Here is a 102308-nt window from a genome sequence, read left to right on the forward strand (position 1 = left end):
GCCTAAAAACAGCGTTAAAATATACTTTAAGGATTCCGGTATAGGGATTCCGGAAAATGAATTGAAGGAGGTTTTTAATGCTTTTTATCAAGGTTCAAATAATTATAGAAACAGTTCCGGGATTGGACTTCATTTATCAAAAAGCTTTATCGAGTTGCACAAAGGAAGCATAGAAATTAATTCTAAAAATGGAGCCGAATTTATAATTACATTACAATTAGGAAAAGAACATCTTGATGAAAAATCCATAATAAAGGAGCCTGTTCTGGATTTTGTTCATGAGATGGATTATCTGGACTCAGAGGTTATCCAAAATGTAGAACCAAAAAATACCGAAGATAAATATTCAATCTTATACATAGAGGACAATAAAGAGCTTTTAGATTTTGTATCTCATAAATTCTCAACAGAATATGAATATACCTTTTTTGCTTCTGATGGGACCAATGCGATTGAGCGGGCATTAGAATTAATTCCGGATATTATTATATGTGATTTGAATTTACCTGAAAAGAATGGTTTTCAAATTTGTGAAATACTCAAGAAAGATTTGAGAACGTCCCATATTCCTATTATAATACTTACCGCCTCAGATGATCAGGAATCCTATTTAAAGGCTTTAGAAAGCGGAGCCGATATCTTTTTGACAAAACCTTTCAATTTAAAGGTATTGGCTCAATCTATTAAAGGATTGCTCTTTAACAGAGAAAAACTTCGATTTTATTATACCAATAATATTTTAAATATTGAGGATGGTGATTTTGGCGTTTCTGAACAGGATTTTCTAAGAAAGTTGAATGATCTTATTGAAAAAAACTTGGATAATTCTGCTTATACCGTTGAAGATCTTGCACGAAGTTTAACTATTTCTCGAGTGCAATTGTATCGAAAAGTTAAAGCTATATTAGGGATCAGTGTCAGTGATCATATTAATAATATACGATTAGATAAATCAAAAGAGCTGTTAAAAAAGTCGAGCCAGAACATTTCAGAAATTGCTTATGCAGTTGGTTTCTCATCACCAAATTATTTTTCAACTTCCTTTAAAAATAAATTTGGGGTTACACCTAAAGAATATAAAAGTAAAAAATAGATTTTTTCTATTGAGCTGCTTCCTTCTTAAGGAAGATAGCGTAACATAATTGTAATTTATGTAACATAAAAGCAACTACAATGAAGTAGTTGCTTTTCTTTTTAGTATGTCGGGCATGGTCTTTTTCTAGCAGAGTGCAAGTCTCTGTACACGCCGCGTTGATAGGAAGTGTTAGCAATTGACAAGGGTGTCTATCGCGAGGTGGAATCTGAAAGAAGTCATCAGCAAAAGTGAGGTTCTGACGAACAGAAATCTAATATAAGGCTGTATTTGGGAGGGCAAGCGGGCTATAGACTGCGAAAGTCCAAAATTCAACCGTAACCCCATATAGTAAATTAGGCGGAACCCATGGAAAGAAAATGAGCCTTATCCCGAGAGGTCTTGAAGCTTGTTCTAAGGGACTATGTTTGTAGTGATGCAAACAAAAGGGTTTCAAGAAGTCAGCAGAGGACGTAGTACAGCAGATACGAGCCGATATAAATGGAAGTCTCACAAAACTGGAAGGTCTGAATCTTTAGATTTAAGGAGCAGTTAGTTAGAATTTTGGATTATGGAGTGACAGAAAGGTATAGCATATCAACTAAAAGAATGCTATACGCCATTTTGAGAATTGTGAAACCGTATGTGGAGCAAACGAAAGAAAGGAGTTATAAATAATCTGAGCAGGACAACAAGAACGAGCCTTGGTGAATGCTAAACAATTTAAAGAAACCGCCGTGTGCGAGAGCATGCACGGTGGTGTGAGAGGGCGGGGGAGTAATCCCCCTACCTACTCGATTTCTTTTTAGTTTGACTACTTTATTTTACCGGGTCATAATTATATCCAACGAGTTATTTTAATCTCTTGGGTTTAATTCCTCGAAGCTCTGCTTCGACTCTTTTTTTTGTAATATTCTGTTGTGAGCGAATATATATACATAAAAGTGATAATGTTTCAGTTTTGTTATATCATTTTGTATGTCCTGCAAAATATAGGAGAATTGTTTTTAGTATTAATGTTGAACAAAGTTTGAAAGAGATATGTATTGAGATTTCCAAACGATATGATATTGTTTTTATCGAAATAGGAGCAGATCAAGACCACGTTCATTTTCTTATTCAAAGTGTTCCAATGGAAAGTCCGACAAAAATAATCCGAACAGTAAAAAGTATCACTGCAAAAGAAATATTTAAAAGGCATCCAGAAGTAAAGCAAAAACTGTGGGTGGCGAATTTTGGTCTAAAGGTTTTTATGTCAATACAATAGGAAAGCACGGAGATGAAAACACAATTCAAAATTATGTAAAATCTCAAGGAAAAGAAAAAGAATATAAAAAAATACATAGTCAACAGTTATCGATGTTCTAATACCTCTGGGACTCTGCCCCGAGGTAGTTTATTTACAGGCATTTCTACCAAGATATAAAATATTGATTCATTGAAACAAGGATCTTCAATTTAGCATTGCCAATTAAAATATCGTGTGAAAATTTGAAATTAAGGTTTCATTCCTAACTCAATTCACAGGTAAAATTAGAACTCAAGTTGGCACTTAATAAATAAAATTGGTTTAAACCTTTTTACAAAAATATCCTGGAATTCTCCTAAAAGAGTATAAATGTGCCAAATAGAAAATCAGTTTACTGAAAAACTTCCTTTTTTTTAAAATATTTGAGTAACACAATTATAATTTATGTAACATGATTGTAACTACAACGAAGTAGTTGTTTTTGTTTGTTATGCGTAATCTGTTGATATATAGCTAATTGATATTTTTTTAACGATTTTTTAGCAGTATTAAATGAAATTGTAACATCCTCAAAATAAAAGCAAAACTTTTGCGGATATCTTAGCAATCTAATTTAATATTTTTTGATAATGAAAAAAATTGTTGTTTGGTCTTTGATTGCATCATTAGCAGGATTCCTTTTTGGTTTTGATACAGTTGTTATTTCTGGAGCTGATAAAAAGCTACAATCTTTATGGAATTCCTCTGATGCTTTCCATGGAACAGTAGTTATGGGGATGGCTTTGTGGGGTACCGTTTTTGGAGCAATATTCGGAGGGATACCAACTAATAAAATAGGAAGAAAGAATACATTATTATGGATAGGAATTTTATTTTTCATTTCTGCGATTGGTTCTGCTTTTGCAAATGATCCAATTGTTTTTGCTGTATTTAGATTTATTGGGGGGCTTGGTGTTGGAGCGTCTACAATTGCTGCACCAGCATACATATCTGAAATTGCGCCAGCAAAAGATAGAGGTAAATTGGTTGCTTTCTATCAATTTAATATTGTTTTAGGAATTCTGATTGCCTTCCTTTCCAATTATTTGTTAAGAAATACCGGTGAAAATTCATGGAGATGGATGATGGGAGTACAAGCAATTCCTTCTTTTATTTATGCACTATTTATTTTTATGATCCCAAAAAGTCCAAGATGGTTGTTGTCTAAATCTAGAAATGAGGAAGCTAGAAGTGTTTTACAAAGAATGTATCCCGGTGATGACGTAGAAAAATTGATTTCAGAAATTCATCTTGATAATAATTCAGTTACTGCCAATGAGAATATTTTTCTAAAAAAATACCGTACTCCTTTAATTCTGGCTTTTTTTATAGCCTTTTTTAACCAATTGTCAGGGATTAATGCATTCTTGTATTATTCGCCTAGAATTTTTCAAGAAGCTGGTTTAGGAGAAAGTACCGCTTTGTTAAGTAGCATCGGTATTGGTGCAACTAATTTAGTTTTTACCCTAATAGGTGTTTTTCTAATTGATAAACTGGGTAGAAAAGTCTTAATGTACATTGGTTCAGTTGGATATATTATTTCCCTTAGCCTTGTAGCTATGGCTTTCTTCTTGCATTGGCAAGGAATGGCAGTTCCAATCTTCTTGTTCTTATTTATTGCTTCACATGCAATAGGTCAGGGAGCAGTAATTTGGGTCTTTATTTCAGAAATTTTCCCAAATCATCTTAGAGCATCCGGACAAGCTTTTGGGAGTACGACACACTGGATTTTAGCAGCAATAATTCCATCTCTTATTCCATTTTTATTTTCCACTATAGGTCCAGGAGTTGTGTTCTTGTTTTTTGCTATAATGATGGTTTTTCAACTCTTGTTTGTAGCAGTTTTAATGCCGGAAACCAAAGGAATTTCTTTAGAGGAATTAAGTAAAAAATTAATAAAAAAAGAAAACTATGATTACAGTAACTAAAAAAAGATACTTCTTGTCGATATGTTGTGCAATGGGATTACTGACTTTATTTAGTTGTAAAGAATCTTCGCTTTTGGATAAAAAAGTATATACAGAGGAAGAACTTTACAGACCAAACTTTCATTTTGCACCAAAAAAAGGATGGATGAATGATCCCAATGGGATGTTTTATTATAATGGATATTACCATCTTTTTTTTCAACACTATCCGGATTCAAATGTATGGGGACCAATGCATTGGGGACACGCTATAAGTAATGATCTTATCACTTGGACAGAAAAGCCAATAGCTATTTATCCAGATGAAAAAGGGTATATTTTCTCGGGAAGTGCTGTAGTTGATTTAAAAAACACATCTGGTTTTGGTAGTTTGCAAAACCCGCCCATTGTAGCCATGTTTACCTATCACGATCCTATAAAAGAGAAAGCGGGTAAGATCGATACACAATCACAAGGGATTGCTTATTCGTTAGACGAAGGATTGACTTGGACTAAATATGAGAATAATCCAGTTATCAAGAATATAAATATTCCGGATTTTAGAGACCCAAAAATGATTTGGGATAATATTCACAAGCAGTGGTTAATGGTCTTGGCGGCAGGGGATAAAACCATTTTTTATGCATCAAAAAACTTGAAAGATTGGGAATTGCTTTCTGATTTTGGAAAAGGTATTGGGGCTCATGGAGGTGTTTGGGAATGCCCAGATTTTTTCCCAATGCTTGTAGATGGTTCTGATGAATATAAATGGGTGCTTTTGCTAAGTATAAACCCTGGAGGTCCTAATGGAGGTTCAGCCACTCAATATTTTGTTGGAGATTTTGATGGTAAGACATTTACGTTGGATGAATCCTTTTCTCAGGATTTGAAACAGCATAAATCACTTTGGATTGACTATGGCCGAGATAATTATGCGGGTGTTACTTGGTCAAATATTTCAGAGACAGATGGTAGGAAGTTGTTTACGGGTTGGATGTCCAATTGGCAATATGCGAATAAAGTTCCTACCCAAAAATGGAGAGGGAGCATGACGCTACCAAGAGAATTAAAACTTATAAAAGCAGGAGATCATTTCAGAGTTTCTTCTCAGCCGGTTAGAGAATTACAAAATTATGTTTCAAAGACTATAAAAAAAGAGGTGCTTAAAATTAATGAGAAAAAAACCGTATTAATTGATAAGTCACTGGTTGATTTATCAAGATTAGATATCCAATTTACAGTGAAGAACTTGAAAAAAGAGGTCTATACTTTTTCACTTTCCAATAATTCTAATAACACTATACATTTTGGTATCAATAAAAAAGAGAAGTACTTTTTTATTGATAGAAAGAAGTCTGGGGATTTGTCTTTCTCAGATGTTTTTGCAAAGCAAATTTCTAAAGCACCATTTACCGAAGATTTTGATAAAATGGATGTAAGAGTACTAATTGATAAAACCTCAATCGAAGTATTTTACAATAACGGACAAACAGTTATGACCGAAATATTTTTCCCGGAAAAACCAATGGAAACATTTTCAGTCACTAAAGAAAATTTCAATTTCACTATTGAAAATTTAACAATTAACCAACTAAATTTTAACTAAACTATCTAAATTATGAAACGAAAAATCATCCTCTATTTAATTTTAATGGGTTCCTTTTTTTCACTTACGGCCCAGAACATAGGAATAAAAGGAGTGGTGACCTCTTCCGATGACGGAATGCCACTCCCTAGTGCATCTGTTACAGTATCCGGTACAAAAATTGGGGCTGCAACTGATCTCGATGGTCATTATCAACTGAACAATGTAGATAAAAATGCTACTTTGGTATTTAGTTTTACTGGTTTCACAACTCAGACAATTAAAGTTAACGGACAGGAGTCCATCAATGTTGTTTTAAAACCGGAGTCAATAAGTTTAACCGAAATTGTTGTAGTAGGATATTCAAAAGAGCGAAAAGTAGATGTAACAGGAGCCGTTACTGTAGTAGATTTAAAACCTATAACAGGTCAAAGTATGAGCTCTGGAAATGCTATGCAGGCCTTACAAGGTAGAGTTGCCGGATTGACTATTGAAAAATCTGGTGACCCAAGTGGAGCGAACAGCAGAATATTAATCAGGGGGGTAAGTACGCTGGGAAATACAGATCCATTGTATGTGATTGATGGGGTTCCTACTGTAAGACCGGAAGTATTTGCCAGTTTAAATCCAAGTGCCATAGAATCTGTTCAAGTATTGAAAGATGCTTCTGCTTCCTCTATTTATGGTTCCAGAGCTGCAAACGGTGTTATCATTGTAACAACAAAGAATGCTGCAAAAGGGGTGACGAGCGTTTCTTACAGTACTAATGTCTCAGTGCTTTCTGAGAAAAAGCAACGGTATAAAATGCTTAATGCACTGGACAGAGGTAAGGTTTTGTGGCAGGCATCAGTAAATGATAATGCAAATCCAGCCGGTGGATATGGCGAAATATATAATTTTGACTGGAATAATGATTTTAATAATCCAGTATTAAACAGCGTAAGCGTTAAGCCTTTCGTAGGTGGCGATACCAATGTGCCTGTCGGAGATACGGATTGGCAGGATACTGTATACAAAACGGGATTGCTAATTAACAATGATTTATCGGTATCCGGTGGATCTGATAAAGCAAATGCGGTATTGAATATGGGTTATTTAGATAATTCCGGAATGTTGAAATATACCAATTATGAAAGATATTCAGCGAGACTTAATGCCAATTTTAAGTTGTTCAATGATAAAGTTAGATTTGGTGTAAATTCTCAATTTACCCAATCAAACGAAACAAATGCCGCCAATGATGTAGGAAATGCACCAACACCAGGTTTAGCCATAACCTTAGCACCAACAATTCCGGTATTTACAGCCTCTGGTGAGTATGCCGGACCGTTAGGATCGGGATATTCAGATAGAAATAATCCTTTATTGATGCAATATCTAAACAGATGGGATAACAACAGAAGAATGTCTTTGTATGGAAATGTTTTTACAGAAATTGATATTTTGAAAAATCTTACTTTCAGAAATAGTATCGGAATGGATTTTAATGATTTCAACAGGAAAGACATTGAACCAATTGTAAAAAATGGGTTTGTTAACAGAAGTACAAATAGTTTGGCTTTCGACACCAATAAATACTCAAGTTTAACAATTTCAAACACGTTAAGCTATAACTTGAAAGTTTCAAATCATAAAATTGGAGTAGTTGTAGGTACTGAATCGACCAAAACTGATTTGAATACCTTATATGCTCGTGCTGAAGGATTTGCAGTGGAGTCAGAATCTTATTTTACACTTTCTGCCGCTACAGGAACCAGAACAAATAATGGTATTTCAACAGGTAGCAGGCTGCTTTCTCAGTTTGGTAAAATCAACTATGCGTTTTCAGACAGGTATTTGGCTACGTTTACTATCCGAAGAGATGGTTCGTCAAGATTTGGACAAGACAACAGGTATGGAATTTTTCCGGCCGCTACTGTAGGTTGGAAGATTAACAATGAAGATTTTTTCAAAAACATAAAAGCGGTTTCAACCCTTAAACTGCGTGCAGGTTATGGAGAAGTAGGGAATCAATCTATTGGGGATAATGCTCGTTTTGGACTATATGAAGCTCGATACGGACCGAATCAAAATGTATTTTTCCCTGATTTCTTTAATATCTATTATAATGTAGGTACTGCCTATGATTTAAATGGTAGTAATACCGGGAATTTACCTTCCGGTTTTGTATCGATACAAGCCGCTAATTCAGGGTTAAAATGGGAAACTACCAAAGAGGTTAACGTAGGTCTTGATTTTGGTTTTTTTGAAAATAAATTATCGGGTTCATTTGATTACTTTTCAAGACGCACGGAGGGAATTTTGATTAAACCACCCGTTGCATCTGCTGTCGGAGAAGGGCAACAACGTTTCGTAAATGGAGCTTCTACTGCAAATAAGGGGTGGGAACTTACAGTGGGATATGCTGATAAATTAGATAATGGATTGTATTTTAATGTTTCCACAAATTTTGGTGCAACAAAAAATAAAATAACGGATCTACCGGAAGAAGTTAGGGCAGCATATCCAGGGACAGCTGCAAACTCCATCATTGGTCATTCGCAGTTTGAAGTTTTTGGTTTTAAAACGGATGGATTATTCCAAAGTCAGGCAGACATCGATTCTCATGCGACTCAAGTTGGTTCTAGACTGGGAGGTATAAAATTTGTTGACATCAATGGTGATGACGAAATAAATTCTGATGATAGAACTTTTATTGGTACAACACTTCCAAAATTAGAATATGGCATTAATATTAGTTTAGCCTATAAGAATTTTGACTTCTCCGTTTTTGGTTCCGGAGTAGCAGGAAGAATTGGAGTTGATCCTTATATTTACTGGAACAATTTTGTTCAAGGTAGAGAAAATGCAGGGCCAGGAACGTTTAACGCTTGGACACCAACGAATACAAATACGGATGTGCCTTCTCTATCATTAGCACATAATGACACCCAGACTTCAGATTATCTTTTTAGAAACAATTCTTATTTTAAAATTAGAAATCTACAAATTGGATACTCTCTTCCTGAAGGTTTAGTTGGTAAAACAGGATTCATAACCAGATGCAGAGTGTATGCACAAGGGGAAAATCTATTTTGGTTTACTCCAAAGGGCTATATAGGTTCAGATCCAGAACGCACAGATGTTAACAGAATACCAGTGCCTACTACTTTGTCATTAGGTGTAAACTTTAATTTTTAATTAATTCTCATGAAAAAATATAATAAAATAGTTATCAGCTTCTTGTCAATCCTATTTTTGGCATCATGTAGCTCAGATTTTTTAGATTATGAACCTACCGGAGTATTATCATCCGGAAATGTGGCGACAGCTGAAAATGCAGACGCCCTTGTTAATGCGGCCTATGCCGCAATTGGAAATGACGAAATGGTGGGGCCAATAACACACCAATGGGTTTATGGAAGTGTACGGTCAGACGATGCTTACAAAGGCGGAGGGGGTCGAGGAGATGTTGATGTCGTGGATCGTTACGAGCAATATAATCTGACTACCCCAGATTATGGAGATTGGATGTTGCCTAGAACTTGGACCAATCATTATAAGGCTATTTCAAGAGCCAATTTTGCTCTATCTGTAATCAATGCGATTCCTGATGCGGATTATCCACTAAAAAAAGTGAGACAAGCGGAGTTGCGTTTTTTAAGAGCACATTCTCATTTTATGTTGAAATTATTGTTTAAAAAAGTTCCTTACATCACCGAAGATTTAACTCAGGAACAGATTCTGAAAACTTCTAATGATTTGTCAAATGAGGATTTATGGAATAAAATTGCAGATGATTTTCTTTTTGCATTCGATAATTTAGAGCAATCACAAGAGCAAGTTGGTAGAGCTGATAAAAATGCGGCAGCTGCCTATTTAGCAAAATTAAGATTGTATCAGGCTTACGAACAAAATGATACGCATCAGGTTAGCCCAAATATTAATGCATCTAGATTACAGGAAGTTATTGATTATGCGGATAAAGTAACCGGAAGTTTAGAACCGGACTTTGGGAATAACTTTTTAGACGGTCATGATAACGGACCAGAATCTATTTGGGCAGTACAATTTTCTATCAATGACGGTACCAATACCGGTAGAGTAAGTTTTGTAACAGGATTGAATTCTCCTCACGGTACCCCACTTTACGGATGTTGTGGTTTTCACATGGCAAGCCAGAATATGGTAAATGCCTTTAGAACGGATGCAACAAGTGGTTTGCCGTTGTTGGATACTTTTAACGATTCAGATATTTTTAATACTATCAGCAATGGGGATGCACCTTTAGCTTCTGGAGTTACAATTGACCCTAGAATTGACCATACAGTGGGCGTTCCGGGAAGACCATTTAAATATAAAAATACCCTGAAAAATTCGGGTGATATGGTTTACAAATTCAGTTGGGCTAGAGACCCGGGGGTTTATGGTTACTTTGGTAATATGAAAGAGCAACAATCTCCGGACTGTTCTTGTTATGTGAAAAACGGACCATTCATTGGTACTTCAAAAAATGTTGATTTTATAAGATATGCTGATGTGTTATTATTTAAAGCAGAAGCATTAATACAATTAAACAGATATACTGAAGCATTACCTATAATTAATCAAGTTAGAGCCAGAGCTGCAGCCAGTACAACGATGCCATTGGCAGCAGGAGCTTCAGATGTTTATAAAATTGCTCAATACGCTTCTTTTCCGTCAAAAGAGTATGCTATGAAAGCACTGATGTTTGAAAGAAGATTGGAGTTTGGAATGGAAGGTGCTAGATTTTTTGATCTTGTAAGATGGGGAATTGCAGAACAGGTTTTGAATGCTTATTTAGTTGTTGAAAGAGATATAAATAGAGCTAAAAAAGATTTCCTTTCAAATGCTAAGTTCACAGCGGGTAGAGATGAATATTATCCGATACCTCAAAGAGAAATTGACTTCACAGGAGGATTATACAAACAAAATCCCGGGTATTAAAAATAAGGTTAATAATAATGTTTGTTTGGGTTAGTGTTTTAAATTAGGTTAAAGGCAAGTTTTATACTTGCCTTTAATTTTTAAATTTTATAATATGAATACAAAATACATGCTAAGTGTAGTTAGCTTTGGGGAGGTTTTATGGGATCTTTTTCCAACGCATAAAAAAATAGGAGGGGCACCGTTGAATGTTGCACTTCGAATGAATTCTTTAGGGGCAGAAACAGCGATTATAAGTTGTGTTGGTGCAGATGAAGGAGGAAAAGAAATTATGTCTTTTATTAATGACAATGATATTAGTACAGATTTAATTCAAATAGCAGACGAATATAAAACGGGAGTTGTTCATGTAATGATTAACGAAAAAGGGAATGCTTCTTATGATATTTCATATCCGTCTGCTTGGGATAAAATTATAGTAACCAAAGAGATGGATGAAAAGGTTTCAGAAGCTGATGTTTTTGTTTTTGGGAGTTTGATATGCAGAGACGAAGTGTCTAGAGCCACTTTATATAATCTTTTGGATAAGGCAAAATATAAAGTTTTGGATGCGAATCTAAGAGTTCCGTATTACACCAAAGACGTACTTAATGAATTGATGTTAAAAGCTGATTTTATTAAGCTTAATGATGAAGAATTATATGAGATAAGTCAGCAATTGGAATCACCTTATAATTCCTTTGAGCAGAACATTAAATTCATCGCTGAAAAAACGAATACGAAACATGTTTGTGTTACCAAAGGGGCATTTGGAGCCGTTTTGTATTACAATGATAAATTTTATTACAACAGTGGTTATTTTATAAAAGTGGTTGATACCGTAGGGGCAGGAGATTCTTTCCTGGCGTCTTTAATAGTAGGATTGCTCAGAGGAAAGTCACCACAAAAATCGTTGAATTATGCTTGTGCAGTTGGGGCATTAGTAGCTGGTCATGAGGGAGCCAATCCTAAGATTTCCGAAAAAGAAATAAGCAAATTCATGAAGCTTTGACAAAATAGTTTAAGCATAAAATTAAATTTATAAAAAAGCCAAAGAAGCAATGTCTTTGGCTTTTTTATGCAAAATAGTGTGAAGACTAAAAAGAAGTCAATTTCTTCAAATCGGCAATCGTTACTGTTGGATTTTCTGCTTTAAAAACAAAACTTCCCGCCACAAGAACATCAGCTCCGGCTTCAACAAGTTGTTTTGCATTTTTATTAGTAACGCCACCATCAATTTCTATAATTGTTGTTGCTCCTTTTCGAGTGATTAAATTTTTCAATTTTTCAATTTTCGAATAAGTACTTTTCGATAAAAAACTGCCGATCAGTTCTTAAAAAGAAAATCGTTATGTAAAATGAAATAGTAATGCCATATTTTTATATATTTGTCTATAATTGTAGAAATCATTTTATACTCAAAAGAAAATGATATTAGTTCAACAAAAAAAGAACAATTACTACACCATTGAAATTATCATAAATCAGGAACAATTTTTGAAATTTCAAGAATTCTGTATTATAATTCTGTAAATTATTTGCAGTCATAAGAATTCAGATAATCAACTACAAGAATAGCTATTAATTACTCTAAATATCTATATTAATAAACCATAAATCGTATGTCAAGAAGAGTTTGTTTTATACTGCTGGCAAGTTTCTTATATATATTGAATTCCTGCAAATCATCTGATGAAGATAAAAAAGAAGTTTCCATTGGATTTTCACAAAGTATCTCTGAAGATGATAGCTGGAGAAAATCTATGGATAATACAATGAAAGTCGAAGCTTCGCTTCATCCAGAAATAGACTTAACCATTTACAATGCAAATGGCAGTACAAAAAAACAGATTAAAGATATTGAAAAATTGATTGAAAACCAAGTGGATGTATTAATAGTAGCTCCATATGGTTCAGATTCTATAGTGCCAGTAATCGAAAAAGCAAATAAAAAAGGAATACCTGTAATTATAGTTGATAGAAAAGTTAATACATCAAATTATGCTTCATTTTTAGGAGCTGATAATGTTGAAGTCGGACATATTGCAGGAAAATATATTGTTTCTATGTCTAAAGCTCATGCCAATATTCTTGAAATTAAGGCAACGACTGATATTTCACCTGGCGTGGAGAGAAGTTTAGGATTTAAACAAATTATCGACCAATATCCAAACATTAAAAAGATAAGTATAACTGCTCCAAATTTGGCATCACTAAATAATAATTTTAGTAAGGTCTTGGACAGTATGCCAAAAATAGATTATGTCTTTGCTTTTAATGATATTATTGCGCTTCAAGCATGGGAAGCAGCAAAACGAAAAGGTAGAGAAAAAAATATAAAATTTATAGGGATAGACGGATTGAATGATCCAAATGGAGGAATACAAGCGGTTAAAGATGGTAAGTTAACTGCAACTATATTATATCCAACTGGCGGTAGCGAAGCGATAAAGCTGGCAATTAAACTTGCAAATAAAGAAATAGTGGCTAAGAATAATATTCTTAACACAATTTTGATTGACTCCTTAAATGCTGATATAATGAGCAATCAATTTGACAAAGTGACTCAACAACAATCTAATATTGAAACACAACAGAATGTAATCAAAGAACAAGAAAAGAAATACCTAACATTATATAATTTAATTAAATTGCTGACCTTTCTTCTAGTAGTAATTTTCTGTTTAGGTCTTTTTAGTATTAATTCCGTATTTTCAATAAAAAAGAAAAAAAAGTTATTAGAGGAAACAAATACAAAAATCATTCAACAAAGAAATGAAATTGAAAAATTTGTTGAGAAACTTAAAGAAAGTAATGAATCCAAAATTAATTTTTTTACGGGGATATCACATGAATTTAAAACCCCTTTAACCCTAATATTAAGTTCAGTTGAATCTTTACACGATGAATTTAAAAATAAAAGTTATTCTGTTAAAAAAGATTTAGACATTATGTATAATAATTCTTTGAGATTACTTCGATTGATTAATCAATTGTTGGATTTTAGAAAGGTTGAGGATAAAAAATTCACTCTGAAACTATCCAAAAACAATCTTTGGGAATTTTCGGTTAATATGTTTAAGGAATTTAAAAGAGAGGCCAAAAAAAGAAAAATAAATTATACAATTGAAACTGATAATGAGGGTTTAGAAGTTTATTTTGATGCCAATTTGATAGATAAGGTTTATTATAACCTATTGTCCAATTGTTTTAAATTCACTCCGGATGGAGGTAAAATTGAACTTAAAATAAGTCAAGAAAAAGGCAAAGGGCTTGTTAAAATTAATTTTAAAGATTCCGGTATTGGCATTCCTGAAAAGGAAATAAATCAAATTTTCAGTCCCTTTTTCCAAGGTTCTAATAACTATAGAAACGGTTCGGGTATTGGATTGAATTTATCTAAAAACTTTGTTGATTTGCACGAAGGATCTATCGAAGTAAGTTCTGTTAATGGTGCCGAATTTTCTGTTTATTTAAAATTAGGAGATGACCATATCGATAAATCAAAAATTATTAATGAAAGTAGTTATTTTTCAGATAGTGAAAATGGATATGAGTATTTGGAAACTGAATTAACACCTAGTACGGAATCCCTAATTACGGAAAACAAACCTTCTCTTTTAATTATTGAGGATAATGTTGATTTACTGGATTTTATTGCTGCAAAATTAAAAGAAGATTACATAGTTAGCAGATGCAACGGAACTAAAGCAATAGAAATGGCCTTGGAGTTAATGCCAGATATTGTAGTTTGTGATTTAAATTTACCAGAAAAGAATGGTTTTGAAATTTGCGAAGCTTTAAAAACGAATATGATTACTTCCCATATACCTGTAATCATTTTAACTGCAATGGATGATAATAATACTTATATAAAGTCATTAGAAGCTGGAGCAGATTTGTTTTTAACAAAACCTTTTAATCTGAAAGTATTAAAGCAATCCATAAAAGGAGTACTGTTTAACAGAGAAAAGTTACGGTATTATTATACTAACAATATAAATAAAATTGAAACTGATGGACTCAGCTTAATTGAAAGAGAATTTTTGAATAAGATTAATTTGATTTTAGAAAAAAACATTGATGACTCCTCTTTTTCTGTTGAAAATCTTGCCAGTAAATTAAATATTTCACGAGTGCAACTCTATAGAAAAGTAAAAGCAGTTTTGGGTATAGGTGTTGGAGATTATATTAATAATTTTAGATTAGAGAAAGCAAAAGAGCTATTAATGACCACAACAATGAACATCTCTGAGATTGCCTATTCTTGCGGTTTTGCTTCTCCTAATTATTTTTCAACTACTTTTAAAACTAAGTACGGAATACCCCCAAAAGACTTTAGAAATAATTAATTGTGCTAAAACAATGTAACATTTTTATAGATATACTGATTTTTAGTGTCTTTTTATATTGATTTTGTAGAATTATTTTTTCTTAACTCCTTGTTTTATGGGAGTTATTTTTTTTAAAAAAAATTACCGGGCATGTGTAACAATACTTAATTAGTTCATTAGAGTATTCTAGTAATTTTATAAAAAAAAATAGTATAAAATGAAAAAGTGCATAACAATTATCCTGTCAGGACTTATACTTATTGGATGTAAATCCCAGAATGATCCGAGTCCGAATCCGAGTCCGAACCCAAATCCGAACCCTAATTTGGCTACAGAACTTTTATCATTTAATTTTAATGAGACTTCTGGACAAACACTATCAGAAACTAAAACGAATGCCAGTTTTACTATCAATGGGCCTTCTGGTTCAGCTGAACGAATTGTCGGCGTAGAAGGAAATTCATTAAGAGTTAATGGCTTTTATGGATGGGCTACCGGAAATGCAAGTGTAACTTATCCTACATCAAAAGTATGTGTTTCTGGCTGGATTGCACCAGCAGCTTTTCCTGTTCAAAGAAAAGATTTAGATCCAATTACCGAAAATACAAACGCTGCTATTTTTTCAAATGTAAACACATCCAATAGTTCTGGAATTGCCTTAGGGATAAATCATCACGGAAAAGTTATTGGTCAATTTAAAGTTGGGACAAATGTGATTCAAATTATTTCTGATCAAGAAGTAGCGCTTAAAAAGTGGAGTTATATTGCATTAAATATAAATGCTTCAAGCGGAACGGCTTCATTATATCTAAATGGTGTTCAAATAAAAAGTGTCACGTTTGATATTGGGACACTTTTATGGGATAATAACGCCACCATTTATATTGGAAAAGAATCAAAATCTAAAACAATCGCTGGATTTGACACCAATGGTTTAACAGGAGCAATAGATCAAGTAGCACTTTGGAATAAAGACTTAACAGCTGCCGAGATACTAAGTCAGTACAATAAATTTACACTATCAGATCCGGATCTTAAAATCCCGACTGCGGTTCGATTTGCCAATGATATTCATCGACCAAAATATCATTTACTTCCATCTGCGGGTTGGACTAATGAATCGCACGGATTGCTATATATTGACAATAAATACCATATGTTTAGTCAAAGAAATTTCAATGGGCCATATTTAGAGCATATAAATTGGGGACATTATGTGAGTAGTGATTTAGTAAGCTGGGAAGAAAAAACACAAATTTTATGGCCTCAGCCTGGATTTGACGAAGTAGGGATTTGGTCAGGACACGCAATAATAAGCAATGGTCAACCCTTTATTTTTTATACTGGTGTAAATAAAGCTAAAGCTGCAATAGGACTTGCAACTTCAACAGCTCCTTACGATACCTGGACAAAAAATTCTTCTGCTATTATACCAAATGCGCCAACTTCTTCTGCAAACGCGGATTTTAGAGATCCTTTTGTATTTCAACACAATTCAGAATGGTATTTGATGATTGGTACCGGTTTAAGAAGTGGAACGCCAAGAGGAGCATTGTATTTGTATAAATCTACTTCTTCAGATTTCAAACAATGGTCAGCTCAAGGTACAATGTTAGAGGGAAATCCTTCAGTAGATGGAACTGGAGATTTTTGGGAAATGCCCATTTATTATAATTTTGGTACGAAATCAATCGTACTAATTAATAAGCTTCCTAATGCAAATGCACTATATTGGACAGGGAATTTTAATGGATCCCAATTCGTTAGGGATAATCCCGTTCCTGAACGATTAGATGTAATCAATCAATTATTATCGCCTTCTATTCATCCTGATGCAAATGGTAATTTAACAGCAATAGGAATTATTCCAGATGGCGTTACTTCTGCAAAACACAAAGAGCAAGGCTGGGCGCACACATTTAGTTTGCCTAGAGTTTGGACACTTGTTAATGGTAAAATAAAACAAGTTCCACATCCAAATGTATTAAGCCTTAGAGGAGCTTCTAAAAATTTCACAAATGTAGTTTTTGACCAAAACAGCTCAAATGTATTAAATAATTCAACAGGATCTCAATATGAAATCGTTGCTACTATTAATCCTGGAACTGCTACAAAAGTTGGTTTTTCTCTAAATAAAAATACCGCAACTGGTGAACAAACATTAATTTACTATGATTTTACAACAAGTAGTTTTGTTGTGGATAGAAGTAAATCTTCAATTCTTACAGGGGTTCCGCTATCTAATCAATCTACTAATTATGTATTGCCGGCAGGAAATAGTAATTGGAGGATTTTTGTCGATGCGTCTGTAATAGAGGTTTTTGTTAATGAAGAATTAGCTTTTGCAACACGATCTTTTCCTTCAACCGGGAATAATTTAATTGATTTATATGCTCAGGGCGGTGCTGCAACTGCAACTGACTTAAAAATATACAATATTCAAGGTGGTGGAGTTGCATCTGCATCAAAGCGTATCGAAAAAAAAAATGAAATAATTCATCCAGTTGTTTTTCCGAATCCGTCAAGTGATAATTTCAACATTAAATTTAGTGATATAACTGTGGCGACTCCTGTTTATGCTTATATTTTTGACATAACGGGGTTTCCTGTTAAAAAGATTGAAAAAATAGTAGATGCCAATGATCTAATAATTAATTGGGATGGTATTATGGATAATGGAAATAAAGCCATCAGGGGTGTTTACATAATTAAGGGTCTATTGAAAAATGAATTGTTTGATGCTAAAATAATCGTGGAATAATAATGAGAAATTAAAATTAGTAGTTTATTATTGTTTGTCTTTTTTTGTTTATAAATTAAGTACAATCGCAGCAATTAGCAACTAAATTAAATGAAAATTTTTAGACTAAAACTGCATTCTACATTAGAAAAAATTGGATAAATGATCCAATTGAAATAATCTTCTATGGTGGTGAATACCATCTCTCATTTTGAATAGATTATACAATGATATTTAAAAATAGTATTGTATAATCTATTTTTTAGTGCCTTTTTTTGGATATTTTATTCAGTAGCATAAGAGGTTTAAGGCGAAATTCTGCTTTAAGGTATTATAAAGTATGTTATTAAATTCTGAACCATCGTGTTTTTTGGTTTTCTTTCTCAAATCTGTGATAATCTGAAAAAATCCGTGGCAAAAATAAACATTGGGACACGTTAGGGATAGTCAAATTAGTAAATTATTAAAGTGATAATCCCACTATTTGTATTTTTTTGAGCGATACTATTGATATAAAGTGTAAATAATTAGAAAAAAAATCACTATCTGCAATTTTAAGCCACTTAAATTATTTAAAACTTGTTTTTTAATTTGTTTTTTGTTTCGAAATCATAATTCCATGTTACAATACTATAGAATCATATTTCGCATGTATCTTAAAGTGTTTAAGATCAATACATTATGTTTTGTGTAACAAATTTGAAGTAAATGGATACATTACGAAAACGTTATCTTACTGTTTAATAATAAGTTTGATAATAATTAAAAACATGATTTATGAATAATAAAATTTTGAGATGGTCAATCATTGCGTCTTTCGCAGGATTTCTATTTGGCTTCGATACTGTAGTGATTTCAGGTGCAGATAAAACGTTACAGTTGTTATGGAATTCAAGTGATGTTTTTCACGGTTCTGTTGTGATGGCGATGGCACTTTGGGGTACAGTTATAGGTGCTATTTTTGGGGGAATTCCAACAAATAAGTTAGGTAGAAAAAATACGTTATTAATTATAGGGGTTTTATTTTCTATTTCTGCTGCTGGGTCAGCGCTTTCAAATGATCCGTTTGTATTTGCTTTTTTTAGGTTTCTGGGAGGTTTAGGAATTGGGGCTTCAACAATTGCGGCACCAGCTTATATATCTGAAATCGCACCTGCCAAGGATAGAGGGCGTTTAGTGGGATTGTATCAATTTAATATTGTATTTGGTATACTTTGTGCCTTTTTATCAAATTATCTTTTAAGTGATATAGGACCAAATGCTTGGAGATGGATGCTTGGCGTTCAGGTTTTTCCGTCCATAATTTATACTCTAATGGCATTTAGTATTCCTGAAAGTCCAAGATGGTTGTATTCAATGCTTAGAACTGAAGAAGCAAAACTTATTTTTGATAAAATTGGTTCAAAAGAAGACGTTCAAAGTATTATGGATGATCTAAGTAATAATAGTAATGGTACTCCTTTGGACGAAAATATTTTTATAAAAAAATACCGTTTTCAACTAATATTGGTTTTCTTGATTGCAGCTTTTAATCAATTATCAGGAATTAATGCATTTCTATATTATGCTCCCAGAATATTTGAAGAAGCAGGATTAGGTGCAAAAACAGCATTGTTGAGTAGTATAGGTATCGGTTTTATAAATTTAATCTTTACACTAATTGGAGTTTATCTTATTGATAGATTAGGAAGACGCAAATTAATGATCTTCGGATCTATTGGCTATATTTTCTCACTTTCAATGGTGGCAACTTCTTTTTACTTAAACTGGACTGGACTGGCAGTGCCCGGGTTTTTATTTCTCTTCATTGCATCTCACGCAATTGGACAAGGAGCTGTTATTTGGGTATTTATTTCTGAAATATTCCCCAATCATTTGAGAGCTTCCGGACAGTCTTTTGGTAGTTCTGTACATTGGGTTTTAGCAGCTATTATCCCTTCGATGGTACCCATCCTTTTTACAAGTTTTGGTGTTGGGAATGTATTTGCCTTTTTTGCTTTTATGATGGTTTTTCAATTGCTGTTTGTCATTTTTATGATGCCGGAAACCAAAGGAATTTCTTTGGAAGAGGTAAGTAAAGGATTAATTAATAAATAAGAATTATGATGAATATAGTAAAATTTGGAATTTTTAAAAGAATATTTTTTATGCTAATACTGGTTGTAATGAATAGTTGTAGTTCTACTAAAACAAGTAATGAAAAAGTAGTGACCAATGAAGAATTATATAGACCCAATTTTCATTTCACACCTAAAAGTGGATGGATGAATGACCCCAATGGGATGTTTTTCTACAAAGGTTTGTATCATTTATATTTTCAGCATTATCCAAATGATAATGTTTGGGGGCCGATGCATTGGGGACACGCAACAAGTAAAGATATGATAACTTGGAAGGAAGAAAAAATTGCACTTTATCCAGATGAGATGGGGTATATATTTTCAGGAAGTTCAGTAGTTGATGTAAATAATACTTCTGGATTTGGAAGTTTAAAAAATCCGCCAATTGTAGCAATGTTTACTTATCATGATGCAGTAAAAGTAAAAGCTGGAGCAACTGATTTTCAATCGCAAGCTATTGCTTATTCTTTAGATGAAGGAATGACTTGGACAAAATACAAGAATAATCCGGTAATTAAAAACCCAAATATTAAAGATTTCAGAGATCCAAAAATGACGTGGGATGCAATTCATAATCAATGGATAATGGTTCTTGCTGCCGATGTTGAAACTAAAATATATCGTTCTTCAAACTTAATTGACTGGGAATTGGCTTCTGCATTTGGCAAGAATCTTGGAGCGCATGGAGCGCCTTGGGAGTGCCCGGATTTTTTTCCTATTAAAGTTGAAGGCTCAACCGAAATGAAATGGGTGCTTTTACAAAGTATTAATCCCGGAGGTCCAAATGGAGGATCGGCTACTCAATATTTTGTCGGTGATTTCGACGGAAAAACTTTTACACTAGATGATTCATTTACCCAAGATTTAAACAAATTTGGAGCTTTGTGGGTTGACTACGGCAAGGATAATTACGCAGGAGTTACTTGGTCAAATATTCCGGATTCTGATGGTCGTAAATTATTTATAGGTTGGATGTCCAATTGGCAATATGCTGATAAAGTTCCTACTGAAAAATGGAGAAGTGCTATGACCATTCCAAGAGAATTGAAACTTATAAACACTGAGGGTCATTATAGAATTGTTTCTCAGCCAGTAAAGGAATTGGAAAAATATATTTCAAAGACTATTAAAAAGGATCTTCTTGCCATTGATAAAACTACTGTAATTGTTGACAAATCTACTGTAGATATGTCAAGATTAGATATTCATTTTACTATGAATGGTTTAAAGGATGACAACTATGATTTTATCCTTTCCAATAAAGAAAATAATGCCATTCATTTTGGAATTAATAAAAAAGACAAGTATTTCTATATTGATAGAAAAAATGTAAGCCAAACAACCTTTTCGGATGAATTTGCCAATAAAATATCAAAAGCACCCATTACAACAGATTTTAATTCAATCGAAGTGAGAGTGGTTATCGATAAGACCTCAATCGAAGTATTTTATGATAATGGAAAAACGGTTATGACTGAAATTTATTTCTCGGATAAACCAATGGATTCTTTTTCAATAGCTAAAGCAAATTCTGATTTCGAACTTAAAAATGTATTGATAAACCAACTAAATAGTAAATAATAGATGTAAAAAAGCAGATTGAAGAATGAAGATAAATTTATAAACCAACAACTAAAACTATAAATGTATGAAAATTAAGTATTTTAAAAATAAGAAAAACATATTGTCACTATGTTTGTTTTTCTTGGTGTTTATTGCTTCAGGGCAACAAAGACAAATTAACGGGTCTGTTTTATCAGACGACGGTCAACCATTACCAGGAGCTAATATTCTTGTTGAGGGCTCAAAAAATGTGACCACTTCAGATATAGATGGTAAATTTAAAATTTCTGCTAATGAAGGAGCAAATTTGATAGTTTCTTTTATTGGTTACCTAGAAGCTAAAATAAAAGTAACTTCAAAAATTACTTACAGCATTAAATTACAATCTAGTTCAAATAATCTTTTAGAAGTTATTGTTGTTGGATATACAAAAGAAAAAAAATCAGATATAGCTGGTGCTATTTCGGTTGTCAAAGTTGCCGATATTTCTCAAGAGGCTACTCCTAATATTTTAACAGCTTTACAAGGTAGAGTTGCTGGTTTGCAAATCAATTCTGGAGGTACACCTGGAGGAAATGACACTCAAATATTAATTAGAGGATTAACTACTGTGACAAGTGGTTCTGCTCCGCTATGGGTAATCGACGGAGTTCAAACCACTAGTTCTTCCTCATTAAATCCTGAAGAAATTGAATCCATTCAAGTATTAAAAGATGGCGCATCAGCAGCTATTTATGGGACTTCTGCCGCAAATGGAGTAATTGTAGTTACAACCAAGAAAGGTAAAAAAGGAGTTTCTGAATTTAGTTTCAAATCCGAAGTAACTGTCAATAAGTTAAGAGATAAAATCAGCTTGCTTAATTCGCAACAATGGGCGGATGTGGAATACCAGGCACAACAAGGTGCTGGAATTGCTTCTCCAACTCATCCGGTTTTAATTAATAATGGTTCGGGTTTTACCATACCTCAATATTTAGATCCAAATGGTTTGCAAACAGCGGCTAATACGAATTGGGTAAATGAAATTACAAACGATACATTTTCAAACAACACCGATTTTGGATATCGTAAAGGAACAGAAAACTTAAGTTTATACACCCAATTGAGTTACTCGGAAGACAATGGTATTCAAAGATATACTGGTTATGATCGGTTTAATGCCAGAATAAACACTTCTTATAAATTATTTAAAGACAGAGTTACCATTGGTGAAAATTTCTTGTACTCTAAATTTAATGAGGTAAAAGCAAACGAGTTTGAAAATGCCATTCTTCAAAATCCAATGCTCCCTGTATATTCTAATCTAGGGGATTACGCCTCAATTATAACTGGGGGTATGCAAGACAAACCAAACTCCGTAGCAAATTTATGGAGTAATAGAAAAAATGAACAAAAGAATCAAAGGTTTTTAGGGAATGCCTATTTGGATTTTCAAATTATTGATGGCTTGGTTTTCAATACGACTTTAAATTTTGATAAAGGAACTTATAAATTTAACACTGCAACTGAAGCTTTTTCTACAAATGGGACAATCCCTTCTGTCTTTCAGAAAATTACTACTGATGATGTGGACAATGATTATTTGGCTACCATTTTCACTAATACTTTAAAATATGATAAAAGTTTTGGCAAACATAGAGTATCAATATTGGCTGGTATAGAAAATTCAGCAAGAGAAGAAAATTTTAATAATAACCAAATTAATGGAGTAAATATTACTGATCCTGCAGGCTATGTGATTAATGATAATGCACAATATAAAACATTAGTAGGAAAGGTAGAAGCATTTAAGATTTCACAATTTGGGTCTCTTAAATATGTCTTTGATGATCGATATATTGTATCGGGTACTGTGAGAAGAGATGGATCCTCACGTTTTGGAGAAAACAATAAATACGGTATTTTTCCTTCAGCTTCTTTAGCTTGGAATGCAAAAAACGAGAAATTTTTAATGGAAAATAAATACGTTTCTAATTTTAAATTAAGAGCATCTTGGGGCGTAAATGGAAATGACCAAATAGCAGACTACTCCTATCTTTCAAGTTATGTAGATAATACTGTAGGCAATGTAGTCGAGTTTTCAGATTACAACATTAGTGGAACAGGTTTAGGTACTGCAAGTGGTGTCTTGCAATCTCGTCAGGCTAATCCTGATCTTAAATGGGAGTCAACAGAACAATACAACGTAGGATTTGATTTAGGGTTTTTTAATGAAAGAATCTCGTTACAATCGGATTTCTATATAAAAACAACCAATGACCTAATTCTAAGACCAATTGCTTTATCTGTAAATGGAGAAAGTCAACCTCCATTAATTAATGCAGGTTCGGTAAGTAATAAAGGCTTTGAAGCTGTGCTGAGCTACAAAAGTAATCCTGCAAATGATTTTAAATATGGGATTGATTTGAATTTTTCAACTTATAAAAATAACGTAGAAAGTTTAGATACAGAGTCAAATTTTTTACTAAATGGAGTGTCAATAACTAAAAAAGGATCGCCAATAGCTTCTTTTTACGGATTAATTGCTGATGGTCTTTTTAGAACTCCTGAAGAAGTTGCTGTTCATGCAGATCAACCTGGAAAAGCATTAGGTAAAATTAGATACAGAGATGTAAATCTTGATGGAAAAATTGACCAATTTGACAGAACAATCATTGGCAACCCACATCCCGATTTCATATATGGAATAAACTTATATTCTTCTTATAAAGGATTCGACATAACACTGTTTTTTGACGGAAAACAAGGAAATGATTTGTATAATGCACAGCGTGCAATAGGTGATTTTGATTATTTTAGTTTTAATCATAACACAAATACTCTAGACGCTTGGACACCAAGTAAAGCTAATTCAAATATACCAGCATTGTCAACATTAAATAGTAATAATGAGTTGCAACCTTCAAGTTATTATGTTGAAGACGGTTCCTATATCAGACTGAAAACAATAACATTAGGGTATAATTTTGATAAAGCTTTATCAAAAAGGTTAGGAATGAATAAATTGAGATTTTATCTACTGGGACAAAATTTGTTTTCACTAACTTCTTTTACGGGCTTTGACTATGAGGTTTCTGGTTTAAGTGCTGGAGGAATTGGTGTGGCAGGTTATGGAATTCCTCATACAAAATCGATGACTTTCGGAATTAACGCAAATTTTTAAAATCTTAAATATGAAATGAGCATAACCGCAAATTGGTCGCAAACCAATGATGATATGCGAATTACATATGACCGATGAAAAACAATAAATATCAACAGTATGAAAACAAAATTTAAAATAGTATTTACTTTAATGATAAGCATTCAATTGCTTTCTTGCGTAAATGACAGTGATTTAGATGTAAAGGAGAATTATGTATTATCGGCAGATAATATTGATCCTGAACAATTAGTAATAGCGGCATATAGCGCACTTGATTATCGATATAATACAGGAGAATTTAGAGACTTATGGCCTTTTGACCACGCGCCATCCAATTGGGCAACAAGCGATATTCGTTGTGGTGATGCCTATAAAGGTGGTGGTGGAACTGGTGATAATCCTGGAGGAGGAATGCATCAGCTTGAAACACACGATTTATTCCCTTCAAGTGAAAATGCTTACAATGTTTGGAGAGCGATTTATTTTGGAATTAAAAGGGTGGATTCGGCTTTAAGAACTATTAATACAATAGATGAAGCTAAATTTCCTAATAAGAAAGCAAGAATAGGAGAACTAAAAGTTTTAAGAGCTCATTTTTATTTTGAAGCAATTAAAAATTTTGGGTCTATAGTTTGGTATGATGAAAACACTCCAATTGCAGACATTAACAAGACACCAAATTCTTTTGATTTTAGCTTTATGTGGTCTAAAGTTGAAGGTGATTTAACCGATGCGATTGCTCTTTTACCAGATACACAAACAGAATTAGGCAGAGTAAACAAAGTGGTGGCTTATGCCTACTTATGTAAAGCACAAGTCTTTCAAAAAAAATGGACTGAGGCAATTGTAAGCGCAAACTATGTTATTAATTCTGGAAAATATGGATTGGTAACCGATGTCGAAAAATTATATTCAATACCAGGTTACGGAAATCGTGAAAACATATTTGCAGTTCAGTATTCTATAAATGATGGTTCTCAATTTGGAAATCTAAATTTTGGAAATTTATTAAATGCACCTGATAGTCCTGGAGATGATATTAAAAACCCTTATTTAAATGGGGATGGTTTTGATAAACCTTCACAAAATCTTGTAAATGCTTTTAAAGTTGGCGCAGATGGGCTTCCGCTATTTGACAGTTATAATAATGCAAATGTAATTCCAACAGACTTAGTAGATCCAAGATTAGATCACGAAATAGGAAGACCAGGTATTACTTGGAAAGATTGGGCAGCTAGACCACAACAACCAGACTGGAGTAGAGATCCCGCAACTTACGGTTATTTCGAAGGTAAGAAAAATGTAATTTCTCCAAATTCAAACGGTTTAGCTTCAAATCCTACAGGGTTTCCTTGGGCACTAGGTAATTTAGACTTTCCTATTATTAAATACAGTGATTTATTGTTATGGAAAGCGGAAGCCTTAATCGAGTCGAGTTCAAATGTTTCTGGTGGGGTTGCCATAATTAATGAAATAAGAAATAGAGCAAAAAATTCACCTTATGTGAAAGATTTCAATAATCCATCTCAAAATGCAGCAAATTATTTGATAAATCTATATCCTTTGAGTTTGTCACAAGATGCCGCAAGAAAAGCCCTTAGAATGGAAAGAAGATTAGAATTAGCTAACGAAGGACATGGTTTCTATGATTTAGTGAGATGGGGTATTGCTGAACAATATGTTAGCAATTATATTCAGGTTGAAAAAACACGTCGTACCTATTTACAAAGTGCTTCATTACAATCTCATGAACAATATTTACCTATACCGCAAATTGAAATTGATGCAAGTGCAGGGGTATATAAACAAAGAGCTGGATACTAATAAAAAACTAACCAAATATTAAAAAATATGAAAACAATTAAAAATCAACTGTCTATTTATAAAATGACATTAGCCTTTTTGATGCTTATCTTTGCTGTAATCTCATGTTCAAAAGAGGATAATTTTTCGGATAATGTTCCTGATTATACACAATCTATTGTTCAATCTTTTAAAGTAGGATATAAATATGCCGATATTAATCATACTATTGGTACGATTACAATGACATTACCATCTGGAACTGATTTGAAAAATGTTAAACCTGAAATTAGACTTCCAGAATCTGCTTCAGTAACACCAGCCTCAGGATCTACAATAGATTTTAGTAATGGTCCAGTAACCTTTGAGGTAGTTTCAACAAATGGAGCTCATAGAACCTATACTGCTAGTATAGCAGCTTATGGTGATCCTAAGATATTATCATTCTCTATTGGGGATAAATTGGGTATAATTGATGAAGTAAATAAAACAATTAAAGTTGAGATTGGTAGTCAAGGAGGAGACTTGAGTAATTTAGCACCTTCATTTGTAATTGCTGAAGGAACAACTGTAGATGTTGCTTCTGGAGTTGCCAGGAATTTTACTTCCCCTAAAGTATATACTGTTTTGTCAAATAATGGATACACAGCTAAACAATATACGGTGACGGTTACGCAAATACAAGCGCCTAGAATTGAATCGTTTGTGGTTAATGGTGCAGTTGGTATTGTTGATAATGCTGCAAATTCAATTGTGGTAATTTTACCGCCGGGAACTAACCTAACTAATTTAGCACCTGTTATTACGTTACCTGCAGAACAAACAGTAACTCCTTCTTCTGGGGCTGCACAAAACTTCAGTAATGGTTCAGTTACTTACACAGTTAAGAACAAAGAAAACCTGACAAAGGTTTACAATGTAAAAGTTGAATCAATAGCAGCAACAAAATATGCCTTTTTGGGACTAGAAGATAATATAAGTTCATTAGTTGATGATGATGCAAAAGCTGCTGCAACTTGGATGCAAAGTACATACGGTGCGGATTTTAAATACATTAAAATTGCAGATATTTCAGCACTAAATATTGGAGATGTAAAGGTTGCTATGTTGTATTATTTAACTCCAAAAGAAAATCAAGGTTTTTCTGCTACTTCTAGTGATGTTTCTAATATGCTGCCTGCTGGTTTAAGACCGGGCGGTTCACAAGCTCAGGTACTTAAATCTTGGGTAAAAGGTGGAGGAGATATGCTGATTGCAGGTGACCCTAGTCCATTTATATTTTCTTTAGGGAGAGTTCCAGCAAATTTTGGAGCAGCAAGAGCACCAGGAAATTATGTTTTCTCTGAATTTGGTTGTGCAACTGAAACAGGATGTTATGACACAGGTAAACCTTCAGATGATATCTGGGGATTAGGAATGAGAGACACAAACAATTCTGGAAACAGACGTAATGATGCAATTTTTGATGGCCTAACTTTTGAAGGAGGAGCTGGAAACGAATACTTGCCATTACAAAATAGTGCAAATAGAGAAGTTAGATTAATATGGTGGCAACACTTTGATGGAATTCTTAATCCAAGCTGTTGTGGTTCTGATGCTGCTTCACAGTTTGAAAAGACTTTAACGGCAGTAAAATATGGAACATTAAGACATATTGGTGATGCTTTTGGTTATGGTGCAGTTGAATTCAAAAGAACTGACTTGGCTAATAATGCAGCATTTGATTCTCAAATATCAACAGATTATAAAGGACATATTTTTACAATTTCAAATACAATTGTAGGTTATGAATGGAATTCTAATGGAACTACAAATGATTATCAAAACAATATAAAAGTTTTCACCAAGAATATTCTGGATCACTTATATAATCTAAATAATGATTAGTAATTTTTAAACAGAATTTTTTAATTATAAAAAAAATGAAAAATGAAAAATAAAATGAAAAATGTATTTTACATTAAGTATGTATTGTTGCTAGTAATAGCAACAATCACATACTCATGTGAGGAACGTCTGAATTATGACGATCAATTGCCAAGTACTTTGAATATAATTGAATCCATTAAAATAGGTCAAACAAGTGCTACGATAGATAATTTGTCTGGAGTTGTTAATTTTGTTTTGCCTTCTGAAACAAATTTAGCTTCAGTTGTATTGGATATTAAAACCCCAGAAGGTGTAACTATAAATCCTGCATCAGGAACAACTGTTGATTTGACAAACCCTCTTGAAGTAACTGCAATATCAGGGGGTAAAACCAGACATTATATTATTAATGCACGTGTACTGCCTAATCAAATAGCTTTTGTTAGTGATGCAACATCGATTGATAATATTGTTGACGAAGACGTAAAAGCTGCTGCTCAATGGGCTAAAGATACTTATGGCAGTAGATTTGTTTTTATTCCTTTCTCTGATTTAACTTTAAATTCTTTAAAAACAGTTAATGTAGTTTTCTTTTTTTATGATACACAAGGAACATCTGCTTTGCCACAAGAAAGCCTAGATAAAAAGAATATATTGATTCAATATGTTGTTGAAGGAGGTAAAATGCTTTTAGGAGGAATGGCAACTAGTTATGCAGAAGTAATAGGACGTGATAAAAGTGGACTTTTAACTATAAAAGGAAATGGTATTGGATTTGTTGATGCAGGAACTTGGGCCATTGATGGTGGCGTTAATTTCCAAAATGATCAAAGAAACAATCCTATTTATAACTTTACTCAAGTAATTTCTACTGATTCAAATGGGTATTTTCCAGTAATTAATGGAGGATACAAAGAAGATCATAACAATCTGTGGGATTTAGGATCTTTGCTTGGACCAGGCCATCAAAAAGGACAGTTTGCAGAATTTGAAAACCTTTATGGAGGCAAAGTACTTGCTGTTTGGGCTGGAGTAGGAGATGAATGTTGTCCGGGTATTATTGAGTTTAAATCGAATTCAGTTTATGCGGGTACTATTATAGCAATAGGTGTTGGTGGCATGGAATGGGCTATGAATGATGGAAGAACTAATGTATATGCATCTAATATACAAGGGATATATCGAAATTCGATTGATTATTTAGGTACAAAATAATAATTTGTTTAGCTTGTGGTTTTATTGGGCAGGTTTTTCCTGCCCTTTAATTTTTAAATTTTTTAGTGATGAATACAAAATACATGCTAAGTGTAGTTAGCTTTGGGGAGGTTTTATGGGATCTTTTTCCAACGCATAAAAAAATTGGAGGAGCGCCATTGAATGTTGCGCTTCGAATGAATTCTTTAGGTGCTGAAACAACTATTATAAGTCGTGTTGGAGCAGATGAAGACGGAAAAGAAATTATGACTTTTATTAATAATCATGATATTAGTACAGATTTAATTCAAATAGCAGACGAATATAAAACTGGAGTCGTAAATGTGATGATTAATGAGAAAGGGAATGCTTCTTATGATATTTTATATCCATCTGCTTGGGATAAAATAGTGCAAACTGAACTCATGGATAGAATTATTTCAGAAGCTGATGCTTTTGTTTTTGGAAGTTTGATATGCAGAGACGAAGTGTCTAGAACCACTTTATATAATCTTTTGGATAAGGCAAAATACAAAGTTTTGGATGCGAATCTAAGAGCTCCATATTACACCAAAGACGTACTTAATGAGTTGATGTTAAAAGCTGATTTTATTAAGCTTAATGATGAAGAATTATATGAGATAAGTCAGCAATTGGAATCACCTTATAATTCCTTTGAGCAGAACATTAAATTCATCGCTGAAAAAACGAATACGAAACATGTTTGTGTTACCAAAGGGGCATTTGGAGCCGTTTTGTATTACAATGATAAATTTTATTACAACAGTGGTTATTTTATAAAAGTAGTTGATACTGTAGGTGCAGGGGATTCTTTCTTAGCCTCCCTGATAGTCAAATTGCTTAGAGGGAAATCACCACAAAAATCGTTGAATTATGCTTGTGCTGTTGGCGCTTTAGTGGCTGGTCATGAAGGAGCCAATCCTAAAATTTCCGAAAAAGAAATAAGCAAATTCATGAAGCTTTGACAAAATAGTTTAAGCATACAATTAAATGTATAAAAAAGCCAAAGAAGCAATGTCTTTGGCTTTTTTATGCAAAATAGTGTGAAGACTAAAAAGAAGTCAATTTCTTCAAATCGGCAATCGTTACTGTTGGATTCTCCGCTTTAAAAACAAAACTTCCCGCCACAAGAACATCAGCTCCGGCTTCAACAAGTTGTTTTGCGTTTTTATTAGTAACGCCTCCATCAATTTCTATAATTGTTGTTGCCTCTTTTCGAGTGATTAAATTTTTCAATTTTTCAATTTTCGAATAAGTGTTTTCTATAAAGGATTGTCCTCCAAAACCAGGATTCACACTCATGATGCAAACCAAATCAATATCATTGATAACGTCTTCCAGTAAATCAATATTTGTGTGCGGATTGATGGCGACTCCAGCTTTCATTCCTTCTGCTTTGATGGCTTGTAGTGTTCTGTGAAGATGCGTGCAGGCTTCGTAGTGTACACTTAGAATATTAGCGCCTAAGTCAGCAAATGTTTTAATATAACGGTCTGGATCTACAATCATTAAGTGAACGTCGATTGTTTTTTTTGCATGTCTGGTAATAGCTTCCAGAACGGGCATTCCGTAAGAAATGTTTGGAACAAAAACGCCATCCATGATGTCAATATGAAACCAATCGGCTTCACTGTTGTTGATCATTTCGATGTCGCGTTGCAGATTAGCAAAATCAGCAGCAAGAACTGATGGAGCAATAAGTGTATTCTTCATTGTGTAGTTGTTTAATCTGAATTTATTTCAGATTCTTAAGTTGTTGTTTGTGCAAAAGTAGTTTTTTTAGAGCAATTGGCGAAAGTTTTTTTGGGAAGGGACAACTCGCGAGTTATCCTGCGATTTGCGTAAGGGATTGAAGTGGAAATCCTTTTTATTTTTTTTTAAATAAAAAGATTATAACGAAAAGCCCGACCCGAAGTTTTTACGGAGGGTTACGCCCAAATGATTTTAAACAGGAATAGGTTCAAGGGAATCTGAAATGAATTCAGATTAAAAAATAAAACTCCGGTAATCAGCCGGAGTTTCAATCATCAATCAAAAAACGAACAGTCAATCAAACTGTTGTTCATTTTGAATTAAAAAATTTAAGTTTTAAAGATTTTAATTGGGGAATATTGTAAATTAACCTAAGTAGGTTTTTAATATTTTACTTCTGGAAGTGTGTTTCAATCTTCGGATTGCTTTTTCCTTGATTTGACGTACACGCTCACGAGTTAGGTCGAAAGTTTCTCCAATTTCCTCTAATGTCATTGGGTGTTGATCACCAAGACCAAAGTACAAACGAACAACATCAGCTTCTCTTGGAGTTAATGTTTCTAATGAACGCTCGATTTCAGTACGCAATGATTCGTGGATTAATTCTCTGTCTGGATTTGGAGATTCACCGGAACGCAATACATCGTAAAGGTTAGAATCTTCTCCTTCTACAAGAGGCGCATCCATTGATAGGTGACGACCGGAGTTTTTCATACTCTCTTTTACGTCATTTACGGTCATGTCAAGTTCTTTTGCAATTTCCTCAGCAGATGGCGGACGCTCGTTAGATTGCTCTAATAAAGCGTACATTTTGTTGATTTTGTTGATAGAACCAATTTTGTTCAAAGGCAAACGAACGATACGGGATTGTTCAGCCAAAGCTTGTAAAATAGATTGACGAATCCACCAAACGGCATACGAAATGAATTTGAAACCACGTGTTTCATCAAAACGTTGTGCTGCTTTTATCAATCCTAAATTTCCTTCGTTAATCAAATCGGGAAGGGTTAACCCTTGATTTTGATATTGTTTTGCTACCGAAACTACGAAACGTAAATTGGCTTTTGTCAATTTCTCTAATGCTTTCTGGTCACCGGCTTTAATCTTTTGTGCTAATTCTACCTCTTCGTCAGCGGTAATAAGGTCAACTTTTCCAATTTCTTGTAAATACTTGTCTAATGAAGCAGTTTCACGATTGGTTACCTGCTTGGTGATTTTTAGTTGTCTCATGTTTTTTTTGTCTCCTAAATTTTAAGTGTACAAATGATTATACGTATGGGGTTGCTAAAAAGTTACAATAGTTTTGAAAATAAATTTTATTATATGACTATCCGTAATGCGGACTAAAATCATTTCGAATACAATTTTCGTCGTTTGTACATTTATAAAGCATAAATATTAGCCCACAGATTGTACAGATTATACCGATTTACACGGATTTTTTTACTTGGTGAATCAAACTGTTTATTTAAATCTGTGCAAAATCCGTATAATCCGTACAATCTGTGTGCCATATTTTATCCTTTGGAACATATTGCGGACTGTCATATTTTATTATAATTCTGAACGAAGTCTAATTTGGGCATTTCCCTTTGGGTCGGGCTCATCCGCACTCGCTTTTTTGTTTCATTGCATTACACAAAAAGAGCTCAAACAATTGCTTTTATCCCTAATGCAAAAACACCAGACAAATAGTCTATTTCCAAAGATTTTCTTTCTCCCAATCTTTCGGAAAGCCCATAGCGAAAACATCAACATTAGGATATTTTTTAAGCAACGCTGCAAATCGAAAAGCAATTGTATTTTTTGGATTGATGGTTTGCATCAAATATAAAATCATTGATAAAATAAAATAGGATTTGTTGTTGGGAACGGCAGTGTTATTTAGCCAAGTTTTTTTTGGACTTTGCGGTATGTTTGGTTGAATGCTCATAACTCTATTCCATAATCTTGAATGATGTGCACAAACGTTTCTTAGATAAACAATACTATGCATCCATGAACCAAAAATAGTATCACTTAAACCAAAATAATTAGCAATATCTCTCTTGGTTCTGTTCGATTGTAAATTGCTAAAAAGAAAAGAAAGCGTGCCAAAAGAAGTTAATCCCAAAAGCATCCAACTAGGCGGCAAGTCATCAGAATATTTCTTTTTAAATGCTTTTATAAATTCTTCATCACTTCTGTTGTATTCTTCTTCTAAACTTCCAAGACTTTTACTGTGGCTAATATGATTTTTGAACAGCGTTGGGTTTTGATACCAAAAGGCTCCATATTGATGCGATAAAACATAAATCATCTTCGCTCTTATAGAAACTTCTATTTTTTCAAGTTCTCGTATAACCAAAACTCGTAGCTCTCTATCAAAACAATATAGATTAAAAGCAGTATCGAAATTAGAGTTTTCTTTGAAAAGATGGTTCGTTTTATCTGCCAATAAGGGAAACCAATATCCGCTCAAACGATAATAACTGATGCTTTCCAATAAATGATTGGCTCTGGCGCTATTATTTATTGTTAGTCCTCGTTCTTGTAATTGTTGGATTTGTTGAGCGTAAGTAAGTGCAGGTTTGTTATAAGGAAGTAGCGGCATCTTATAAAAATAAAAAGCTTACCCTGAGCGCGCTGGTCTAACGGGAAGCGGGGTAAGCATGTTGCTGCAAATATAGGTAATGTTTCTGTGAAATTACGCTAGTGATTAAATATTTAATATTTTTAGTATTTTGTAATTTTTTTTGCGATCATATTCAACTCTACAATTAAGATTGTTGAAAATTAATTGATTCTTAAGCGTATAAATTGTTCTGAAAATAAATTTAAATAAAAACAAAAATCCCGTTTCAAATACTTGAAACGGGATTTTCTATAAATAAACCTTTAGTAAACTAAGATCTGATTACTCTTTTCTTTCCTCACGTAGAGGTCTTGCTTCCTCACGTGCAGGTCTTGGTAAAAGTGCTTTTCTTGACACTTTTTCTTTTCTTGTTTTTGGATCCATACCTAAGTATTTCACTTGAAAAACATCACCCATTTTCACAACGTCAGAAACGTTTTCAGTACGTTCCCAAGCTAACTCAGATACGTGAAGCAATACTTCATTTCCTGGTGCAGCAAGGTATTCAACCACCGCTCCAAAATCAAGCATTTTGATTACTTTCACTTCATAAGCATCACCTACAACCGGTTTGAAAGTCAATGAGTCGATTTTACGTAAAACTGCTTCAATTCCGTCAGGATCAGTTCCAAGAATTTCAACTTCACCTTGTTCGTTCACTTCGTTGATAACGATAGTTGTTCCTGTAGCTTTTTGTAATTCTTGAATTACTTTTCCACCAGGTCCAATTAACGCACCAATAAAGTTACCAGGAATAGTTACTTTGATAATTTTTGGAGCATATTTTTTAACAGTTGGTCTTGGCGTAGCCAAAGTTTCTGTTATTTTTCCAAGGATATGCAAACGACCATCACGAGCTTGAGCTAATGCTTCTTCCATGATGTTATATGCCAATCCTTCGATTTTGATGTCCATTTGACAAGCAGTAATTCCGTCAGCAGTTCCGGTTACTTTAAAGTCCATGTCTCCTAAGTGATCTTCATCACCTAAAATATCAGACAATACAGCAAAACGACCTGTTTTTTCATCAGAAATTAATCCCATTGCAATACCGGAAACTGGTTTGATCATTTGGATACCCGCATCCATCAAAGATAATGTTCCAGCACAAACTGTTGCCATAGAAGAAGAACCGTTAGATTCCAAAACTTCAGAAACGATACGGATAGTGTAAGGACAATCAGCAGGAATCATGTTTTTCAAAGCACGTTGTGCTAAGTTTCCGTGACCTACTTCTCTTCTTGAAGTTCCTCTTAAAGGTTTTGCTTCTCCTGTAGAGAAAGGAGGGAAGTTGTAATGCAAGTAAAATTTCTCTTCACCTTGTTGAGATGGAGAGTCAATTTGGTTCGCTTCTCTAGAAGTTCCTAAAGTGGTTGTAGCCAATGCTTGCGTTTCTCCTCTTGTGAAAATTGCAGAACCGTGAACTGATGGTAAATAATCTACTTCAGCCCAGATTGGTCTGATTTCGGTAGTTTTTCTTCCGTCCAAACGAGAACCTAAATCCAGGATTACATTACGAACCGCTTCTTTTTGTGCTTTAGAAAAATATTTGCTTACTAAATCACCGTGTTCAGTCAATTCTTCATCTGTAAATAAAGTTTTCACTACTTCTTTTACTTCAGCAAATTGGGCTGTTCTTTCGTGTTTGGCTGTTCCTTCTTTTGCAATAGCATAACATAAATCGTAAGATGCCGCTTTCACTTTATCGTAAATAGCAGTATCTTCTTTTTCTTGCTCGTATGTTCTTACTTCTTTTTTACCAAAAGCAGCAACTAATCTTTCTTGAGCTTCGATTTGAATTTTGATTGCTTCGTGAGCAAATTTAATGGCTTCCACCATTTCGTGTTCTGAAATTTCTTTCATCTCACCTTCTACCATTGCGATAGAATCTTTAGAAGCACCAATCATCATGTCAATATCAGACAATTCTAATTGTGTACGACTTGGATTGATGATAAATTTACCGTCAACTCTAGCTACACGAACTTCAGAAATTAATGTTGAAAATGGAATATCAGATAAAGATAAAGCTGCCGAAGCGGCTAAACCTGCTAATGCATCCGGCATAACATTTTCGTCATGAGACATCAATTGAATCATCACTTGCGTTTCAGCATGATAATCATTTGGAAAAAGCGGACGCAATACACGGTCAACTAATCTCATGGTTAAAATTTCACTATCACTTGGTCTTGCTTCTCTTTTGAAGAAACCACCTGGAAAACGTCCAGCGGCAGCAAATTTTTCGCGATAATCTAATGTTAAAGGCAAGAAATCAATTCCTGGACTTGCTTTTTTGGCAGATACAACTGTTGCAAGCAACATGGCATCTCCCATTTGTACTACTACAGAACCATCGGCTTGTTTGGCCAATTTTCCTGTCTCGATTGAGATGCTTCTGCCATCTCCTAAATCGATAATTTCTCTTGAAACTTTTGGAATCATAATTTGAATTCTCTTTAGATTAAACAATGGGTTCTAGTTGTGTTGTAGTTGTTGTTGTGCGTAGTTAATGCCTAAAACCCAATGAAAAACCAAACTTTTTTATTGTTGTATATAAAAACAAAAAGAGGCACTTTCGCACCTCTTTTATATTGATTATTTTCTGATATTCAATACTTTGATAATTTCACGGTATCTGTTGATTTCTGTTTTCTTCAAGTAATCCAACAAAGATCTTCTTTTTCCTACTAGTAATACTAATGAACGCTCTGTATTATAATCGTGACGATTTTTTTTCAAGTGCTCCGTTAAGTGGCTAATTCTGAAAGTGAACAAAGCAATTTGAGCTTCTGATTTTCCTGTGTTTGTTTTTTCTCCGTGTTTAGCGAAGATTTCTTCTTTAATCTCTTTAGTTAAATACATTCCAATATTTGTTTAATGATTTTTATGTATGTCGTACATCCATTGTAAGACGGGTGCAAAGATAATCTTTATTTTTGAATCGGCAAGGTAAATTTTGTTTAACCTTTAAGAATTTAATATTCAGTATATTAAACAGTATATAATTTTGCCACTTTCTCATTTACAAACTCCAAAAAACGTTCGTCATCTTGGGTGAATGGATCGATAGCATGACTGTCAATATCAATTTGCCCTATGTTTTCTCCGTTTACAAAAAGAGGAACAACAATTTCTGATTTTACCGTAAAACTGCAGGCAATATAATTGTCTTGTGCTGCAACGTCAGCAACGACAAAATTTTCGTTAGAAACCGCCACTTGTCCGCAAATACCCTTTCCAAAAGGAATCACGGTATGATCTGTTGCTGCTCCTGCATAAGGGCCTAAATGCAGGGTTTTGGTTTCCTGATTTGCAAAATAAAATCCTACCCAATTGTAATATTCAATTGAATCACTTAGAAGCTGGCAAATAGACAAAAGTTTTTCGTCTCTGGAAAGCGTTGTGTTTAGTGTGATTTCGGTTACTTTTGGTTGTAATTCTTGAAATGTCATGGTTTTTATTTATATTTATGCAAAAGTATTTAAAGCAGTTTTTAAAAATTATATAAATTTGTTAAAAAATAGATTTTGAAAAAATATTTTATTCTCTACAAACCTTTTTTGTTTTTTCTGGCTACCTTTTTTTTGACCTATATCGTTCTTACTGTTTTGTATCAGGCATATCTTAATAGTTTTGGAGAAAACAAGTTGGACACTATAACTAGAATGGTTGTAGAAAATACAGATCAATTGTTTCAATTATTTGGTGCTAATTTTAGAATTGAAGAAAATGAATCACAGTCTTTTATAAAGTTGATTTATAATCAAAAATATGTAGCAAGAATTATTGAGGGATGTAATGCCATTAGTGTAATTATCTTGTTCATATCTTTTATAGTTGCTTTTTCAGGAAAGTTAAAACCGACTCTGCTTTTTATTTTTGGCGGAAGCCTGCTTATTTATCTGTTAAACGTATTAAGGATAGCAATTTTAAGTGTGCTGATGTTTCATTTTCCAAAACAGGAGTCATTTTTACACAGCGTGCTTTTTCCTTTGTATATTTATGGTGTGGTTTTCATTTTGTGGTTAATTTGGGTACGTAATTTTTCAAGATATGCTTCAAAAGATATTAAATAATAAAGTTAGATTAATGCAATTTGTTTTTTTTGTTGCATTGTTAGTGCTTGTTCGTGCATTTGAAAACCAATTGTTTTATGACCCTTTTTTGGATTACTTTAAAAACGATTTTAATAATTTACCGTTGCCTAATTTCAATTCATTTCAATTGTCTTTAGGATTGCTGTTTCGTTATACATTAAATACGGTTATATCATTGGGCATCATTTATGTCTTTTTCAAAGATATAGTGATGGTGAAATTTGCATTTGTTCTGTATTATTTTTTCTTTATGATTTTAATTGTTGTTTTTTTCTATATAATTTACTTCACTAGGGGACATCATAATTTATTTCTTTTTTATATTCGTCGGTTTTTGATTCAACCCATTTTCGTTCTGTTATTTGTTCCGGCATTTTACTATCAAAAACAAAATAAGTAATCTTTTTTTTATATCTTTAATGTTGGATTTAATTCGTTAATTGTCAATATACTAAAGGTATGAAAATAATAAAACATTCAGGAGATATTGTAGAATTTAGTGCTGATAAGCTGAAGAGTTCGCTTTTAAAATCGGGAGCAAGTGCTGTTGTTGTAGAAAATATTCTGCAAACAATTAAAAAACAAATGTACGAGGGGATTTCTACGAAGCATATCTATAAAATGGCTTTTGGTTTATTGAAAAAAACGGCTAATTCTCATGCAGCACGTTATAACTTAAGAGAAGCAATACGATTGTTAGGTCCGGCAGGTTTTTTTTTCGAAAAATATATTGGGCGGCTTTTTGCTTCGGAGCATTATGAAACTAAAACAAACATAACATTACAGGGTAAATGTGTGTCTCATGAAATAGATGTTTTAATAAAGAAGAGTGATAGTATTGCCATGATTGAGTGTAAATATCATGCAGGTAGAGATGCTGCTTCTGATGTGAAAGTTCCAATGTATATTTTGTCCCGTTTTAATGATTTAAAAGTCAATCAACATGCTATCTTTTCTGATAATGATGTTGTTTCAAAATGTTGGATAGTTACCAATAATAGATTTACATCAGATGCTATTGATTTTGCCAACTGTTCCGGATTGAATATGCTAAGTTGGAATTACCCTGAGGACAATAATTTAAAAACGAAAAATGATACACATTATCTTTATCCTGTAACTTGTTTAACTACTTTGTCCATTGCCGAAAAAGATAAGTTGTTGATATTGGATGTGATTTTGGTAAAAGAAATAATAAACCATTCCGATTGTTTAGAGAAAATTGGATTGAGTTCAAATCGGATAAAAAATGTGTTGAAAGAAGCATCTGAACTGTGTGGGTTTATTTAAAAATAATGGATTCTGGATTGTTTAATTTTTAAATTCAAATCAAATGAAAGTTAAATTTATTGGCGGAGCAGGCACTGTAACCGGTTCTAAAACATTAATTGAAAGCAATGGTATTCGGATTTTGATAGATTGTGGTCAATTTCAAGGGATTAAACCGCTGCGGGAACTTAATTGGGAACCATTGCCCATTTTACCTTCAACGATAGATTTTGTTTTGTTGACTCATGGACATTTAGATCACTGTGGTTGGTTGCCCAGACTGGTCAATCAAGGTTTTAAAGGCAAAATTTATTGTACCAGTCCCACTGCCGCTGTTGCCAAGTTGATTCTTCTGGATAGCGCTAAAATTCAGGAAGAAGAGGCTAGAATTGCTAATGAGGGTAAATTTTCCAAACACGAAGTTGCTGAACCACTTTATACAGTGGAACAGGCCCAAAAAGTTTTTCCTTATTTTAGGGTTATTAAAACCAATGAATCCATTCCTTTAGATGCGGAAATTGCTGCGGTTTATACTAATGCAGGACATATCATTGGAGCTTGTACAATTGAATTGCAACTCGAAAATAAGACTTTGGTTTTTTCAGGAGATATTGGGCGTGATAATGATGTATTAATGTATCCGCCAACTAAACCTAAAAAAGGCGATTATATATTTCTTGAAAGTACGTACGGTGATCGTCTTCATCCCGATACGGATACCAAATTAGAACTGGAAATGTATATCAACAATACAGTTGAAAAAGGCGGAACCATCATTATTCCCAGTTTTGCTGTAGAGCGCGCCCAAACGATTATGTATTTGCTATGGCGACTTAAAGAAGAAGATAGAATTCCAAATATTCCCTATATAATTGATACACCTATGGGGATTAATGCTTTGGAAATTTTTATCAATAATAAAAAATGGCATAAATTATCATTGAAAGACTGTGCCGAAATGAGTAAAATGTTCATGCTGGTTTCTGATTATCAGGAAACAATTGAACATATTTTTGATAAACAACCCAAAGTGGTAATTGCTGCCAGCGGAATGGTTACTGGCGGAAGAGTTTTGACTTATCTCGAGCATTATATTGGTTTACCCGAAACGACAGTTATCATTGTTGGTTATCAGGCCGAAGGAACGCGTGGAAGGAAATTGTTAGAAGGTGCAGATGAAATTAAAATTCATGGTAAATATTATGATGTAAAAGCAAATATTCTTGAAATAGAAGGCTTGTCGGCTCACGGGGATCAAAAGGATTTACTCAATTGGCTATCTGAATTGGAAAATAAACCAACAAAAGTATTTTTGGTTCATGGTGAAAATCAGCCGCTAGATGTACTTCGGATAAAAATTCAGGAGAAATATGGTTTTGATTGTAAAGTTCCTTTGATGGGGCAAGAATTTGAGCTCTAATTTTTAACAGAAATTTGATTTTACGGGTTGATTAAATCACTAATTTTGCAAAATGAAATTCAAAAAGCACATCAGTTTTTTTCTCGCATTTTTCCTGTTGGTTTCCAATGTGGGATTCGCATTTGATGTGCATTATTGTGGAGACAAAGTAGCCTCCATCCAACCATCTTATTGGAAATCTGGAGAAGCTCCTAATTCAGTTGAAAAAGGGTGTTGCGAAAAAAAAGTTGCAAAAAAAGAGAGTTGTTGCAAGAATAAAGTAGTTCATTTTCAAAAAAAATCAGATAATTTAATTACAAAAGCATTTTCTTTAAATGCGGATTTTACTTTTTTAATCGAAGAATGGAACCCAATTGTGTTTTGTCCAAGACCAAATTTCAAAAGTTTTGAAAACACCTCTTTTTATTGCGATGTTCATGCGCGACCACTTTTTAAACTGTACAATCAATACATTTTCTACGCCTGATTTTTAATGTTTTTTAAAAGTCAAACCTCTTTTTGTGGTTTGAAATAAATCTTATAAACATTAAAATCCTTGCTATGCAAAAAATAATAACGCTTATTGTTATGATTTTGCTTTCGATTCCCGTTTTTTCTCAAGAAAAACTGGAAGAGGTCAAAATTGTCAAAAAGCAAAAAGGAATTCAAAAATCATTTACGGTAACCGGTAATACGACACTCATAACGAGTAAAGAATTACTTAAAGCCGCGTGTTGTAATTTAGCCGAAAGTTTTGAAACGAATCCATCGATTGATGTGAGTTTTTCAGATGCTTTGACAGGAACAAAACAAATCAAAATGCTGGGATTGACAAGCCCGTACTTGATGATTACCGAAGAAAATATTCCATCAGTCCGTGGCGCTTCTCAAGCGTACGGATTGTCATTTACACCTGGAACCTGGGTCGAAAGCATCCAAATCACTAAAGGAGCAGGAAGCGTGGTGAATGGTTACGAAAGTATTTCAGGACAAATCAATACTGAATTATTGAAACCCATCAATGACATTCCGTTTTTCCTAAATGTGTATGGTTCGACAGATTCTCGTTTTGAATTGAATACGCATTTTAATAAAAAAATATCCGATAAATGGAGCAGTAGTCTGTTTCTTCATGGTAATACAAGAGTTGCTAAGAACGATATGAATAACGATGGCTTTTTGGATAATCCATTGGCAAAACAAATTAATATTCTCAATAGATACCAATATTACGACGCCGAAAAAGGTTGGGTGAGTTTTATCAATTTCAGATATATGAATGATAAAAAACAGACTGGAGAATTGGACTTTGATCCGGACAAAGATAGAGGAACTACAAATTATTGGGGTTCTGAAATCAATACAGAACGATTGGACGTCTCTACAAAAGTCGGCTACGTTTTTCCGGAAATGCCGTATCAAAGTATTGGATTTCAAAATGCTTTTAACAGTCACAATCAACATTCGTATTTCGGTTTAAACCAATACAATATCAAACAAAGCAGTTATTATTCGAACTTGATTTTTAATTCGATTATTAACAACACGATGAATAAATTTGCTGCGGGTTTGAATTTCACATACGATAAATACCAAGAATTTGTCAATGTAAATGATTACGGTAGAACTGATAATTCTGTAGGTGCTTTTTTCGAATATACTTACGATAATGAGGACGATTTTAGTATTATTTTGGGAGGAAGGATTGATAATCACAACCGATTAGGGACATTCATTACGCCACGATTACATCTGCGATACAATCCTTGGGAAAAAGGTGTTCTGCGATTTTCAGCAGGAAGAGGAAAGCGAAGTGCGAATATTTTTGCCGAGAACCAACAGCTTTTTGCAAGTTCCAGAACATTTGATGTTTTGGATAATGATGGAAAAATTTATGGATTGAATCCCGAAATTGCATGGAATTATGGTTTAAGCTTTGCGCAAAAGTTTTTGCTCTTTGGCAAAAATGCCGATATTGGGTTTGATCTTTACAGAACTGATTTTCAAAATCAGGTTATTGTCGATGTATTGCAAAGTCCCCAACAAGTTTTGTTTTATAATTTGAACGGAAAGTCAGTTGCCAATAGCTTGCAATTAGAGTTTAATTATGAAATTTTAAACCATTTTAATTTGCGCTCAGCGTATAAATTCTATGATGTAAGAACCGATTATATTTCGGGGAATTACCAAAAGCCATTACAGGCTAAACATCGGTTTTTTGGAAATTTAGAATATGAAACCCACATAGGGGAGAAAGGAAAGCAATGGAAATTTGATTATACTTTCAATTGGGTTGGTGAACAACAATTGCCTAATACGGCTTCAAATCCAATAAATGATAGACTACCGGAATTTTCACCATCGTATTCTTTGATGAATGCACAAATTACAAGAACTTTTTCTTCTATTTTTGAAATGTATGTAGGTGGTGAGAACATTGGAAATTATACTCAGGAAAAAGCTATTCTTGGTTCTGATAATCCTTTTGGCTCCACTTTTGACACTTCAATTGCATATGCACCGGTTTTTGGGCAAATGTATTATGCGGGGTTTCGATTCAAAATAAAATAATTTCAGTGGTAAAAATCAATCGTACTATCAATGAAAAAATCAAAAAGCGATAACAATAAAAAACAGAAAATATGAAATCAAAGATTCACGAACACCAAAAAAATAATCTTAAAATTGTGAGTAATAATATAATTTTAGTATTATTAGTAACTTTTGCAGGATTCTCGGCTCAAGCCCAAGATTCGAGCATTAGCGAACAGGCAAAGCAAAAAAAGAATAAAAATGCACGTTATACGACTGAAGTAAATGGCAATTGTGAACAATGTCAGAAACGAATTCAAAAAGCGGCATTTTCAGTTTCCGGAGTTAAATCAGCAAATTGGAGTATTGAGACACATCAATTGAGTTTGATTTTAAATGAAGAAAAAGGCACTCTGCCAGATGTGAAAAAAGCCATTGCAAAAATAGGGCATGACACAGATGGGATCAAAGCGACAAAAGAGGATTATGACAACCTCCATAGTTGTTGTAAATATGAACGACTGTAATTTAAAAAGCCCAAAGTGAAAATGAGGGCACTGAAAAAGTCCTTAAAGAATTAGATTTCATTAAAAGAGTAGAAAAATAAGATTTTCTACTCTTTTTTTTTATCCTGAAAATGAAGTACTTAAGCAAAACTCGAATTTTCCTTAATCGCCTTAAAATGTCTAATTACTAAAAAGAGATACTTTTTCAGTGCCCTCGTGAAAATTTTGGGCTTTTTAAATAGATTGGGTTTAATTTTTTCTTTCGCTAAAGAAAAATCTTCATTTATGCCAAATGAAAACACCAAATAAAAACACACTTTTATTGAAAAAAACAGTGTTGCATGAAAGCATTTCCAATCGAGATCATTATATTTTTAAAGAGTTAATTAAACTTTAAAATACCGCAATAAATTGTGGTTAAGGTAATTTATTCTTACTTTCACGCACGAATATATTAAATTACAAATTGATTTATGAATAATTTCGAATGGACACAATTACTCGATCCAGAGTTTTATATTACCTTAAAAATAGCAGGAGTTCAGATAGGTTTATACATAGTTTTATTTATTGTTTTTGCTGAAACTGGGCTTTTTGCAGGTTTTTTCCTTCCAGGTGACAGTTTGCTTTTCCTTGCAGGAATTTACAGTAAAGATTTGGTTCAAAATATGGTGTCTATAGAAAGTGAATTTATAAATGTTACTTTATTGTCACTAATGGTTGCTGTTGCAGGAATTTTTGGGAACATGGTAGGGTATTGGTTTGGAGCAAAAAGCGGGTATTATTTATTTAAAAAAGAAGATACTTTTTGGTTCAAGAAAAAATACCTGTTGCAGTCAAAAGATTTCTTTGAAAAGTATGGTGGGAAAGCCATAATATTTGCTCGTTTTTTACCAATTTTCAGAACTTTTGCGCCAATTGTGGCTGGAATAGTATCTATGGATAAAAGCAAATTTATGTTCTTCAATATTTTAAGTTCTTTTTTATGGGCTTTTATTTTAATTTTTTCCGGTCATTATTTGTATGGTGTCTTTTTGGAAAATTTTGGAATTGATTTGAAAGAGCATATCGAATATATTATAGTAATAATTGTTCTTATTACCACGGTTCCCGTTTTATTCAAGCTTTTGAAAAAAAGGGTGCATATAAAATAAAAATTAATTTTAGTTGCCCTGTCCTGAAAAAGTTGACAAGACAAGTAAATAAAAAACTCCGTTTCGATTTAACGAAACGGAGTTTTTTATTTTAAAAAGAGAATGAATTACATCATTCCTGGCATACCGCCACCCATTGGGTTTCCACCTGCATGATCTTCTTTAATATCAATCAAAGCACATTCGGTTGTTAATATCATTCCTGCAACCGAAGCTGCATTTTCTAATGCCACACGCGTTACTTTTTTAGGATCGATAATACCTGCTTTGAGCATATCAACATATTCGTCAGTTTTTGCATTGTAACCAAAATCACCCGAACCTTCGGCTACTTTTGCAACAACAACTGAACCTTCAAGTCCTGCATTTTCAACAATAGTTCTCAAAGGAGACTCCACGGCACGAGATACAATTTGAATTCCTGTTGCTTCATCAGCATTGTCCGCTTTAATAGTGCTTAAAACATTTTTAGCTCTTAATAAGGCAACACCACCACCGGCAACAATTCCTTCTTCAACAGCAGCACGAGTTGCGTGAAGCGCATCATCAACTCTGTCTTTTTTCTCTTTCATTTCTACTTCAGAAGCAGCACCAACATAAAGTACAGCAACTCCACCAGCTAATTTAGCCAAACGTTCTTGTAGTTTTTCTTTGTCATAATCAGAAGTTGTAGCTTCCATTTGACCTTTTATTTGGTTTACGCGATTTTTGATCATGTCAGCTTCGCCAGCACCACTTACAATTGTAGTATTGTCTTTATCGATAGTCACTTTTTTAGCAGTTCCTAACATTTCGATAGTTGTGTTTTCTAAAGTATAACCTCTTTCTTCTGAAATTACTGTTCCGCCAGTTAAGATAGCAATATCTTCAAGCATTGCTTTTCTTCTGTCGCCAAAACCAGGTGCTTTTACAGCAGCAATTTTCAAAGCTCCACGTAATTTATTTACAACCAATGTAGATAATGCTTCACCATCAACATCTTCCGCAATAATCAATAATGGTTTTCCAGATTGAGCAACTGGCTCAAGAACTGGTAATAATTCTTTTAATGAAGAAACTTTTTTGTCATATAAAAGGATGTAAGGATTCTCCAATTCTACTTCCATTTTTTCTGAATTGGTAACAAAATAAGGAGAAAGATATCCTCTGTCAAATTGCATACCTTCAACAACATCAACGTAAGTATCTGTTCCTTTAGCCTCTTCAACAGTGATAACACCTTCTTTTCCTACTTTTGCGAAAGCAGTAGCGATTAACTCACCAATTACTTCGTCATTATTAGCAGAAATTGAAGCAATTTGTTTTATTTTTTCAGAATCACTTCCTACTACTTTTGCTTGTTTAGCCAAGTCAGCTACAATAGCTTCAACTGCTTTGTCAATACCACGTTTCAAATCCATAGGATTCGCTCCTGCAGCAACGTTTTTCAAACCTTCTTTTACGATAGCTTGTGCCAAAACTGTAGCAGTTGTAGTTCCGTCTCCAGCTAAATCATTAGTTTTAGACGCCACTTCTTTAACCATCTGAGCACCCATATTTTCTAATGGATCTTTCAATTCAATTTCTTTTGCAACGGTAACACCATCTTTTGTAACATTTGGTCCACCAAAAGCTTTTCCAATAATTACATTACGACCTTTTGGTCCAAGAGTTACTTTTACTGCATTTGCCAATGCATCTACACCACGTTTTAATCCGTCACGTGCTTCAATATCAAATTTTATATCTTTTGCCATTTTTTTTTATTTTCCTCACCCCAGCCCTCTCAAAGGAGAGGGAGCCAAGATGAAATATTATTAAATATTTTATTAGTTTATTTCGTCTCCTCCCCTTCGGGGAGGTCGGGGGGGATTTTAGATAATTGCTAAAATATCGTCTTCACGCATGATCAAATAATCTTTTCCTTCTAGTTTCAATTCAGTTCCGGCATATTTTCCGTAAAGAACAGAATCTCCAATTTTCACAGTCATTGTGTGGTCTTTTGTTCCGTTTCCAACTGCAACTACAGTTCCTTTTTGTGGTTTCTCTTTAGCTGTATCTGGAATAAAAATCCCTGACGCAGTTTTAGTTTCAGCTGCAACTGGTTCGATAAGAACTCTGTCCGAAAGTGGTTTAATGTTTAAAGCCATGATTTTATGTTTTTTTGTTATTTTTATGATTGCATTTAGGATTTCAGAAATTATGCCATCCTATTAAAACTGACATATTTTCTTATAAAAAATGCCAGCTTTGACAGGCTGGCATTCAGAATAAGCAATGTTATTTTATTTTGCTGGATTTGTTGCAGCAGGTGTATTTTGAACTGGAGATGCTGGTGCAGCTGTAGTTTCTGTTTGTTCAATAATTTTAGAATCAGTATCACTTAATGCTCCAGTAAAGCTTAAACTTGAAAGGAGTATAAGTGCAATTAAAATAGTGGCTAGTGTCCAAGTGCTTTTGTCTAAAAAATCTGTTGTTTTTTGTACACCACCTAGCATTTGAGAACCACCTATAGCAGAAGATAATCCACCACCTTTAGGGTTTTGAACCATTATTACTACGATTAATAGGAAACAAACTATTGTTATTAAAACTAAAAAAATTGAAAATGTGCTCATTGTTTAATTATTGTTTTGTTGTAAAATCTTAATATCCGCTATGCGGTCTGCAAAGAAACTACTTTTTTCTGGATATTTCAAAATTAATATTTCATAAGCTTGAATCGCTTTTTGATATTTTTTTTGTTCCAAATAGACTCTTGCCAAAGTCTCTGTCATCAAGTAGGAATTGTCATCTTTATTAAGGTCAAAAGTAACGGTTGATGGTACACCATGTTTTACAGGTGAAATCTTCGGGCTGGTTTCTATGAATTTATCGATTAACGCTGCTTTTTTCTTTTTGTCGTCATCTATTGGCTGGGTTTTAGAAGTATCTATACTATCTGTATTTCTTTCTATTGGTTGCGTTCTTGATAATTGAAGCCATTCTTGGAAGGAATGTTTTTCGCTTATGGAAAAATCCAAAGGAGTTCCAATAGCTAATTTCTCTTCTGGAGTTTTCGAATTTTCATTAGATTCTAAAGGCAAAGCTTCCTTTATAGAAGTAAGAATCGATTGTTCCAGAGTATTTATCTTGTGCTCCAGTTTTTCTTCCTGAATAATTATTTCACTATCAACTACAGTAATGTCAAGAAGCTCTACTATTTTTTTATCGTATAAATCTTTTTGAATCGCAGTAAAAGTATCCGAAGTAATAAAATCAAACAATACCGTTCTGTCGGTTGTATGTGCGGCAGTGACTTTTAAAGCAAAATTATACTTAAAACTATTTTGGTTATAAAGTCCTTTTAAACGTAAAGCTCGGGCGCTTTGAAAATATGGAAATTCATCCAACACATTTTCCAATGCTTCCGTTTGCTTCTCATTGATAGCATCTGGTCTGTTTATTAAATAAGTATAATCGGTTACGTTCATTTTTTGAGTGTTCAATGTTCAGTAATCAGTGTTCAGTAATCAGTGTTCAATTTTTAGTGCAGCTAACTGAATACTAAAAACTGCCAACTGAATACTCCTTCATTTACCATTTAGCAAGAGATTCATTAAAGATATCTTGGGTTATTCTTTCGAAGATTTCTTTCAATGCGCTATTCAAAGTAGAACCTACAAGTTGTTGCTCAGCCGGATAATCATAATAAAACTCGAATTGTTTTTCAAAATCATCTGTTTCTTTATTTTTATTGGTAAACCGAACATTTACTCTTATTTTCAGTCTGTTTTGAGAAGCTTGCTGATCGGCGGTTGCGGTCATAGGGCTTATTCTGTAATCTACAATCTCTCCTTCGTAAGTTAAATCAGCACCGCTTTTTACTAAATTTAAATTGGTTTGATTCTGAATAATGTCTTGTAGTGCCAGCGTAAAAGTCCTGTCAATTCCAGGTTCAATCAATTCTGCATTATTTTGAAAAAAATTCACCTGAAAGGTTTTTGCATCAATTTTCCCTGTTCCTGTAAAGTTGTAAACCGAGCAACTATTAATACTCAATATAATTATTGAAAGAAGAATAAGTTTAATGTGTTTCATTTTCTATTTTAAAAATTGCTTCGCCAGTTCGCTAACGCTCGGGTTAAAGATATTCATTTTCAATCAAACCATTTGCGTCTTTGCGTCTTTGTGGCAAAAACTACAAATCAAATTGTTTAATTTTTCGATATAAAGTTCTTTCGGAAATCCCTAATTCATCTGCAGCTGCTTTTCGTTTTCCTTTATTTTTTTCCAATGATTTTTTAATCATTTCAATTTCTTTTTGTTCTAATCTCAAAATTTCCTCTTCCTCTTCGATTGTTTCTGCAAATAGGTAGCTATCGTCATTCTCCTGATAACGCTCTTCTTTATTTTGAGTTGTAATCAAAGCTGTTCTTGGTTCTTCTTCAAAATCTATTTCACTGTCATTTTCTTGGGAACCATATATTTTTTTGATCAAATTTTGATTTGTTTCTTGCACTTTAGAACTACCACTTTGCATTAATTCTAAAGTAAGTTTCTTCAAGTCATGCAAATCACTTTTCATATCAAAGAGCACTTTGTACAAAATTTCTCTTTCGGTATTAAAATCACCTTCGCCTTTCTTGTCTTTAATCACCGATGGTAAATTGGTACCTTCAGCAGGTAAATAGGATTGTAAAGTCGCTGCCGAAATTTCACGGTTCGTTTCCAAAACCGAAATTTGTTCTGCTACGTTCCTCAATTGACGGATATTACCGCTCCAACGAAATTTTTGCAAAACAGCAACGGCACTTTCGTCTAATTTCAATGGTGGCATTTTATATTTATGCGCAAAATCAGAGGCGAATTTTCTGAATAACAAATGAATATCTTCTTTTCGTTCTCGCAATGGAGGTAAATTAATATCTACCGTACTCAAACGATAATATAAATCTTCTCGGAATTTTCCTTTCTCGATAGCATTAAACAAATTTACATTGGTAGCTGCAACGATACGAACATCGGTTTTTTGTACTTGTGAGGAACCAACTTTTATGAATTCGCCATTTTCTAAAACACGAAGCAATCGCACTTGAGTAGTCAAAGGCAATTCGCCAACTTCATCAAGGAAAATAGTTCCGCCATCAGCCACTTCAAAATATCCTTCACGTGTGTTTGTTGCACCCGTAAAAGCTCCTTTTTCATGTCCAAAAAGTTCACTGTCAATCGTTCCTTCAGGAATAGCACCACAGTTTACGGCAATATATTTTCCGTGTTTTCTATGCGAAAGTGAATGAATGATTCTGGGAATATTCTCTTTCCCAACACCACTTTCTCCCGCTACCAGCACCGAAATATCAGTAGGAGCAACCTGAATGGCTTTTTCTATCGCACGATTGAGCTTTGGGTCATTCCCAATAATCTCAAATCGTTGTTTTATAGCTTGAACTGTTTCCATATTGTCATTGCGAGGCACGAAGCAATCTCATTAATATTATTTTTTAACCACTCCCGATAGTTATCGGATTTCCGAATTATTAAAACTAATTTACGTTTAAATAATTGTATTCTATTCGTAATAACCTATTGCTTTGGTTTTGTAAGTGTGTCTTTTAAAGGAACTGTTTTTTCAACTTTATGTTTTGGGAAATAAGTTCTAATGGTGTAGAATGTAACACAAAATCCAATTATAAAAGTAACTAAACCAATTATTATATTTTTTCTTGACATTTTTCTAGTTTTAAATTTTCTTTAATTTCAAATAACAATTCTTTTATGCTGTAGCGTTTTAATATTAAAATTTGCAATTATTCCGACTTGACTATCAGCTAATTTCATGTAATTCAAAGTTTGGGTAACGTTGTCGGTTATAATTTCTTTTATTGCCTTTACTTCAAAAATAATCTCATCATAAACAACGAAATCTGCGAAATATTTATGTGCTATATTATGTCCTTTATAGCTTATCGAATAAGGTTTTTCTCTTTCGTAAGGGATATTATTGTTCTTGAATTCTATTTCTAATGCATCTTTATATATAATTTCGGATAACCCTCCTCCTAAAACGTTATGTACTTCCATACACAATCCTACGATTTTATAGTATTCCTCTTTTTTATATAAATCCATATTTTTCAATTTTTTTAGCCACGAATTACACGAATTCCCACTAATTAAATTTTTAAAGAAATTCATTTTTAAAATTGAAGAAATTCGTGCCTAATTCGTGAAATTCGTGGCTAACTTTTTTAATTCATTTCGCTTAAACCAACTGCTTCTCCTTTCAAAGTTCCACTGGTACAGCTCAAAATTCTCACATTCACAAAATCCCCTATATTATAATTTCCTTTTGGGAAAACCACAGTAATACTTTGCGAATTTCTTCCGGAAAATTCTTCGGTCGATTTTTTGGATACTTTCTCCACTAAAACTTCCACGGTTTGACCAATGAATTCTTCACTGCGCAACCAAGCGTGTTTTTGTTGTAAATCAACAATTTCCTGTAATCTTCTTGCTTTTGTTTCTTCGGTTACATCATCTTCCATTTTTCTTCCCGCCAAAGTTCCCGGACGTTCGGAATACGAATACATATAACCAAAATTATACTTCACATATTCCATTAAGCTCATTGTGTCTTGATGATCTTGTTCAGTTTCTGTTGGAAAACCAGCAATCATATCTTGCGAAATGGAGCCGTTCGGAATAATAGTTCTGATTTTATCAATCAAAGTCATGTATTCTTCACGCGTGTGCAAACGGTTCATTTCCTTCAAGATTCTATTGCTTCCTGACTGAACCGGTAAGTGAATGTGTTTGCAAATATTAGAATGTTTTGCAATAACATGCAAAATGCTTTCATGCATATCTTGCGGATTAGAAGTCGAAAATCGGATACGCATTTTAGGAAAACCAACTGCCACCATTTCTAGTAATTGGTCAAAATCTACTGCCGTTGCTTTTTGCATTTCGGTAGCGTTTTCGAAATCTTTTTTCAATCCGCCTCCGTACCATAAATAACTATCCACATTTTGTCCCAAAAGCGTAATTTCCTTAAAGCCTTTGTCCCACAAATCCTGAATTTCTTTCATGATACTTTGTGGTTCGCGGCTGCGCTCACGTCCGCGTGTAAAAGGGACCACGCAAAACGTACACATATTATCGCAACCACGGGTGATAGAAACCAAAGCAGTAATTCCGTTACTCATCAATCGCACCGGTGAAATATCGCCATAGGTTTCGTCTTTCGACAAAATCACATTAATCGCATCACGGCCTTCTTCCACTTCTTGTAAAAGGTTCGGCAAATCCTTATAAGCATCAGGACCCACAACTAGGTCTACAATTTTTTCTTCTTCCAAAAACTGACTTTTCAAACGTTCGGCCATGCAGCCCAAAACACCCACTTTCATTTTCGGATTGATGCGTTTCACGGCATTGTATTTCTCCAAACGCTTGCGAATAGTTTGTTCTGCTTTGTCCCGAATAGAACAGGTATTGACCAAAACTAAATCGGCTTCTTCCAGAACTTGTGTTGTATTGTATCCGTTTCCGGATAAAATAGAAGCCACGATTTCGCTGTCCGAAAAGTTCATTGCACAACCATAACTTTCTATAAAGAGTTTTTTAGTATTCTCAGGTTTATTTTCTAAAACAAGACTTTCGCCTTGTTTGCTTTCTTCAATAATCTTTTCCATCATGTAATTTCAAAGCACAAAGATAACGCAATTCAAATAAATATGACAAGATGTCAGACGAAGAATTAACAATGTTTTTGGATTTATAACCCTAAATAAAAAAAACTTTCTTTTATGACTAAAAGAAAGTTTTAAGTAAAAACAAACAAATTAAATTTTTTTATAAAAGGAGATTTTAATAACATCTCCTTTAGTGGTCTTACTAATTGCAGTTTCTTTGATAAATGATTTGCTTTAATAAAATCAATAGTATTAATTTATCTGGATCCAGAAATACGGATTGAAACTGTTAAATATGATATATTTTGATGTTGTGTTTTATTATTTTAGAACAAAAGCATATATAAGGCCGCCGCTAAACTGGATCCTATTATAGGCCCTATAATTGGAATCCAAGCGTAACCCCAGTCACTATTTCCTTTAATGGGTAAGAGCGCATGCATAATTCTGGGGCCCAAATCTCTCGCAGGATTTATTGCGTAGCCAGTTGTACCGCCTAGAGAAAGACCAATTGCCCATACTAAAATGGCTACTGGTAAGGCGCCTACTGTGCCAAGACCAATTTTTGCGGTACTATCTGAATGTAGGATTATTTCGGGGCCTGAGATGTAGAAAATTACAAAAATCAAGACGAAAGTTGCAATAATTTCACTGATCAGATTTGAAAAAGTATTTCTAATAGCAGGTCCTGTAGAAAAACAAGCTAGTTTTTTGCCTTCGTCATCAGTTGCTGCAAAATGGTCTTTATGAGAAAGCCAAACGAAAAAAGCACCTAACATAGCGCCAATTATTTGCGCCATAATATAAATTGGAACTTGATTCCATCCGAACTTCCCGGTAAGAGCCAAGCCGAGTGTTACGATTGGGTTTAAATGGGCGCCACTTACTGGACCAGCAACAGTAACACCGACAAAAACTGCAAATGCCCAGCCAGCAGTAATTACGATCCATCCTGAATTGTTTCCTTTGGTTTCTTTGAGTACTACGTTAGCAACAACGCCGTTGCCTAATAAAATCATTAGCATGGTACCAATGATTTCTGCTATAAATGGAGTCATAATATATAGTTTTAGAGATTAATCTTCAATCCAGTTAACTGCTCGACCAACAGCTCTATCCCAGTTTTTTACTAATTTTTCTACTTCAGTTTTTGGCATTTCGGGTGAAAATATGCGATCTACAGACCATTGTTCCTGTAAATCATCTACACTTTTCCAATATCCTATAGCTAATCCGGCTAAGTATGCCGCTCCTAAAGCTGTTGTTTCTAATGTTTTTGGTCTGATTACTTTAAAGTCAAACAAGTCTGATTGAAATTGCATCAATAAATTATTTGCTACTGCACCGCCATCAACTCTTAATTCTTTTCCCTTTTTTCCAAAATCAGCTTCCATAGCTTTGACTAAATCATACACTTGATAGGCAATTCCTTCCAGAGTGGCACGAGCAATATGTGCATTTGTTGTTCCTCTGGTAATACCCACAATAGCACCTCTTGCGTATTGATCCCAATAAGGCGCTCCTAAACCTGTTAGCGCAGGGACAAAATAAATACCTCCATTGTCTGGTACGCTTGCCGCTAAAGTTTCTATTTCTTCGGCAGAATCTATCATTTTCGCACCGTCTCGAAGCCATTGTACTGCTGCACCACCTACGAAAACACTGCCTTCTAGAGCATAAGTTGTTTTTCCATTTATTTTCCAAGCAACCGTCGTTAATAAATTATGAGTAGAATAAACGGGTTTCTCTCCTGTATTCATCAACATAAAACAGCCGGTACCATAGGTGTTTTTTACCATTCCGGGTTCAGTGCATAGTTGTCCAAAAAGCGCTGCTTGTTGGTCTCCTGCGACACCTGAGATTGGGATTTTTGTAGCAAATAGTGTTGTGCAGGTTTCTCCGTATCTTTCACTGCTTTCTTTTACTTTAGGCAACATGGCTCTTGGTATATTAAACAATTCTAATAATTCATTATCCCATTCTAAAGTATGAATGTTTAGTAATAAAGTTCTACTGGCATTTGAAACATCTGTCATGAACATTGCCCCTCTTGTAAGTTTCCATATTAGCCAAGTATCTACGGTTCCAAAACACAGTTTTCCTTGTTCTGCTTTTTCACGGGCTCCTGCTACATTGTCTAAAATCCATTTTACTTTAGTTCCGGAAAAGTAAGCATCTAAAACCAGTCCTGTCTTTTTTTGGATCATTTCTGCATGACCTTGCGCTTTTAATTCATCACAATATTTTGCTGTTCTACGGTCTTGCCAAACAATTGCATTATAAATGGGTTCACTAGTTTCTCTGTCCCAGACTATTGTTGTTTCTCGTTGATTGGTGATGCCAATTGCTGCAATTTCTTTACCGGAGATTCCTGCTTTAGCAATTACTTCTGCGGCGACACTAATTTGCGAAGACCATATTTCATTTGGATCATGTTCTACCCATCCTGGTTTGGGAAATATTTGTTCGAATGGTTTTTGAGATATGTTAACGATTTCTCCGTCATGGTTAAAGACGATAGCTCTGGAAGAAGTTGTTCCTTGATCTAGCGCTAAAATTAATTTGTTTTGCATGGTTAATATTTATAGATTTTGATTGGTTTTTATAGCTCTTTCAAAAGAAATCCTTTGGCAATAGTTTTGAATTCTAATATCTGGTTTTGAATCCAAATCTCGTCATGATCTAGTTCTTTTGCTAATAATTGTGCTACTTTTTCGCATGAAGCAATAGCGGCGCGTGCATCTAAAAATAACAAACGTACTCTTCTGGCTAAAACATCGTCTACTGTTCGTGCCATTTCATGACGTATTGCCCATGCTACTTCTGCCATAGTGTAGTTGTAATTTGGATGCAATTTTTCGCTTAATTCAGGTTCTGTATTTTGTAATTCAATTATTTGAGGAATGTCGGTTCCATATATGTATAAATGATTTTCTCGGTCTAAAGTATTTGTTTTTTTGTTTCCGTGAATTGCAATATGTTCAGTTTTACATTTTTTTTTTTCTAAATGGCGTACTGTAATTGCTTTGTCTATAATATCCTCGGCAATTTTTCTGTAAGTGGTCCATTTTCCTCCAGTTATTGTAATTAATCCAGTTTCAGAAACAATTATTTTATGACTTCTAGAAACCTCTTTAGTGCTTTTTCCTTCTTTTTCGGGGGCGGCCAATGGTCTTAATCCTGCAAAAACAGATAATACATCTGCCCGAGTTGGTTTTTTTGCTAAGAATCGTTGTGCAGTTTCTAAAACAAATTCTATTTCAGATTCTAATGCAATAGGTTCTAGACTGTGTTTTTTGATTAAAGTATCGGTCGTTCCTACTACTATTTTATCGTGCCAAGGGACTGCAAACAAAACCCTTCCATCGCTTGTCTTTGGAATCATCAAGGCGTGATCACTTGGCAAGAAGGATTTGTCAAATACAAGGTGAATTCCTTGGCTTGGAACTATGTATTTTTTATATACAGTATCGTTTAGTTTCATTATCGCATTAGTGAAAACTCCTGTTGCGTTAATTATAGCTTTTCCTTTTATTTCATATCGTTCTCCTGATTCTTGATCTTCTATCAGTACGCCAATAATTTGGTTTGTATCATTTTTTAATAGATTAATTACCTTGGAATAGTTCAATAAGCATGCATCATTTTCTACCGCTGTTTGAGCTATGTTTATGGCTAAACGGGAATCGTCAAATTGCCCGTCTTGATATATAACGCCACTTACGAGGTCTTTTGTCTCAACAGTAGGTAGTAATTCGATAGTTTTTTTCTTTGTAATATATTTTGATCTTCCTAAGCTTAGTTTTCCGGCTAGCAAGTCATATATCGTTAATCCTATAGTGTAGAAATAGCCTCCCCACCAATTGTAATTAGGAATAATAAAAGATTGGTTTTTTACTAAATGACCTGCGTTTTGAGCCATTAGTCCTCTCTCTTTTAAAGCTTCTCTTACTAAAGAAATATCACCTTGCTCTAAATAACGTACGCCTCCGTGAACCAATTTTGTGCTGCGACTAGAGGTTCCTTTTGCAAAATCGACAGATTCGAGCAGTATTGTTTTGTATCCTCTGCTGGCAGCATCCAGTGCTGTACCAAGTCCGCTAGCTCCTCCGCCAATCACAATTATATCCCATTCTTGTGTTTGTTTTAGTTTTGATAATTGTTCTATACGTTTCATTATGTTTCTAATATGTTGCTTTTTGTGTTTAAAAACTTTCGAAAAACAAACTTAGTGAAATCAAATGAAACTAAATAAAATAAAGTGAAATTTATTTCATTGTTGTATTTTTGTATATTTAAGAACTGAAAATCGAAACATATAAAGAGCTGTAATGACTATTATAAATAGAAGGCAAGAAGATATACTTAAAGAGTTAAATCAAAAAGGTTATGTAAATGTTGTTGATTTATGTGAAATACATAACGTTTCGACTGTAACCATTCGAAAGGATTTGAATTTTTTAGAAAATGAAAAGCTATTACATCGCACGCATGGTGGGGCCAGTAAGCAACCTATTTATGCATTTGAAAGAGATGTGAATGATAAAGAAGGGTTGCAGGTAGAACAAAAAAAACAGATTGCGAAAGAAGCTCTAAAATATATTGATAATAATGACTATGTAATTTTAGGCTCTGGTTCAAACATCCATTATTTATCTCGTATTATTACCGGATTTCAAAAGTTAACTGTACTTACTCCTTCGTTGAGGGTCTCATTGGAGCTTAGTAAAGAAACTAAAATAGATACGATACAACTGGGGGGCGATGTTCGAAACAGTTCAACTTCAGTTGTAGGTCCAATTGCAGAGGCTACTTTGAGTCAGTTTTCTTGTAATAAACTATTTCTGGGAGCAGATGGGATTCATTTGGATTTTGGTTTAAGTACATCAAATTCTTTAGAAGCGCATTTAAATCAAGCTATGATAGATGTTTCTGAGAAAATTATTGTTTTAGCAGATTCTACAAAAATGAATATTAAGGGATTTGGGAAAATCTGTAATTTAGATAAAATTGATGTTTTGATTACGGATAGCGGAATTGATCCCGAGACAAAAACTAAGCTTGAAGAAATAGGAATTTATGTTGTTGTGGCTGATAAAATGTAAATTTTTATTTTAGTTTGGGGCTTAAATAATTCAATTTTTTGGTTTTTAATATTTGATATTTAGATTGTTTTTTTGATACTGTTTAGTGATAAAAATTATTTTTAAAATTTCCAAAAGCTCAATATTTAAAAAAAACTTCTACTTTTGTCCCAGAAAAATAGAGCAATGGCAAAGAATTTAGTTATAGTTGAGTCCCCTGCAAAGGCAAAAACAATCGAGAAATTTCTAGGAAGTGATTTTCAAGTAGAGTCAAGTTATGGGCATATTGCCGACTTGCCTTCCAAGGAAATTGGTGTAGATGTAGAAAATGGTTTCAAACCCAAATATGAAGTTTCTGCCGATAAAAAAGCATTGGTAAGCAAATTAAAGACTTTAGCCAAAAATGCCGAAATGGTCTGGTTAGCAAGTGATGAGGATCGCGAGGGAGAAGCCATTTCTTGGCATTTAGCCGAAGAATTAAAATTAGACAAAAAGAAAACCAAGCGAATTGTTTTTCATGAAATCACGAAAACAGCAATTCTAAAAGCCATTGATAATCCACGTGAAATCGATTATAATTTAGTTAATGCACAACAAGCGCGTCGAGTATTAGATCGATTAGTTGGTTATGAATTGTCGCCTGTACTTTGGAGAAAAATAAAAGGAGGACTTTCTGCAGGTCGTGTTCAATCGGTTTCAGTTCGTCTGATTGTGGAACGGGAACGAGAAATTCAGAATTTTAAAGCAATTGCAACGTATTCTATTGTGGCAGAATTCACTAACGAAGCAGGAAAAGCATTCAAAGCCAAACTGCCTAAAAATTTCAATACTAAAAAAGAAGCCGAAGATTTTTTAAATAAAAATATAGGTTCTACATATAAGGTAGCCGATTTAGAAACTAAACCTACCAAAAAAGCACCAACCGGTCCATTTACGACTTCAACTTTACAACAAGAAGCGGCTCGTAAATTGTATTTGCCTGTTGGAATTACTATGCAATTGGCGCAACGCTTATACGAAGCCGGACTTATCACGTATATGAGAACGGATAGTGTGAACTTATCTAAAGATGCGATGGAAGCTGCCGAAGCTGAAATTATAAAATCGTACGGTGCAGCGTTTTCTAAGCCTAGAACTTTTGTCAATAAAAGTAAAGGAGCACAGGAAGCGCACGAAGCAATTCGTCCTACGGATATGTCACGCCACACGGTAAATATAGATAGAGATCAAGCCCGTTTGTATGATTTAATTTGGAAAAGAACCTTGGCTTCGCAAATGAGTGATGCACAATTGGAGCGTACTAATGTGAAAATTGAAGCTAACAATCATGGCGAAATATTTACTGCTTCTGGAGAAGTTTTACTTTTTGAAGGTTTTCTTAAAGTATATCTCGAAGGTAATGATGAAGACGATGAAGAGCAAGAAGGAATGTTGCCGGCGATGAAAGTCAACGAAAAATTACAAAACAATTATATCTCAGCAACCGAGAGATATTCTCGTGCTGCTGCAAGATATACTGAAGCTTCTTTGGTGAAAAAATTAGAAGAATTGGGTATTGGTCGTCCTTCTACTTATGCGCCAACGATTTCTACGATTATCAACAGAAATTATGTCGAGAAAGGAAATCTAGACGGACAAGAAAGAAATTATACACAATTGACTTTACAATCTGGAAAAGTAGGGGAGAAGTTGCTGAAAGAAAATACAGGTTCTGATAAAGGAAAATTAGTTCCTACAGATATTGGAACTATTGTTACGGATTTCTTGGTTAAGAATTTCGGAAATATTCTCGATTATAATTTCACCGCAAAAGTGGAACAGGATTTTGATGAAATTGCAGAAGGAAATATTGTTTGGACAAAAATGATGCAAGAATTCTACGATAAATTTCATCCAACAGTAAAAGATGTTGAAGCCAATGCGGATAGAGAAAGTGGCGAAAGAATTTTAGGAACAGATCCAAAAACAGGGAAGCCAGTTTCGGTGCGTTTAGGGAAATTTGGACCAATGGCCCAAATTGGAGCTGCAGACGATGAAGAGAAAAAGTTCGCCAGTTTAATGGCAGACCAGAATATTGGAAACATTACTTTAGAGGAAACTTTAAATTTATTTTTGCTGCCAAAAAATCTTGGACAGTATAAAGGCGAGGAAGTTGAGGTGAGTAATGGCCGTTTTGGTCCTTATATTCGTCATGGTGCAGCTTTTGTTTCTTTGCCAAAAGGAGAAAACCCTCTAGATGTAGATTTTGAAAGAGCGAAAGAATTAATTGACGAAAAAGCAATAGCTGATGCGCCGATTGCAGTTTATAAAGGAGAAGGTGTTCAGAAAGGTGTTGGTCGTTTTGGTCCTTTCATCAAATGGAATGGTTTGTTTATAAATGTAAGCAAGAAATACAATTTTGATAATTTGTCACAATCAGACGTTGAAGAATTGATTGAGGATAAATTGCAGAAAAATATTGATAAGGTTTTACACAATTGGGAAGACGAAGGAATTTTAGTTGAAAAAGCCCGTTGGGGACGTTCGGTTATTACCAAAGGAAAAATCAAAATCGAATTGAGTAAAGATGTTGATGCTACGAAATTAACATTAGCGGAAGTTCAGGAAATGATTGCCAAGAAAACACCAGCTAAAAAAGTAGCTGCCAAAAAAGCGCCTGCAAAGAAAACTGTTGCTAAGAAACCTGTAGCAAAAAAGAAATAAATAGTAATTAATTCCGGTTTCGTTTCCCTCTTCTTTGCTTCGCCAGTCCGCTGTCGCTCTTATGGAAAGGGTTGGGGACAGGAAAATAAATAAATAAAATGGAATTTGATTTTCTGAAACCCGTAGATGATGAAATCCTTAGTTATATAAACGGATTGACTTCTCAACAATTGGGAAGTAAAATTGTATTGCATACAGAACAACATTTTCCTGATTTAAATAAGATTAAAATTGCTGTAATAGGCGTTTTAGAAAATCGAGGAGATAAAAAAGCGGTTTCTGATGTTGATTTGATTCCACTAAGGAAAGAGTTATATGGTTTGTTTCCTGGAAACTGGGATGCTTCAATTGCAGATTTAGGAGATATTCTTGCAGGAAATTCTGCTGCGGATACTTATTTTGCATTAAAAAAAGTCGTTGCAAGTCTAATTAAGAAAAAGATTATACCTATTGTTATTGGAGGTTCTCAAGATTTGACGTATGCACTTTACAGAGCTTATGATGATTTGGAACAGATGGTCAATTTAGTTTCCATTGATAATAAATTTGACTTCGGAAAAGAAAATGAAGAAATATCAGCTTCTTCATATTTGACAAAAATAATTATAGACGAACCCAATAATCTTTTTAACTATTGTAATGTAGGGTATCAAACGTATTTTAATTCACAAGAAGAAATAGATTTGATAGAAAAATTATTTTTTGATGCGTACAGATTAGGCGAAATTTCTAATAATATATCCATTTCAGAACCTGTTTTCAGGGATGCGGATTTGGTAAGTATTGATTTGAATTCGGTTAAATCATCTGATTCAGGGAATTTTATTTCGTTTGCACCTAATGGCTTTAATGGAAAAGAAATTTGTTCTTTGTCGCGATATGCAGGGATAAGTGATAAAGTGTCTTCTTTTGGGATATTTAACCATAATAACTCCGCGCAAGAATCAGTCATTATAGCACAGATTATTTGGTATTTCATAGAGGGTTTTCATTATCGTTCTAATGAATATCCTTTTGGAAGCAAGGAAAATTATTTGAAATATATAGTTCCACTGGAAGAAGAAGAGGAAGAACTTGTTTTTTATAAAAGTGATAAAACGGACAGATGGTGGATAGAAATACCATTTATTTCAAACGGGAATAATAAATTAAAAAGAAATACGTTATTACCATGTTCCTACGATGAGTATTTATTGGCATGCAATCAAGAATTACCTGAAAGATGGTGGAAAGCACAACGTAAAAATATTTTATAATTAATTATTTGATATTTATATTAAAATCCTTAAAACAGGTAATTAATTAATGTAATTTATAAGCTTAATATTATAAAATTCATAAAAAAAAAGCTTTTTGTGTATTTTATCGATTTTTTTGGCATTTTATCGACAAAATATTTTTTTTGTATTTTATTTAACATTATTTTTGAAGCATAAATTATGTTTCGTAATAAAAAATATTGTTTTATTAATAAATAATAAATAGGTTTACACACTTAAAAATAATGAATAGATAATCAAATTTATATGAAGAAGTTCATTGCATATACGTCAATTTTGATCCTTTTAATTGGCTGCGGTAAATCAAGCGACAAAGGAGAATTAGTTGGAATTAATGGAGGGAAATGGCATCCTGAGAAACCTTACGGAATGGCATTAATTCCAGGTGGTGCTTTTATTATGGGTAAATCAGATGATGATTTGGCTGATGTTGAAGATGCTCCTACAAAGACTGTTACTGTTCGTTCATTTTACATGGATGAAACGGAAATTACAAATAGTGAATACCGTCAATTTGTAGAATGGGTAAAAGACTCCACAATGAGAGTTCGATTAGCTATACTTGCTGATGAAAGCGGACAAAAAGCTGGAGCTACAAATGCTAAAGGTAAAAATGCCGGTAGCATTGGTGATTTTGCTTTTAATGATTCAGATCCAGAAAAGATGACTGCATATGATAAATATATGTACGATAATTATTATAGTGTAGGTACTGCTGATGATCCTTATGCTGGTAGAAAGCTTAATAAAAAAGTGAAATTAATCAAAGATACTAAGTTGTATCCGGATGAGTATTACACTGAAGTTATGGATTCCATGTATTTGCCAATAGAAGCGTCATATAATGGATTACGTACAATAGATGTAAATAAATTAAAATTCCGTTATTCTTGGATGGACATTCAAGCTGCTGCCAAAGCTAAGGTAGGGAAGAGAAAAGATTTCATTAAAACAGAAGAAGTAAACGTATATCCTGACACAACTGTTTGGATTAAAGATTTTGCGTATTCGTATAATGAGCCAATGCATAATGATTATTTTTGGCACAAAGCATACGGTGATTATCCTGTTGTGGGTGTAAAATGGACTCAAGCTAAAGCTTTTTGCGCTTGGAGAACCCTAAATAAAAACACTTATATTAAATCTAAAAAGAAAGGTCACGATTTAATAAATTCTTTTAGATTACCTACAGAAGCAGAATGGGAATATTCGGCCAGAGGAGGTTTACAGTCTGCAACATATCCTTGGGGAGGACCGTATACTAAAAATGACAGAGGTTGTTTTCTTGCTAATTTCAAGCCTAATAGAGGGGATTATGCAGCGGATGAAGCCTTGTATACTGTAGAGGCAAAATCCTATGAGCCAAACGGTTATAATCTTTATAATATGGCAGGAAATGTTTCTGAGTGGACGGATTCATCATATGACCCCAATGCATACGAATATGTGTCTTCAATGAATCCTAATGTTCTGGATGCTTCAAATAAACGTAAAGTGGTTCGTGGAGGTTCTTGGAAAGATGTCGCTTATTTCCTACAAGTAAGCACGAGGGATTTCGAATATGCGGATTCTGCAAGAAGCTTTATTGGTTTTAGAACCGTTCAGGATTATATGGGATTACAAACTACCGGAAGTAACAAAAAAGGTAAATAATAAATAAACAAAAGAAACCAAATCTTTAAATGACTAACCCAAAAAAAAATTATTATGGCATTACTTAGCAAAAAAACAATGAATTTCGCTTACGGAATGGGAGCGGCAGTTGTAATCATCGGAGCATTATTTAAAATTACGCACCTTGAATTCGGTTTTATAACTGGAAATTTAATGCTAACGATTGGACTTGTTGTAGAAGCTGGAATTTTTGCTCTTTCTGCATTTGAACCAGTTGATGACGATTTAGATTGGACATTGGTTTATCCGGAACTGGCTAATGGTAAAGCTACAGGGGAGAAAAAGGCAAAAGTAGAAACTCCTTCTGATGCTCAAGGATTGTTATCTCAAAAATTAGATGCAATGTTAAAAGATGCTAAAATTGATGGTGAATTAATGTCTAGTTTAGGAAATAGCATTAAAAATTTCGAATCAGCTGCAAAAGGTATCGCACCTACTATAGATTCTATTGCTTCCACTAAAAAATATAGCGAAGAATTGACATTGGCTGCTGCCCAAATGGAATCTTTAAATAGTTTATATAAAATTCAATTACAAAGCGCTTCAAGAAATGCACAGATAAACGAAGAAGTGGCTGAAAATAACTTAAAATTAAAAGACCAAATGCAGTCTTTGACATCTAATTTGTCATCACTTAACAGTGTATACGGAGGAATGCTTTCTGCAATGAACAATAAAGGATAATTAGTTTCAAACTATATAAAAATAACAAACTAATTAGTAGAAAATATGGCAGGAGGAAAACTAACCCCTAGACAGAAGATGATAAACCTGATGTACTTGGTTTTTATCGCAATGTTAGCATTAAATATGTCCAAAGAAGTGTTGTCAGCTTTTGGAATTTTAAATAATAAAATTGTAGAGTCCAACTCTATAACAGACATTAGAAATGAAAGCTCATTTCAACAATTAGCTCAAAAAGCAGTGGATCAACCAGGACAATTCGGTGATAAAAAAGCAAAGGTTGAAAAAATAAGAGCGTTGTCTAAAGAGTTTAACGACTATATTGAAAACATTAAGTCATCGGTTACTAAAAAGTTCGTAAGAGATACTGAAGGAAATTTGCCATATGAGCAAATGGATAAAGGAGATTTGATTGATAGAATGTTCTTTACGGGAGATCGAGTTTCTAAAAAAGGAAAAGAGTTTCTAGATAAAATTAATAATTTTTCAAGTCAAATAAAAGAAATTGGCGGTAGTTCAATTGCTGATTCAGAAATGAAAAAAATTGAAGCAAGATTTGCTACGAAACCAGTTTATTCTGAAAAAGCAGGTGCTAAATTAGATTGGATTGATTATAATTATAAAGGATATCCTCTTATAGCAACTATAACTAAATTATCACAATTACAAGCAGACATCAAAACAACAGAAAGTGATGTAATGTCTGGTATGTTTCAATCAGATTTAGTTGCTGCAGCCTCTCTTACTGCTTATCAACCAATTGTAGTTCTTGATAAATCTGTTTTCTTTCAAGGGGAAGCAGTAACGGGTAAAATTATCTTAGGAAAATTTGATCCTTCATTGAAGGCAAAATCAGTTATTGTTAATGGATCAAGTGTACAAGCTCAAGCGGGTCAAGCTAAATTTTCTTTTGGAGCAGGTAATATAGGAGAACATGCAATAGGAGGTTCTTTCAATTTCGATGAAAATGGAAAAGTAGTTAGTTTACCTATCAAAGACAAATATGTAGTTGTTGCCAGACCAAAATCGGCTACAATTTCTGCTGATAAAATGAATGTAGTTTATAGAGGTGTCGTAAATCCTATGACGATTTCTTTTGCTGGTGTTACAGCTGATAAAGTTACAGCCTCTGCTCCAGGATTAAGTTCTGCGGGTGGTGGTAAATACAATATGAGTCCGGGTGGTGGTTCTGAAGTAGTTATTAATGTTACTGGTTCGCTTCCTGATGGTTCTAAAGTTTCTGATAAGAAAACCTTTAGAATAAAAGGTATTCCAGGTCCTACTGGAACTATTAGAGGAGAGATGGGCGTGGTAAAAGGACCTAAATCAAATTTACAAATTGCTACAATTGGAGCTAAATTAGTTGATTTTGATTTTGAAGTTGGTTTGAATGTAGTTGGCTTTAACTTGAAAGTAACAGGTCAGCCTACCGTTGTAGTTCAAGGAAATAAATTAAATGCGCAGTGTAACGCTGTTCTTTCTAAAGCAGTTAGAGGTGATCAGGTTACCATTTCTGAAATTAAAACAAAACTTGTTGGTGCCGGTAGTTATTTATTGCCAAGAACAGCTCCAGTAATTTTTGAAATAACACAATAAGTAAGTTTTAGACAAAGCCTACTTCAATATCTTATTATGATACCATGATGAATGTAAGAAATTTTTTAATAGTTATTGTCTCTGCAATGTGGAGTTTTACATCTGTAGCACAATCTAATTTGCTGAATGCTAAAACACCAGACCAAATTGGGCTTAAGACAGCTGCACAGCTGATTTCTGATAATGACAAACCATTAGTTTATGGTTATGTACACGACAGAGATGTTTTAATGGGAAAAACCACTTGGGAAATAATCGATTTAAGTGAAAAGATAAATTTCGCATTGTATTTTCCAATTGATACAGCAAATATTGGCTCGGATAGAAGATCCTTGTATGATGTTTTGACTAAAGCAATGAGAAATGGTAAAATTACTGAAGTATATACGGATAGTTATTTTAATACCAAAAAATCTATAGAAGATATTCAAGGTTCATTGACCCGTATCGATACTACTGATGCTGGAAGAGAACAAATTAACGCAGGTGCTCAAATATCGCCTGAGTATATCTTAAAACAAGATCTTACAGCTCAAGATGTATCGAAGTATAAAATTAAGGGCTATTGGTATTTTGACAAACGTCAAAGCGAATTGAAATATCGTTTACTCGGTATTTGTCCTATTACGCCGGATGTTTATACTATGAACAGCGACGAAAAAGATTATATTGAGTTGTTTTGGGTATTTTTTCCTGCTGCAAGAGAAGTTTTACATGAAGCTAAGGCTTTCAATGATAAAAATTCTGCAATGCCAGTTTCTTTTGATCAAATATTAAATTCAAGACGTTTTAATAGTGTTATTTACAAAGAAGAAAATGTTTACGGAGACAGAGCTATTGATGAATATATGAAAGATAATGCTCAAAATCAATTGTTGGAATCAGAAAGAGTGAAAGAAAAAATTCGCAATTTCGAACAAGATATGTGGAATTATTAATTTCAATTTCAAAAATATAATGATAAACTCTTACTATAATGGTAAGAGTTTTTTTATTTTAATGTGTTTACTTTGTATTTAGTTTAAAAGAGGTTTTTAAAATGATTGATTATTTAATAGTAGGTTCGGGTTTAGCGGGTATTTCATTTGCAGAATTTGCTTTGCGAAGCGACAAGTCGATTTTAGTTTTGGATAATAATTCTCAAAATTCGTCCAAAATTGCCGGTGGTTTGTATAATCCGGTAATTTTAAAACGCTTTAGTGAAGTGTGGAAAGCTCAAGAACAATTGGTGTTGATGAATGAATTTTATACTTTTTTGGAGAAAAAACTAAATTGCAAAGTTGATTTTAAAAGACCTATTTTAAGAAAATTTTTCTCCATAGAAGAACAAAATAATTGGTTTGCTGCTTCGGATAAAGCAACGTTAGCTCCTTTTTTATCTACACAATTGATTTCCAAAAAGTATTTAGGAATTGATTCTCCTTATGGGTATGGCGAAGTTTTACAAACGGGCTATGTAGACACCGCTTTGTTATTAAATAAATACAGGGAATATCTTAAACAAAATAATCTGTTTCTGGAAGAATCTTTTGATTATGATGCTTTAAAAATTGAAAGTGATGGCATTCGTTATAAAGATTTAAAAGCCAGACATATCATTTTTGCAGAAGGTTTTGGCATGCATGCCAATCCCTATTTTAATCATTTGCCTTTAGACGGAACAAAAGGCGAGCTTTTTATTATAAAAGCACCTGAGTTGGATTTAGATGTAATTGTAAATACGAGCGTGTTTATTTTACCACTTGGGAATGATTTATTTAAAGTTGGTGCAACCTATAATTGGAAAGATAAAACCGACTTGCCTACAGAAGATGGAAAAACGGAATTAATAGAAAGAATAAAAGAAATTATTACTTGTGATTTTGAAATTGTGGAGCATTTTGCGGGAGTTAGGCCAACTGTAAAAGACAGAAGACCTTTAGTAGGAACACATCAAAAGTATGAATCAATACATATTCTCAATGGTTTGGGTACAAGAGGAGTTATGCTGGGGCCAGCAATGGCAAAAGCATTATTTGACAACATAGAATATCAAATTCCTTTAAATGCAGCAATTGATATTAACCGATTTCTGCCTAAAGGAAAAAAATAGTATTATTTTAGGTTTGTTTTTGGATCATATGAAACAAACATATTGATGTATATGTTTCTTGATAAACGCAAAACAAATGGGAATGAGACAATAAGTGAGGCAATTATTGAAATGAAAGCAACTTTCAGACTGGAGCCAAAAATCAAAAAAGAGATTATAAAGGCAGCAATTGCAACTGCAACATTCAATCCATAACTTACATACATAGCGCCATAAAAGAAGGATGGTTCAATTTGATATTTTAAACCACAATGACTACATTTCTCATGCATTTTTAAAATTTTGTCTAAATGCAGCGGATTTTTATCCAAATACATACTCTCATTCTGACATTTAGGACAAGTTCCTGTTAAAATGCTATATAATTTGGATCCTTTTTTTAACATTTGCAAAAAATTTAATTTTTCCTTTTTTAGAGTTGCAAATTTACATATTCGAAAAGGAATAAAATAACAATACATGCTTAATATACATAATTTATCCGTTTCGTTTGGAGGTTCTTATTTATTTGAAGAAGTTACCTTTCGATTGGGTGCTGGAGACCGTGTGGGTCTTGTTGGGAAAAACGGGGCCGGAAAATCGACCATGCTTAAAATGTTGGCAAAAGATTTTGCTCCTGATTCAGGGGTTATTTCTCAAGAGAAAGATCTTCGAATGGGATTTTTGCGTCAGGACATTGATTTTGAACAAGGGAGGACAGTTCTTGAAGAAGCATATGAAGCTTTTACGGATATTAAAATCGTAGAAAAAAAGCTAGCAGAAATAAATCATCAGTTAGTTACCAGAACTGATTATGAAAGTGAAGAATACAGTCAAATCATTGAAGACTTATCCGATTATACACATCGTTTTGAATTATTGGGTGGATATAATTATGTTGGAGATACTGAGAAGATTCTTCTTGGTTTGGGTTTCAAAAGGGAAGTTTTTGACAATCAAACCGAAACTTTTTCTGGTGGATGGAGAATGCGTATCGAATTAGCCAAATTATTATTGCAGGCCAATGATGTTTTGTTGCTGGATGAGCCTACGAATCACTTGGATATTGAAAGTATCATTTGGTTAGAAAGTTTCCTTCGTAATTATCCTGGTGTTGTTGTGATTGTCTCACACGATAAAATGTTCTTGGATAATGTGACCAATAGAACTATCGAAATTTCTCTTGGAAAAGCGTATGATTTCAACAAACCGTATTCCCAATATTTAGAATTGCGTCATGAAATTCGTGAAAAGCAATTGGCAACGCAAAAAAATCAAGCCAAAAAAATTGAAGAGACCGAGAAGTTAATCGAGAAATTTCGTGCCAAAGCTTCCAAAGCTTCGATGGCACAATCGATGATTAAAAAACTAGATAAAATAGAACGCATCGAAGTGGATGAAGACGACAATTCGGTGATGAATATTACTTTTCCAGTTTCAAAAGAGCCGGGAAGAGTAGTTATCGAAGCTGAAAATGTAACCAAAAGCTACGGGGATAAGACGATTTTAAAGGAAATCAATCTGTTAGTAGAACGCGGAAGCAAAATCGCATTCGTTGGACAAAACGGACAAGGAAAATCGACTTTCATTAAGGCTATTGTTGACGAATTTGAATATAAGGGAAATATAAAGTTAGGCCATAATGTACAGTTGGGTTATTTTGCCCAAAATCAGGCTGAATATCTGGATGGTGAAATTACTTTGTTGCAAACCATGGAAGATGCGGCAGCTGATACGAACCGAATGAAAGTACGCGATATGCTGGGTTCTTTCTTGTTTCGTGGTGATGATGTCGAGAAAAAAGTAAAAGTCCTTTCTGGAGGCGAAAGAAACCGTTTAGCACTATGTAAATTATTACTGCAGCCCATTAATGTTTTACTGATGGATGAGCCTACGAATCACTTGGACATCAAATCCAAGAATGTTTTGAAAGCGGCACTTCAAAAATTTGGCGGTACTTTATTGTTGGTTTCTCACGATAGGGATTTTTTGCAGGGAATGTCAAATTTAGTATATGAATTCAAAGACCAAAAAATAAAAGAATATTTAGGCGATATCAACTATTTCTTGGAACAACGCAATATGGAGAATATGCGTGAAGTGGAGAAAAAAGATGCTCAAAAAGCGGCAGCGCCAAAAGAGAGCAATAAAGCTTCTTACGAAGATCAGAAAAAAGGGAAAGCCTTGCAAAATAAATTGAGCAAAGTGGAGAGTCAAATCAAGCAATTGGAAAAAGACATTCAAAACGATGACAAAATGCTCGCTTCTAATTATGACAAACACATTGAGGATGCTAAATTTTTCACAGCATACAACAAGAAAAAAGCGGAGTTGGACAAACTTCTTTCAGATTGGGAAATTGTTCAGGAAGAAATAGATAATTTATAAAAAATGAGAGTTCCAATTTGGGACTCTTTTTTATACAATAATTCCAATTGATTTTGAGTGCGCAATGGCTTCGCTGCTGTTTTTGAAATAACAAACAGAAACTTTTAGGGTTTCTAGATTTTTTAAAATTGTGATTACTTTTTCCTTTTTAGATTCACCAGTTTGTCGGATGTAAACGGCTTTTACCGTAACTGGAAAAATTTTACAAATGGCTTCGTATAAAAAAGGGTCATGTTGCGAATCATCACCAAGAAGGACATATTCTAAATTGGGGTAAAATTCTAAAATGTGTTTTATTTTGTCAAACTTATGGTTGTGATTGCCTCTGCCCGTCAGAAAAAAATCAGTAAGACTCGTTTTAATATCTTTCAATAATAAAACCGCTTTTGGTAGTTGATGAATTTCGGTGAAATTTGTAATAAAACGATATAAATTCCATTCGCTGCTGGAAACATAGAAAAAAGCATTGAATTCCTCTTTATTGTCTCTTCCTGCTGTGCTCAATGCCTGATAATGTGAGACAACATCTTCATAAATTTTTCTCTTATTTATATTTTTGAATAACAAAACATATAATTTTTTCAAAGGATTCAGCGTATGAGAAACTAAAAAAGTATCATCAATGTCGGATATGATTCCTAAATTACCTTTGTGAGGACGGATGTAACTGTCTCTACTTGTTAGGGTTTTGTTTTCGTGAACAATACTCACTTCATAGTCAATCCAACCATAATTAATGTCTTGGTCTAATGGAACACAAAACTTAAAATAACCGTCATTAAGTGTTTTGGTATGAATTTTGGTTTTGTTGTGTTCCAAATAGACATCGGCGTTTGCTTGTGTTTTTATTTGAAACATTTTAATTACTGAAGTAGCATTTTTGAGATTCTTTTTTTGAAAATTATACTCCTCAATCGATGTTGGTTTGAAAACATGTCCCATGACAATTAATTCCTGCTCATTAGCATAGCCTCGGTATAATTTTAAAATTGGTTTCATTTATTGCAGTACTTTTGATTGGAGTTGAAATTAATTATTTTTAATCAATAAAAGAAGATAAAGTTTGAAAAATAATATTCTAATGGTTGTAAATCCTGTTTCTGGAGATATTGATAAATCAGAGTTGGTTGAAGCAACAACAATTTTTGCTGAAAAGGAAAATTTGAATCTGGTGATTTATAATACTTCCGGGGTATCAGATATTGTAAATATAAAAGTACTTTATAAAACATATAAACCAAAAAGGATTATTGTAGCGGGTGGTGACGGAACAATAAAAATGGTTGCAGAGGCAATGGAAAAAAATGATGTTATTATTGGGATTTTACCGGCTGGATCCGCCAATGGTTTAGCTGTAGATTTGAATTTGCCATCAACAATCGAAGAAAACTTAGAAATCGCTTTTCATAATGATTATATGGAAATAGATATGATTTCCATCAATGGAAAAAAAAGTATTCATCTAAGTGATTTGGGCCTTAATGCGGAAATGATTAAGAACTATGAAAAAAGCACCATTCGGGGTAAATGGGGTTACGTTTTACAAACGGTATCCACTTTGATTGATTTAGAGGACCCTTTTACGGCCACGATTACCGGTGATTTTTCAACGATAGAATGTTTGGCAAGAATGATTGTCATAGCTAATTCCAAAAAATATGGCACCGGAGTTTCTATAAATCCTAATGGGGTTATGAATGATGGAAAGTTTGAATTAGTTATTTTGAAAAATTTGGATTTAGTTGTACTTGGGAAAATTATTACTGGAAATATGCCAATAGATTCCGAAGATATAGAGATAATTTCAACCGATAATGCAACAATAACGACAAATGTACCAGTTAGTTTTCAAATTGATGGAGAATATTTCGGAAAAGAAACAAAACTGAATATCGAAATTTTACCCAAACAGATGAAAGTTGCAATACCCAATCCAAACAATGAGATTATTTAAATGGATTTCGTTCTTGCCAAATCGTTTCGGGCTCTAAATATTTGAATATTTTTGGCATATACGAATTGACAATTGGATTGTTATGCGCTATGAATCCATACATTTTCACAGGTTTTGCTCCTACAGAACTTTTGATTTCCAAAGCGGTTCTGGCAAAAACAATTTCCTTAAAACCTTTATTAATGGAATAGGCAATCATGTCGTATAACATATTCAAATACAACATTTTTTCACGCTGAATGCTTTCGTCATACCCCAGAAAATAGGTGTCCATTACGGCACCATTTTTTATCAAAGTGTTGAAACCAATTAGTTTTTCATTTATGAAATAACCGTAAAAAAGGAATTTGTCCTTAAAGATTTCTTTAAAAGTTCTAAAATGATTTTTAGGTAGAAAAAAAGTATTGAAAGGAGCATTTTTAGCGACATGAATATACAAATCATAAATAGTATCTTCTAAAGCGATGATGTCTTCGAGGTGTAATTTTCTTTTTTCAATCACATCCGCTTTTTTTCGGGCTCTTTTGTACTGATCTCGGTATTTTTTTGAAAGAGAGTCGATGTAATCTTGCTCTGATTTCCAATTTCCATTAATTGCAAAAACCATATTGGGTTGTGTGGAAAACTGATAATCATTTTCGAATTCTGGAATGGCGAAATGATTAATTTCCTCTTTGTCGAAATCTTTATATGTGGTAATATGAATCTTTTTACCTTTAGATTTAAACATTTTTTTCAATTCAGTTGTAGCAGAATTTAATGCTTGTAAAGCTCTCTTTTTATCAATAGTATCGGATAACGCATATGAGTTTTGGCCAGTCAGCATGTTGTTACCAATGACTAGTACGTGAGACCCAAAGTTTCTGAAAACAAAATTCCGTACAGCAGTTTTGATGCATTTGTCGCGTTCCCCAAAAGATTCCAATTTGTTCAAATCTAAAAATTGGAAAAGTGCAATGCCAACTAAAATATCATTTTCGAAAATTCCAATGAAATGACAGACCATATTTCCCGGAGATGATTTTTCTAAAACTTCCAGATATTTTTTGGATAAAAAAATGGTAGAAACAGCTAAATCATTCCAGTTTTTTGGAAGTTGAGCTGTAGAATTATAAATTTTGAAAGAATAAGGTGTACTCAAATTGAATTTTAATGTTTTACCAAAATTAGTTAATAAAGTTAAAGTATTTCTCTATGTTTCTAAATTAACTAACTTTATATAAATAAAAAAGGAAATTATGAAAACCTATTCAGAGGAATCAATTCAATCAGAGTTAAAAGGGCTAAAAGACTGGCAATTTATTAATAATGGAATGGAGAAAAAGTTTAAGTTTATAGACTTCACCCAAGCATTAGGTTTTATTGTTCAGGTAGGGGTAATGGCGGAGAAAAGAAATCATCATCCGGAATTATTCAATGTGTACAATAAAGTAACGATTCGGTTAACTACTCATGATGCAAATGGTGTTACCGATAAGGATATTGATTTAGCAAAAGCCATAGAACAAATACAATAAAAATAAATTTCGTCTTGTAATAATGACAAGGCGAAATTTATTTCAGATTATTTTGATAATTATTTCCAAGCACAAATAATTCCCCCCATAATCATAAAGCATACTATCCAGAAACCGCCAGTTACAAGGGTGTATTTGAAGCTTCTTTTTTCGTATAGGGCATTAGTTCCTATAATTGGCAATGCTAAAAATAGTCCAGTCATAAAACCATGTAATGCCCCGTGTTTGAAGGTTCTAAATGATAATCCATAATCTGCCATAAAAGTGATGTATGAAGGTTTTGCAATACTTGGGTCGCCTCCAATCATCCCTAAGGCGCCAGTTTGATGTATTGTGAGGAATTGAAGAACAAAGCTGATGAAAAAGGCGTAAAGAAATGAAATTCCAAATGTCAAAAGCATATTTCCTCCTTTCATTTTTTCTTCAGTCATTCCTGATTCTTTCATCCAAATAGTTCCAAAAACGTTGGGGTTGTACCAAATAAATCCTACTACAAGCGTAGACAATGCGGCAACTAAAAGTGCTAGAAAATTCATTTCCATAAAATTGATTTTTAAAGATTAGTGAATCAAATTTAATAAAATATTATTTAACAATAACAGGTATTATTTGTAAGATATAACTCTATAATAAATATAAAACATTGCATTTCATCGATTTTATTTGTTGATTAGCCATAATGTATGTAGATTTAGGTGTGTAAAAAGTAAAAAAAATCATGTTATGAAAAATATAACTACCCTATTTTTAACCCTTTTGTTTTCATTTTCAATGTTGGCTAATGTATCTCAATCTGAGAAAGATGCATTAGTGAAATTATATCAATCTACAAATGGAAGTCAGTGGATTGTAAAGTGGGATTTATCATCACCAGTTTCTACTTGGCATGGAGTTAAGTTGCAAGACGAAAAAGTAGTCTCAGTAAATTTAGCTAACAACAATTTAGTTGGCGAAATTCCAACGGCGATTGCCAATTTGGTTAATCTGCAAGAGTTGGATTTACACAAAAATAAAATATCTGGAGTGATTCCTTCTTCTATCGGGAATTTAAAAGATTTAAAAGTGTTAAACCTTTCATTCAATAAATTGTCAGGAACAATTCCTTCCTCTGTTTGTGAATTGAGTAATTTAAAAGATTTAGAACTTTACATGAATACTCTTTCAGGAGAGTTGCCTTTGCAAATAGGAGCTTTAAAACAATTAGAAGTTCTGTCATTATTTAACAATGAAATTACAGGACAAATTCCGAGTTCGCTTTATGATATTAAAACAATAAAAACGTTACTTCTAAGTAGTAATAAACTGACAGGAGAATTAAGCCGTCAAGTGGTAAATATGACTTCTCTTGAAAATCTTAGTTTGTTTGATAATAAAATGAATGGTCAAGTGCCATTGGAGTTGGAAAAATTGAATAACTTGAAAGAAATGAATATTTCTTATAACATGTTTAATGGGTTAGTGTCTAAGGATTTAGCTGCTTTGGATACATTAAATATGACGATGGTGAATGATAAAGGAATTGCCGTTTTATTGGATGTGACTACCGATAAAAATTCAGCAATCGTTTCGGAAGATTAATATCCATGAAATAAAAAAAATGGGTTAATGCTTTAAAAAAAATGAGTTTAGTTTTTTTAAAAATAAGTTAGTTTTATTAAATTTAGTTGGGAAAACCTGTGCGGCTTGCTTCACAGGTTTTTTTGTACGCTATAATATTGTGTTATTGAGCTGATTTAAAACCTGATTTAGGGATTTTTTGTATATAGTAGCTTATAATTTAAAAGAATATCTTGAATGAGTTATTTTTTAAGTTCAAAGGCTTTAAGCAGGTGAGGATTTTTATAACTAGGGTTTTCGTTTTTACCCAAGTCAATTATACAAAAAGAAGTTTTGGTTTAGCTTTAAAATCCCACCTGCTTAAAATCGCTTTTAGGGACTGTCTTTATTTCTTTTTTAAACCAGTACTTTTCGACAACAATAACTATTGCAATTCCAGCAATATAAGTTAATAAATCAATCCATGAAAATGAAGTTCCGATAACAGTTCTGGCAATTTTTGATTTTTCTAAACTTAGCTTTTCGACAATATTTAAAAATTGAAGAAATTCTATGGCGAAAGAGAAAGCCAATGCAAATAGTGCAACAATTAAAACTGGCAATTTGAGAAAAGATTTTAAAAAGCAATAGAGAAGAATAACAACCAAAACATCCCCAAGATATGGCCTGACAAAATCATCATTGACAAAAAAGGCAATTAATACCTCAATGGAAAAAATTAAAATTGCGAAGCCAAAGTAGTTTTTATTAAATGTTAGCATAATTTTAATTTAGTTTGTGCCTAACGTCCAGCTTTTAGTTTGCATTTATTCAACAGGTTTGCTCGTGTACTTCTTATAGGATGCTCTTTTTTTAAGATCTTTAGACACTACTTCTTTTATTTATTTTATGGTAAATTTAATACTGTCTCGTAATTTTCCAATTTGACCAGGGTTAAAATCACAAGGAACCTTATATTTTTCCTCAGGATAATATCCGCCACCTATTTGGTATGCAGGTCTTACAATTGTTTTGGTACATTCATCGGAGCATCCTGTTGATAGCGCAATTAGTATAGCAGCTAATAATAATTGTTTGAACATATATGTTTATTAAGTATTTATGATAAAGTAATTATTGTTTGTTTGAGTTTTGATTTTATTAAAGGTTGTCTGTTGCTTTAAGTTATTGTATTTGTGTGTTTTTAAATTGTGATGCAACTGGTATGTGTAGGTCTGACAGAATCATCCCAAACCACATATATTTGAAGGGATTGGTCTGGTAAAATTCAGTTTTGTACTAAAATATAGGTATAATCGTACTAGCAACAATTAATTGTGGCAAAGTAGCGCTTTATAGAGATTTATATGTAGCCCATGTTTCTAAAGCCTTAGATTTATTTCATAAAAAAAGCTCCAGATTTCTCTGGAGCTTTTTTAGTAGCGGGAACAGGACTCGAACCTGTGACCTTCGGGTTATGAGCCCGACGAGCTGCCTACTGCTCTATCCCGCGATGTGCGTTTGTAATTTCAATAAAATTGGTAGTAGCGGGAACAGGACTCGAACCTGTGACCTTCGGGTTATGAGCCCGACGAGCTGCCTACTGCTCTATCCCGCGTTGTTTCGGGTGCAAATGTACGACGAATTTCCGTATTTCCAACGAAAATTTTAAAAAATGTTTTATTTCGTCTATTGACTTGATATGTCTACCTTTGCAAAATAAATTATAATAAAAATGTCACATAAAGCAGGTTTTGTAAACATCATAGGAAATCCAAATGTTGGGAAATCAACATTAATGAATGCCTTTGTTGGAGAAAGATTGTCAATTATTACTTCAAAAGCACAAACAACACGTCATAGAATTCTTGGAATTGTAAACGGGGAAGATTTTCAAATGATCTTATCTGATACTCCTGGAATCATCAAGCCAGCATATGAAATGCAGGAATCGATGATGAATTTTGTGAAGTCCGCTTTTGAAGATGCTGATGTTCTGATTTATATGGTGGAAATTGGAGAACAAGAGTTGAAAGACGAAGCGTTTTTTAATAAAATAATCCATGCCAAAATCCCTGTCTTATTGTTATTGAATAAAATTGACAATTCAAATCAGGCTCAGTTGGAAGAACAAGTGGCTTTTTGGACTGCGAAAGTTCCTAATGCAGAAATTTTTCCAATATCAGCATTACAGAATTTTAATGTGCCAGAAGTTTTTGGAAGAATAATTTCATTATTACCAGAATCTCCTGCCTATTACCCGAAAGATCAATTGACAGACAAACCGGAACGTTTCTTTGTGAATGAAACCATCCGTGAGAAAATCTTGTTGAATTACAGCAAAGAAATTCCTTATGCAGTAGAAATTGTAACCGAAGAGTTTTTTGAAGATGAAAACATCATTAGAATCCGTTCTTTGATTATGGTGGAGCGTGAAACCCAAAAAGGAATCATTATAGGTCATAAAGGTGCTGCTTTGAAGAAAGTAGGGATGGAGTCCCGTGTTGATTTAGAGAAATTCTTTGGAAAACAAATACATATCGAGTTGTACGTGAAAGTGAATAAAAACTGGAGAAGCAACGCTAATATGTTGAAGCGTTTTGGTTATAACCAATAAGAGAAGTATTCAGTGTTCAGTTTCTTAGTGCTCAGCTCTAAACTTTACGATAAATGATATTAGAATTCGAAATGCCCTAGCCCAGATGGGAACGGCATCCTTTCCAGTCCTGAACTTGTTTCAGGATCCTGAAACAAGTTCAGGACTGGAAAGATAAAGTGGACAGCTGGAAATAGCTCCTAAAAAAAGCATTAAAAATTTAGATTGAAGTCGCAGTTAGCGTGCTTTTTAGCTGAATACTTAAAACTGACCACTGCAAACTAAAAAAAGCATACCTTTGCAAAATATTTGAAATTAGGATTATGAATAACATTGTTGCCATTGTAGGAAGGCCAAACGTAGGAAAATCGACGCTTTTTAATCGATTGATACAAAGAAGAGAAGCGATTGTAGATTCGGTTTCGGGAGTGACCCGTGATAGAAACTATGGAAAAAGCGAATGGAACGGAAAGGAATTTTCTGTGATTGATACGGGCGGTTATGTGCGTGGGTCGGATGACGTTTTTGAAGGCGAAATTCGTAAACAAGTAGAACTTGCTATAGATGAGGCTGATGTTATCATTTTTGTAGTTGATGTAGAAGAAGGGATTACTCCAATGGATGATGCTGTTGCGAGATTGTTGCGTAAAGTGACGAAACCGGTTTTACTTGCAGTAAATAAGGTGGATAATGCGATGCGTGAGAAAGATGCGATTGAGTTTTATAACCTTGGTTTAGGAGAATATTATACGTTTGCCAGTATTTCTGGAAGTGGAACTGGGGATTTATTGGATGCGTTGATTGACGCTTTTCCTATTAAACCGGAGCCAACTCAGGAAGAAGTTGTATTGCCTCGTTTTGCAGTTGTGGGTCGTCCTAATGCTGGAAAATCTAGTTTTATCAATGCCTTGATTGGTAAAGACAGATATATTGTTACTGATATTGCGGGAACTACCCGGGATTCTATTGATACAAAATTTGACCGTTTCGGTTTCGAATTTAACTTAGTTGATACCGCGGGAATCCGTCGTAAAGCGAAAGTGAAAGAAGATTTGGAGTTTTACTCGGTAATGCGTTCGGTTCGTGCGATTGAGCATGCTGATATTTGTATCTTGATTATAGATGCCACTCGTGGTTTTGAAGGACAAGATCAAAGTATTTTTTGGTTGGCTGAAAAAAACCGTAAAGGAGTTGTAATCTTAGTGAACAAATGGGATTTGGTCGAAAAAGAAACGATGTCAACTCGTGATTATGAAGCTAAAATCAGAGAAGAATTAATGCCATTTACGGATGTGCCTATTCTTTTTGTTTCTGCTTTAACGAAACAACGTTTGTTGAAAGCATTGGAAGCTACTGTAAAGGTTTTCGAGAACAGACAACAACGTATTGCTACTTCAAAATTCAACGAATTTATGTTGAAAGTGATTGAAGCATACCCACCACCGGCAACAAAAGGGAAATATGTGAAAATTAAATATTGCATGCAGTTGCCAACACCAACTCCACAATTTGTGTTTTTTGCCAATATGCCACAATATGTTAAAGAGCCTTACAAACGTTATCTGGAAAATAAAATTAGAGAAAACTGGGACTTTTCAGGAGTGCCAATCGACATTTATATCAGAGAGAAATAATAGAAAATCCCGAGCAATCGGGATTTTTTTTGGTTAAATTATTATTTGATAGAAAATGGAATAATTCTAATTCTCTTCTTTTTCTAAAGTTTCCATAGGATGGTCTTCATACCAATCCTTGAAAGTTTTAGATGTTTTGTAATCATCATGCAGTACAGTATAAACCATAAACACGATTAATGGTATACCAATGCAATATAGGGTCATTATTACCGGCAGGGCAACATTAGTTTGACATAAACCGGCAAATACAAAAACATAAACAGTGGTAAACCACACGAGTTTGATTGCGAAATTTTTCATGGCTATATCTTTTGACTAAAGTTACGCCAGAAAAGTTAAATATTTAGTTAATTATCTAATAATCAATGTTTAATTTTTTTGTCATTGTGATTTTTATCCATTTAGAGCAATGATTTATTGTTACTTAAATATAGTAGCTAAATAGTTTTAACCTTTTTTTGTAATCTTATTTTGTGGAAAATACTGAATCGGATTATGTCTCTATTAAAATAATCTACTCCGCTGGCCCGTTGTTGAAAACTGTTTAAATAGCCAAGTTCTACAGCGAAATTTTTGTTAATACCATATTGTACAGCGGCATAAATCCTATTTTGATCAAAAGTGTTTTTGATAATTTTTTTACCGAAATTAATCAGTAATTCATCGGATACTATTGCTTTTAAAAACTGGTTTTCTTTTTTCCAAAAAGTGTAATCACCTTGGATGCGGTATCTAAATCTCCAGGAAAAAGTAGTTCCTGATAACAATTCTTGTTTATTGGCATTATGAATAAATCGTTCTTCCAGTTGAAAACGCTGATTCAAAGTGATTTTGTCCACATCTTGTTTCCACGTAATGTCTTGTTGTCCTCTATATTCCGGTATGCTAAAATCATAATTTAGTTCAGGTTCTTGCGTAGCAACTGAGAAATGAGCAAAACCAACTCCAGTTTCCAGATGGTCATTGATTTTATAGCGCCCTTGTACTCTGATTACATATAAATTTTCGGTAACAGGTTTTAGAAAAAGCCTATTATCAAATTCAGAATGTAAAGACCATTTGTTGTTTAATGTCAATTGGTTATTATATCGTGTCCAAAGGATACTTTGATGATCTACATTTTTTTCGGTTTGAGCTCGTGATATAGAGCAGACTAAGAATAAGAAAAGGATTTTGGTTATTTTCATGAAGTTTGTTTCAATTTTTGGCAAATTTACACAAACTCTATAAAAATGATGGGATAGATTTATACTTATCTTCTAAAAAGGACTTTAAATGAAATATTTTAATCTACCAAAATTTGTATCGTTTATTTAGGACTAGACATCTATCAGTTTCAACAACACACCCAAAAGTGCTGCAATGCCAATGATATGAGGTTCTTGTATTTTTTTAGTATAAATCAGAATCAAAACCGTTCCAATGGCAATCAATACAGCAGGTAAGTCTACAATGGAACGTGTAGCAATTACAATTACTGCACCAACTAAAGCGCCAACTACCGCAGCAGTGATTCCGTCAACAAATGCTTTTATACTTTTGTTTTGGGCAATTTTTTTGAAATGGGGAGCAAGAATAACGGTAAATAAATAACAAGGTAAAAAAGTGGCCAAGGCTGCAACGCAAGCCCCTGTGAAACCAGCGACCAAATAACCAATAAAGCCTACTGTAATAACTACAGGGCCCGGAGTAATCATCGCTACTGCTACAGCATCAACAAATTGATTTTCGGTTAGCCAACCGTATTCATGGACAACTCCACCATGTAAAAATGGAACAATAGCCAGTCCGCTTCCAAAAACAAAAGCTCCGGCTTTGGTGAAAAACCAAGCTATATCTCCTAATTTTCCTAGTTCAACAGCAGAGAAACTAACAGTGCCTAATAACAAATAAGAAGCTGTTTTAGGACGTTTTATCCATTCTGGAGGTGCTTTTACAATCATATATAAAAAACCCAAAACTACAAATAAAAGAACTTCTTCTTTTTGTGTGACAGCGGTAAGAATGGTTGAAGAGATATAAAATACCCATAGTAACCAATTTTTTTTGATATTAGTAATTTCAAATTTGCCAATAGATTTAATGGTAAGTTTATAGGAACTCAAAATGATGATGCCAATTACAGTAGCACTTACACCGTAAAAAACGGCTTGCATCCATGGCAAACCTCCATATGTCTGGTAAGCAATACCTAACAATACCACCATGATAAAAGAGGGTAAGATAAAAGCTAATCCTGAAACAGTAGCGCCTAAAACACCATAATGTACGTATCCAATGTAAATTCCCAATTGAGCGGCTAACGGACCAGGAGCTAATTGCGAAAGGGCTAAACCTTCTTTATAGTCAGACTCACTAATCCACTTTTTATCTTCAACCAAATCACGATGCATATAACTGACTAAAGCAACAGGACCACCAAAACCAGTTGTTCCCAGTTTAAGAAAATATTTTATTAAGTCGAGTAAAGTATAATTTAGGGGTGTTTTTTTGAATTTATCCATGTGCTTCAATATAAATGAATATTTTATTAAAATGCGATTCCAAATTGAAAACCTAAAGTTAAGGAAGATGGTTTGTCATTTCCAAATCGGACGGGTACGGGTAGCGATATGAAATAGTTAGGAGCGTTGTTTTTTAATTACTTTGGTCAATACAGGTATAAATCCATTTATGCTTGCGCCAAAATGTAATGGTACATAAAATAAAGTAAGGGATGAAATTCCCAGATAAATAGTAAAAAAGAACCGCCAAAATTAAGTTTTGATGGTTCTTTTTATTTCTATATTGATTAATCATGATGTGACAGTTTTACTAATCGATACTTATTTTTCCCGCTACAAAGAATAGCGAAGGGTAATTCCGTAAGTTCTTTGATCCCCTAATACACCAGCATATTGTCCAGCATTACCACCCGCAGGTAATAATTGTTCAAAATAATCCTTATCCAACAGGTTGCGTCCCCATAAGAAAACAGATAAACCTTCTGAAGCACGGAAACCAATACGACCATTAAGCAAAGCATAAGAATCAACAACCAGATACTTGGAAGGAGATGCACTTGAAGAAAACGAGGAGCGATAGTAAGTATCTAACGCAAAGAATAACTTCCCAGTATTACCGAATAATTTACCCGAATCAGAGATTTCACCTCCTAAAGATCCTGCCCATTTCGAGATACCAGGTAGGTCACCACCTGAAATATCCTTAGCATATATGGCATTATTATTTGCATCTTTTAATCCGGTTTCTTCCAGTGGCAGTGGTGCATTCTTGAAAGAAACATATTTACCATCAGTGTAAGATACTGCACCGTTGAACGACAGATATTTGTTGACAGTAACACTAGCATCAAGCTCAGCACCGCGTACACGTACTTTTTCTGCGTTAGCAAGATAACCACGGTTTAGACTCACGTCAGGACTTTGAACCAGTGTTTGAAAGTTTTTGATGTCTGTGTTATAAAGTGTGAAATTCAGTATGGTATGGTCAAAAGGGGAGGTTTTCACTCCAACTTCAAAATGATTTACTTGTTCTGGTTTTATTTCAGCAAGTGCTAGAATCGGACCATTAGCATCGGTAGGTATACCACCTACGTTAACACCTACAGGTTTATAACTTCTCGCATAAGTTGCAAAAGTATTGACACGGTCAGCCGCTTTGTAAGCCAATGTTAAATTTCCGGAAAAGTTGGTGTCGTCTACATCCACTTTGAAAGCCTGATTAGAATACACCTTCTTTTTCAAGGCAAGTAAAGCTGGATCGGTTGTTTGAAGACCTCCGTAGGTCTCTCTACTGTAGTCAAGTTTTTTCTTGTCATAATTATACCTTAGGCCAGGCAATAAGTGAAGGCCATCAGTAATTTTCCAATCAAGTTGACCAAATATTGCCCCGCTGAATGTGTTGAGTGTGTTTCGGGTTTTGATTCCGTATCCATCTAAAAGTCCAGGTGTCTGCCATAATGAATAACCATTGGAATCGTTTGGTGTATCTTGAGAAAAGCGCCATTGAGCGGATCCAGCTTCCTCAATCTGGATAGGATCTGCTTTAAGTTCTTGTCCGATAGCGAATACACCGATTACACCACTTAATCTACGGGAGAAATCTCCTGCATAACGAACCTCTTGTGACCATTGTTGATGTTTTGACGTAGCTTGAGAAAGTTTAAGCACTTGAAGACCAGTAAAATCCCTGTCATTGGAAGGGTCCCAATTCCAATAGCGCCAAGCTGAGGTCGAAGTAAGTGTTCCTTCTCCAATTTTAGTTTCCACATTTAGGGATATACCTCCTAAATCTTGTCCTGAACGCCAAGGGGTATCATGATCGATCTTACGGTCAAATGCATTCTGACTTGGAAGACTGTAGTTTAAATCAGAAATAATCTGATTAAATTGACGGTAAGCGGCACGTTTTGTAGGGGCAACACCAGCAATAACTTGAGCATATCCATCGGGACGTTGACGCGAAAAATCTGTCGCCAATGTGATATCGGTATTTTCTGTTGGTTTATAAAGCAACTGTCCTCTAACTCCTTGATTATTCAGGTCGTTTACAGATTTACCTGTGGCTACATTTTCTATTAGACCGTCACGTTGCGTTCCTGAAAAAGATAATCGTCCGGCAAATTTTTTACTTAAAGTACCAGTGATAGAGGCCTTAGCCTGAAGGAATCCATAATTTCCAAAGCTAACCTCAAAGTTGGCACCTGAAGTAAAGCTAGGCTTGCGAGTGGTTACGTTAAAAGCACCTGCTGTCGTATTTTTTCCAAACAATGTACCTTGTGGTCCACGTAATACCTCAATTCGGTCTATATCAATAAAGTCGAGTGTTGTGGCGGCCGGACGGGCGTAGTAAACACCATCTACATAAAAACCCACACCTGGATCGATACCATCGTTAGTAAGTCCAAAAGTGGAACCCAGACCACGAATGTTAATAGTTGTGTTTCTTGGATTTGAAGAATACAATTGAACTGATGGAACTAATTCCTTCAAACGATTAACGTTGAAAGCTCCAGCTTCCTCAGCCTGTTTGCCACTCACAACAGAAATTGGAATGGGAACGTTTTGTGCTTTTTCAATACGGCGTCTTGATGTGATGACCACTTCAACAAGCACATTGTCATCGGTAAGAATTATTTCTAATGGCGTATCTCGTAGTTCAGCAATTGTAACTTCTTTAGATTTATATCCAACATATTGTATAATAAGCGAGTAAGGAAGTTTTTCTTGGGTGTCAATTGTAAAGGTACCACTGGCCTCTGTAGTAGTATTATATCTAGTGCCTTTTAATACCACATTAGCGCCTTCTAAAGGTAGACTTTGGCTATTTGTCACCACACCATTAACTGTAGTTTGTGCAAAAGAGAAAGAGAAAATGAATAGTAATACTAGGGTTGTAATTATTTTTGTATAAATTGTTTTCATTGTATGTTTATTATATGTAATTAGTAGAGTTTAAATTAAATTTTTTTTTACTAGCACATACACATCATTTGAATACTGTTATTTTCAATTGCAATTAGGAGATTTTTTCGGGATTGTTCATTAGAAAAAATGAACTTGCTTCGATACGTTTTCATACGTTTAAATTTGGATTGTTAATTATGTATTAAATTCTAGGCAAATATATAATTAATTCTATGAAATTAGTAGAGTTTAAAAAATATTTTTTTATTTTTTTACTAATGAGGAAATAGTAATGCCTTCCATAGCTTTTAAAGTCTCATCTCGAATAGTCATTAATCCGTGTCTTAATAGGCATTCGGACTCGTTTGTGCAATCGGAGCAGGGTTCGTAAAAATTTAATGATGCACATGGGAGTAATGCAATTGCACCATCAAATAACCGATGAATATCAGCTAAAGTAATATCGTTTTTGGATTTTAAAAGGTAATAACCGCCAAATTTGCCTTGTTTACTTCCGACATAGTGCCCACGTTTTAAATCCAATAAGATCTGTTCCAAAAATTTTTTTGGAATATTAGCTGCTTCGGCAATTTCAATAGTACGAGAAATATGATTTTCGTCTTGTTGCGCTAAAAACAGTAATGCTTTGAGCGCGTATTTGGCTTTATGTGAAAGCATTTTTTTATGTGTTTTATAATAGTAAATTATGAATTAGATCCGATTTCAAATTTATAAAATGAAAGGAAAACAAACATAATTATTTTTATTTATAATTTTAAAAGTATTGCTGGTTTTTGAATGTCGAATGCAGTCTTGAAGGTATGGATTCAAACGGAACACCGCCATCTGAAATCTACCAATCTCCGCCAGATCCACCGCCTGAGAAACCACCGCCACCAAATCCACCACCGAAACCGCCTCCGCCGCCTCCAAATCCACCACCGGAAGAACCGCCGCCAAAACCGCTTCCGCCACTGTTTCTTCCAAGGCTGCTCAGAATAATTACATCAAGTAAACTAGGGCCTCCGCCGCCTCTGTTGCCAGAATTTCCACCACCACCTTTATTTCTTGAAATAAGAATCAGAATAATAATCACAATAACGATAAGTGGTAAAATCGGAAATCCCTTTTCTTTAGTTTTTATCCGTTCCCCTTTGTATTTTCCTTTAAAAACATCAATTATCGCATCAGTTCCTTTATCAAGACCTTTGTAGTAACTTCCTGCTTTAAATTCGGGAATGATGATGTTTCGGGTAATTTCTCCGCCAATACCGGCAGTTAATCGGTCTTCAAGGCCATAACCTGGCGAAATCCATATTTTTTTTTCGACTTTAGCCAATAAAATAAGAACTCCATTGTCATTTTTTGCAGTTCCGCCAATGCCCCAGGTTTGTCCCCACTTTGGTGTAAGGATACCAATGTCCTCCCCTTTAAGGGTTTCTATGGTGATAATCACAATTTGAGTTGTGGTTGAATCAGAATATTTAATGAGTTTTTCTTCCAGTTGCGCTTTTTCAGTTGCGCTTAAAACATTCGCATAATCGTAAACAGAAGTCTGAAAACTTGGTTTTTCAGGAATGGTAAATTGAGCAAAACTTATCTGTGTAAATAAAAAACAAACAAATAGCTTTAGGGAAATTAGGGCATTCTTTTTTTGTAATAGCATTATCCTCTAGATATTTCGTTTGATAATTCATTCGTATCGCCTTCTTGCCAAGGGAAATATTTCTGCAATTGTTCACCGGCTCTGGCAATTCCATCGATAAGTCCTTGCTTGAAATCTCCTTTTTTGAACTCAGCCACCATGATATCACGGGTGCAATTCCAAAAATCATCTTGAACCACATCATTAATGCCTTTGTCACCACAAATTACAAAATGTCTATCTTCTACAGCTAAGTAAATTAAAACACCGTTTTGAAGTTCGGTTTCGTCCATTTTCAGTTCATGAAAAACTTCCGTTGCGCGATCATAAGCATCAATGGAAGTTGTTTTTTCAATATGTACTCTAATCTCGCCAGAAGTATTTTTTTCGGCCACGCGAATAGCTTCAACAATTGCTTGTTCTTCTTCTTTGGTTAAAAAATGGTCTACTTTTGACATAAATTTATTTTTTTTATAACCACGAAGTTCACGAAGTTTCTCTAAGTTCACTATTATAGTGCCCTTTGTGATTCCTTTGTGAACTTTGTGTTTAAATGTTTTAGAATTTTACTTCAACGGGTTTGTCTGCACCTTCTACAGCATTAAAATATGCTTTTTCTTTGAAACCGAATATTCCCGCAAATAATGAATTTGGAAACGTTTTAATATGCGAATTATATGGTTTTACTGCTTCATTGAAACGGGTTCTTGCAGTAAGAATTTGGTTTTCAGTACTGGCTAATTCATCCTGTAATTTTAAGAAATTTTGGTTGGCTTTCAAATCAGGATACGCTTCAACAGTCACTAATAATCTTGACAATGAACTACTTACGCCACTTTGTGCTTTGTTGAATTCAGCCAATTGTTCCGGAGTAATATTTGCCGGGTCAATCTTTACGGAAGTTGCTTTGGCACGTGCTTCAATAACTGCAGTCAACGTACTTTTTTCAAAATCAGCGGCTCCTTTTACCGTATTCACTAAATTTCCAATAAGGTCATTTCTTCTTTGGTATGCCGTTTGCACATCCCCCCAAGATTGTTCTACTGTTTGGTTTAAAGTTACGGCAGTATTATTAATTCCTTTAACCCAGCTGTAAATTCCAATAATTACAACTGCTGCGATAATCCAAGGTAAAAATTTTTTAAAATCCATTTTTGTTTAATTTAAGTTTAGTGTTTAATTGTTATTTTTTTTAAATCTGAATCAGCATTCGTTAATCTGCAATCACAATCTATAGTTGATTTTTAATATTCGTCAGTTGTGTTCGAATCGTTTCTAATTTGCGAATAATTTCAAATTTATCCAGTGTTTTCTTTTGGCCTTCTTTCAAATGGGTTTTGGCACCTTCCAGCGTAAAACCTCTTTCTTTTACCAAATGATAAATCAATTGTAAATTAGTGACATCTTCTGGAGTGAACATACGATTGCCTTTGGCATTCTTCTTTGGTTTCAGAATATCAAATTCATTGTCCCAAAAACGAATCAGCGATGCATTCACGTCAAATGCTTTGGCAACTTCGCCAATGCTGTAATATCTTTTGTCTTTAGAAAGTTCAATATGCATATTGTTTTTATTTGACTTTTTAATTTTCTAATTGAATGCCATTATTTATTGCTATTACGACAGATACCTTTTTAAACCTCCGACTGAATACTGCTATCTGAACACTGAATACTTTTTTATGCATTAGTCTAATGATTGATTTTCTTGGTTAGCCAATTGTGCGATAGCGACATATTCCACTGCCGATATATTCCCGTAATAAAAATTAAGTGGATTCACCACCTTTTTATCCTTATGCACTTCATAATGTAAATGCGGTCCTTCGGATCTTCCAGTACTTCCCACATAACCTATAATGTCGCCACGATTCACGCGTTGTCCCGCCCGTGCTTTATATTTGCTTAAATGTGCATATAAAGTTTCGTATCCAAATCCATGCCGAATCACAATATGATTTCCATATCCAGAGGCCGTATTGTCCGCTCTTGCTACAACTCCATCGCCGGTAGCATAAATGGGAGATCCTGTTTTTGCTGTAAAGTCCATGCCTTCATGCATTTTCCTCACTTTTGTAAAAGGATCCGTTCGGTATCCAAAACCAGATGCCATTTGTTTTAAATTCTCGTTTCGTACTGGCTGAATGGCAGGAATAGCTGACAAAAAATCATTTTTAGCTTCCGCCAATTTTAAAATGGCATCCAATGATTTAGACTGAATCGCTAATTCCTTGCTAAGAACATCAATTCTTTTTGTCGTATTGATTACCAACTGGGAATTGTCATATCCTTCTAATTTAGCATACCGATTAACTCCGCCAAAACCCGCTTTTCGTTCCTCATCAGGAATTGCTGATTGATTGAAATAAACTCGATATAAATTATTGTCCCGATCTTCAATGGCTTCAATAACGCTATTTATCTGATTTATTTTCTTGTTCAAAATAGCATAATTTAATCTCAAATTTTCAATTTCACGTGCCTGTAATCGATCTTTTGGAGTTTCAAAATAAGGCGTATTCAGTAAAACAACGAAACTCAAAAAACCAAACAATGCCGAGGCCAATAAAAACAGGATAACAACACCAAATTTTTTCCTTTTTCGTGTTTTTATTTTTCGGTAGGCGAGATTTTCGGAATCGTAATAATATTTTACTTTCGACATATTTTAAAATACCCTATTTTTGCACACTGTAAAATGTTAGTCGAACAAATTTAATAAATGTTTCATTCGTTCCACCCTTTTTTCAAGAATAAATAAATTAATGTGCCTAATCCAGCTATTCGTTGCAAGTTCTCGTTTATAAATCTTTTTTTCTAATGCGTTAGCAGGAGCTTCCTCCGGTCGCTCTGCCCCTCAAGAAAAAATAAATTTATAAATCTCGAAGCTTTCCACTGCTATCTGGGGCAAAAGAAATTAAAAGATTGAATGATTTTAAGATTGAAAAATTCAGTTCTAAATAATCTTTAAATTTTTGAATCTTTAAATATTTAAATTAAAAAAATGAAATCACAAGACGTACGTAAACAATTTCTGGATTTTTTTGCATCAAAAGGACACTTAATCGTTCCATCAGCACCAATAGTTCTAAAAGATGATCCAACCCTGATGTTCAACAACTCAGGAATGGCGCAGTTCAAAGAATATTTCTTAGGTAACGCCACACCAAAAAGTCCTAGAATTGCCGATACCCAAAAATGTCTTCGTGTTTCAGGAAAACATAATGACTTAGAAGATGTAGGTTTTGATACCTACCACCACACCATGTTTGAAATGTTAGGGAACTGGTCTTTTGGTGATTACTTCAAAAAAGAAGCCATCAACTGGGCTTGGCAACTTTTGACAGAAGTGTATAAAATCCCAAAAGAAAATTTATATGTTTCCGTATTTGAAGGAAATCCAGAAGAAAATGTACCGTTCGATCAGGAAGCTTGGGATATTTGGAAGGAATTGATTGACGAAGACAGAATCATTCTTGGAAACAAAAAAGACAATTTCTGGGAAATGGGCGACCAAGGACCTTGTGGACCTTGTTCTGAAATTCATGTTGATTTACGCCCAGAAGAAGAGAAAAGTTTAGTTTCAGGAAAAAGTTTAGTAAACAATGACCATCCGCAAGTAGTGGAAATCTGGAATAACGTATTCATGGAGTTCAACCGTAAAGCGGACGGTTCTTTAGAGAAATTACCTGCACAACACGTTGATACCGGAATGGGATTTGAGCGTTTGTGTATGGCATTGCAAGGAAAAACATCAAATTATGATACGGATGTTTTTACGCCACTTATTGAAAAAGTAGAGCAAATTACAGGATTAAAATATACTTCAAACGAAGTTTTAAATAGCAGCGAAGAGCAAAACAAAACTAATATAGCTATTCGTGTAGTGGTAGATCACGTTCGTGCCGTAGCTTTTGCTATTGCTGACGGGCAATTGCCATCAAACACGGGAGCAGGTTATGTAATTCGTAGAATTTTGCGTCGTGCGATTCGTTACGGATTTACCTTCTTGAATACTAAGGAACCTTTTATCAATCAATTGGTAGCAGTTTTGGCCAATCAAATGGGTGAATTTTTCCCGGAAATAAAATCGCAACAACAATTGGTTACCAATGTAATCCGTGAAGAAGAAGCATCATTCTTAAGAACATTGGACCAAGGATTACAATTATTAGATAAAGTTATCGAAGAGGAAAAAGCCCTTCCTTCAGAGGGGTTGGGGAGGATTTCAGGTGCTAAAGCATTTGAATTATACGATACTTTCGGATTTCCAATTGACTTGACAGCATTAATTCTTAGAGAAAAAGGATTTGAACTGGACGAAGCTGGTTTTAATTCTGCTATGCAAGAACAAAAAAATCGTTCACGCGCCGCATCAGAAGTTTCTACCGAAGATTGGTCCGTGTTGATTCCTGGAAATGTAGAAACATTTGTAGGGTATGACCAAACAGAAAGTGACGTAAAAATCACTCGTATTCGTAAAGTTGACAGTAAAAAAGACGGCGTTTTATACCAAATCGTTTTAGATAACACACCATTCTATCCAGAAGGTGGGGGACAAGTGGGCGATAAAGGAACTTTGGTTTCGGCAAACGAGACCATCGAAATCATCGACACCAAAAAAGAAAATAACCTGATTTTGCATTTTGCAAAAAAACTGCCTGAAAATGTAAACGCCAGTTTTATTGCTAAAGTAAATCAGGATTTAAGAAGTTTGTCTTCTAGAAATCACTCGGCGACACACTTGATGCACCAAGCGTTGAGAAGTGTTTTAGGAACTCATGTAGAACAAAAAGGTTCCTTGGTAAATCCAAACTATTTGCGTTTTGACTTTTCTCATTTTGCTAAAATGACGGAAACTGAATTGCAACAAGTAGAGGATTTTGTAAATGCAAGAATCCAGGAACAATTACCACTTATAGAAAGAAGAAATATTCCGTTTGCACAAGCAGTTTCAGAAGGAGCAATGGCACTTTTTGGAGAGAAATATGGAGATGAGGTTCGTGCGATTAAATTTGGCGAAAGCATGGAATTATGCGGCGGAATTCACGTGAAAAATACAGCTGAAATCTGGCATTTCAAAATCGTTTCTGAAGGAGCGGTTGCTGCGGGAATTCGTCGTATCGAAGCCATTACAAGTGATGCCGTTAAAGCACATTTTGCATCGTATGAAAACACATTGAATGAAGTAAAAACAGCTTTAAAAAATCCTCAGGATATTTTGAAAGCTGTTCATTCGATGCAAGAAGAAAATGCCAAGCTTGCCAAACAAATAGAGACTTTGATGAAAGACAAGGTTAAAAATTTGAAAGTGAGTTTAACATCTGAAATACAAGAAATCAATGGTGTTCAATTCTTGGCGAAACAAGTAGATTTGAATCCGGAAGGGGCAAAGGATTTGGCTTACGAATTAGGGAATTTAGGCAAAAACCTATTCCTTGTTTTGGCTACAGTGAATCCCGAAGCTTCGGGAGAAAAGCCGATGTTGACCTGTTATGTTTCTAAAGAATTAGTAGCGGAGAAAAACCTGAATGCTGGACAAGTGGTTCGTGAATTGGGTAAATTTATCCAAGGTGGAGGCGGAGGACAGCCGTTTTTTGCTACTGCTGGAGGAAAGAATGTTGCAGGAATTCAAGAAGCTTTGGAAAAAGCGGTTGAATTTTTGAAGTAATTATCTCGTAAAGTTTTTGTCTCCCAAAGTCGCAGAGACGCAAAGTGTTTGTGGATAAATAATAAAAAATATTCGTTAGCAATAGCTTTGCGTCTCTGGGACTTTGCGATATTTTTTAATATATTAGCGAGAAATATAAAAATGACAGAAAACGAAATTTCAAAAATTGTTGTTGATGTTTCTTATAAAATACACACAAAGCTTGGTCCAGGTTTGTTAGAATCAGTTTATGAAGCTATTTTGTTTTATGAGTTAACTAAAAGAGGATTAATAGTTGAAAATCAAAAACCACTTCCGGTTATTTGGGATGAAGTAAAATTAGATATTGGATTTAGAACTGACTTGATAGTAGAAAATAAAGTTATTTTAGAAATAAAATCAGTTGAACAAATTGCTAATGTTCATCCAAAACAACTCTTAACATATCTAAAAATTACAGGAATGAAATTGGGCTTGTTGATTAATTTCAACGAGCCACTAATTAAAACGGGAATAACAAGAATAGTAAATAACCTCTAACCTTTGCGTCTATGCGCCTTTGTGAGAAATAGATATGAACTTCAGAACGCAAATACCCATTCCTAAAAGTAATCATCCTTTAGATTACAGCTCCATAGTGGTGTCTTTGGGTTCTTGTTTTGCGGAAAATATTTCTGATAAATTCCAATATTTTAAATTTCAAAACACCATAAATCCTTTCGGAATAATTTTCAACCCAGTTTCTATCGATAAAATTATCCATAAAGCCATAAATGCAATATTATTCACAGAAAATGACATTTTCTTTCATAACGAACGCTGGCATTGTTTCGATGTACATTCGGATTTGAGTATTTCAAATAAGGATGAGTTAATAGAATCGTTAAACGCGATACTCAAATCAACAAAACAGCAATTACAAGAAGCTTCTCATGTTATTATCACTTATGGAACCTCGTGGGTATATCGAAATATTGAAAGCGGTAACATTGTAGCGAATTGCCATAAAGTACCACAAAAGCAGTTCAAGAAAGAATTACTTTCGGTTGATGTAATTCAAGAAAGTGTTGCGAATACATTGGAATTAATTCATTCTGTAAATCCCAATTGCAATGTCATTTTTACGGTTTCGCCTATACGACATATTAAAGATGGTTTTGTCGAAAATCAATGGAGCAAAGCCAATTTGATATCTGCTATTCACAGCGTTCCGAATTTTGAATACTGTAAACTGAACACTGAATACTTTCCCAGCTACGAAATCATGATGGATGAACTCCGTGATTATCGGTTTTATGCCGAAGATATGTTGCATCCCAATCAAGTGGCGATAGACTATATTTGGAAACGTTTCAAGGAAACCACAATTTCAGAAACCGCTTTTTCTATTATGGAGGAAGTCGAAGGTATTCAAAAAAGTTTGTCTCACAAGCCTTTTAATCCTGATTCAGAAAGTCACCTGAAGTTCGAAACTAAACTGAGAGAAAAAATCACTAAATTGGTATCTCGATATTCATTCATCAAATTTTAGTTATGCTTAGAAGACTACTTATTGGAATAGGAGTTATTGCCGGGATATTTTTATTATTTAAATTTTGTGACTTTAAGAAAAACGATGATGACGATATCAGTTACAACACGAATCTCATTCAGCAACAAATTGTAAACGTAGGAAAGCTGGTGGTTACCGAAGGTCATTTCTCAGAAGTGATAACGTATAAAAATCAGCAGAAATATTTGTTGGACATGATTTCTTTCGAGAAAAAAGCGCTTATTGTTGTTAATGCTGATGTGACAGTTGCGTATGATTTACATAAAATGAAATACGATATCGATGAAAAAAACAAAACAATAACGATTGTAAGTATTCCGAAGGAAGAAATAAAAATCAGTCCCGATGTTCAATTTTATGATGTCGAACAAAGTAAATTGAATCCTTTTACGGGTGATGATTACAACAAAATCAATAAGTCAGTTAAAGCTAATCTGGCCAAGAAAATAGAAAAATCGTCGTTGAAAACAAATGCTCAAAACCGATTGATAAGCGAATTGTCTAAAATATTGATTCTGACCAATACTATGGGTTGGAAATTGCAATACGAAGGGAAAGTGATTGAAAGCGAAAAAGATTTTGGACAAAAAATAAAATTGTAAAAAGTAATAATAACACGAATTTCACGAATTTTCACAAATTAATTTGTGAAAATTCGTGAAATTACTTCGTCCGTTCGCTTCGCTCGGGTCGTGTTTAAATTCTCTGTCCACTTCCTTGAAGTAATTTTATGCTTTCTCTTTATCAAAAATCAAATCCAAACCGCCAGCAATCAAATGCGCAACTTCGGGTCTTTTTTCTTTTAATTTTTCAAGATAAACCATCACTTCCTGTAAGAGTTGAGGCTCGTTTCTATCTTTCAAAAGTTCTGCAATTTCAATGGCTAACAACCAATCATTGGGATGATTTGTGTGTAGTTTTTCAAAAATTGGTGCCAAAGAAGTTTGTGTGTCCTTGGTTTCTCTAATATTTCTAACAGTTTGGTACAGCATCTCTAAATCATCACGTTCTGCGGTATGTTTTGCCTTGATCGTTTTACTTGTTGGAACATGCGAAATCAAATCAAAACTGTTCACATCAGCAGGACCTGAAAAAGCCGAAATCACCTTTTTTCCTATCGCCATATCGTAATTTCCCCATTCTGGTTGAAACAAAATAGTTCCCCTGTGAGTTACCGTACAGTTCTTTAAGCTGATTAAAATAATTTCACCGTGAAGGTTTCTGGATCCTGTAATGATTTCTCCTTTTACCGTAATATCGCCTTCAAACTCCAGCGTTACATTTTTGGTTTCTGTTATAGAATAAGCGCTTAAATCTCTTGGACTCATGTCCTCAATGGCGAGATTTATTCCTTTTAGTTTTCCAATTGGACTTCCAAAACCTTTCGGATGTTTGATTGTTCCATGACCCACTAATTCTTTTTCTCTATACGATAAAGCAGTCTTTCCTGTAGTTTGAATATAAACGGGTTTGCCTTCTTCTTCAATGACATTGGTAAACACACCCGAAATCTGAATTCCGGTGCTTAATTCAATGGTTCCTAAAGCACTCGAATGAATCAGTTTATTGATTCCCGATAATCCTCCGGTACGCAAGGCCATTTTATTGGCAAACTCTTCCAAAACCATGCTTAAATAAGCAAAATCTGGAGTGACGTAAAGTTGCGGTTGCAGTTTCGTGATATCAAAACTCTGGTTGGCAGCCGATAGGTCGTAAGGTATTTTCTTTACATTATCCGTCATGCACCACGCACTTTCTCCAATAGACGAAAGCAATCCGGCACCATAAATTTTTGGATTGTCAACTGTTCCTATCAAACCATATTCCACTGTCCACCAATGCAGGTTTCTAATTTGCGCCATTTCGGATAATTCACCCATATTATTCTGCAAATCTTCCACCGCTTTTTCGGCAGCATCAATGTCGGCTTGCGGCGTGTCTTCGGCTTCTTTCAAGATAGAAAGCAGTCGTATGGCTTCATACATTTCATAATCCTTATGCGAAGAAATCGCTTTGCAGCCTATTTCTCCAAAACGACGCAGGTATTCCGCATATTCCGGATTGGCAATTATGGGCGCGTGACCGGCACCTTCGTGAATAATATCCGGTGCAGGCGTGTATTCTATATGTTCGAGCTGACGAATATCAGAAGCAATTACAAGCACATTATACGCCTGAAATTCCATGAACGCATTGGGCGGAATAAATCCGTCCACCGCCACAGCAGCCCAACCTATTTCGGTCAGAATACGGTTCATGCCGTACATACTGGGAATGTAGTCAATTTCAATTCCCGTTTTTTTCAAACCTTCGAGGTAAGAGCTATGCGCCACTTTCGAGAGATAGTTAACATTTTTGCGCATCACATAGCGCCAAACCGCCTGATTGATAGGCGTATAATCACTATAATCCTGAGGCTTAATAAATTGCTTTAAGTGCTTTGGCAATCGGTCTAATAACGGATTGCTTTCTATAGTTGAGTTCATTTCGAAATCGTTGTAGTTGTTTTGCAAAAGTACGAATTTAAGGAGCTATTTCCAGCTTTTCATTACAAGTTTTTGCAAATCCGTTTGTTTTTCTAAAGTTGCTACAAGAGCTTCCTCCGGTCGCTTTCTAGCAACAAGAAAAACTAAAACGGCTTTTGCAAAAAGCTTTCCATTGCAAACGAAGTTCACTGAACTCCAATGAAAATAAAAGTATAGTGAAGTAATCTGGGCTAAGTTAACAATTCCAATTCGTCTCTTCGAGTGTTTTTGGCTTGGCATAAGATGTTTTGAAAAGGAAAGTTGGATAAGCCAAAAATGTATCGAGAAGTATAGTATGTATGAAAGTTCTCGATACATTTTTTGAAGTAGAACATTTTTCTAATCTTGGTGAATCGTCAACTTCAAAAAACACTCGAACTGACGGAAGGAAGAAAATCTTTGCATTACGAAAACTCAAAAAATATTAATCGTTATTCTATAAAATCAAAAAGCAGTAATTGCGTTTTTTGTTTATCTGAAAAATTATTATCCGAAATGAAAATGATGGATTGGTGACCGTTGGCCAATTTTGGTCCAAAAGTAAGCCCTTCGATATTATCAATAAAAATCCCCAAATCATCCATGTTAAGTACTAGTTTCTTGGTGGCAACTTCAAAATTATGATTTTTCAATGAAGGATGTTTTTTAACATCGTTTGCCTTTTTTAAATTGCATAGGAAAACTTTAACCGTACAAGCTTGCATACCGGTAGAGTAGGAGCGCTCTACAACCAGTAGCTGGTTTTTTCCATAATATTGAATCGCCGAAACACCGTTTACGGCAAAAGCACCTTTTGGGTTGGGTTCACGGGCAATAGGCTCTAATTGGTAGCCGTATTGAGCGGTGTTCTTTTTTGTTTTGGCATTAAATTGATAGAATCGGATAAAAGCACCTTTGGTTGTGTTAGCAGAACTGCCGTCTTCAAATAAAGGCTCTTCAATGTTGGCATAAATATTTTTGAATTTAGCGTCAAAAGTAATTCCTTCTAAAGTTCCATTATTTCTGGGGCCTTTTTCCTGTTTTTGCATTTTTAAATTTTCAGGTAATTTGGCTTTGCCAGTAAAATTACCTTTTAAATCCATGAAATTGATTGCAGGATTTTGTAAAATCAATTTATCAGCGGTAACCACACGAGCACCTTCGCTGCTCCAAACTAAGGAGTTGGTTTTGGGATTGAATCGAATATCTTCAGGATCGGCTGCTGTTATTGGGTTGGTATTCCAGTTGCCATAACTTTTTCCGGTTTCGTTTTTTAAAGTAGTAACGCTTTGAAAATTGATACTTTCTAATTTATTTTCGATCAAACGAATTTCTGCAGTATAAAATCTCGAGTCATTGAACATAGATCTGTCGTCGCATATCAGGTAATACAGATCTTGTTTTACATCATAATCGATTCCGGATAAGCCACCAACCCTAGTGTCTTGAAAGGTTTCATTAAAAGGAATTTCAAGTGAACTGACTAATTTTAAACTGGGAGTCGGTTTGTTTTCGACGGTTTGTTTTAAATTGGAACAAGAAAGAAGAACAGCTTGTAAAACAACAAGAAATAAAAATTTTCGCATAGTTTGGGTTCTCTATTAGATGTTTTTCTGTCAATGGAATCTCGCTTTTTAGAAAAAATAATGTGATTATACCAAAGTAAAGATTGATTTAGCAAGATTCCGAAAAGGGGTTATTGTTTAAATTTCAATTTTTATCAGCATTCCTGAAATACTCAATTTTATAATTGAACATTTCAGCCATGTTCTTCGCTCTTAATTTGGCTTCTTCGGCTAATGGGCCTGCAAATAAACTATCGGTAGTTTCGGTGAAAATTTCCATCCAGCGTTCAAAATGTTCTTTGGCAACCGGTAATTGTTTGTGTGGCGGAAATGGGCTGCCGGAATAGGTATGTTCTTCGAGTAAAATAGTTTGCCAAAAGCGATACATTTTTTCTAAATGTTCCGTCCAGTGATTGCCTATTTTTTCATTGAATATGGGGCCAATAAATTTGTCTTTTTGAACTTTTGAATAGAAGGTATCAACAAGTAATTTGATATCTTCGAGAGTGGTAATATCGTTGAGTAGTGTCATGATTGGGTATAAAAAAGCCTACCCAAAGGTAGGCCATTTATATCAAATAATAGTGTAAAAGGGTATTGTTACTTTTTAAATAACATCCTGAAAGCTATCGTTGTTGTTCACTGTAATCTGAAAACTGTTTACTTTTTCACAGGAGGGAATTGCTCTAAAATTTTAGCCACAAATTCATTGATCTGTTTTTCTTTTTCATTGCGGTTTTCGGTCAAATAGCCGACTCCTTCACCTTGCCAAACGAGTTCTTTTTTCTTGGCATCAATTAAGTCGATATACAATGTTCCTTCGGTTGAAGAAGAAACATAGGTGCTACGTCCTCCCCATAAGTAAGGATTCCATCCCCAACCCCATCCATAACCCCAACCGGCATTATATTGATTTACATCTACCCGTTCTCTTTCTTTGGTAAAAATGGTTACCAGTAAGTCAGGCGTTTCACTTTTGGTCATTCCTTTTTTGCTTAGTTCTCGGTCAATGGCATTAAGTATTCTTTTTTTATCCAATTCTGAAATTTCGGCTTTATCAATACCTCTTTTATGAAAAGCGTAGGTTTTATATTGACTAAAATCTACATTTTTATCATAATCTGAATATACTTTTACGGAACTGCAAGAGGCAACTGCGAAAAGTAGAAATACTGGAAGGAGTTTAATTGCTTTCATGGTATAATTATTTGATAACTAAATGTTTATTAAAGATACGTTCAAATTCTTAAAAATCCAACAAATTGTCGGCTACTATATTAGGGATGGTCACTTTCAATAAAGGTTGCGTCTCCATCGCTCTTTTTATTGCAAATAGCGCTCCGTCATTTCGTGCCCAGCTTCTTCTGGAAATTCCGTTGTTGACATCCCAGAAAAGCATTGATTCTAAACGTCTTGACGCTTCTTTTGAACCATCAAGAACCATACCAAATCCACCGTTAATTACCTCGCCCCAGCCAACGCCGCCACCATTATGAATAGAGACCCAAGTTGCACCGCGGAAACTGTCCCCAATTACGTTTTGTATTGCCATATCAGCGGTAAATCGGGAGCCATCATAAATATTGGAAGTTTCTCTGTAAGGCGAATCGGTTCCGGAAACATCATGATGATCCCGCCCTAAAACGACAGTTCCTATCTCGCCTTTGGCAATGGCCTGATTAAAAGCTTCTGCAATTTTTACACGACCTTCGGCATCAGCATAAAGAATTCTGGCTTGTGAACCTACGACTAATTTGTTTTGCTGAGCGCCTTTTATCCAATGAATATTATCCTGCATTTGTTGCTGAATTTCCTCAGGAGCTGTTTTTGCCATTTCTTCCAAAACCTGGCAAGCAATGAGATCAGTTTTGGCTAAATCTTCTGGTTTTCCCGAAGCACAAACCCATCGGAAAGGACCAAAACCGTAATCAAAACACATCGGTCCCATAATATCCTGAACATAACTAGGATACCTAAAATCAATATGATTTTCTGCCATTACATCAGCACCGGCACGGGAAGCTTCCAGTAAAAAAGCATTTCCATAATCAAAGAAATACGTTCCTTTGGCGGTGTGTTTATTAATAGCAGTGGTATGTCGTCGTAATGTTTCTTGTACTTTTACTTTGAATAAATCAGGATTGCCAGCCATCATTTCATTGGCTTCTTCAAAAGAAACATCAGCAGGATAGTAGCCACCCGCCCAAGGATTATGTAAAGAAGTTTGATCTGAACCTAAATCGATATGAATATTTTCCTGATCAAATTTTTCCCAAACATCCACTACATTTCCAAGATAGCCGATAGAGACTATTTCTTTATTGGCTTGCGCCAAAGCGACTCTTTTTACCAGTTCATCTACGTTTTCAATCACTTCATTGATCCAGCCTTGACTGTGACGGATGTGCGTTATCTTTGGGTTTACTTCGGCACAAACGGTGATGCAACCGGCAATATTTCCCGCTTTTGGTTGTGCACCACTCATTCCGCCCAATCCTGAGGTTACAAATAAGCCACCCTTTGGATTGCGTTTTATTTTACGAAAACCATTCAAAACGGTAATTGTTGTTCCGTGCACAATCCCCTGCGGACCAATGTACATATAGCTTCCGGCAGTCATTTGTCCGTATTGCGAAACGCCCAATGCATTCATTTTTTCCCAGTCATCAGGCTTGGAATAATTAGGAATTACCATTCCGTTTGTCACCACGACTCTTGGTGCTTCTTTGTGGGAAGGGAACAATCCCATCGGATGCCCGGAATACATCGTCAATGTTTGCTCCTCTGTCATTTCCGACAAGTATTGCATCGTCAAAAGATATTGTGCCCAGTTTTGGAAAACGGCTCCATTTCCACCATACGTAATCAACTCATGCGGATGCTGCGCCACGGCGTAATCCAAATTATTTTGAATCATCAACATAATCGCTTTTGCCTGTTCACATTTTCCTGGATATTCCTGAATTGGTCGCGCATACATTTTATAATCTGGACGAAAGCGATACATATAAATACGGCCATACGTTTCTAATTCTTCCGAGAATTCCTTGACTAATTCAGTGTGATGTTGCGGTTCAAAATAGCGTAAAGCGTTACGTAACGCTAGTTTTTTCTCTTCGTTCGAAAGTATTTCTTTACGCTTTGGAGCGTGATTAATATCAATTTCGTATTGTTTTGGTTGTGGTAAAACCGATGGAATTCCTTGTTGTATTTGTTCTTGGAAAGTCATTTGATAATTTTGTTAAACGAGTTTATTACTTTTTTTGAAATATATTTCGTTTGAGAATCATTTGCTTGATGCTCAAAAAAAAAGTAATACCTAAGGATAACGAATATCCGACCTATGGTAGGATTTGTGAATTTTGATTCTATATTTCTGTAAACAAATATCCATTTTATTTGATGTTTTTTGAAATTGAGATTACTATCTTAGTTCTGCTATATGCAACCTAAAATCTGCTTACCGTAACCGGACCACTAACTACTTTTTATTTGTGCCTGTTTTCTTATCATAACCATATGGGCAATGACGACACCCACTTTTACAACAATAGCCCCGTTTTAAATGGTATTTTTCTGTAAAGCATTTGTAACCTTCAGGTGTGTAATAGAAATCTTCCCCTTCTATTAGTTTATTTTCATTACTTTGCTCAATCATACTTGGGATTATTCTAATTGTAAAATTCATTGGGATTACTTTCATAATGTAAATTACTTAATCGATTGAGTTTTTCATTAAATAGAGCCATTTTATCATTACAAATTTATAAATTTTATAGCGAATGTTTCTAATTGTTGCTAAATATTTAATTCCAAAAGGATATCGTGGATTGGTGGCATTTCCATTTGTATTTGTAAAAAATCGTGCTGATAAAGAAAATGTGGTTTTTGTTAATCATGAAAAAATCCATCTTCGCCAACAATTAGAACTTTTAGTGATTCCTTTTTTTATTTGGTATTTTATAGAATATCTTTTTCGTTTGGTTCAATATAAAAACGCTGATTTAGCTTATAGAAATATCAGTTTCGAAAGAGAAGCTTACGCCAATGAAAAAGATTTAGAGTATTTGAAGAAAAGGTCTTTTTTAAAGTTTTTAAATTATTTAGATATGTACATGACAAAAAATTAATAAGATTGATTTCCAGTAGATTAAATTAATTTAATAAAATTTTTATAAATAATCTAAACCATATTTGAAAACACTAACAGATCTTCTACCCTGCTTTTTAATTTTCTTAATATTTTCATCTATAAAATCACCTGTTTTATAACGCCACACAAAGGTGATTATTGTCAATAAAATAATCTTTCCAATCTTCCTAAATCGGTATAACATGCGTGTTTTCTACATTAAAACCACTACTTTTTAGTGCTTTAAAAAGTGTTTCTACTTGCCAACGTTTTTTATAAGAAGCCATTGTCTGTCCGGATTTATTGAACGATACGATGTGTACCTTTGGACCAGATTCTTTTACAGGAAGATTGAGTTCTATTTTCTAATGCAGTGCCGAAACTACCTTTTATGTAATTGCAGTTTACTTTGGATCCATTAAAATTAATATGACAGTCCGCAATATGTTCCAAAGGATAAAATAGGACACACAGATAACACGGATTGAACGGATTTTGCACAGATTTAAATAACTGTCTTGTCCTAAAATAGGTTTACACATTTAAACGACAATTAAATGAGAACAAGTAAAGTTATTTTAGGA

At 34.1% G+C, this 102308-nt stretch carries 83 protein-coding genes, 2 tRNA genes and 2 pseudogenes; 43 read left to right on the forward strand and 44 right to left on the reverse strand.

Features of this window, described 5'->3' with window-relative positions; translation table 11 throughout:
- From ACNO7W_RS13400 to ACNO7W_RS13430, 7 genes and pseudogenes are all read left to right on the forward strand, one after another.
- On the forward strand, window positions 1-1093 hold a 1093-nt coding region (locus ACNO7W_RS13400; protein WP_417938522.1), incomplete at its 5' end, for a helix-turn-helix domain-containing protein.
- A gap of 844 nt (window positions 1094-1937) precedes the next feature.
- A pseudogene (gene tnpA / locus ACNO7W_RS13405) lies at window positions 1938-2440 on the forward strand (IS200/IS605 family transposase).
- Window positions 2441-2950: 510 nt separating this feature from the next.
- Window positions 2951-4288, forward strand: a complete 1338-nt coding sequence (locus ACNO7W_RS13410; RefSeq protein WP_417938523.1) for a sugar porter family MFS transporter — start codon at window positions 2951-2953, stop codon at window positions 4286-4288.
- Complete coding sequence (locus ACNO7W_RS13415) at window positions 4272-5873, forward strand: glycoside hydrolase family 32 protein (RefSeq protein ID WP_417938524.1); 1602 nt, start codon at window positions 4272-4274, stop codon at window positions 5871-5873. The genes ACNO7W_RS13410 and ACNO7W_RS13415 overlap by 17 nt, the downstream gene beginning before the upstream one ends.
- Before the next feature lie 12 nt (window positions 5874-5885).
- On the forward strand, window positions 5886-9032 hold the full coding sequence (locus ACNO7W_RS13420; protein ID WP_417938525.1) for a SusC/RagA family TonB-linked outer membrane protein: 3147 nt from the start codon (window positions 5886-5888) through the stop codon (window positions 9030-9032).
- A gap of 9 nt (window positions 9033-9041) precedes the next feature.
- Window positions 9042-10799, forward strand: a complete 1758-nt coding sequence (locus tag ACNO7W_RS13425; protein ID WP_417938526.1) for a RagB/SusD family nutrient uptake outer membrane protein — start codon at window positions 9042-9044, stop codon at window positions 10797-10799.
- A gap of 94 nt (window positions 10800-10893) precedes the next feature.
- On the forward strand, window positions 10894-11790 hold the full coding sequence (locus ACNO7W_RS13430; protein WP_417938527.1) for a carbohydrate kinase family protein: 897 nt from the start codon (window positions 10894-10896) through the stop codon (window positions 11788-11790).
- 85 nt (window positions 11791-11875) lie between these two features.
- Here ACNO7W_RS13430 and ACNO7W_RS13435 read toward each other — a convergent pair.
- A pseudogene (locus tag ACNO7W_RS13435) lies at window positions 11876-12082 on the reverse strand (ribulose-phosphate 3-epimerase); the annotation flags it as partial.
- A 318-nt stretch (window positions 12083-12400) separates the two neighbouring features.
- On the opposite strand from ACNO7W_RS13435, the gene ACNO7W_RS13440 reads away from it, so the two are divergent.
- From ACNO7W_RS13440 to ACNO7W_RS13480, 9 genes are all read left to right on the forward strand, one after another.
- A complete protein-coding gene (locus tag ACNO7W_RS13440) occupies window positions 12401-15130 on the forward strand; it encodes a substrate-binding domain-containing protein (protein WP_417938528.1) in 2730 nt (909 codons plus the stop codon).
- Between the two features lie 199 nt (window positions 15131-15329).
- The gene (locus ACNO7W_RS13445) at window positions 15330-17873 is read left to right on the forward strand and encodes a GH32 C-terminal domain-containing protein (RefSeq protein WP_417938529.1); all 2544 of its coding nucleotides are present in this window, start codon (window positions 15330-15332) and stop codon (window positions 17871-17873) included.
- Between the two features lie 756 nt (window positions 17874-18629).
- The gene (locus ACNO7W_RS13450) at window positions 18630-19949 is read left to right on the forward strand and encodes a sugar porter family MFS transporter (protein WP_417938530.1); all 1320 of its coding nucleotides are present in this window, start codon (window positions 18630-18632) and stop codon (window positions 19947-19949) included.
- 50 nt (window positions 19950-19999) lie between these two features.
- Window positions 20000-21553: a glycoside hydrolase family 32 protein gene (locus ACNO7W_RS13455; RefSeq protein WP_417938531.1), complete on the forward strand. Its 1554-nt coding sequence runs from the start codon at window positions 20000-20002 to the stop codon at window positions 21551-21553.
- A gap of 67 nt (window positions 21554-21620) precedes the next feature.
- The gene (locus tag ACNO7W_RS13460) at window positions 21621-24698 is read left to right on the forward strand and encodes a SusC/RagA family TonB-linked outer membrane protein (protein WP_417938532.1); all 3078 of its coding nucleotides are present in this window, start codon (window positions 21621-21623) and stop codon (window positions 24696-24698) included.
- 99 nt (window positions 24699-24797) lie between these two features.
- Window positions 24798-26504 (forward strand): RagB/SusD family nutrient uptake outer membrane protein, encoded by a 1707-nt coding sequence (locus ACNO7W_RS13465; RefSeq protein ID WP_417938533.1) that lies wholly within the window; start codon window positions 24798-24800, stop codon window positions 26502-26504.
- Window positions 26505-26531: 27 nt separating this feature from the next.
- Window positions 26532-28370 carry a hypothetical protein gene (locus ACNO7W_RS13470; RefSeq protein WP_417938534.1) on the forward strand — a complete coding sequence of 613 codons (1839 nt, stop codon included), beginning with the start codon at window positions 26532-26534 and terminating at the stop codon, window positions 28368-28370.
- Between the two features lie 42 nt (window positions 28371-28412).
- Complete coding sequence (locus tag ACNO7W_RS13475; RefSeq protein WP_417938535.1) at window positions 28413-29567, forward strand: DUF4960 domain-containing protein; 1155 nt, start codon at window positions 28413-28415, stop codon at window positions 29565-29567.
- A 68-nt stretch (window positions 29568-29635) separates the two neighbouring features.
- Window positions 29636-30532 (forward strand): carbohydrate kinase family protein, encoded by an 897-nt coding sequence (locus tag ACNO7W_RS13480; protein ID WP_417938536.1) that lies wholly within the window; start codon window positions 29636-29638, stop codon window positions 30530-30532.
- Window positions 30533-30617: 85 nt separating this feature from the next.
- Here the strand turns inward: ACNO7W_RS13480 and rpe are convergent, their stop codons facing one another.
- From rpe to ACNO7W_RS13510, 6 genes are all read right to left on the reverse strand, one after another.
- Window positions 30618-31280, reverse strand: a complete 663-nt coding sequence (rpe, locus tag ACNO7W_RS13485) for a ribulose-phosphate 3-epimerase (protein ID WP_144064778.1) — start codon at window positions 31278-31280, stop codon at window positions 30618-30620.
- A gap of 405 nt (window positions 31281-31685) precedes the next feature.
- Window positions 31686-32549, reverse strand: a complete 864-nt coding sequence (locus ACNO7W_RS13490) for a sigma-70 family RNA polymerase sigma factor (protein ID WP_007137700.1) — start codon at window positions 32547-32549, stop codon at window positions 31686-31688.
- A gap of 466 nt (window positions 32550-33015) precedes the next feature.
- Complete coding sequence (locus ACNO7W_RS13495; protein ID WP_417938537.1) at window positions 33016-33912, reverse strand: Abi family protein; 897 nt, start codon at window positions 33910-33912, stop codon at window positions 33016-33018.
- Window positions 33913-34215: 303 nt separating this feature from the next.
- A complete protein-coding gene (locus ACNO7W_RS13500; protein WP_417938538.1) occupies window positions 34216-36378 on the reverse strand; it encodes a polyribonucleotide nucleotidyltransferase in 2163 nt (720 codons plus the stop codon).
- Between the two features lie 153 nt (window positions 36379-36531).
- Window positions 36532-36798, reverse strand: coding sequence for a 30S ribosomal protein S15 (gene rpsO / locus ACNO7W_RS13505; protein WP_066079886.1), 267 nt, complete (start codon window positions 36796-36798; stop codon window positions 36532-36534).
- Window positions 36799-36926: 128 nt separating this feature from the next.
- On the reverse strand, window positions 36927-37388 hold the full coding sequence (locus ACNO7W_RS13510; RefSeq protein WP_417938539.1) for a GAF domain-containing protein: 462 nt from the start codon (window positions 37386-37388) through the stop codon (window positions 36927-36929).
- A 75-nt stretch (window positions 37389-37463) separates the two neighbouring features.
- On the opposite strand from ACNO7W_RS13510, the gene xrtF reads away from it, so the two are divergent.
- From xrtF to ACNO7W_RS13550, 8 genes are all read left to right on the forward strand, one after another.
- The gene (xrtF, locus tag ACNO7W_RS13515; protein ID WP_143386096.1) at window positions 37464-38012 is read left to right on the forward strand and encodes an exosortase family protein XrtF; all 549 of its coding nucleotides are present in this window, start codon (window positions 37464-37466) and stop codon (window positions 38010-38012) included.
- Window positions 37990-38433 (forward strand): exosortase F system-associated membrane protein, encoded by a 444-nt coding sequence (locus tag ACNO7W_RS13520; RefSeq protein WP_417938540.1) that lies wholly within the window; start codon window positions 37990-37992, stop codon window positions 38431-38433. Before xrtF ends, ACNO7W_RS13520 begins: the two co-directional genes overlap by 23 nt.
- 59 nt (window positions 38434-38492) lie before the next feature.
- Window positions 38493-39323, forward strand: a complete 831-nt coding sequence (locus ACNO7W_RS13525) for a restriction endonuclease (protein ID WP_143386098.1) — start codon at window positions 38493-38495, stop codon at window positions 39321-39323.
- Between the two features lie 43 nt (window positions 39324-39366).
- Window positions 39367-40722 carry an MBL fold metallo-hydrolase gene (locus tag ACNO7W_RS13530; protein ID WP_314896388.1) on the forward strand — a complete coding sequence of 452 codons (1356 nt, stop codon included), beginning with the start codon at window positions 39367-39369 and terminating at the stop codon, window positions 40720-40722.
- A gap of 52 nt (window positions 40723-40774) precedes the next feature.
- Window positions 40775-41188, forward strand: coding sequence for an HYC_CC_PP family protein (locus ACNO7W_RS13535; RefSeq protein WP_417938541.1), 414 nt, complete (start codon window positions 40775-40777; stop codon window positions 41186-41188).
- Window positions 41189-41262: 74 nt separating this feature from the next.
- The gene (locus ACNO7W_RS13540; RefSeq protein ID WP_417938542.1) at window positions 41263-43272 is read left to right on the forward strand and encodes a TonB-dependent receptor plug domain-containing protein; all 2010 of its coding nucleotides are present in this window, start codon (window positions 41263-41265) and stop codon (window positions 43270-43272) included.
- A 71-nt stretch (window positions 43273-43343) separates the two neighbouring features.
- A complete protein-coding gene (locus ACNO7W_RS13545; protein ID WP_417938543.1) occupies window positions 43344-43760 on the forward strand; it encodes a heavy-metal-associated domain-containing protein in 417 nt (138 codons plus the stop codon).
- A 452-nt stretch (window positions 43761-44212) separates the two neighbouring features.
- Complete coding sequence (locus ACNO7W_RS13550) at window positions 44213-44893, forward strand: DedA family protein (protein WP_417938544.1); 681 nt, start codon at window positions 44213-44215, stop codon at window positions 44891-44893.
- Window positions 44894-45000: 107 nt separating this feature from the next.
- Here the strand turns inward: ACNO7W_RS13550 and groL are convergent, their stop codons facing one another.
- From groL to ACNO7W_RS13610, 12 genes are all read right to left on the reverse strand, one after another.
- Window positions 45001-46629, reverse strand: a complete 1629-nt coding sequence (gene groL, locus ACNO7W_RS13555; RefSeq protein ID WP_143386104.1) for a chaperonin GroEL — start codon at window positions 46627-46629, stop codon at window positions 45001-45003.
- Window positions 46630-46746: 117 nt separating this feature from the next.
- A complete protein-coding gene (locus ACNO7W_RS13560; protein WP_035670228.1) occupies window positions 46747-47022 on the reverse strand; it encodes a co-chaperone GroES in 276 nt (91 codons plus the stop codon).
- A 135-nt stretch (window positions 47023-47157) separates the two neighbouring features.
- Window positions 47158-47490 (reverse strand): preprotein translocase subunit SecG, encoded by a 333-nt coding sequence (gene secG, locus ACNO7W_RS13565; RefSeq protein ID WP_314896393.1) that lies wholly within the window; start codon window positions 47488-47490, stop codon window positions 47158-47160.
- A 3-nt stretch (window positions 47491-47493) separates the two neighbouring features.
- Entirely contained in the window at window positions 47494-48345 is an 852-nt protein-coding gene (locus tag ACNO7W_RS13570) for a tetratricopeptide repeat protein (RefSeq protein ID WP_417938545.1), read from the reverse strand.
- A 103-nt stretch (window positions 48346-48448) separates the two neighbouring features.
- Window positions 48449-48952: an LptE family protein gene (locus ACNO7W_RS13575; RefSeq protein ID WP_143386107.1), complete on the reverse strand. Its 504-nt coding sequence runs from the start codon at window positions 48950-48952 to the stop codon at window positions 48449-48451.
- 100 nt (window positions 48953-49052) lie between these two features.
- Window positions 49053-50312 carry a sigma-54 interaction domain-containing protein gene (locus tag ACNO7W_RS13580; protein WP_143386108.1) on the reverse strand — a complete coding sequence of 420 codons (1260 nt, stop codon included), beginning with the start codon at window positions 50310-50312 and terminating at the stop codon, window positions 49053-49055.
- Window positions 50313-50437: 125 nt separating this feature from the next.
- Window positions 50438-50584: a hypothetical protein gene (locus ACNO7W_RS13585; RefSeq protein WP_314896397.1), complete on the reverse strand. Its 147-nt coding sequence runs from the start codon at window positions 50582-50584 to the stop codon at window positions 50438-50440.
- Window positions 50585-50611: 27 nt separating this feature from the next.
- A complete protein-coding gene (locus tag ACNO7W_RS13590) occupies window positions 50612-50983 on the reverse strand; it encodes a GxxExxY protein (protein WP_314896398.1) in 372 nt (123 codons plus the stop codon).
- 119 nt (window positions 50984-51102) lie between these two features.
- Complete coding sequence (gene miaB / locus ACNO7W_RS13595; RefSeq protein WP_417938546.1) at window positions 51103-52548, reverse strand: tRNA (N6-isopentenyl adenosine(37)-C2)-methylthiotransferase MiaB; 1446 nt, start codon at window positions 52546-52548, stop codon at window positions 51103-51105.
- Window positions 52549-52874: 326 nt separating this feature from the next.
- A complete protein-coding gene (locus ACNO7W_RS13600; protein ID WP_143386110.1) occupies window positions 52875-53606 on the reverse strand; it encodes an MIP/aquaporin family protein in 732 nt (243 codons plus the stop codon).
- 18 nt (window positions 53607-53624) lie between these two features.
- Window positions 53625-55121 (reverse strand): glycerol kinase GlpK, encoded by a 1497-nt coding sequence (gene glpK, locus ACNO7W_RS13605; RefSeq protein ID WP_144064866.1) that lies wholly within the window; start codon window positions 55119-55121, stop codon window positions 53625-53627.
- Between the two features lie 29 nt (window positions 55122-55150).
- Window positions 55151-56725, reverse strand: a complete 1575-nt coding sequence (locus ACNO7W_RS13610) for an FAD-dependent oxidoreductase (protein ID WP_417938547.1) — start codon at window positions 56723-56725, stop codon at window positions 55151-55153.
- Between the two features lie 154 nt (window positions 56726-56879).
- On the opposite strand from ACNO7W_RS13610, the gene ACNO7W_RS13615 reads away from it, so the two are divergent.
- The 8 genes from ACNO7W_RS13615 (at window position 56880) to ACNO7W_RS13650 (ending at window position 67661) form a co-directional block, all read left to right on the forward strand.
- The gene (locus tag ACNO7W_RS13615; protein ID WP_143386113.1) at window positions 56880-57653 is read left to right on the forward strand and encodes a DeoR/GlpR family DNA-binding transcription regulator; all 774 of its coding nucleotides are present in this window, start codon (window positions 56880-56882) and stop codon (window positions 57651-57653) included.
- Window positions 57654-57818: 165 nt separating this feature from the next.
- Window positions 57819-60335, forward strand: coding sequence for a type I DNA topoisomerase (gene topA / locus ACNO7W_RS13620; protein WP_417938548.1), 2517 nt, complete (start codon window positions 57819-57821; stop codon window positions 60333-60335).
- Between the two features lie 98 nt (window positions 60336-60433).
- Window positions 60434-61591 (forward strand): formimidoylglutamase, encoded by a 1158-nt coding sequence (locus tag ACNO7W_RS13625; protein WP_417938549.1) that lies wholly within the window; start codon window positions 60434-60436, stop codon window positions 61589-61591.
- Between the two features lie 270 nt (window positions 61592-61861).
- A complete protein-coding gene (gldK, locus tag ACNO7W_RS13630; RefSeq protein WP_144064870.1) occupies window positions 61862-63268 on the forward strand; it encodes a gliding motility lipoprotein GldK in 1407 nt (468 codons plus the stop codon).
- Between the two features lie 54 nt (window positions 63269-63322).
- A complete protein-coding gene (gene gldL / locus ACNO7W_RS13635; protein ID WP_143386117.1) occupies window positions 63323-63973 on the forward strand; it encodes a gliding motility protein GldL in 651 nt (216 codons plus the stop codon).
- 45 nt (window positions 63974-64018) lie between these two features.
- Window positions 64019-65569, forward strand: a complete 1551-nt coding sequence (gene gldM, locus ACNO7W_RS13640) for a gliding motility protein GldM (RefSeq protein WP_417938551.1) — start codon at window positions 64019-64021, stop codon at window positions 65567-65569.
- A 47-nt stretch (window positions 65570-65616) separates the two neighbouring features.
- Window positions 65617-66507, forward strand: a complete 891-nt coding sequence (gene gldN, locus ACNO7W_RS13645; RefSeq protein ID WP_143386210.1) for a gliding motility protein GldN — start codon at window positions 65617-65619, stop codon at window positions 66505-66507.
- 101 nt (window positions 66508-66608) lie between these two features.
- A complete protein-coding gene (locus ACNO7W_RS13650; protein ID WP_417938553.1) occupies window positions 66609-67661 on the forward strand; it encodes an NAD(P)/FAD-dependent oxidoreductase in 1053 nt (350 codons plus the stop codon).
- Between the two features lie 2 nt (window positions 67662-67663).
- Here ACNO7W_RS13650 and ACNO7W_RS13655 read toward each other — a convergent pair whose 3' ends face one another.
- Window positions 67664-68047, reverse strand: a complete 384-nt coding sequence (locus tag ACNO7W_RS13655) for a DUF983 domain-containing protein (protein ID WP_143386120.1) — start codon at window positions 68045-68047, stop codon at window positions 67664-67666.
- A gap of 73 nt (window positions 68048-68120) precedes the next feature.
- Here ACNO7W_RS13655 and abc-f point away from each other — a divergent pair, with 73 nt between their 5' ends.
- Entirely contained in the window at window positions 68121-70028 is a 1908-nt protein-coding gene (gene abc-f, locus ACNO7W_RS13660; RefSeq protein WP_417938554.1) for a ribosomal protection-like ABC-F family protein, read from the forward strand.
- A 30-nt stretch (window positions 70029-70058) separates the two neighbouring features.
- Here the strand turns inward: abc-f and ACNO7W_RS13665 are convergent, their stop codons facing one another.
- On the reverse strand, window positions 70059-71027 hold the full coding sequence (locus tag ACNO7W_RS13665; RefSeq protein WP_417938555.1) for an App1 family protein: 969 nt from the start codon (window positions 71025-71027) through the stop codon (window positions 70059-70061).
- 64 nt (window positions 71028-71091) lie between these two features.
- On the opposite strand from ACNO7W_RS13665, the gene ACNO7W_RS13670 reads away from it, so the two are divergent.
- The gene (locus ACNO7W_RS13670) at window positions 71092-71982 is read left to right on the forward strand and encodes a diacylglycerol/lipid kinase family protein (protein ID WP_143386123.1); all 891 of its coding nucleotides are present in this window, start codon (window positions 71092-71094) and stop codon (window positions 71980-71982) included.
- Here ACNO7W_RS13670 and ACNO7W_RS13675 read toward each other — a convergent pair.
- Window positions 71975-73123 carry an 8-amino-7-oxononanoate synthase gene (locus ACNO7W_RS13675; protein ID WP_417938556.1) on the reverse strand — a complete coding sequence of 383 codons (1149 nt, stop codon included), beginning with the start codon at window positions 73121-73123 and terminating at the stop codon, window positions 71975-71977. The two genes, ACNO7W_RS13670 and ACNO7W_RS13675, sit on opposite strands and share 8 nt — an antisense overlap.
- Window positions 73124-73220: 97 nt before the next feature.
- Here ACNO7W_RS13675 and ACNO7W_RS13680 point away from each other — a divergent pair, with 97 nt between their 5' ends.
- Window positions 73221-73499: a 4a-hydroxytetrahydrobiopterin dehydratase gene (locus tag ACNO7W_RS13680; RefSeq protein WP_417938557.1), complete on the forward strand. Its 279-nt coding sequence runs from the start codon at window positions 73221-73223 to the stop codon at window positions 73497-73499.
- Between the two features lie 59 nt (window positions 73500-73558).
- Here the strand turns inward: ACNO7W_RS13680 and ACNO7W_RS13685 are convergent, their stop codons facing one another.
- On the reverse strand, window positions 73559-74041 hold the full coding sequence (locus ACNO7W_RS13685) for a DUF1761 domain-containing protein (protein ID WP_143386126.1): 483 nt from the start codon (window positions 74039-74041) through the stop codon (window positions 73559-73561).
- Between the two features lie 181 nt (window positions 74042-74222).
- On the opposite strand from ACNO7W_RS13685, the gene ACNO7W_RS13690 reads away from it, so the two are divergent.
- Complete coding sequence (locus ACNO7W_RS13690; RefSeq protein ID WP_417938559.1) at window positions 74223-75077, forward strand: leucine-rich repeat domain-containing protein; 855 nt, start codon at window positions 74223-74225, stop codon at window positions 75075-75077.
- Window positions 75078-75400: 323 nt separating this feature from the next.
- Here ACNO7W_RS13690 and ACNO7W_RS13695 read toward each other — a convergent pair whose 3' ends face one another.
- The 4 genes from ACNO7W_RS13695 to ACNO7W_RS13710 all read right to left on the reverse strand — a co-directional run bounded on the left by ACNO7W_RS13695 (window position 75401) and on the right by ACNO7W_RS13710 (window position 76653).
- A complete protein-coding gene (locus tag ACNO7W_RS13695; RefSeq protein WP_143386128.1) occupies window positions 75401-75817 on the reverse strand; it encodes a DUF2809 domain-containing protein in 417 nt (138 codons plus the stop codon).
- A 120-nt stretch (window positions 75818-75937) separates the two neighbouring features.
- The gene (locus tag ACNO7W_RS13700; RefSeq protein ID WP_417938560.1) at window positions 75938-76138 is read right to left on the reverse strand and encodes a hypothetical protein; all 201 of its coding nucleotides are present in this window, start codon (window positions 76136-76138) and stop codon (window positions 75938-75940) included.
- 337 nt (window positions 76139-76475) lie between these two features.
- Window positions 76476-76548 (reverse strand) — tRNA-Met (locus tag ACNO7W_RS13705).
- 32 nt (window positions 76549-76580) lie between these two features.
- Window positions 76581-76653, reverse strand: a tRNA-Met gene (locus ACNO7W_RS13710).
- A gap of 117 nt (window positions 76654-76770) precedes the next feature.
- Here ACNO7W_RS13710 and era point away from each other — a divergent pair.
- Both era and der read left to right on the forward strand, forming a co-directional pair.
- The gene (era, locus tag ACNO7W_RS13715) at window positions 76771-77652 is read left to right on the forward strand and encodes a GTPase Era (protein WP_143386130.1); all 882 of its coding nucleotides are present in this window, start codon (window positions 76771-76773) and stop codon (window positions 77650-77652) included.
- Window positions 77653-77954: 302 nt separating this feature from the next.
- On the forward strand, window positions 77955-79265 hold the full coding sequence (gene der, locus ACNO7W_RS13720; RefSeq protein ID WP_039109002.1) for a ribosome biogenesis GTPase Der: 1311 nt from the start codon (window positions 77955-77957) through the stop codon (window positions 79263-79265).
- Between the two features lie 66 nt (window positions 79266-79331).
- Here der and ACNO7W_RS13725 read toward each other — a convergent pair whose 3' ends face one another.
- The 10 genes from ACNO7W_RS13725 to ACNO7W_RS13770 all read right to left on the reverse strand — a co-directional run bounded on the left by ACNO7W_RS13725 (window position 79332) and on the right by ACNO7W_RS13770 (window position 88986).
- A complete protein-coding gene (locus tag ACNO7W_RS13725) occupies window positions 79332-79568 on the reverse strand; it encodes a hypothetical protein (RefSeq protein WP_417938561.1) in 237 nt (78 codons plus the stop codon).
- A gap of 137 nt (window positions 79569-79705) precedes the next feature.
- Window positions 79706-80455 carry a DUF2490 domain-containing protein gene (locus ACNO7W_RS13730; RefSeq protein WP_417938562.1) on the reverse strand — a complete coding sequence of 250 codons (750 nt, stop codon included), beginning with the start codon at window positions 80453-80455 and terminating at the stop codon, window positions 79706-79708.
- A gap of 132 nt (window positions 80456-80587) precedes the next feature.
- On the reverse strand, window positions 80588-81772 hold the full coding sequence (locus ACNO7W_RS13735; RefSeq protein WP_417938563.1) for a chromate transporter: 1185 nt from the start codon (window positions 81770-81772) through the stop codon (window positions 80588-80590).
- Window positions 81773-82105: 333 nt separating this feature from the next.
- Complete coding sequence (locus ACNO7W_RS13740) at window positions 82106-84607, reverse strand: TonB-dependent receptor (protein ID WP_417938564.1); 2502 nt, start codon at window positions 84605-84607, stop codon at window positions 82106-82108.
- A gap of 333 nt (window positions 84608-84940) precedes the next feature.
- Complete coding sequence (locus ACNO7W_RS13745; protein ID WP_417938565.1) at window positions 84941-85354, reverse strand: RrF2 family transcriptional regulator; 414 nt, start codon at window positions 85352-85354, stop codon at window positions 84941-84943.
- Between the two features lie 175 nt (window positions 85355-85529).
- Entirely contained in the window at window positions 85530-86342 is an 813-nt protein-coding gene (locus tag ACNO7W_RS13750) for a TPM domain-containing protein (RefSeq protein ID WP_417938566.1), read from the reverse strand.
- On the reverse strand, window positions 86342-86779 hold the full coding sequence (locus ACNO7W_RS13755) for a TPM domain-containing protein (RefSeq protein ID WP_417938567.1): 438 nt from the start codon (window positions 86777-86779) through the stop codon (window positions 86342-86344). Before ACNO7W_RS13755 ends, ACNO7W_RS13750 begins: the two co-directional genes overlap by 1 nt.
- Window positions 86780-86879: 100 nt before the next feature.
- Complete coding sequence (locus tag ACNO7W_RS13760; protein ID WP_417938568.1) at window positions 86880-87473, reverse strand: LemA family protein; 594 nt, start codon at window positions 87471-87473, stop codon at window positions 86880-86882.
- Window positions 87474-87552: 79 nt separating this feature from the next.
- Entirely contained in the window at window positions 87553-87885 is a 333-nt protein-coding gene (locus ACNO7W_RS13765; protein ID WP_143386140.1) for a MerR family transcriptional regulator, read from the reverse strand.
- Window positions 87886-88008: 123 nt separating this feature from the next.
- Window positions 88009-88986 carry a M23 family metallopeptidase gene (locus ACNO7W_RS13770; protein WP_143386141.1) on the reverse strand — a complete coding sequence of 326 codons (978 nt, stop codon included), beginning with the start codon at window positions 88984-88986 and terminating at the stop codon, window positions 88009-88011.
- Window positions 88987-89325: 339 nt separating this feature from the next.
- Here ACNO7W_RS13770 and alaS point away from each other — a divergent pair, with 339 nt between their 5' ends.
- The 4 genes from alaS to ACNO7W_RS13790 all read left to right on the forward strand — a co-directional run bounded on the left by alaS (window position 89326) and on the right by ACNO7W_RS13790 (window position 94125).
- On the forward strand, window positions 89326-91992 hold the full coding sequence (gene alaS, locus ACNO7W_RS13775; protein WP_417938569.1) for an alanine--tRNA ligase: 2667 nt from the start codon (window positions 89326-89328) through the stop codon (window positions 91990-91992).
- Between the two features lie 141 nt (window positions 91993-92133).
- The gene (locus tag ACNO7W_RS13780; protein ID WP_143386143.1) at window positions 92134-92511 is read left to right on the forward strand and encodes a GxxExxY protein; all 378 of its coding nucleotides are present in this window, start codon (window positions 92134-92136) and stop codon (window positions 92509-92511) included.
- A 34-nt stretch (window positions 92512-92545) separates the two neighbouring features.
- Window positions 92546-93502, forward strand: coding sequence for a GSCFA domain-containing protein (locus ACNO7W_RS13785; RefSeq protein ID WP_417938570.1), 957 nt, complete (start codon window positions 92546-92548; stop codon window positions 93500-93502).
- 2 nt (window positions 93503-93504) lie between these two features.
- The gene (locus tag ACNO7W_RS13790; RefSeq protein ID WP_417938571.1) at window positions 93505-94125 is read left to right on the forward strand and encodes a DUF4230 domain-containing protein; all 621 of its coding nucleotides are present in this window, start codon (window positions 93505-93507) and stop codon (window positions 94123-94125) included.
- A gap of 126 nt (window positions 94126-94251) precedes the next feature.
- Here the strand turns inward: ACNO7W_RS13790 and ACNO7W_RS13795 are convergent, their stop codons facing one another.
- From ACNO7W_RS13795 to ACNO7W_RS13820, 6 genes are all read right to left on the reverse strand, one after another.
- Window positions 94252-96009 (reverse strand): aromatic amino acid hydroxylase, encoded by a 1758-nt coding sequence (locus ACNO7W_RS13795; protein ID WP_417938572.1) that lies wholly within the window; start codon window positions 96007-96009, stop codon window positions 94252-94254.
- 470 nt (window positions 96010-96479) lie between these two features.
- Window positions 96480-97613 carry an esterase-like activity of phytase family protein gene (locus ACNO7W_RS13800; RefSeq protein ID WP_417938573.1) on the reverse strand — a complete coding sequence of 378 codons (1134 nt, stop codon included), beginning with the start codon at window positions 97611-97613 and terminating at the stop codon, window positions 96480-96482.
- Between the two features lie 124 nt (window positions 97614-97737).
- The gene (locus ACNO7W_RS13805; RefSeq protein WP_417938574.1) at window positions 97738-98124 is read right to left on the reverse strand and encodes a group III truncated hemoglobin; all 387 of its coding nucleotides are present in this window, start codon (window positions 98122-98124) and stop codon (window positions 97738-97740) included.
- A 128-nt stretch (window positions 98125-98252) separates the two neighbouring features.
- The gene (locus ACNO7W_RS13810; RefSeq protein WP_417938575.1) at window positions 98253-98789 is read right to left on the reverse strand and encodes a DUF4136 domain-containing protein; all 537 of its coding nucleotides are present in this window, start codon (window positions 98787-98789) and stop codon (window positions 98253-98255) included.
- A 49-nt stretch (window positions 98790-98838) separates the two neighbouring features.
- Window positions 98839-100821, reverse strand: coding sequence for a urocanate hydratase (locus ACNO7W_RS13815; protein WP_417938576.1), 1983 nt, complete (start codon window positions 100819-100821; stop codon window positions 98839-98841).
- 252 nt (window positions 100822-101073) lie between these two features.
- Window positions 101074-101250 carry a DUF5522 domain-containing protein gene (locus tag ACNO7W_RS13820; protein WP_185963135.1) on the reverse strand — a complete coding sequence of 59 codons (177 nt, stop codon included), beginning with the start codon at window positions 101248-101250 and terminating at the stop codon, window positions 101074-101076.
- 124 nt (window positions 101251-101374) lie between these two features.
- Between ACNO7W_RS13820 and ACNO7W_RS13825 the strand changes: the two genes are divergently transcribed.
- Window positions 101375-101722, forward strand: a complete 348-nt coding sequence (locus ACNO7W_RS13825) for a hypothetical protein (RefSeq protein ID WP_143386152.1) — start codon at window positions 101375-101377, stop codon at window positions 101720-101722.
- 190 nt (window positions 101723-101912) lie between these two features.
- Here the strand turns inward: ACNO7W_RS13825 and ACNO7W_RS13830 are convergent, their stop codons facing one another.
- Complete coding sequence (locus ACNO7W_RS13830) at window positions 101913-102011, reverse strand: transposase (RefSeq protein ID WP_417938577.1); 99 nt, start codon at window positions 102009-102011, stop codon at window positions 101913-101915.
- Window positions 102012-102308: the final 297 nt, after the last annotated feature.

Source organism: Flavobacterium sp. ZB4R12 (assembly GCF_048276375.1).
Lineage (GTDB): Bacteria > Bacteroidota > Bacteroidia > Flavobacteriales > Flavobacteriaceae > Flavobacterium > Flavobacterium gawalongense.

Bases quoted from the DNA above. Each gene is read 5' to 3' on its own strand.
- ACNO7W_RS13410 (WP_417938523.1), top strand. From the start codon at position 2,951: ATGAAAAAAATTGTTGTTTGGTCTTTGATTGCATCATTAGCAGGATTC.
- ACNO7W_RS13415 (WP_417938524.1), top strand. From the start codon at position 4,272: ATGATTACAGTAACTAAAAAAAGATACTTCTTGTCGATATGTTGTGCA.
- ACNO7W_RS13420 (WP_417938525.1), top strand. From the start codon at position 5,886: ATGAAACGAAAAATCATCCTCTATTTAATTTTAATGGGTTCCTTTTTT.
- ACNO7W_RS13425 (WP_417938526.1), top strand. From the start codon at position 9,042: ATGAAAAAATATAATAAAATAGTTATCAGCTTCTTGTCAATCCTATTT.
- ACNO7W_RS13430 (WP_417938527.1), top strand. From the start codon at position 10,894: ATGAATACAAAATACATGCTAAGTGTAGTTAGCTTTGGGGAGGTTTTA.
- ACNO7W_RS13440 (WP_417938528.1), top strand. From the start codon at position 12,401: ATGTCAAGAAGAGTTTGTTTTATACTGCTGGCAAGTTTCTTATATATA.
- ACNO7W_RS13445 (WP_417938529.1), top strand. From the start codon at position 15,330: ATGAAAAAGTGCATAACAATTATCCTGTCAGGACTTATACTTATTGGA.
- ACNO7W_RS13450 (WP_417938530.1), top strand. From the start codon at position 18,630: ATGAATAATAAAATTTTGAGATGGTCAATCATTGCGTCTTTCGCAGGA.
- ACNO7W_RS13455 (WP_417938531.1), top strand. From the start codon at position 20,000: ATGCTAATACTGGTTGTAATGAATAGTTGTAGTTCTACTAAAACAAGT.
- ACNO7W_RS13460 (WP_417938532.1), top strand. From the start codon at position 21,621: ATGAAAATTAAGTATTTTAAAAATAAGAAAAACATATTGTCACTATGT.
- ACNO7W_RS13465 (WP_417938533.1), top strand. From the start codon at position 24,798: ATGAAAACAAAATTTAAAATAGTATTTACTTTAATGATAAGCATTCAA.
- ACNO7W_RS13470 (WP_417938534.1), top strand. From the start codon at position 26,532: ATGAAAACAATTAAAAATCAACTGTCTATTTATAAAATGACATTAGCC.
- ACNO7W_RS13475 (WP_417938535.1), top strand. From the start codon at position 28,413: ATGAAAAATAAAATGAAAAATGTATTTTACATTAAGTATGTATTGTTG.
- ACNO7W_RS13480 (WP_417938536.1), top strand. From the start codon at position 29,636: ATGAATACAAAATACATGCTAAGTGTAGTTAGCTTTGGGGAGGTTTTA.
- rpe (WP_144064778.1), bottom strand. From the start codon at position 31,280: ATGAAGAATACACTTATTGCTCCATCAGTTCTTGCTGCTGATTTTGCT.
- ACNO7W_RS13490 (WP_007137700.1), bottom strand. From the start codon at position 32,549: ATGAGACAACTAAAAATCACCAAGCAGGTAACCAATCGTGAAACTGCT.
- ACNO7W_RS13495 (WP_417938537.1), bottom strand. From the start codon at position 33,912: ATGCCGCTACTTCCTTATAACAAACCTGCACTTACTTACGCTCAACAA.
- ACNO7W_RS13500 (WP_417938538.1), bottom strand. From the start codon at position 36,378: ATGATTCCAAAAGTTTCAAGAGAAATTATCGATTTAGGAGATGGCAGA.
- rpsO (WP_066079886.1), bottom strand. From the start codon at position 36,798: ATGTATTTAACTAAAGAGATTAAAGAAGAAATCTTCGCTAAACACGGA.
- ACNO7W_RS13510 (WP_417938539.1), bottom strand. From the start codon at position 37,388: ATGACATTTCAAGAATTACAACCAAAAGTAACCGAAATCACACTAAAC.
- ACNO7W_RS13520 (WP_417938540.1), top strand. From the start codon at position 37,990: ATGCTTCAAAAGATATTAAATAATAAAGTTAGATTAATGCAATTTGTT.
- ACNO7W_RS13525 (WP_143386098.1), top strand. From the start codon at position 38,493: ATGAAAATAATAAAACATTCAGGAGATATTGTAGAATTTAGTGCTGAT.
- ACNO7W_RS13530 (WP_314896388.1), top strand. From the start codon at position 39,367: ATGAAAGTTAAATTTATTGGCGGAGCAGGCACTGTAACCGGTTCTAAA.
- ACNO7W_RS13535 (WP_417938541.1), top strand. From the start codon at position 40,775: ATGAAATTCAAAAAGCACATCAGTTTTTTTCTCGCATTTTTCCTGTTG.
- ACNO7W_RS13540 (WP_417938542.1), top strand. From the start codon at position 41,263: ATGCAAAAAATAATAACGCTTATTGTTATGATTTTGCTTTCGATTCCC.
- ACNO7W_RS13545 (WP_417938543.1), top strand. From the start codon at position 43,344: ATGAAATCAAAGATTCACGAACACCAAAAAAATAATCTTAAAATTGTG.
- ACNO7W_RS13550 (WP_417938544.1), top strand. From the start codon at position 44,213: ATGAATAATTTCGAATGGACACAATTACTCGATCCAGAGTTTTATATT.
- groL (WP_143386104.1), bottom strand. From the start codon at position 46,629: ATGGCAAAAGATATAAAATTTGATATTGAAGCACGTGACGGATTAAAA.
- ACNO7W_RS13560 (WP_035670228.1), bottom strand. From the start codon at position 47,022: ATGGCTTTAAACATTAAACCACTTTCGGACAGAGTTCTTATCGAACCA.
- secG (WP_314896393.1), bottom strand. From the start codon at position 47,490: ATGAGCACATTTTCAATTTTTTTAGTTTTAATAACAATAGTTTGTTTC.
- ACNO7W_RS13570 (WP_417938545.1), bottom strand. From the start codon at position 48,345: ATGAACGTAACCGATTATACTTATTTAATAAACAGACCAGATGCTATC.
- ACNO7W_RS13575 (WP_143386107.1), bottom strand. From the start codon at position 48,952: ATGAAACACATTAAACTTATTCTTCTTTCAATAATTATATTGAGTATT.
- ACNO7W_RS13580 (WP_143386108.1), bottom strand. From the start codon at position 50,312: ATGGAAACAGTTCAAGCTATAAAACAACGATTTGAGATTATTGGGAAT.
- ACNO7W_RS13585 (WP_314896397.1), bottom strand. From the start codon at position 50,584: ATGTCAAGAAAAAATATAATAATTGGTTTAGTTACTTTTATAATTGGA.
- ACNO7W_RS13590 (WP_314896398.1), bottom strand. From the start codon at position 50,983: ATGGATTTATATAAAAAAGAGGAATACTATAAAATCGTAGGATTGTGT.
- miaB (WP_417938546.1), bottom strand. From the start codon at position 52,548: ATGGAAAAGATTATTGAAGAAAGCAAACAAGGCGAAAGTCTTGTTTTA.
- ACNO7W_RS13600 (WP_143386110.1), bottom strand. From the start codon at position 53,606: ATGACTCCATTTATAGCAGAAATCATTGGTACCATGCTAATGATTTTA.
- glpK (WP_144064866.1), bottom strand. From the start codon at position 55,121: ATGCAAAACAAATTAATTTTAGCGCTAGATCAAGGAACAACTTCTTCC.
- ACNO7W_RS13610 (WP_417938547.1), bottom strand. From the start codon at position 56,725: ATGAAACGTATAGAACAATTATCAAAACTAAAACAAACACAAGAATGG.
- ACNO7W_RS13615 (WP_143386113.1), top strand. From the start codon at position 56,880: ATGACTATTATAAATAGAAGGCAAGAAGATATACTTAAAGAGTTAAAT.
- topA (WP_417938548.1), top strand. From the start codon at position 57,819: ATGGCAAAGAATTTAGTTATAGTTGAGTCCCCTGCAAAGGCAAAAACA.
- ACNO7W_RS13625 (WP_417938549.1), top strand. From the start codon at position 60,434: ATGGAATTTGATTTTCTGAAACCCGTAGATGATGAAATCCTTAGTTAT.
- gldK (WP_144064870.1), top strand. From the start codon at position 61,862: ATGAAGAAGTTCATTGCATATACGTCAATTTTGATCCTTTTAATTGGC.
- gldL (WP_143386117.1), top strand. From the start codon at position 63,323: ATGGCATTACTTAGCAAAAAAACAATGAATTTCGCTTACGGAATGGGA.
- gldM (WP_417938551.1), top strand. From the start codon at position 64,019: ATGGCAGGAGGAAAACTAACCCCTAGACAGAAGATGATAAACCTGATG.
- gldN (WP_143386210.1), top strand. From the start codon at position 65,617: ATGAATGTAAGAAATTTTTTAATAGTTATTGTCTCTGCAATGTGGAGT.
- ACNO7W_RS13650 (WP_417938553.1), top strand. From the start codon at position 66,609: ATGATTGATTATTTAATAGTAGGTTCGGGTTTAGCGGGTATTTCATTT.
- ACNO7W_RS13655 (WP_143386120.1), bottom strand. From the start codon at position 68,047: ATGTTAAAAAAAGGATCCAAATTATATAGCATTTTAACAGGAACTTGT.
- abc-f (WP_417938554.1), top strand. From the start codon at position 68,121: ATGCTTAATATACATAATTTATCCGTTTCGTTTGGAGGTTCTTATTTA.
- ACNO7W_RS13665 (WP_417938555.1), bottom strand. From the start codon at position 71,027: ATGAAACCAATTTTAAAATTATACCGAGGCTATGCTAATGAGCAGGAA.
- ACNO7W_RS13680 (WP_417938557.1), top strand. From the start codon at position 73,221: ATGAAAACCTATTCAGAGGAATCAATTCAATCAGAGTTAAAAGGGCTA.
- ACNO7W_RS13685 (WP_143386126.1), bottom strand. From the start codon at position 74,041: ATGGAAATGAATTTTCTAGCACTTTTAGTTGCCGCATTGTCTACGCTT.
- ACNO7W_RS13690 (WP_417938559.1), top strand. From the start codon at position 74,223: ATGAAAAATATAACTACCCTATTTTTAACCCTTTTGTTTTCATTTTCA.
- ACNO7W_RS13695 (WP_143386128.1), bottom strand. From the start codon at position 75,817: ATGCTAACATTTAATAAAAACTACTTTGGCTTCGCAATTTTAATTTTT.
- ACNO7W_RS13700 (WP_417938560.1), bottom strand. From the start codon at position 76,138: ATGTTCAAACAATTATTATTAGCTGCTATACTAATTGCGCTATCAACA.
- era (WP_143386130.1), top strand. From the start codon at position 76,771: ATGTCACATAAAGCAGGTTTTGTAAACATCATAGGAAATCCAAATGTT.
- der (WP_039109002.1), top strand. From the start codon at position 77,955: ATGAATAACATTGTTGCCATTGTAGGAAGGCCAAACGTAGGAAAATCG.
- ACNO7W_RS13725 (WP_417938561.1), bottom strand. From the start codon at position 79,568: ATGAAAAATTTCGCAATCAAACTCGTGTGGTTTACCACTGTTTATGTT.
- ACNO7W_RS13730 (WP_417938562.1), bottom strand. From the start codon at position 80,455: ATGAAAATAACCAAAATCCTTTTCTTATTCTTAGTCTGCTCTATATCA.
- ACNO7W_RS13735 (WP_417938563.1), bottom strand. From the start codon at position 81,772: ATGGATAAATTCAAAAAAACACCCCTAAATTATACTTTACTCGACTTA.
- ACNO7W_RS13745 (WP_417938565.1), bottom strand. From the start codon at position 85,354: ATGCTTTCACATAAAGCCAAATACGCGCTCAAAGCATTACTGTTTTTA.
- ACNO7W_RS13750 (WP_417938566.1), bottom strand. From the start codon at position 86,342: ATGCTATTACAAAAAAAGAATGCCCTAATTTCCCTAAAGCTATTTGTT.
- ACNO7W_RS13755 (WP_417938567.1), bottom strand. From the start codon at position 86,779: ATGTCAAAAGTAGACCATTTTTTAACCAAAGAAGAAGAACAAGCAATT.
- ACNO7W_RS13760 (WP_417938568.1), bottom strand. From the start codon at position 87,473: ATGGATTTTAAAAAATTTTTACCTTGGATTATCGCAGCAGTTGTAATT.
- ACNO7W_RS13765 (WP_143386140.1), bottom strand. From the start codon at position 87,885: ATGCATATTGAACTTTCTAAAGACAAAAGATATTACAGCATTGGCGAA.
- ACNO7W_RS13770 (WP_143386141.1), bottom strand. From the start codon at position 88,986: ATGTCGAAAGTAAAATATTATTACGATTCCGAAAATCTCGCCTACCGA.
- alaS (WP_417938569.1), top strand. From the start codon at position 89,326: ATGAAATCACAAGACGTACGTAAACAATTTCTGGATTTTTTTGCATCA.
- ACNO7W_RS13780 (WP_143386143.1), top strand. From the start codon at position 92,134: ATGACAGAAAACGAAATTTCAAAAATTGTTGTTGATGTTTCTTATAAA.
- ACNO7W_RS13785 (WP_417938570.1), top strand. From the start codon at position 92,546: ATGAACTTCAGAACGCAAATACCCATTCCTAAAAGTAATCATCCTTTA.
- ACNO7W_RS13790 (WP_417938571.1), top strand. From the start codon at position 93,505: ATGCTTAGAAGACTACTTATTGGAATAGGAGTTATTGCCGGGATATTT.
- ACNO7W_RS13795 (WP_417938572.1), bottom strand. From the start codon at position 96,009: ATGAACTCAACTATAGAAAGCAATCCGTTATTAGACCGATTGCCAAAG.
- ACNO7W_RS13800 (WP_417938573.1), bottom strand. From the start codon at position 97,613: ATGCGAAAATTTTTATTTCTTGTTGTTTTACAAGCTGTTCTTCTTTCT.
- ACNO7W_RS13805 (WP_417938574.1), bottom strand. From the start codon at position 98,124: ATGACACTACTCAACGATATTACCACTCTCGAAGATATCAAATTACTT.
- ACNO7W_RS13810 (WP_417938575.1), bottom strand. From the start codon at position 98,789: ATGAAAGCAATTAAACTCCTTCCAGTATTTCTACTTTTCGCAGTTGCC.
- ACNO7W_RS13815 (WP_417938576.1), bottom strand. From the start codon at position 100,821: ATGACTTTCCAAGAACAAATACAACAAGGAATTCCATCGGTTTTACCA.
- ACNO7W_RS13820 (WP_185963135.1), bottom strand. From the start codon at position 101,250: ATGATTGAGCAAAGTAATGAAAATAAACTAATAGAAGGGGAAGATTTC.
- ACNO7W_RS13825 (WP_143386152.1), top strand. From the start codon at position 101,375: ATGTTTCTAATTGTTGCTAAATATTTAATTCCAAAAGGATATCGTGGA.
- ACNO7W_RS13830 (WP_417938577.1), bottom strand. From the start codon at position 102,011: ATGGCTTCTTATAAAAAACGTTGGCAAGTAGAAACACTTTTTAAAGCA.